Origin of the sequence: Arthrobacter sp. B3I9 (assembly GCF_030816935.1) — a bacterium.
Taxonomy (GTDB): domain Bacteria; phylum Actinomycetota; class Actinomycetes; order Actinomycetales; family Micrococcaceae; genus Arthrobacter.
In genome coordinates, this window is record NZ_JAUSYO010000001.1 from 1 (window position 1) to 111,726 (window position 111,726).

The window sequence follows — 111,726 nt, forward strand, 5'->3', positions numbered from 1 at the left end:
CTGCCTGCCGGGCCAAGCGCGGTGCCCCTCGTCCGCCGGCAGCGGTAAGACGCACGCTCCTTGATACTTCGGAAATTTCCGACATATACTCGGAGCGTGCTTCCTGATGTGTTCGGTGCAGTCGCCAACCCTGCGCGGCGCGTCATTCTTGACGAGCTCTGCGAAGGTCCCAGGACGGCGGGGGAACTCACCGGCCTGCTCGAGTTGAGCCGTTCCGCCGCGTCCGAACACCTGGCCGTTCTCCGCGAGGCAGGTCTCGTGCGCGAAGAACGGCACGGCCGCCATCGGCTGTACCACCTCCAGCCGGCGCGCCTCGCCGAGATCGGTGGCTGGGTGAAGCACTTTGAGCGTTACTGGACCCAGCGCCTCGACGCGCTTGCCGAACTTCTAGACGAGGAGAACCCGTCATGACCGAGAACACCATCCGGCTCGAGCGCCACATTCCGCACCCCAGCACAGCCGTGTGGGCTGCGCTCACCACACCGGAACTGCTGGCCCGCTGGTGGGCACCTGGCGACATCAGACCCGCCGTCGGCCACCGCTTCACCATGGACATGGGCCCGTGGGGCCAGCAACAGTGTGAGATCCTCGCCGTGGAGCCCGGCACGTCGATCAGCTTCCTCTTCTCGGAGGGGCAACTGGACACCACCGTGACCTGGCGCCTCGACGCCGTCGACGACGGGACCATCCTGCACTTCGAGCACGCCGGCTTCCGCGTCGATACGCCCTTGGGCCAAAAGGCCTTCGAGGGCATGGGCAACGGGTGGCCGGGCCTGCTTTCCCGGATCGACAGAGTCCTCGCCACGGTGTCCTGACCCGGCTGCGGCGCCGGTGCCCTGGCCCGGCAGGGGCGACGCGGACTGCCGCGGCCGCCGGTCAGGCGTAGGGAAGAACCAGTTCCGCGTACCGCGCCTTCATGGTGGCCAGCGTGCTGTCCCCGTCGGCGTCCCAGATCTCCTGATTGAAGATTTCAACTTCGATGTCGCCGGTGTAGCCGGCGTCACGAACCCAGCCGCCGATGGTTGCGAAGTCGATGACGCCGTCGCCCATCATGCCGCGGGACAGCAGGGCGTCGGCTGCGATGGGCAGATTGAAATCGCACACCTGGTACGAAGCGATCCGGTTTTCCCGGCCCGCGCGTTCAATCTGGGCCTTCAGCTCCGGGTCCCACCAGGCGTGGAAGGTGTCGACGGCGACGCCCACGGCGCGCGCATCGTAGGGGGCGGCCAGATCCAGGGCTTGCTTGAGGGTGGAAATCAGGGCACGGTCCGCCGAGTACATCGGGTGCAGCGGTTCCAGCACAAGACGGACGCCGTGCTCCACGGCGAAGGGGACAAGATCTTCCAGGCGGTCAGCCACACGCTGGCGTGCCGCGACGACGTCCCTCTCCCCCGGTGCCAGGCCTCCGACCACCAGGAAGAGCTCCGTGGTGCCCAGTGCCACCGCCTCCAGGATGGCGGCCCGGTTGTCAGCAAGGGCAGCAGCTTGTCCGGCCGGGTCCGCGGCGGTGAGGAATCCGCCGCGGCACAACGAGGACACCCGCAACCCGGCCTCCCGGATCAGCCGGGCGGATTTGTCCAGCCCGGCCTCGGCGACGATGTCGCGCCAGGGCCCGATCGAGGGAATGCCGGCCCGGACGCAACCCTCCACGGCCTCCGCCAGGCTCCACTTCTTCGTGGTGGCGCTGTTGAGGGATAGGCGGGAAAAGTCGCTCATAGTGCCACTCCGTTGATGCGAAGGAAATCGGACATCCGGAACGCGGCGAGGGCCGGGTCCTGGAGCAGTCCGGCCTGGTCGGCCAGTTCGATCGGATCTGGCGCGAAACAGGCACCACGGTGATCCTGGTGACCCACTCGGTAGCCGAAGCCGTGTTCCTCGCCAATCGGGTCGTCGTCATGAGCCCGCGTCCAGGCCGCATCCTCGAGACGCTCGATGTCCCGCTCGGGACTAACCGCGACTACGGGGAAACCATGGAAAACCCCGAGTTCGTCAAAATCGCCGCAAGGGTGCGTGACCTGCTCGGAGCCACACACGCCGCCGACTGAGCGAGCTACGCCAGGAGGAACCGCCGGCAAGCGCCGGCGGTTCCTCTTTGCTTAATCGGCAGCGCCAGCCTGCGCGGCGTAGGAAGTGGCCTGGCCGCGTACTTTGTCGATGTACGAATCGGACTGGTTGTAGGAGTAGATGGCGTCTGTCCAGCCCCTGGCCGTTGTGAGGTCGCGGCCGCGGGCGCATAGGTAAGAGGCCGCACTCAGCGCGGCGTCGTCAATGTTGAAGGGGTCGGCTTTGCCGTCCCCGTTCCCGTCCCGCCCGGCATACCGCCACGTGGAGGGGATGAACTGCATGGGCCCCACGGCCCGGTCCCACCGCGCGTCACCATCGAGGGCGCCTGCATCCGTGTCAGCGATCGCGGCGAACCCATCGCCGTCAAGGCTGGGGCCTATTATCGGCCCGCTCGCCTGCCCCGCGGCGGTCAGGTGTCCCCCACCGTGCGTTCCGTGGCCGGACTCGACGAAGCCGATGGCCGCCACCGTATTCCAGCCGATCCCGCAGGCCGGAGTGGAATTGTTGGCCGTTCCGGCAGCGGCCACGTAGGCCTGCAGTGCGCGGGCCGGGATGCCGGTCTGAGCCGCAGCCCGGATGATCCACTGCGCGTCCGCGCTCGGGGTTATCTCCACAGCAGAGGTCGTGCCAGTCGGCAGCTCCACCAGTTTGGCTTCCGCCCGCGGCGGCGGGGGCTTAACGCCGCGGGCCTGCGCGCCGGACAACGGAAGCGCCCAGAACAAGAACCCGGTGACGACGCAGCATGCGAACACGGTGAACACTGCCAGGCGTTTCAGACGGAGCACGGGCTACCCACAACCCCGGTGGCCGATATTGATCCGCTGGATGCAGGGCATGCGTCGTATTCCTAAGTTGTTCCGAAGGGAGGCCAACGTACATCATGGCCGCGGGTGCGAAGGCATGCAACTCTGCCGTGGCTTCTGGGGATAAAGCAAAGGCGCCCGGTCCCCCAGCCCGGAATGTCCGACGGCGGCACGCACCTTCTCCTTCGTTTGTTGCAGAACGTGTCGTCATTGTTGGTGAATCGAAGATTATGCACGAAAGTGGACACTGTCCGGGCGTGAAGCGGCCGGATGGGAGCGAAAGCTCCCCGAAAGCGAATTTCCACCATCCAGATCGGCTGAGAGACCTGGCTCGATGACGCCGTAGCAACCACCCTTCGGGGCACGGTGCTAAAGCCAGGACCGATGGCGATTGCCGAGATCCCACGTTCCACCGTGCGCGTTGAGTCCTGCGCCGGGAACGCGGTCGGTCTCGGAGTCCCTTGGTCACGACCGAGAGGATCCCGATGGATACCAACGAAACGCGCACTTCCCCTTCGCGGGCGGCGACGAAGCGCCGGCCCTTGGCCGTGCTGGCCCTGTTGAGTGCCGCGGCCCTGGCCCTGAGCGCCTGCGGCGGCAGCACCGGCGGCGCAGCGGCGGGGCAATCCGCCCGGGACGGCGCTCCGGTCCAGGGCGGCACGTTCGTTTTCGCGGAAGTCACGCCGATCAACAACTTCCAGACCCAGGCAGCACGCTTCTACGAGAAGGCCAACGTGCTGAACAGCGTGCTGGACCGGCTGACGTACTTCGACGCCGAGAAGGGCCAGCTCGTCCCCTGGATCGCCAGCAAGTTCACGGCGAGCGAGGACCAGACAAAGTTCACTTTCACGATCCGCCCGGGAGTCACCTTCAGTGATGGAACACCCCTGGACGCGGCCGCGGTCCAGGCCAACCTCGATGCGCTGGGGAAGGGCATCGAGAGTGCCAAGATCCAGCCGAACGTGGACTTCTCCGCCTACAAGTCCTCGCAGGTCATCGGCGGCGACCAGGTGGAGGTGACCCTGTCCTCCCCCGACGCCAACTTCCTGCGGGCCACGTCCTCCGTCACCGCGGGACTCGTTTCACCGAAGACCCTCACCTTGGACAACGCCGGACAGTCAGCCATCGCGAAAATCTCGGGCTCGGGACCCTTCGCTTTCGAATCCGAAAAGGCCGATGAGGAAGTTGTGCTGGCCAAGCGCGCAGACTACGCCTGGGCTCCGGAAGGTGCTCCGAACCAGGGGGCCGCCTACCTGGATAAAGTCGTCGTGAAGTACCTCCCGGAGGTGGCTCACCGTGCCGGCGCCGTGCAGACGGGCCAGGTTGACCTGGTTCGCGGCCTGCAGCCCGCGGATGAAACAACCCTGGCCGGCAGCGGCAACCAGGTCCTCCCGGCCAAGGGCATCGACCTGACCTCGAACATGGCGGCGGTGCGCATCGGCAACGGCAAGCTGGCCGACGCGAAGGTCCGCCAGGCCCTGCAACTCGGCATCGACCGGCAGTCGCTCAAGGACACCGTGCTCTCCGACAGCTACGAGCTCGCCGGCTCCATCCTGAACCGTGAAGCACCGGACTTCGTTGACCTGTCCGCGGAGCTGGCCTACAACCCGGACAAGTCCAAGAGCCTGCTGGAGGAAGCGGGCTGGGTGCCCGGAGCCGACGGCATCCGGGCCAAGGACGGCCAGAAGCTCGAAGTCACCGTCACGTCGTCAAACAACTCGGTTGTCATCAAACCTGCCTTCGAGCTGATCGAACAGCAGTGGCGGGAGATCGGCGTGAAGCTGGTCAACCGTGCGGCTGACAACACCTTCCTGGCCACGGCCATGAAGGATCCGAACGTGGAGTTCTTCGGCACGCGGCAGTTCGTGTACGGCGGCCTCGGCCCGGTCTTCGGACCGGCGACGAACACCCAGACGCTGAATGCCGACCAGCAGCTCAATGCGCTCTTCGCCGCCGAACGCGCCGCCACCAGCAGCGCCAAGCACAAAGAACTGGTCTCGGACGAACAGCGTGCTCTGGTGGTGGACCAGGCACTGGCACTGGTTCTTTGGGACGAAGTCCAGGTTTACGGCGCCAACGCCAAGGCGCATGTCGACTTCACTTCCGGCACCGCCCCGATCTTCCAGGGCGCCTGGAAGAACAGCAAGTAGCCGATCATGGGCCTCTACGTTGCGCGACGCCTCGGGCAGGCGCTGCTCGTCATCTGGCTGGCGTACACGCTGGTTTTCCTGGCGGTGCAACTCCTGCCCAGCGATCCGGTCACCATCTTCCTCTCGACGGATGCGGCGGCGGATCAGGCAACCGTCGATGCCATGAAGGCCCAATACGGCTATGACCAGCCCCTGCTGGTGCAATACTTCAGCCAGCTCGGGCAGCTGCTCCGGGGCGACGTGGGGTACTCGCTGGCCTCGGGGCAGTCCGTGGCCACGCGCATCGGAGCAGTAGCGGGATCCACGCTGGCTCTGGCCTCGAGTGCGTTCGTGGCGGCCGTCGTCCTTGCTGTGGCCCTCGTGGCTGCCGCGGTGCTGACCCGTTCCAACCTGCTGAAGCGCCTCATCACCAACCTCCCGCCGTTGTTCGCGGCGGTCCCGGTGTTCTGGCTCGGCCTGGTGCTGCTGCAGCTGCTGTCCATCCAGCTCGGCGTGATGTCCCTGTTCCCTGACGGGTCCTTTGCCTCGCTGGCTGTTCCCGTCCTGGTCCTGGCACTCTATGTTTCCGCCCCGATGGCGCAGGTACTGCTCAAGAGCATCACGCACGTCTACGAGCAGCCGTTCATTGATGTTCTGCGGGCCAAGGGCGCCTCCCCCGCGTGGATCTTCTACCGCCATGCGCTCAAGAACGCGGCCGGCCCCGCCATGACCATTGCCGGGATTACGGTGGGGACCCTGCTGGCCGGTTCGGTCATCACCGAGACGGTCTTCGCCCGGTCCGGCCTGGGATCGGTGGTGCTCCAGGCCGTCACGGTCCAGGATGTGCCGCTTGTCCAGGGCCTGGTGCTGCTGACGGCCTCGGCGTTCGTTGCGGTGAACCTGATCGTCGACCTGCTGTATCCGCTGCTGGATCCCCGCATTCTGAAGAGCAGTGCCGCCGGCTCGCCCCGAGCCCTGACCGCTTAAGGCCGAACGGAGAATCTTGTGAGCACCGAGCTAGTAGGAACAGATCCCGGAACCGGGACGGCAGCACACACCCCCGGTGCCGGGAACGACGACGGCGTCAGGGACGGCGCCGTCGGGAACAGCGCCGTCGTTCTCGCCCCGGAAAAACGCCGGCGAACGGCGCTGGGGCCGGTCAGCCTGTGGCTGACCGTGATTCCGTTGTTGATTCTGGTCGGCTGGGCCGTCCTGCCCGGCCTGTTCACCGCGTTCGATCCCATCAGCGGCGTTCCCAAGCAGAAATTCCTGTCTCCAAGCCCGGACCACTGGTTCGGCACTGACCACCTCGGCCGCGACATCTACGCCCGGGTCGTGTACGGCACGTCGCAGACCCTGCTGACGGCCGGGCTCGCCGTCCTGATCGGTTTTGTGGTCGGAACGGCACTGGGACTGCTCGCCGCCACCGCCGGCCGCGCTGCCGATGCCACCACCATGCGCCTGGTTGACGTGCTCCTCGCGGTACCAGGCTTCCTGATCTCGCTGATCATCGTGACCGCATTCGCGCCCGGGCCCATTTCCCTGGGCGTGGGGGTCGGTATCGCCTCGATTGCCGCGTTTGCACGGGTGGTGCGCTCGGAGGTCCTGCGCGTGCGGAACCTGGACTACGTCGAGGCCGCATTCCTTAACGGCGGCTCCTACTGGTCCGTGATCTGGAAGCACATCCTGCCGAACTCCTGCGGCCCGGTCCTCGCGCTCCTGGCGGTTGACCTCGGCGCAGCCATCCTCGCAATTTCCGGCCTCGGCTTCCTGGGTTTCGGAGCACCGCCTCCCACGCCGGAATGGGGGCTGCTGATCTCCGAAGGACGGCAGTACCTGGCACGCGCGTGGTGGATGACGAGCCTGCCGGGCCTGGTCATCGTCATCGCGGTGATGCTGCTGGCCGGTCTCGGACGCCAGCTTCTCAAGTTCTTCCGGTTCTAGTCAGGAGCCCTCATTGAATCCCAACACCGACACTCCCCCCAGCGGAGCCGCCCCCTTGCTTGAAGTGCGGGGATTGCACATCGAGTACGGCCGCGGCCCGGAGGCCGTGACGGCCGCGGAATCCCTCGACCTTGTCCTGATGCCCGGCGAGATCGTTGCCCTCGTGGGCGAATCCGGGTCCGGTAAGAGCACCCTTTCCAAATCCATCATCGGGCTCCTCTCTCCGTCAGCCAGCATCACTGCCGGTTCCATCCGGTTCGATGGAACCGAACTTGCCGGCCTGCCGGAACGCGAGCTGGAGAAAATCCGCGGGCGCCAGATCGGCATGGTCCCCCAGGACCCGGGCGGTTCCCTGGACCCGGTCAAAACGGTCGGATCGCAGGTGGCGGAAGTGTTCCGGCTGCACCCGGAGGCGGGCAAGCGTTCCAAAGCGGAGATCAGGGCGGAGGTCGTACGGCTCTTCGAGCTGGTGGGCATCGACCGCCCGGAAGAGCGCCTGAAGCAGTACCCGCACGAACTTTCCGGTGGACTTAAACAGCGCGTCCTGATCGCCATCGCCTTCAGCCTGGGACCGAAGCTGCTGATCGCCGACGAGCCGACGTCGGCCCTGGACGTGACTGTCCAGCGCCGCGTCCTTGAGGTCTTCAGCAGGCTTGCCCGGGACCGCGGGACTGCGGTCATCTTCGTCACCCACGACCTCGCCGTCGCCACCGACCTGGCTGACCGCATCGTGGTGATGCAGCAGGGAAGGATCCGTGAGGACCGCTCCGTCACCGACATCCTCACCCGTCCCGAGGATGACTACACCGTCAGGCTCCTCGAAGAGGCCTCGCCGGCCGTCCCCAAGGGTGCTCCTGCCGCGGCGGAGTCCGCCGGCGAGCTGCCCGTGGCAGCGATCGAGGTCCGCGGGCTCACGAAGGTCTTCGGCCGGGCAGGCAGCGAACACCGTGCCGTCAACGACGTGAACTTCTCGGTACGCCAGGGGACCACCTTCGCGCTGGTCGGCGAATCGGGGTCCGGCAAGTCCACCACTGCCCGCATGATCATGCGGTTGCTGGACCCGACGTCGGGCAGCGTCCGGGTGCACGGCACGGACGTCACCGCACTGGCCGGCAAAGGCAAACGGGAACTCTGGCGCACCCTCCAGCTGGTGTACCAGAACCCCGACTCGGCCCTTGACCCGAGGCTGACCGTCGGTGACATAGTTGCCGAGCCCCTGGTCAGCTTCCGGATCGGTTCCCGTGCGGAACGCCGCGCACGCGTTGCCGATCTCCTTGACCAGGTGAACCTCCCCGCGCGCGCCGCCGGCAGCAGGACCAAAGAGCTCTCGGGCGGCCAGCGCCAGCGCGTCGCCATCGCCCGCGCCCTTGCCCTCGGCGCCCGGACGCTCGTACTGGACGAGGCCCTTTCCGCGCTCGATGTGCTGACCCAGGCGCAGATCCTGGATTTGCTCGAACGGCTGCAGCGCGACCTGGGATTGTCCTACCTGTTCATTTCCCACGACCTCCACGTCGTGGAACGCGTCGCCCACGACGTGGGCGTCATGAGCCGGGGACAGCTGATGGAAACAGGCCCGACGGCGCAGGTCTTCCGCAATCCGCAAAGCGACTACACGCGCCTGCTGCTCGACTCCAATCCCGGCCACCGGCTGCGCGAGCTCGCTGCCGCCGCTGGCCGCTAAGGGCCCTCACACGAACTTTGAACCACTTCCAACGTTAGGAACGGAATGACAATCTCGGAAGAAGTGCGGGAGCTCAGCGGGGAAGCCCGCTACGCGGAGCTGTCCGCAAGGTTCCGGCCCGTCTTCGCACGCATCGCGGAGGGGTCCTTGGAACGGGAGGCCAACCACGTCCTGCCCTTCGAACCGGTCGCCTGGTTGAAGGAAAGCGGATTCACGACGCTCCGTGTTCCGGCCGGGCATGGCGGGGACCCCGTCAGCTATGAGCACCTGAGCCGGCTCCTGATCGAACTCGCCGCGGCGGACTCCAACGTCTCGCATCTGCTGCGTTCACATTTCTCCTTCGTGGAGACGATCGCCCTGCAGCCCCCCGCCTTCCGCAACCGCTGGTTCCCCCGCGTGCTCGCCGGCGACATCTTCGGCAACGCCGCCACCGAACGTTCCGGAAATGCCCTCGGAACCACGCAGACCAAGCTCCGGCAGGAGGACGGCCGCTGGCTGCTGAAGGGCGAAAAATACTACACAACCGGCAGCATCTTCGCCGACTGGGTGGTCGTCATGGCCAGCACCGAAGGGCACGAGGGGCGCCAGTACGCGTTGGTCCCCGCCAGTGACCCCAACGTCACCATCGTCGACGACTGGGACGGCTTCGGCCAGCCGCTGACGGGCACCGGAACGGCCATCTTTGATGACGTGGTGGTCGACGCCGAGGACATCATCCAGCGCAAGGTCAGCAGCACCCTGGAACCGGCATTCTTCCAGCTCGTGCTGCTTTCGGTCCTCGCCGGGATCGGCCATGCTGCGCTTCGGGACGCCAGCAGCCTCGTCGCCGGACGCACCCGCACCTTCAATACCGGCTCCGGCTTGCCGTTCCGGGACGATCCCCTGATCCAGGAACGCGTCGGGCAGATCGCCGCCGGCGTGTACGCAGCGGAATCCATCGTGGTCGCCGCGGCCCGCGACCTGGATGCCGCCGTCGACCCCTCCCTCGGGCTGGACGCCGAGGATGCTTTTGTCCGCGGCGAACTGGGCGTCCAGAAGGCCCACGTGACCGTCCCCGGCCTGGTCCTGGCCGCTACCAACGAGCTCTTTGATGTCACCGGCGCCTCTTCGACGGGCCGCGGCAAGGGGCTCGACCGCCACTGGCGCAACGCCCGTACCGTCGCCACCCACAACCCGGCGGTGTTTAAGGCGCGATCCGTCGGTGACTACCACATCAACGGCACAATCCCCGTAGGCCTCAACAGCATCGGCGATGCCGTCGCCGGAACGAACGCAACCAACACCACCGAGAAGAGCGATTCCTGATGGGTACCTTTGACGAACGCCCCCGCCTGCTCCTGAGCGCCTTCGTGATGAACACGACCAACCACATCCTGGGCGGTCAGTGGCGGCATCCCGAGGCCCAGCAGCACCGCTTCAACGACCTGCAGCTCTGGGTCGAGCTGGCCCGTGAACTGGAGGAGGCGAAATTCGACACGATGTTTTTCGCCGATGTGGTGGGACTGTACGGGGACCACGAAGGCGGCTGGGCCTCGCTGGTCGAGAAGGGTCTGCAGGTGCCTTCGAACGATCCGCTGGTGCTCTGCTCTGCGCTGGCGGCGGTCACCAAGGACATCGGACTCGCCATGACAAGCTCCGTCATCCAGTCCGATCCTTTCCAGCTGGCACGCCAGATGTCCACGCTGGACCACATCTCCAATGGCCGCGTTGCCTGGAACATCGTCACCAGCGTGCTGGAGAACTCGCACCGGAATTTCGGAAACAGCGGGCTTACTCCCCACGACGACCGGTACGACTGGGCAGAGGAGTACGCCGAAGCCGTGTACAAGCTCTGGGAGGGGTCCTGGGACGACGACGCCCTGCTCGCCGACAAGGTCCGTGGCATCCACGCGGATCCGGCCAAGGTCAATAAGATCAACCACCGCGGCACCCGGTACTCCATCGACGGGCCCCACCTCGTCTCGCCTAGCCCGCAGCGCACGCCGTTCCTTTTCCAAGCAGGGAGCTCTGCCCGCGGCAGGAAGTTCGCCGCGGAAAACGCTGAGGCCACCTTCCTCTTCGCACCGCACGTTGATTATGTGGCCAAGCAAACCGCGAGCATCCGCGCACTCGAGGCGGCCGGCGGCCGTGCGCCCGGCGACGTGAAGATCTTTGGCGGCCTGTCCTTCGTGATCGGCAGCACCGAGGACGAAGTGGCCCGCAAGCAGGCGGAGTACGACGAGTATCTGGACCTCCACTCGATCATCGCGCACATCGGCGGAGGAATCGGCGTCGACCTCGGCGGCCTCCCGCTCGACACTCCGCTCGGGGAGGTCAAGACCGAAGGCGCCCAAGGTGTTCTGGAGGCTGCCATCGCTTCCGTCCCCGGCGGCAATCCCACGGTCGGGGACCTGGCCCGCTACCGCGCCAAGGCCCAGCAGATCGCGGGGACGCCGGAACAGATCGTGGACGAGCTGGAACGCTGGCAGGACGCCGGCATCGACGGGATCAACATCATCAACCAGATCATCCCCGGTTCGTATACGGACTTCATCCAGGGTGTCCTGCCCGAACTGCAGCGCCGGGGTCTTGCCCAGACTGAGTACGCGCCGGGCACCCTGCGCGAAAAGGTCTTCGGCCGGGGCCCGAGGCTCGAGCCGACCCACCCGGCTGCCCGCTATCGAGGCGCTTTCAGCGATCTTTCGGCCGCAGCTACGGTACAGCCGGCCCGCCTGGCAACGGTGGATGCCTGACCCGGGCGCCTAGAGCCGGGCGCCTACTCAGGAGCAGGCCTTGGCGGGGGTCCGCTTCAGCTCTTGAGGCCCACGCCGTAGTTCAGCACCCGGTAGCCCGCCGGGCACCATACCCAGGCCGTCTCCTGGCTCCCGGCGACTTTCCAGTCGCTTTCGACGAATTCGTCGTCATAGGGCCAGAAGTTCTCTTTGCACGCGGCCCACGCCTGATACCAGCCTGTCCCGCCGGAACAGTGTGCAGTGACGTAGGGAAGCCAGACACCGTCGTTGGTCCAGCAGTCTGTAGGCGCGGCCGTCGCAGGCCCGGCACCCAGAGGCAACAGCAACAGGCCAAGCACCGTGGCCGTAAGCGCAATTCGTTTTGACCGTTGTCTCATGGCGGCCCCCCTACAGGCCGGCCCGGTCCTGGCCATCCAGTCCCGATTAGCTCAATCGTAGGAGGCTGCCCGATCACGGGCAAGAGGCGGGCAGGCTCCTGGAATGCACGACGCCGGCCTGCGCCTCCGCCAGGTCGTTTCACGCCAGGAACGGCGCCGGTTCAGCCGAAAGGTGGCATGGAGTTCCGTGGATTTTACGCCCCGGCCGGGGCAGGCGCCCGGTGCTTCCTGCTGGTCAGGTAGAGCCGGTGGGCGGTGATGACCAGCGCCAGCCAGGCCAACCCGAGGATCCAGGCGGCAAGGACGTCGGTGAACCAGTGGTGCCCCAGGTAGACCCTGCTCAGGCCTATCGTCACGGCGAAGGCGGCGGCCAGGGCGGCAGTCCAGATCCTGCTCCGGCGGGACTTGAGGCGGAGTATCACCAGATACGCCACGACGCCGGCAATGACAACCGAATTCAGCGAGTGCCCGCTGGGAAAAGATGCGGAGTATTCGTAAGGGGGCACAGCATCGGCTAGGAGCGGCCGGGTGCGTCCGATGAGCTGCTTGCCTGCAATGGTCATCAGCAGGGAGCCGGCAGCGGCGATGACGATAAGGATCGCCGGCGTCCAGGAGCGACGGCGCAGCGCCAAGGCCACCGTGATGACTGAGGCGAGGATCGGCATACCGATCGTCCCACCGACGTCGGTATACCCGGTGATGATGAGGTTCAAGGCAGGGGAACGGACACTCTTGGCCGCGTCCAGGACGGGATGGTCAAGGCCGGCGACGCCGTCGGCCTCCACCACCGATTCGTATACCTCGGAAAACAAGGCAGTAAGCACGGCGGCGATAAGCGCACCGGCCGCCAGGGTCAGAATCAGTGTTGCATGCGGCCCGAGAACGTTGCTGATTTTTCGGGCGGCCCGGGCGAGGGCCTGCCCGCCGGGGCTGGTCCAGCGGGTGAGATCTTGCTCGCCGACGAATCGGTCTTGGTGCAGTTCGCCCTGCACTCCGGTCGCGGGGGGATCCTGGTGTTCAGTAACCATCAGTTATGTCCAATCCCGCAGAGTCTTGGCCCGTCGCGAAATGCCGGTGCCCGGCCGCGTCCAGCGTACGTTCCGTAGACTGGCCCGGTTGGGCGGGACCCGGTTGCGCGGGACCCGGCTGGGCAGGGCCCGGTTGCGCGGAGCCCGGTTTCCCGGGACCCCCCTGCGGGCCCGGCGACGGACGCTGCAGGGAATCGACGAACCGTGCCAGTTGTTGCTGGAGGATCTCCCACCCCTCGGCGTCCATTGTCGCCGGAAAAGCGTTGACCTCCGACTTGCGGGCGGCATCCAGGGCCGCCGTTCCCGCCTCCGTCAGCTCCACCTGAAGCTGGCGCCGGTCGGTTTCGCTGCGGGTCCTGGTGACGAGCCCCTGGGATTCCAGGCGGGCCAGGACCCTGCCGAGAGTCTGGCTCTGCACGTGTACTTTCGCTGCCAGCTGTTCCTGGTTCAACGGGCGCGGGGCGACAGCCTCCAGGGCGATAACGGCCGCGCGGGTCAGACCCAGGGGTGCCAGGGCTTCGTCCTGGCGGCGCTGAACCAATCGGGCCGCCGTGGCCAGCAGGCGGTAGCTGCCCCGGAGGTTCGGTTCACGATCGCGGCTCATCCGTGATGCCTTCCTGGGTCGGGGACTTGCAAAGCAAAATGAGGGCGGAAGCCAGGGCCAAGGGCGTGGCCCTGGCTTCCCGATGTTGCCTACCGCCGGATGTTGTCGTCACCGTCGGTTTCGATGCGCTCCTTGCGGATCTCCTCATCCACGGTCACGTGGTCCGTGACGGTTTCCTTGTCGAGCCGGACCCGCTCCACCGGAACGGTTTCCTTCTCAATTACAGGGCGCTCCTCGTGGAGGATGACTTCGTGCTCTTCCTCGCTGAGGTCCGGACCGGACAACGCGTCACCGCGGTTGGCGTCCGTGATGGGTTCGCGTTCAATCCGGACTTCTTCGCGCTGCACGGGAACGGTCTGAGTGACGTTTTCCGTGGTGATGTACTTACGCAGCCGGGCCCGTCCGGCGGCCTGCCGTTCCGTGCCGACGTTCAGACGCTCCTCAGAGCGGGTCATGGCGTCATCGGTCGTGGGGCCTGACGTGTCATGTCCCACGGTGCCACGAGCGTCGGTGTCGTAGCCGCCGGCGGCAACTCCCGAGGTACGGTCAGTAGCCGCAAAGTCTGCGTCACGGCCGGTTGTTGCCTCCGTGTAGGTCTGGCCGCCGAGGCCGTAGTGGGCGTAGAGCCGGTCCTCTTCCGTCGGCTCGAGGTGGCCGTCGGCGTCCACCCGGGGGGCGTCCTTGACCTGGTCCTTCGTGTACGGGACAACGAGGTCACTGCCCTCAACGCGGGCACCTTCCAGCGGGACAAAGGATTCCGAGGTGCCGAACAGGCCGGTCTTGACGGTAGCCCAGGTGGGCTGGCCGTTCTCATCGTCCGCGTAGACCTGGCCGATGGATCCGATCTTGGCTCCGTCGGTGGAAACAATGTTTCCGTTGCGCTGGAGCAGGTCGTCGATATGTTCCTTGGCGAGCATGATGTCTCCTTGGATCTGGGATGCGGTTTGGTTTTGCAGCACCTCCAACTGGAAGCCTGCATGACTCCACCATAAGCATGCTTAGTAAGCGTTTGGCAAGCATGCTTACTAATATTCTTTCAAATCCAGGCTGTTTTTGCCGCAGCCGCGGAGGGCGGCGCGGGGTCCCGATCCGCGCCACAGCAGGGTTTGCGGCGCGACGAGGGGGACGGCACCTGAGGACGCAAAAGAAAATTGGGACCAATTGCGTCTTGCGGCGAATAGCAAGTGTGCTTACGATCTACTTAGTAACCATGCTTACTGTTCGATTCAGCACGCTGGTTCTTATTCGCCAGCTAATCTTCCGAAAAGAGAGCAACGATGACAGAGAACCAATGGCCGCAGGCATCAGAGCCTGACTCCACCATTCAGTACACGGGCACAGGAACATCGGTTCCCTCCACAGTGGGTTCCGAATCCAAGAAGGACGTTGCCAAGGACGAGGCGGCGAATGTTGCCGGGCAGGCAGCCGGAGCCGCGCAGAACGTCGCGGAAACGGCCAAGTCGGAAGCCGCCAATGTGGCCTCCGAGGTTAAGACCAACGCCAAGGACCTGCTCCAGCAGGCCAAGTCGGACCTGACGAGCCAGGCCGGGACGCAGCAGCAGAAGGCGGCCGAAGGCATCCGCACGATCTCCTCGCAGCTGCACACCATGGCCGAGGCGCCCGACCAGCAGGGTGTTGCCTCCGATCTCATCCGCCAGGTCGCGGACCGCTCCGCGTCCGTAGCTTCCTGGCTGGAGAACCGGGATCCCGGATCCCTGCTGGACGAGGCGAAGTCCTTTGCCCGCCAGCGCCCGGGAACGTTCCTGCTGCTTGCCGCCGGCGCGGGCCTGCTCGCGGGCCGGCTCGGCCGCAGCCTCCAGGCCGGAGCCCCCGATACCACTGCCACGACGGGGACTTCTGTCCCGCCGCGGCCGCTGGTGGAGCCGGAACTCAGCACCAGTGCAGGCGTCGGCGCACCATTCTATGACGAGACCACCACCGGCCTGCCGCCTTACACCGAAACCGTGTACGGCGAGCCGCCGCTGCCTGGCGCCACCCGGCCGGGCCCGGCGCAGACCCTTCCGGGAAGCACCGGCGCACTCCGCGACGTCAATGATCCGTACATCGAGGGCGAGGGGCGGCACCTGTGAGCAGCCAGATACCGGAACCACCTCCCACGGCGGCTCACGCCAAGGCGGACTCCGCTTCTCTGGGGGAACTCCTGGGTGACGTCACCCGGGACCTCTCCACTCTGATGCGGCAGGAAATCGAGCTCGCCAAGGCCGAGCTGAAGCAGTCGGGCAGCAGGGCAGGCAAGGGCGGCGGCATGCTCGCCGGCGCCGGCGTGGCCGGCCACTTCGTGCTGCTGTTCCTCTCCATCGCGCTCTGGTGGGGCCTCGGCAACCTGATGGGCCTTGGCTGGTCCGCCGTCGTCGTAGCCATCATCTGGGGCATCATCGCCGCAGTGCTCGCGTCCATGGGCCGCAAGGAACTCAAGAGGATCCAAGGCATGCCCCAGACCGTCGAAACCATCCAGGAAATTCCGCCCACCCTGAAACCTAATGAGGACAACCGATGAGTGAAAACCCGGACGCCATCCGCGCCGACATTGAAGCCACCCGCGCACGCCTCGGTACCAACGTCGATGCGGTCGCCGACAAAGTGACACCGTCCAACATCGTCCACCGGCAGACCGACAAGGTCAAAGACGCCGTCTTCGGGGTAAAGGACAAGATCATGGGCGCCGCCGACACGGCAACCAGCAACGTCCACTCCGCCACCGGCAACGCCGGATCCGCGGTGGGAGACGCCCGGGCGTCCATCGGCTCGACGATGGGCGACGCCGGTTCAGCCATTGCCGACGCACCGCACCAGATGGCCGTAAAGGCACAGGGCAACCCTCTTGCCGCCGGTCTGATTGCTTTCGGCGCGGGGCTGCTCGTCTCCTCCCTGATCCCGCCGAGCCGGAAGGAACGCGAAGCCGCCGATGCACTGAAGAGCGCCGCAGAACCGGTCACCACCCAGCTGACGGAGGCCGCCAAGGACATGGCGGAGGGCCTGAAGGAACCGGCACAGGAAGCGGTGGAGAACGTCAAGGCCACCGCCACCGACGCCGTTCAGACGGTCAAGGAAGAAGGCCAGGGCAGCGTTTCGGACGTCAAGGCCAGCGCTACCGACGCCAAGGACCGCGTCCAGAACACCTGAGATTGAGTCCTGCGTGTCGGCGGGCCGCCTCCCAGACCGGGAGGAGGCCCGCCCGCTTTTAACCGGCCCGCCCTCGCGCCGAAGCCGGCGGCCGCGATCAGCCCGGCGGCCTGCTGCCCATGGCGAGCCGGGCGAGGACTTCCGCGGGCCGGTTCGTGGTGATTTCGTGCACGCCCATGTCCCGGCAGAGGGCGATGTCGTCCTCCTCGTCCACCGTCCAGACCCGCAACCGCCGGCCGGAGTCGAGCCAGCGCCGGACAATGCCCTGGTGCCCGCGCAGATATTCGATGCCGGGCCCGGCCATGCCGACGTCGCCCGCGTCAAGGATCCGGACGCTCTCCAAGTGCGCGGACCTCATGACGTTGGCCAGCGCGCCGCCGGTGAGCGCACCGAGGCGCAGTCCTTTGCGGATGTCCGCGACGTCGACGTCCTCAAGGAGCTGGCACAGCGCCTCCGCCGGAACGGACTTGAGCAAATGCTTCATCGCGTCCGGGCTGAAGCTCATGAAGGACACCTTGACGCGTCCCAGCATCGACGTGGCCGGATCCCACCCTTCGGCCCTCAGGACGCCCAGGACCCGGTCCTCGAGCCTGAGCTGGTAGGGGCTCGGGTGCTTGAACTCGATCGCCAGCCCGATGTCCCGGTCCGCCGCCCGGAGGATCGCCAGCAGCTCGACGAGAGTCAGGAACTGCGCCGAGGTGCCTCCGTACTCAGCGGGAATCCGGGCCCCGCGCCAGGAGGAGAAATCCAGCTGGCGGAGCTCGCGGAGGGTCCGGTCGGCGACCGGGCCGGTGCCGTCAGAGGTGCGGTCCAGGTTGGCGTCATGCAAAAGCACGGGGTGCTGGTCACGCGTAAGGTGGACGTCGCACTCGACACCGTCGGCGCCGTCGGCGATGGCCTGCAGGTAGGCCGCGCGGGTGTGCTCCGCGAAGGCTCCGCTCGCGCCCCGGTGGGCGTAGACAAGCGGACGCACGCCTCGGGACTCGTCGGTCGTCATAGAGCCACGTTAGCGGACCGGGCCGGCCGGCAGGCGGACTAGGCTGGGCACATGCAGGTGAAAACTGATCTACCCTCCAGCTCCGCGTCCGCGTCCGCCGTCGAACACCGGTACGCCGCGGCAGATGCCGGGAAAGCCGCGGCGCTCCGGAAGATGAAGCTGCTGGCGGTGTCGCTGCTGATCGCGATGGCCGTCATCTTCCTGCTCGCGTTCGCCCTGCAGAACCAGTATCCGTGGCTCGAATACGTCCGGGCGGCGGCCGAGGGCGGCATGGTGGGCGCCCTCGCGGACTGGTTCGCCGTCACCGCCCTGTTCAAGTACCCCATGGGCCTCAAGATCCCGCACACGGCCATCATCCCGAACCGGAAGGACCAGATCGGCGCGTCGCTGGGCGACTTCGTCGAGACCAACTTCCTCTCCGAGCAGGTGGTCCACGAGAAGCTTGCCTCGATGGACATCGCCCGCAAGGTGGGAACCTGGCTGTCCGGACCGGGGGGCCCCGAGCGCGTGGCCAAGGAAGGCGCCGCGGTCATCCGTGGCGCGTTCACCGTCCTGAACGACGACGACGTCCAGGCCGTGATCGAGAGCATGGTCCGCAAGCATCTGCTGACCCCGCCGTGGGGACCTCCGGTGGGCCGCTTGGCGCAGCGGATCTTCGACGACGGGCACCATCACGCGCTGGTGGACCTGCTGGTCGACCGCACGGTGGACTGGGTCCGGGACAACCACGAGACCGTCAGCAGGCTCGTCACCGACCGCTCCCCCACGTGGGTGCCGAACTTCGTGGACGGTCTCGTGGGCGACAAGGTTTACGTGGAGATCCTGAAATTCACCAAGGCGGTGCAGGACGATCCCCAGCACCAGGTCCGGTTGTCCATCGACACGTACCTGCAGGACCTCGCCCAGGACCTGCAGCATGAACCGGTCATGATCGCCCGTGCCGAAGGGATCAAGTCCCAGGTCCTCGGCGACCCCGAGGTCCGGGAACTGGCCTCCCGCACCTGGGGCACCATCAAGAAGGCGCTGCTTACCGCCGTCGACGATCCGCACAGCGAGCTGACCGTGAAGTTCAAGGCCGCGGTACACGACTTCGGCACACGGCTGGTGGTTGATTCCGACCTCGCCGGCAAGGTGAATAAGTGGATCGGCGACGCCGCAGGCTACCTCGTGAAGACCTACCGCTCGGACATCGCCGCGGTGATCACCGATACCGTGGCGCGGTGGGACGGAGAGGAAACCTCACAGAAGATCGAGCTCCAGGTCGGCAAGGACCTGCAGTTCATCCGGATCAACGGCACCGTGGTGGGTGCCCTGGCCGGGCTCGCCATCTTCACCGTGGCGCACCTGCTGTTCGGCTGAGCCCCTAAGCGAAACTTTCCAGCTCGACGCCGGCCTGCTCCAGGGCCGTACGGACCACGCCGGCCGTGGCGATGGAATCGGGGGCCTCCCCGCCCAGGCGCAGCGATTGCGCTTCCAGCCGTAGCACCGTGCCGTCAACAGCTTCGATCTCGCCCTTCACCGCGAGGCGGACGGCCCGTTCGGCGATCTGCCCGGCGTCGTACAGCACGGAGCCTTCCTGCGAGCGCGGCACAAGGGTACCGTCGGGCAGGTAGCCGCGGTCGGCGAAGGCTTCGGCGAAGACGGGGTGGCCGGCGTCCGCCGCGAGAGCAAGCAGTTCGGAACCCGGAAAGCCAAGCACGGGAAGGCCCGGGTCGTAGGCCTGGATGGCGGCGATCACGGCGGACGCGTGCTCGGCGTCGTTCACCGTCCGGTCGTAGAGGGCTCCGTGCATCTGGACGTAGTCCACGGAGGCGCCGACGGCGTGGGCCACCCCGTCCAGGGCGCCGAGCTGGTACAGCACCGAGCCAAAGAGATCATCGAAGGACATGTCCAGGAACCGGAGGCCGAAGCCGGGAAGGTCCGGGTATCCGATGTGGGCACCCACGCGGACATCGAGCTCGTAGGCCGCGCGGCACGTGTCCAGCATGGTCACCGGATCCCCGGCATGTACCCCGCACGCCACGCTGGCGCTCGTGACAAGCGGGAGCATCGCGGCGTCATCGCCCATGGCCCACGTGCCGAAGGATGCCCCGAGGCCGGCGTTCAGATCCAAGTTCTGCCGCCTTCCGGCCCTGAGTCGTTCCCCGGGCCCAGTCCGTTCTGCGGGCCATTGCGTGTGCCGGCGCCGTTGGGGTTGCCGAGGGCATCCGGCCCGGCAGCGTCCGCGATGCCCCGCAGTTCGCCGGGGATGGTGTCCGGCATCGGCCCGAAGGCTTCCTTGGCGTTGGCGATGACGGCGAGTCCCATCATGCGGTTGCCCACGCCACCCACCACTGCGCCAATGCCGAACGGCAGGGCCCGCCCCAGCAGGGCAGTGCCCTGGCGCTTGAGGAGGTTCCGGAGGAACATCGTCTGGATCCGTTCACGCACCGAGCCGAACCCGGCCATGGGGACCCTGCGGGCGAAGATGGAGCCCCACGCCTGCGTGGGACCCGTGCCCTGCCCGGCGGACTGCGCGCCGAGGGACCCCAAAAGGGCCGTGCCCTCCTCACCGAGCATGATGGCCATGACCAGGGTGCTCGCTTTGTCCGGGTCCACCATCTGCACGCCGTGCAGTTCGGCAAGGGACGTCGCGAACACGGCGGTGGCCTCCAGGAACCCCACGGTGGCCGCCGCCGACAGGCCCAGTGCGGCCACCGTGCCGACGCCGGGAATGACGGCCGTGCCGCCCACGAGTGCGCCGCCGCCGGTGACCGCCAGCAGATAATCACGCTCCAGCTTTTCTGCGAGCTGCGCCGCCGTGGCATGCGGATGCCGCTTCTGCAGCCGCCGGAGGTTTGCCAGCACCAGCGGCCGCTGGATCTCAACCGCCCGCAGGAGCGCATTGTGAACGCCGGGCTTGGGGTTGCCCTCGGCGTCGAACATCACCTTGTGCGCGGACTTCTGTGCCATCTTCATTGCCGGGTTGCTGCGCTTGGCCATCGTTGCCTCTCGTCGGAACCGGAACTGTCGGTAGGTGCTGGCAGCTGACGGCTGCCCTCACGCGTTAACACTAGGCCAAAGCAGCCGCGGAGGCGGACCCTGCCGGCACCCGGCAGGGCGGGCAGGTTCCGGCGCCGCCTTTCCCGGCGAAAAGTGCCGGGCGGGCCCTTAGACTGGGCACATGCGCGCTCCGCGAGCCCTCCGCCCCTTCGCGCACCGGGAGTACCGGGTGCTGATCGCGGCGCTGGCCATCTCCATCTTCGGCTCCGGAATGTGGGCCGTGGCGATGGTTTATCAGGTGCTCCACCTTGGCGGGGGGCCGCTGGAGCTTTCGCTCGTGGCCACGGCCGGCAGCGTGGGACTCGTGGTGTTCCTGCTCGGCGGCGGCATTGCCGCGGACCGGGTCCCGCAGCGGCTCCTGATCATCGGCGTCGAGGGGGCCAACCTGGCCGTCATCGCCAGCATCAGCGGCCTGTCCCTGCTCGGCTGGCTGCAGCTCTGGCATCTGGCGCTCGGGGCGTTCGTGCTGGGCGTCGGGGCCGCGTTCTTCTTCCCGGCCTACTCCGCCATCCTGCCCCGGATCCTCCCGCCCGAGGACCTGCTGGCAGCCAATGGCATGGAAGGGACCATGCGCCCGATCCTGCAGCAGGCGGCCGGGCCCGCCGTTGCCGGCGTCCTGGTGGCGGCGCTTTCCCCGTCGCACGCGGTGACCGGCGTGGCGGCCTGCCACCTGCTGGCTTTCGCAATCCTGAACTTCCTCCGGCCCGGGGCCCGGGATCCGGTTCCGTGCGAGGAGCCTTCCGACGGCGCCGCGCCGGACCGGGTGCACGCCAACTCGCTGCTGCACGACCTCCGTGAAGGCGTGAGCTACACCCTCCGGACGCCCTGGTTGCTGTGGACCTTGCTGTGGGCCTGCATTTCGGTGCTGTTCCTGATCGGGCCGATCGAAGTGCTGATGCCGTTCGTGGTCCGGGACCAGCTGGAGGGCGACTCGCGGATGTTCGGTTTCCTGCTCGCGGTCATGGGCGTCGGGGGCGCGGTGGCTTCCCTCGCCACTGCATCCTTCCCCCTGCCGCGCCGCTATCTGAGCGTGATGATGGTTTCCTGGGGCGCGGGCACCCTGCCGGTCGCTGCCGTCGGGATCATGGACAGTTTCTGGGCCGTGGCCGCAGCCTTGTTCGTCTTCGGCGCCACCGGCGGCGTGGGCATGGTCATCTGGGGAACGCTGCTCCAGCGCCGGGTCCCGCCGCACCTGCTCGGCCGGGTTTCCAGCCTGGACTTCTTCGTGTCCCTGGCCCTCATGCCGGTCTCCATGGCTTTGGCCGGTCCCGCCGCCGGGGTGGTCCCGGTGTGGCTCATCTTCCTCGTCGCAGGCGCGGTGTGCCCGCTCATGGCTGCCGTGGCGATGATCGTTGCGCGGATGCCCCGCGACGAGCTCGCCAATCCGCTGGAGCCAAGCACGAAAACCGGGACGGACCTCGTCGGGAATTGAGGGAGCCTGCCGGGGGCAAAGGCCTCCGGAGCTAGGGCGTCGGAAGCTGACGGAGCCTCAGGAATTGGCGCGAACGACCGGGATCGACGCCGTCGTGGGACCGCTGGGAAAGACCGTAGGCTCAGGCGCGGCGACAGGCGCCAGGGTCACCCGGAGTGTTTCTCCGTCCACCGTCAGCAGTTCGCCGCGCACCTCGACCTCCAGCGGGCCGCCCTCCAGGACCGTCAGGTTGATGAATCCCTGTTCCAGGTCCACATGCAGCAGCCTGCCCCGGATCTTCAGGTGGAAGGACAGCCCGTCCCATCCGGCAGGGAGCCGCGGGTCGAAATAGGGCACAACGCCTTGATCCCGGAGCCCGGCGAAGCCGCTGACCAGCGAGCTCCACACGCCGCCGCTGGAGGCGATGTGGACGCCGTCGATCGTGTTGCCGTGGGTGTCGTCGAGGTCGATGAACAGGGCGTGCGTGAAGTGGTCAAGCGCGGCCTCGCCATAACCGACCTCGGCCGCCATGATGCCTTGAACGCAGGCGGACAGGGTGGAGTCGCCGGTGGTGATCGGATCGTAGAAATCGAAAGCGCGGCGCTTTTCCTCGGCCGTAAATTCCTGCCACTGCAGGAACATGGCGAGCACTGTGTCTGCCTGCTTGAGGACCTGGTGCCGGTAGATCACCAACGGGTGGAAGTTCAGCAGCAGCGGGTACTTGGACCGCGGCATGTTCCAGTCCCACGGCTCCAGGGTCATGAAGTCGTTGTCCTGTGAGTGCACCTGCAGGTCCTCGTCGAAAGGCAGCTGCATGCGGTTGGCGGCCTGCTCCCAGAGCTGGCGTTCGGCGTCGTCGATCTCCGGGTGGTCCAGCGCCGCGGCGGCCCGCAGGTTGAAGCGCGCCATCACGTTGGTATACAGGTTGTCGTTGACGACGGCGGTGTACTCGTCCGGTCCGGTGACGCCGTGGATGTGGAACTGCCCGTCCTTGCCGAAGAAGCCCAGCGATACCCACATCCGGGCGGTCTCGATCAACAGGTCGGAGCCGAGGGATTCCTGGAACTCCGTGTCACCGCTGGCCCAGTTGTACCGGTTGGTTGCGAAGGCGATCGCCGCGGCAATGTGGAACTGGGCCGTGCCGGCGGCATAGTAGGCACTGGCTTCGAGCCCGTTGATGGTCCGCCAGGGAAAGAGGGCTCCATCGACGCTCAGCTCCTTGGCGCGGACCTTGGCCTCGGGCAGCATCGCGTGGCGGAATTCAAGGACCTGGCGCGCGTTCGCCGGGTTGGTGTAGGTCAGGTAGGGCAGCAGGTAGACTTCCTGGTCCCAGAAGTAGTGGCCCTCGTAGCCGGAGCCACTGACCCCCTTCGCCGGGATGCCGGCGACATCCGCACGTGCAGTGGCCTGGGCAAGCTGGAAGAGGTTCCAGCGGACCGCCTGCTGCAGCTCGGGCTGCCCGGCCACCTCGATGTCGCTCGTGGTCCAGTAGTCCCGGTAGTGGGCGGCGCTTTCGGCAAAGATCTCGCTGACGGGCCTCAGGGCGGCTTCAGCGGCGTCCGTCAAGTCCTCGACTGATTGCCCGACCGCGTAGCTGACGCTTTTCTCCAGCACGAAGGGCTGGTCCGCACCAACGGCCAGGACGTAGCGGACGCTGCTGTCGTCCTCGTGTACCTGGGTGTCGAAAGGTTGGACCTCCGCAGATGTCCAGTGGTCCACAGCCAGGCCGATCCGCTGTTTCGATTCCGCAGTTTCCCACGACAGACGCAAGGAACCGTCGCCGCCGTCGAGACGGACCGGCAGGAGGACCCGCCCGGCGTGCCGGCCGGACCGGCGCGGGTCGTGCGCCGACTGGTCCTCCACCGGCTGGTCCTGGCGGTTGATGACGGACGAGGTGACGTCCGCGGAGATGTCCCGGTCCGCAGCGAGCTCGAGGGAGATGCCGAGTGCGCCGCGGGATGCATAGCCCACAGCACGGCGTTCCGTGGTGGTCACGGTGGCGCCCGAGCGGCACTGCCAGACGACCCGGCACTCGTACACGCCGGTGGCGAAATCGAGGCTGCGGCGGTAGTCCAGGACCGTGGATTCCGCCAAGCTCAGGGTTTCGCCGTCGATGATCACTGTGAAGTTGTTGGCGTCGGGAACGTACAGGATGCGCTGGCCGGTGCGCGCAAAGCCGTAGGCGTTTTCCGCATGCTTGATGTCCCAGGTCTCATGGAACCCGTTGATGAAGCTGCCCGGCAGCTCGCTGTCCGCCGCAGCCCAGTGCGCGCCGCGGATGCCCAGGTGGCCGTTGCCGAGACTGAACAGGGTCTCCAGCGTGCCGGCGTTGCCGGGCACGTGAACGGTCTCCACGAGCTGCCAGGGGTTGTTGGGGAACCTGGCGCGGTCCGAGGTGATGAGGGCCATGATGGTGGGTTTCCTTTTGAGGCGGTTCAAGCGGGGCGGTGAAAGTGCTGCGGGCGGTGCGGGGCGCTGGGCCGGGTGAGTGGCCAGGGCCGGGGTGGGCCGGGTGCCGTGCTGGGCGTGCTAGGCGTGCGTCGGCTCGACGAGTTCGTCGAGGTCGCTGACCACGAGGGTGGCGCCGGCGGCCAGCAGTGTCTCCCGGCCGGCTCCCCGGTCCACGCCGATCACCGAATGGAAGCTGCCCGCACTTCCGGCCTGGACGCCGGAAACGGCATCTTCCACGACGACGCACTCCTCGCTGGGCAGACCCAGCAGCCGGGCGGCGTATTCGTAGGTGGCAGGGCTAGGCTTGCCCGGCAGGCCTTCCGCCCCGGCGACGACGCCGTCCACCACCACAGGGAAGTGGCCTGACAATCCCGCCGCCTTGAGCACGGCAGGGGCGTTGCGCGACGAGGACACGACGGCGAGCTTCAGGCCGCGGGCCTGCACGGCGGCGATGAAGCGTACCGAGCCCGCATAGGGTTCGACGCCGCCCGCGGCCACGATGTCGTTGAAGACCTTGTTTTTGCGGTTGCCCAGTCCGTGGATTGTGTCGTGCGCGGGATCGTCATCCAGCGGTCCTTCGGGCAGAACGATGTGTGCGGGAAGCCAGGAAGTCCCGGACGCCGTCGAAGCGGGGCTTGCCGTCGATATGGTCGAAGTAGTCGCTTTCGCGGTATCCGGGTGCCTCAGGGAAGGACTTGAGGAAACCGTCGAAGAGATCCTGCCAGGCGTGCTCGTGCACGATCGCCGTGGGCGTCAGCACGCCGTCGAGGTCAAAGAGGATGGCGGCCGCGCCGTCGATCGCGTCGGCCGGGGCGGTGCCGGTGGAAAGCTCAGTCATGAGTGCAAAGTCCTTTCAGACCTGGGCGTAAGTCGGGGCCGCGCCGCGCGGAGGCACACGGAAGGCGGTAACTCTTCAGGATTAGCCGGCCGACAGGCGGCGGGCTTGCCGGCATCAGCGCCGGCGGCGGGGGTCTTACGAAGGAAACTGGTCAGGCAGCAGGTAAGCGGCGAACGCTCCCTGGTGTGCTGCCGGGGCAGTCCCTTATAGCGGCGCGGCAGGCGGCGTTTACGCCTGCAGCACGGGCTCGGCCCTTTCTTCCGCGGGTCTGATGGCCGTGATCATGGCCGCACTCGAGTGTAAGCGTTTACATATTTAGCCTGCAACTGGATAAACCCGGCGGTCCTCCCACTAAGCCCCCCGGGACCTCTCCTGCCGGCCAGCCGGCGGAAACTATCCCAGCCCTGCAGTTACCGGGCGCAAGACGTAATGGCGAAGGAAGGCGCTGACATCCACGAGTTCCTCCCTCGAGATCCGGTGCCCCATGCCCGGGTAGGTGCGTGCTGTGAGCTGCGTGTGCTCGTGGAGCCACTGTTCCGTATGCTCCGTCGCGGCGCCGTTGATCACGAGGTCGTCTTTGTCCCGGCCCCAGAAGAACGGCGGGCGCGTCTCGAAGGACTCGCTCATGGCCAGGAGTTCGTTTTCCAGGACGAAGCCAGAGAGCCCCACCGTGGCCCGGAACTGGTCCGGCCGCAGCCGCAGCAGGGTGCTCGCCATGGCCATCCCCTGCGAATAGCCCAGCAGGCTCACGCTGCTGTGCCGGTCCTTAACGGACTCGATCCAGTTGAAGACGGTGTTGGTGGAGGAGACGACGTCGGCAAAGTCGTGGGTCAGGAAGTAATCCAAGAGGAACCAGCCGTAGTGGTCCCCGATCACCTTCGGGCCCCGAAGCGCGGCGCAGCTGAAGGCGGACGGCAGGCCGTCAAAAAGGCTCACCATCCGCGACTCGTCAGTGCCGTACCCGTGCATCATGACAAGCAGCGGCGTTCCGTCGCGTTCGTGTTCCGGTTTGGACCAGACGACTGTCTCCATGGGGCCAGCCTAGCTTCCGGTGATCACCAGCGCGGCGCTGTGGCCGCCGAAGCCGAAGGCGTTGGTGATGCCCGCCGTCGCGGACAGGCCCGAAACAGTCTTCTGGACGATGTTGAGGTCCACGCCTTCGCCCGGCGCTTCGAAATTGCGGGTGCCCGGAAACGCTCCGGTGCGCAGTGCCTCGACCAGAACGACGGCGCCGAGCGCCCCGGCCCCGCCGAGGAGGTGTCCGGTAAGGGCCTTCGTGGAGGTGACCGGCACGTCGCTTCCGAGGACGGCCCCGATGGCTTCCGCCTCCAGTCGGTCCCCCACCGGCGTCGACGTCGCATGGGCGTGGACGAGTCCGATGTCCTGCGGGGCCACGCCTGCTGCCGCAAGGGCTTTTTCCATCACCCGGCGCTGCATGGCGGGATCTGCGGCGACGATGTCGGCGGCGTCGGAAGTCACCGCAGTTCCGGCGACCACGCCGAGGATGGCCGCACCGCGGGCGCGCGCGTGGTCTTCGCGTTCGAGCACCAGCACCGCGGCTCCTTCGGCCAGCACGAAGCCGTCCCGGTCGCGGTCGAAGGGCCGGGACGCGGACTGCACGTCGTCGTTGCGGGTGGACAGGGCCCTGATCTGGGCGAAGCCGCTGATGGTCAGGCCGTTGATGCAGGAGTCCACACCACCGGTGATCACCACATCCGCGTCGCCTGCCCGGATCATGTCCGCCCCCTGGGAGATGGCTTCGGCCCCGGAAGCGCAGGCGCTGACCGGCGTCCGGGCGCCGCCTTTGGCCCCGACCTCGATGGACACCCAGGCGGACGCCGCGTTCGTCATGAGGCGGGTCAGGGTATGCGGGGACACCCGTCGGGGGCCGCTGGCATCGAGCGTCCGGGCCTGCTCCAAGGTGGTGTCCAGGCCGCCGTAACCGGATCCGATCACGACGGCGAGCCGCTCGGGGTCGGCGGCCGGGCGGCCGGCCTGGGCCCAGGCCTCCCGGGCCGCGACCAGCGCCAGTTGGCCGCAGCGGTCCATCCTCTTGTATTCGCGAATTGAGAGCAGCGCCGCCAGGTCCGTGGTGACCTGTCCGGCCAGCCGGACCGGGAGCCCCTGGGCCCAGTCCTCGTCGAGGGCGGCTATTCCGGAGCGGCCTGCCAACAGGGCGTCCCAGGTTTCGGCTGCAGTGCCGCCAACGGGAGTCACCGCGCCCAGCCCGGTGACAACGACTCTGGGGGAAACGTGGGACATAGCTAACCGTGCTTCTGTGAGGTTTCTGCGAGAGCCGTCAGCCCGTGCGGGCCCGCCACGGCGCGCCGGCCGCGAGACCGCTTGGGCCTGCCGTGGCGCACGGGCCGCCGTGGATTCGCGGACCGCGCTGACGCGCGTGCGGCAAAGGGTTGACGCCGAACCCCTTAAGCGTACGCGCCAGCCTGGCGGACCCGACCCGGAACCGGCGCGGCACTTGCCGGGCCAATTCGTTGTATCAACAGGTACCGCGATGTACCGTGGCGCTTGAGAGCAGACTTAGCAATACCTATCCGTCCCCGGACAATAAGGAGCAAGTCATGAGAATCGGTTCCTCCATCTTCCTGATCGCCGTCGGTGCCATTCTCGCTTGGGCCGTCGCTCCCGGTCTGATCCCAAATGTCGACCAGGCCATGGTCGGGTACATCCTGATGGCGGTCGGCGTGATCGGGCTCATCGCTTCCCTGGTCCTCGCCTCCCCCGGCCGCAGCCGCCGGATCAGTGAAACGCGCTCCGTCGTCGACCCGAACACGGGCGAGACCATCACGCGCGCCGAAAGCCGCGACGCCGGACTTTAGGCCCGCCGTCGGCCTCCCACGCCGGACCAACAATGCCGGTGCCGGGCGGGACCTCGGTCATTCGGCGCGGCCCTGCCCCGCGAACCACTCCCCCACCTGCCTATTTTTCGAGCCAAAAATTGAGCATGTCCCGTGTTCATTCCGAAGCTTGGGCAGGTCCCGCGCAGGGAGCCCTGACGGATGGACATGTTCCGCGTCTGCTTGGACCGAAGGACATATGCCCAATCTGCCCATTCTGTGAGCCAAGGACTGGACATGTCGCGTGCACCCAGCTCTCGCCAATGGGCATGTCCCGTGCTCGTTTCGAAGCTTGAGCGGGCCTCGTGTCCTTCACGGGGACTGGGCATGTCCCACGCGGGCAGCCCTGACGGATGGGCATGTCCCACGCGGGCAGCCCTGACGGATGGGCATGTCCCTCACAGGCAGCCCTGACGGATGGGCATGTCCCACGCGGGCAGCCCTGACGGATGGGCATGTCCCTCACAGGCAGCCCTGACGAATGGACATGCTCCGCGTTTGCTCCGGCCCACGGACATATGCCCAATCTGCCCATTCTTCAAGCCAAGGACTGGACATGTCGCGTGCATCCAGCTCCCGCCAATGGGCATGTCCCGTGCTCGTTCCGAAGCTTGAGCGGGTCTCGTGTCCTTCACGAGGACTGGGCATGTCCCACGCGGACAGCCCCCGACGGATGGGCATGTCCCTCACAGGCAGCCCTGACGAATGGACATGCTCCGCGTTTGCTCCGGCCCACGGACATATGCCCAATCTGCCCATTCTTCGAGCCAAGGACTGGACATGTCGCGTGCCCCGAGCTCCCGCCAATGGACATGCTCCGTGCCCGTCCCGAAGCTTGGGCATGCCCGCGCCCCGCCCGCCAACCGCAAGCAAAGAATGAGCATGTCCCCCGCCGCAGCAACCCGGCTTCTGCGTTCGTGTTGGTTTCCATTGACAAAGCAACATGAACAAAGATAAAGTCAACCAATTCCACTTCGTGTGATGGGTGTCACGGAAGCGGACGGGAGCAGCGCCGTTCCCGACAATGACGCAAGGGAGGGCCAGTGTTCGCCGAAGAACGCCAACAACTGATTGTCGGGCTCGTCTCTGCCCGCGGCCGCGCCAGCGTCACCGACCTCGCCGAGCGCTTCAGCATCACCACCGAGACCATCCGCCGCGACCTGGCCGCCCTGGAAGCGTCCGGGAGCGTCCGCCGGGTCCACGGCGGCGCTGTGTCCCCGGACCGTTTGAGCACCACGGAGGAAAGCATCCTCGAGCGGACAGTCCTCCGCCAGCCGGAAAAGACCCGCATTGCCGAGGCCGCCCTCACGCTGATCCCCCAGGACCACTCCGGCAGTGTCCTGCTCGACGCCGGATCCAGCACCGAGGCCCTCGCGGAGCTCCTTGCCTCCCGCACCGCTGCCGCGCGCACAGCAGCCGCCGGCGCACCCGCAGCGGGTACCGAACTCGTCGTCATCACCCACGCGTTGCCCATCGCGGCAAAGCTGTCCGGCGAGCCCGGCATCGCCCTCCACCTGCTCGGCGGGAAGGTCCGCGGACTCACGCAGGCTGCCGTCGGCCAGTCCACCGTCGAGGCGGCCCGCCGGATCCGCCCGGACATTGCTTTCCTTGGCACCAACGGCATCCACGCAGCCTTCGGGCTGAGCACTCCCGACCCTGAAGAAGCCGCTGTCAAGGCTGCCTTCGTCCAATCAGCGCGCCGCATAGTGGTGCTGGCTGATTCCTCCAAGCTGGACGCGGAAACCCTCGTCCAGTTCGCCTCGTTGAAAGATCTGGACACCTTGATCACTGACACGAAACCAAGCCAGGCCCTCGCCGACGCGCTTGCCGAAGCCGGCGTCGAGGTGGTGGTCGCATGATTGTCACCCTGACCGCCAACCCGAGCCTGGACCGCACGGTCGCCCTGCCGGGCCCCCTGCTCCGCGGCGAGGTCCAGCGGGCCCTCTCCGTCCGGCAGGAATCCGGAGGCAAGGGAGTCAACGTCTCCCGCGCCCTGGTCGCCTCCGGGCTGAAGACCATCGCGGTGCTGCCCGGGGCAGAGGCCGATCCGGTCCTTGCGGGGCTGCGGGACGGCGACGTCCCGTTCAGCGCCCTCCCCATCGGAGAGCCGCTGCGCAGCAATGTGGCGCTCACCGAACCCGGCGGCGTGACGACGAAAATCAATGAACCCGGCCCCGTGCTCAGCGAGGACCAGCAGGAGGCCCTGATCGGGCTGCTCCTGGACCACTCGCGCGGCGCCAGCTGGGTTGTGCTGGCCGGCTCGCTCCCACCAGGAGTCCCGGTCGACTTCTACGCCACCGTCACCCGGCGGCTGCGGTCCATCCATGACGGGACCGATGCCCCGCTCATCGCCGTCGACTCCTCCGGCGGTCCGCTGGCCGCCGCAGTATCCGGCGACGCCGCCGGAAAGCCCGATCTGTTGAAACCCAACGCCGAGGAACTGGTGGAACTGGCAGCCGCAGCCGGATTCGCCACGCACAAGACCGCCGAGGAACTTGAAGCGGACCCGGAGGCTGCCGCCCTGGCCGCCGCCGCCGTCGTGAGTTCCGGAGTGGGCGCCGTGCTCGCCACCCTCGGTTCCAAGGGCGCGGTGCTTGTGACGGCCGACGGCGCGTGGCTCGCCACGCATCCGCCGGTTTCGGCGGTCAGTACGGTCGGCGCCGGCGATTCGTCGCTTGCCGGCTACCTGCTCGCTTCCAGCCAGGGCGACGCCCCGGTCGATTGTCTGCGTCAGGCTGTGGCCCACGGTGCCGCTGCCGCTTCCCTGCCGGGCTCCACTGTCCCGGCAGTCCACCAAACCACCCCTGATGCCGTAACCATCACGGCCCTCCGGAAGGATTGACAGTGTCCCAGCTCATTACCACCGAACTGGTCGAGCTCGACCAGAACTTGGGCGGCTCGCCCGAGGACGTGATCCGGCACCTCGCCAGCAAAGTTGCTGCCAACGGGCGCGCCACCGAGGTCGAAGGACTCTTTGCCGACGCGTTCGCCCGGGAGCAGAAGACCTCCACCGGCGTTCCCGGCGGCATCGCCATCCCGCACTGCCGTTCGACGGCGGTCACCGAACCGACGCTGGTGATGGCACGCCTGTCCCAGCCGGTCGATTTCGGCGCTAAGGACGGCCCGGCAGACCTGGTCTTCTTCATTGCGGCCCCCGAAGGCGCCGACCAGGAGCACCTCAAGCTCCTGTCCCGGCTTGCCCGGTCCCTGATCAAAAAGGATTTCACCGCCGGCCTGCGCGCCGCCGGGTCGGAAGCCGAGGTCGTGGAACTTGTCGAGGGCGCGCTGGCCGACAAGCCCGCTGCCCACGCAGCCGCGGCTCCGGCGGCCGCCGCCGTGGCTGTCAGCCCGGACGGCAAAGGCGCAGGCGCCGGCAGGTCCGGCGGTCCCAAGCGCCTCGTTGCCGTTACCGCCTGCCCCACCGGCATCGCGCACACCTACATGGCAGCCGACTCGCTGGTGGCTGCGGCAAGGGAAGCCGGAGTAGACCTCCAGGTCGAGACCCAGGGTTCGTCCGGCGCCAAGCCGCTCGATCCCGCGGTCATTGCGGCCGCTGATGCCGTGATCTTCGCCGTGGACGTGGACGTCCGCGGCAAGGAACGGTTCGCCGGCAAGCCCGTCATCAACGCTCCGGTGAAACGCGGCATCGACGAGCCGGACAAGATGGTCCAGGAGGCCCTCGCCGCGGCGGACAACCCCCGCGCCCACCGCGTCCCCCACTTCGGGGCTGAGGAGCAAGCCGAACACGAAGCCGAGGAACGGGGCGAGCACATCGGCCAGAAGCTGAAGAAGGCCCTGCTCACCGGCGTGAGCTACATGATCCCGTTCGTCGCCGGTGGCGGCCTGCTGATCGCGCTGGGCTTCCTCCTGGCCGGTTTCGACATCGCCCTGGGCACAAAAGCCAACGACATCCTGGCGAACAACACGCTGCTCAACCTTCCCGATGGCAACCTGGCCCTCTACCTGGGTACCGTGTTCTTCAAGATCGGCGCCCTGTCGATGAGTTTCCTGGTTCCAGCCCTGGCAGGCTACATCGCCTACGCGATCGCTGACCGTCCGGGCATTGCACCAGGCTTCGTTGCCGGTGCGGTATCGGGTTTCATGGGCGCCGGATTCCTCGGCGGCATCGTCGGCGGCCTGCTCGCAGGCTACATCGCTCACGTGATCGGGACGTGGTCGGTACCCCGCTGGCTCCGCGGCCTGATGCCTGTGGTGATCATCCCGCTGCTGGCCTCCATCATCGCTTCAGGTGCCATGTTCCTGTTCCTCGGCGGACCTATTGCAGCCATCACCTTGGGCTTGAACACTTGGCTCTCCGGCATGTCCGGCGCTTCGGCGGTCGTGCTGGGCATCATCCTGGGCCTCATGATGTGCTTCGACCTCGGCGGACCGGTCAACAAGGTCGCTTACGCCTTTGCCGTCGCAGGTCTCGGCGCCGGCAGTGCCACCAACCAGGCACCGTGGCAGATCATGGCAACCGTGATGGCGGCCGGCATGGTGCCGCCACTGGCGATGGCCCTGGCCACCGTCCTGGATAAGAAGCTCTTCAGCCTGGCCGAGCGTGAAAACGGCAAGGCCGCCTGGCTGCTGGGCGCGTCGTTCATCTCCGAAGGTGCCATCCCGTTCGCCGCGGCCGACCCGCTGCGCGTCATCCCTGCCAGCATGGTGGGCGGCGCCCTCACCGGGGCTCTCTGCATGGGCACCGGCGTCACCTCGCAGGCACCGCACGGCGGCATCTTCGTGTTCTTCGCCATCGGCAACCTGGTGATGTTCGTTGTCAGCATCCTCGCCGGGACAATCGTCAGCGCCCTGGCTGTGGTCGCCCTTAAGCGCTGGGCAGCCAAGAAGACCGTTGATACGGTTGAACCGGTTCCCGTATCCGTCTGAGGCGGTCCGGCAAGCATTGCCAAGCTGACACACGCAGCTGAATTTCCCAGTCAATATCCAAGGAGCAGAAATGACCGAACGTAACGCCACCATCGCCAGCCGCGTAGGGCTGCACGCCCGTCCGGCCGCCATCTTCGCCGAGGCCGCGGGCGAGTTCGACAACCTTGACATCACCATCGCCCGCCTGGGCGAACCCGAGGATGAGGCAATGGACGCCGCGAGCATCCTGTCCCTGATGAGCCTGGGTGCGTCGCACGGCGAGGTCGTGGTGTTGCGTGCCGAAGGCGAGGGCGCTGACGCGGCCCTCGAGCGGCTCGTTCAGATCCTCGAGACGGACCACGACGCCGTCTAACACGGCTATCCCTCCGGCCGCCGGGCCGCCCTCCCCCCCTGTTGGGGCAGTGGCGGAACGGCGGCCGGAAGCCGTTAAAGGGCTATCGGGCCGGTTCCGCCACGGTGGCGCCGCAGGGTTTAGCCCAGTTCCGCGATGTTCCCTGCCATCCCGGCCTGCTTGTGCCGGCCAAGCGGCGCGGATAGTTTGGAATCCGCGGCCCCGACCAGGGCCGCGGCAGGAATGCGCCCCACCTGAATGCCCCGTCTGAACGACCCGTCTGAAGGAGAATGGCCACCGCCATGCCGAGCCGCAGGCCGAACTCACGCCTCCTTGCGCGCGGCCTTCTCGGCAGCCTTGGGCGCGGCTTTCGCCGTGCCGGCCTTGGCAGTGGTCCGGGGGGACTTGGCGGCGGTTTTCGTGGCCGTCTTCGGAGCAGCCTCGGCAGCCGGCTTGGCCGCGGCCTTGGTGGTTGCCTTAGCAGTTGTCTTCGCGGTTGTTTTGGCCGGCGAGGCTTTGGCGGCGGGCTTCGATGCGGGCTTTTCGGCGGGTTCGTCGTCGGAATCCCCGGCCCCGCCCGCGCTGGGGCCCCGCTTCTTCTCGAGGCTCCGTTTGAGCGCTTCCATCAGGTCGATCACGTCGCCGCTGCCGGCTTCAGCGGCAGGGGTCCCGAAGGTTTCGTCGGTGTCCAGGGACTCGCCCTTTTCGAGTTTGGCGTCGATGAGCTGGCGCAACTGGAGCTGGTACTCGTCCGTGAACTGCTCGGGGTCGAAGTCCGCGGCCATCGAGTCCACGAGCGCTGCGGACATCTCCCGCTCCTGGGCGGAGATCTTGACGGAAGTCTCCAGCGCCGGGAAGTTCCCCTCGCGCACCTCGTCCGCCCACAGGAGCGCCTGCAGCATCAGCACGTCGCCGCGGATCCGCAGCGCCCCAAGCCGTGTCTTGTCGCGCAGCGCGAACTGGACGATCGCCACCCGGTCCGTGTCCTCCAGGGCGCGGCGCAGCAGCACGTACGCCTTGGGCGACTTGGAGTCCGGTTCAAGGTAGTAGCTCTTCTCGAACATGATCGGGTCCAGCTGCTCCGCGGGAACGAACTGCACGACGTCGATCTCGTGGCTGTTCTCGGCGGGAATCGCCTTGAGCTCCTCGCGGCTCAGCACCACCGTCCGGCCCTCGTCCTCGTAGGCCTTGTCGATGTCCTCGTAGTCCACGATCTTGCTGCACACCTCGCAGCGGCGCTGGTAGCGGATCCGGCCGCCGTCGGCGTTGTGGACCTGATGCAGGCTGATGTCGTGGTCCTCGGTAGCGGTGTAGACCTTGACCGGCACGTTCACCAGCCCAAACGCTATCGCGCCTTTCCAGATGGCTCTCATGGGTCAAGTCAACATCACAGTTGCACGAAGGAGAAGTCTTATGCCTGAAAGGACACCCGCTAAGAGCCGGGAAAGGGTCCGCGTGGACGGCCGCGAGCTCGTGGTGACGAACCTGGACAAGGTGATGTATCCGGAGACCGGCACCACCAAAGCGGACGTCCTTGCCTACTACGCCGCCGTCGCGCCGGTGCTGATCCCGGCCGCAGTCAACCGGCCGGCCACCCGGAAACGCTGGGTGCACGGCGTCGGAACGGCGGGAGCCCCGGGCGAGATGTTCTTCCAGAAGAACCTGGACCATTCGACGCCGGGCTGGATTCCGCGGGCGTCGATTACGCATAAGGACCGCACCATCCAGTATCCGCTGGTCAACGATCCGGCCACCCTGACCTGGATGGCGCAGATCAGCTCGCTTGAGATCCACGTGCCACAGTGGCGCGTGGACCCGCACGGCGACGCCATGGCACCGGACAGGCTGGTGCTGGACCTGGACCCCGGGGAGGGTGCAGGACTGCCGGAATGCGTGGAAGTCGCGCTGCTGGCCCGGACCATTTTGCAGGATGTGGGCCTGGACCCCGTTCCGGTGACCAGCGGGAGCAAGGGAATCCACCTCTACGCGTCCCTCGACGGCTCACAGAGCTCGGACCAGATCTCCGAGTTCGCCCATGAGCTGGCTCGTGCACTGGAGGCAGACCATCCGGAGCTTGCCGTCAGCGATATGAAAAAGACCCTCCGCACCGGCAAAGTCCTGGTGGACTGGAGCCAGAACAACGCCGCGAAGACCACCATCGTCCCGTACTCGCTGCGCGGCCCGGCTGCACCCCACGGTGGCGGCACCCCGCACCTGGGACGAGCTCGGCTCCGACACCCTGCAGCAGCTGGACTACCGGGAGGTCCTGGACCGCGTGCAGGCCGGAGAGGATCCGTTCGCCGCCGTCTCAGGAGCCGACGGGGCGGGCGCCAAGGCCTCGGGCGCCAAGGCTCCGGGCGGGTCCGGCCGGCGTTCGCAGGACAGCAACCTCGACGGCGGCCACGCGGACCCGCGCCTGGAGAAGTACCGCACCAAGCGGGACGCAGCCGCCACACCGGAGCCGTTTACGGCGGACCAGCACCGCGCGGAGGCCGCCGCCGGCACCCGCCGGGAGTCGTTCGTCATCCAGGAGCACCACGCCAGCCGGCTGCACTACGACCTCCGGCTGGAGCGCGACGGCGTCCTCGTGTCCTGGGCCCTTCCGAAGGGCGTTCCCACCTCCAAGGCAAAGAACCACCTCGCTGTCCAGACCGAGGACCATCCGATGGACTACCTGGACTTCGAGGGCACCATTCCCAAGGGCCAGTACGGTGCCGGGACGATGAGCATCTGGGACCGCGGGCACTACGAGGTTGAGAAGTGGGTGGCCGGCAAGGAGGTCATCGCCACCCTGACGGGCCAGGACGACGGCGGCCTCGGCGGGCCCCGCCGGTTCGCCCTGATCCATACCGGCCAGGGGGATGACCAGTGGCTCATCCATCTGATGGACCCCGCCGGCGCGAAAAAAGGGCACCCGGCTCCGGTTCCGGAGGAAGGCACCGAAAACGGCATGGCGCCGGAAGACGCGGCCGACGCCGGGAACGCGCCGGCGGCCCCTCCCCCGCCGACGGCCCGTGCGGCCCCGGCGGCCGCCTCGGACGCCCCGCCGGCCCTGTCCGCCGCTCCGGACTTCCTGGACTTCACACCGATGTTGGCCAGTTCGGGCACCACCTCGGACCTTTCGGGCAAGGCCTGGCAGTTCGAACTCAAGTGGGACGGCGTGCGGACCCTGGTGGTGGCGGACGCGGACAAAATCCGCCTTTTCAGCCGCAACGGAAACGACGTGACGGCGACGTACCCCGAACTGACCGACCGCTCCTGCTGGCCGGCACAGGAATTCATCGCCGACGGCGAGGTGATCGCCGTCGGGTCCTCCGGGCGGCCAGATTTCGGCCTGCTGCAGGGGCGGATGAAGCTGACCAGACCCGCGGACGTGGCGAGGGTCCGGCCGTCCATCCCGGTGCGGCTGATGTTGTTCGACCTGCTGGCTGAGGAAGGCCAGGACCTCCGGCCCCTGCCGCTGGTTGAGCGCCGTCACCGGCTGGAGGCCTTTTTCGAGCCTTCCGCCTGCCCGGTGGAGCTCTCCGCGGTGATCGAAGGGGACATCACCCACATCCTGGAAAGCGCCCAGGAACTGGGACTTGAGGGGGTAATGGCCAAGCGCACGGACGGCCGGTATGTCGGCCAGCGCAGCCGGTCCTGGCTCAAGCTCAAGTTCGAACGCACCCAGGAAGTGGTGGTCGGCGGGTGGCGGCCCGGGAAGGGCGGCCGCAGCCAGTCCGTAGGCTCGCTGCTGATCGGCATCCCCGACGGCGCGAAGCTCCGGTACGTCGGACGGGTGGGCAGCGGCTTCAGCACGCGGGAGCTCGACGAGTTGCGGCAGCAGCTCGATGCCCTTCCCAGGAAGACTTCGCCGTTCGAGGAGGTGCCGGCCCCCGATGCCTCTGATGCCCATTGGGTAAGCGCCAAGCTCGTCGGCGAGGTCACCTACGGGGAATGGACCGGCAGCGGGAAACTCCGGCACCCAGTCTGGCGCGGCTGGCGGCTGGACAAGAAACCGGCGGACGTGGTGCTGGAGCAGGGCTGAGCCGCGACCATGGGAAGCACCGGATAAGGAAAGCCAGGAACCCGTGCATGCCGGGTTCCGGGCTGACCTGTTCCGGCCGGGTCCCGGGCTGACCTGTTCCGGCTGGGGCCTGCACTGACCTGTTCCGGCTGGGGCCCGGAGCGGGCCTTAAGAGGAGTGCCGAACGTCCGGCCGCGCTGTCCGGTGCACTGCCGCCGCGGCAGCCTCCTGGCCCGCCCGGCCCCGTGCGGCGTCGTTGTCCTTGGGGTGCCGCCGCTTTCCGCTGCCGTCCGGCCACTGCGTTCCTCCGGAAGCCGTGGGCGGTGCGGGGCGCTTGGGTTCCGGGCCCGGCGCGTCGCCCATGGACCCCATCAGATGACTTGCCACCTCAGGCTCGATCTCGCCTCCGAAGCGATGTTCTGCCATTTCTCTTCCTTTCCGCTGCAGCGTTGTTGCAAAGTACGTGCTGGCGGGAGTGGAGTGCTCATCTGCCTCCGCGGACGAGGACGGATCCCTGCCAGCGAACTACCAGCGAACCTTCTTCTCGGCGGGCCCCTGCTTGCCGCTCGTGTGCGTGGGTTTGTGGTTGCGCCCAACGCTCTGCGTGCTGGTCCCGCCCCGGGACTTGCTGGCCAGCATTTCCTTCTGCGCGTCCGTCAGCCGGGACTTGATGCCCTTCGGGTCGGCCGCGGCATCTCCTTCTTGCCCGCCGCCTGCTTGCGCGCTGCCGGGGTCCCCTTTCGCGCTGGGGCCGGTCTTTTCGGTGTCTTTGCCGGTCATTGACTGCACTCCTTGAGTTGGCGCTTTGGGTGGGCTGTCATCAGCACTGAAGATAACTTCACCCTAAGCGCTTTACGGAGTCCTTGGTACCCCCGGTTTCCTAGCTTCAGGAGCGCACCTGCCGGGCACCCGGGGAGGAGGAATCTTCAAAATTCGGGGCTCAAAACCGGGCCCCGCAGCGACTCCCGGCAAAATTTTAGGCAGTGGATCGCGGACCAGACCGGTTCCTAGCAATGGCGCGGTGAAATCAGGGAAAAGCACTCCGGCTTCCGGGCGCGATCCGGGTCCGAATCAGCGGATCATACGGCACGCAGATCGGAAAATCCATGGATATCCCGTAAAATTGAAACCCTGCCCGGAGCGGGGCAGCTACAAGTCGCAAGCAAATGACCTCCCCAGGAGCCTTCCAAATGCCCACAGACCGAAGCACGACCGACTCTTCAGCAGGCGTTATGAACGCCGGCGGAACCAACCAAGTGGCACCCAAGGGTGTGAGAAAACCAAAGCTGCGGCGACGTCGGCTCAAAGAGTCGGACGTAAACGTCGTTGACCAGCCGATGCTCAAGAAAGCACTCGGCGGCACCATCGTCGGAAACACCATGGAGTGGTACGACGTCGGGGTGTTCGGCTACCTGATCTCCACCATGGGCCCGGTGTTCCTGCCGGAAGCGGACAAGTCCGTCCAGACACTGTTCCTGCTGGGCACCTTCGCCGCCACCTTCATCGCCCGTCCCCTCGGCGGAGTCGTATTCGGCTGGCTTGGCGACAAGGTCGGCCGCCAGAAGGTTCTGGCCGCGACACTGATGATCATGGCGGCCAGCACCTTCGCCGTCGGCCTCCTGCCCGGCTACGCCCAGATCGGCATCTGGGCCGCGATCCTCCTGGTCCTGTTCAAGGTCATCCAGGGCTTCTCCACCGGCGGTGAGTATGCCGGTGCGACGACGTTCGTCAGCGAGTACGCACCGGACAAGCGCCGCGGTTTCTTCGCCAGCTTCCTGGACATGGGAAGCTACCTCGGCTTTGCCCTCGGCGCAGCCCTGGTCTCCGTGCTGCAGCTGACCCTCGGACAGGACACCATGGAGCAGTGGGGCTGGCGCATCCCGTTCCTCGTTGCCGGCCCGCTCGGCCTGATCGCCGTCTACTTCCGGAGCAGGATCGAGGAGTCGCCGCAGTTCCAGGCCACGCTGGATGCCCAGGAGAACCTCGCCAAGGATGCAGCCGCCTCGGACGCCGCCGCTTCGAAGGGTCCGGTCGGCATCGTGAAGGCCTACTGGCGCTCGATCATCGTTGCGATGGTGCTCGTAGCGGCCGCGAACACCGCCGGCTACGCCCTCACCTCGTACATGCCGACGTACCTGACTGAGTCCAAGGGCTACGACGAACTGCACGGCACGCTGCTGACCATCCCCGTACTGGTCGTCATGAGCCTCTGCATTCCGCTGACCGGCAAGTTGTCGGACCGGATCGGCCGCCGCCCCGTGCTGTGGATCGGTGCCCTAAGCACCGTGGTCCTGGCCGCCCCGGCGTTCCTGCTGATCGGCGTCGGTGCAGTCTGGTCCACCCTGCTGGGCCTTAGCCTGATCGCGTTCCCGGTGACGTTCTACGTGGCCAACCTCGCCTCGGCCCTGCCGGCGCAGTTCCCGACGGCCAGCCGGTACGGCGCCATGGGCATCGCGTACAACTTCGCGGTGGCCATCTTCGGCGGCACCACGCCTTTCATCGTCGCGGCCCTCATCACGGCCACGGGCGATGACATGATGCCGGCCTACTACCTGATGGGCACGTCGGTCATCGGCGCGGTGGCAATCTACTTCCTCAAGGAATCGGCCCAGCGCCCCCTCCCCGGATCCATGCCCAGCGTGGACACCAAGGCCGAGGCACGGGAGCTTGTTGCCACGCAGGACGAGAACCCGCTGATCGATCTCGAACACATGGACATGCCCTTCACCGCCGTTCCGGCTGCTCCCGCTGCTCCTGCCGTTCCGGCTGCGCCGGCGTCGGCCGGGGACCCGGACAAGGTCACCGCCGGAGCGTAAGCTTGACCTCCGGCAGCCTGGTGCGGACCGTCCCGGTCCCGCCGTCCGACCGGAGCTTGTAGGTCAGCCCCGCTCTTTGAGGCCTGCCGTACGCGCCTTGCCCGCCAGGGAAGCGCCACGGCAGGCCTCATTCGTGCCCCGGCCGGAAACACCGCCATGCAGGGAAGACTGGGCCGACCCGTCCTGAGATTGGAGATGGAAGCGTTCCATGAAGTCCCTCCGGGCGCATCTCCGCACCCTGCACAGCCTGGCCCCGGCCGACAAGGACCACGTTTCCGCCCTGCGCGTGGCCGTCAGCGTCGCCGTGCCGTCCTCCGTACTGCTGGCCGCAGGACGCCCGGACCTGATGATTTATGCGGTGTTCGGGGCACTGACCGGCATGTACGGCCGGACCGAACCCCATCAGCTCCGGCTCAGGCATCAGGGCCAGGCCGCGCTGCTGCTGGTGGGGGGTATCAGCGTGGGCGTGCTCCTCTCGGTCAACCAGATCCAGTCCTGGGCGCTCGTCGTCACCGAAGCCCTGCTGGCCGCGGCGGGCTCCCTCTTCGCGGACAAGGTGGGCCTCAAGCCCAACGGCCCGTTTTTCGGCATTCTGGCCCTGGGAGCCTGCGCGTCCGTTCCAACAACCGTCTCCTGGCACACTGCAGTCCTGATCGGCGCCCTGTCCGCGGCTTTTTCCATATTGGTCGGCTTCGGAGGCTGGCTGCGCGGCCGGGCCTGGGACCGCGGCGCGGCGCGCGATGTTCCGCCGCTGCGCGGAATCCGCCGCCGCAGGGCCTGGATCCACGCCAGCCGCTATCTGGCCGCGGTCGGGATCGCCGGAGCGATCGGGGTGGCCAGCGGAAGCGGCCACCCGCACTGGGCCATGGCCGCGGCGGCAGTCCCGCTGACGGGCGCGGACATGCCAAGCAGTGTCTACCGTGGCGTGCACCGGATCGTCGGCACGATGCTGGGCCTCGTCGTGGTTGCGCTGGTGCTGTTTCCGTGGGCCTTCTCGCCGCTCCGGGCGTTCCCGGGCCATGAGGCCGCCGTTGTGGCGGTCCTCGTGATGGTCCTGCAATTCTCTACCGAGCTCTTCATGACCCGGCACTACGGGCTGGCCATGGTTTCCTTCACGCCGGTGATCCTGCTGATGACCCAGCTGGCAGCGCCCGCCGACCCGCACCTCCTGGTCTCCGAGCGGGCGGCCGAGACCCTGATCGGTGCCTGCACGGGCATCGCGGTAGTAGTCCTCATCCGTCGCCGGACGCTCCCCCGGACGCGGCCGTAGGGCGTCGAGGTGGCGGGGAGGAAGGAAACGGCCGGTCGGGCGTTCCCCCTACACGGGCCGCCGGGGCGGACCGGCAACCAGCCGGGAAGGCAGAATGCGGGCGGCTGCGGCGAGCACTTTGTACCGCTTGGCCGGAATCGAGACAGCCTTGCCGCGTGCATTGTCAGCTAGGCCTTCACGGACGACGCGCTCCGGCTGCAGCCACATCCAGCGCGGGGCTACGGTCGTGTCCATCCCCATCCGGTCGTGGAATTCGGTGCGGGTAAACCCGGGGCACACCGCGGTGACCCTGATCCCGCGCCTGGCATAGGCAAGGTTGGCCCACCGGGAGAAGCTCACCAGCCACGCCTTGGCCGCCGAGTATGTCTCCCGGGGCAGGAACGCCGCCACGCTCGCCACGTTGATGATGCGGCCTGACTGCCGCACGAGCATTCCCTGCAAAGCGGCGTGGGTCAGCTCCATCGCAGATTCAACGTGCAGCTTGAGGTGCCGTTTCTCATCGGCAATGTCGTTCTCGGCGAAGGAGCGCAGCAAGCCCATCCCCGCGTTGTTGACCAGGATGTCCACCGGCCGCGCGGGGTCTGAAAGCCGGGCGACGACGGCGGCCACACCGGCGTCGTCCGCCAGGTCGGCGGCCAGCACCTCGGCGCGGACGCGGTAGCGCCGCTCCAGTTCCTCCGCCTTGGCCTGCAGCCGGGCAGTATCGCGCGCAACCATAATCACGTCGTACCCCTGCTCAGCGAGCTGACGGGCGAATTCCGCCCCGATGCCCGCGGTGGCCCCGGTGACCAGGGCCGTGGTCTCAGAATGTTTCCGGTCGGCAGGAGTCATAGCGACAGCCTAGGCGAGGTGCATGCCCCGTCAGGCGAGGGGCTGGCCAGCGGCGAGTTCATCCTTTTCCGGACCGCCTGCCACTGCCGGCGCGGCGGCCTGCACCGCTCCCCCGACCTCCGCGGGTCCCGCCGCCCCCAGAGGCTCGTAGGTTTCAACCGTTCCGTCGGATCCGGCCACATGCCGGTTCTGGAGCTCCTCGACGGCGAGCTCGTACCATGTGTGGGCGCCGAAGGACGGCGTCGGCGTATCGAGGTGGCGGTACAGTGCGTCGGCGAGCTGGCTGAGGGCGGCATCGGAAAGCGCACGGACCGTGGCCGCCGGGTCCAGCGTTCCTTCGAAGTAGTCGGCGAGTTCCAGCCCGTTGATGATGCTGAGCGCGGAAGGATCCGTGCCGGAGAGGTCATCAAGCCCGGAGCCGAGCGCGCCGCTGGGAAGGCCGTCCAGAACGGCGCCGCCCGCGAAATCCAGGGGAACGGTGGCGAGCTCCCCGTCGAGGTCTGCGAGGACTTCGCTGTCGGAGCCGACGTGCTGCAGGCAGATCGGCAACTCCGCAGGCTCTTTGAGGGTGAGGCGGTACTGTTCGGTCCCTGCCTGCCCTTCGCTCGCAGCAGCAATGCTGCGCAGCTGCAGCAGCAGCTCGGGGTCCAGGTGGGAGGCGCCGTGGAGGTCCACCCTGACTTCGGATCCGGACTCAAGGCGGCCGGTCCGCCGCAGGATATGCAGCAATGCGGGGAAATCCGCCTGGGTCAGGCAGCCGGTGACTTCGAGAGTTACGTGCCCGGGGTCGACGTCCAGACGGACAAGTACACGCAGTTTATGGTTCACGGGGTTCTCCAAAGGACACGGCCAAGAGCCAACTGCATAACTCTGCTAAAACCATACGAGTTTGTCGCCCTGCCCACAACCCGGCGCGGACGGCTCCGGCCCGAGTTGCCGGGACCCGCCTTCATGCCCCTGGCGGAGGCTGCTCGGGCCAGTCGACGTCCTGGTTGTAGGAGTCGTGCTTGCGGAGGTAGCGGTACATGAACGGGCAGTTCGGAATGATCCGCTTCCCCGACGCCACCACATCATCCAAGGCGAAATGGGCCAGCACCTTGGCAAGCCCGTGTCCCCGGAACTGTTCAGCGGTGTCGGTGTGGACGAAGTCCACGTGGCCGGGTTTATCGACGAACCGGATCTCGACTGCCAGCTTGTCGCCGACGTGCAGTTCGTATCGATGCCGGGCATCGTTACGGGTGGTGGAAACGTCTGGGCTGAATGTGTCTTCGATGGCTGCCGAGTTCCCCGTCATGGTTCGACATTGGCACTAAATGGCAGGTGTGGCAATGGTGACCATCACGGGGCGGAAGGGGACGGGATGAGTGCGTGATCCCGCCCCCTCCGGAGGTGGTTCTGACTTCTCCCCGTCGTCAGCGGGACAGTGTACGCAGGGCGTTCACAGCGAAGGCCCGGGCGGTGCGGTCCCACTGGGCCAGCAGGGCCTGCAGATTCTCGCCGTCGGCGCGCTCGGCGGAGATCCGTTCCTCGAGCACGGCCAGCACGCCGGTGCGGAGCTCGGTGTTGAAGTTCACCTTTCCGACGTTCATGGCGGCAGCCTTGACCAGCTCGCTCGCCGGAATCCCGGAGGCGCCGTGCAGCACCAGCGGGATGCGGGTCCGCACGGCGATGTCCTGCAGCACGTCCCAGCGGAGCCGGGGCTCCCCCTGGTACTTCCCGTGGACATTGCCGACGGCCACAGCCAGCAGTTGCGCGCCGGTCCGCGAGACGAAGTCCTCCACCTGCCCGGAGTCGGTGAGACCGGCTGCCGGCGCGTGGCCGGCGGCATCGGCCCCGAAAGCGCGGTCTTCGTCACCGGCGAGCCCGCCGAGCTCAGCTTCAAGCACGACGTCGGCACGTCCCTTGTCGGCGAGGTCCGCACGGACTCCCCTTACCAGGGCGATGTTGTCCTCGTACGGCAGTGACGATCCGTCCACCAGAACCGAGTCCACCCCGGCGGCGACGGCGGCCACGATCAGCTCCGGATCGGCAGCGTGATCGAGCTGGACGGCGACGGGCACGCCGGCGCCGTCCGCCAGCCCGCGGAGGGCCGCGATCAGCCGAGGGCCGTTGGGTGAGGCGGCCGTTTTCGGTGCCACCAGCAGGATGGCTCCGCGGCCGGCCTCCTCGGCCGCGCCCACCACCGCGAGGGCCGTGGTGAAGTCGTAGCAGGTGAAAGCTGGCACGGCCGAGCCGCACTGAAGGGCCGTGGTTACAAGGTCATCGAGCCGGGTACGCATCAGGCGCTCAAGCCTCCCACCAGGATCCAGGCACCGAATGTCAGGATGAAACCGGCCAGGCCCAAGACAGTGGTCAGCACCGTCCAGGTCCTCAGGCCGTCGGAGACGGTCAGCCCGTAATAGCGCACAACAGTCCAGAATCCGGCGTCGGTCACGTGGGACAGGCCCAGGGCGCCGAAGCCGATGGCGATCACGATCACGGCGATCTGGGCGGGTGAGTAGCCGCCCTCCATGACGGCGGAAGTCAGCAGGCCGGTGGCGGTGACGATGGCGACAGTGGCAGAGCCCTGCGCCGCGCGGAGTGCCAGGGAAATGACGAAGCCCAGGACGATGACGGGCAGGCCGAGGTGGTCCAGCGTCTGGGACAGGGCTGCACCGATGCCGGACGTCCGCAGGACCTCGCCGAAGACACCGCCGGCGGCAACGACCATGAGGATGGAGGCGATGGGAGGCAGCGCTCCTTCGAAAATCTCGCCGGTTTCCTTGAGGGACCAATTGCGGCGCACGGCCAGCAGGAAGAAGGAGAGCGCCACGGCCACCAGAAGGGCCAGGAACGGGTTGCCGACGAATGCCGCCAGGCCGTACCAGGCACTGTCCTTGGGAAGGGTGAGCGTACCCAGGGTGCCAAGGAGGATCTGCACGATCGGCGTGGCGATGAGGAAGATGATCAGGGCAGGACGCGGCGGGGCGACGGCAAGGGCCCCCGGACCGTCATGGCCGACGCGCACCAGGGAGTCTGAACCGAATTCTTCCACTTGGGCTTTCACGCCGGGGAGGAGCTCGTAGTCCTTGGCGTTCAGGATGCTGGCCACCCAGTAGGACAGGAAGCCCAGCGGGATGCAGATCAGCAGCGAGATCAAGGTGATGAGGCCGATGTCGGCGCCGAACACACCGGCTCCGGCCACGATGCCGGGGTGCGGCGGGACGGCTACGTGGATGGACAGCATGATACCCGCCATGGGAAGGCCGAACTTGACCGGGTGGACCTTGGCGATCTTCGCGAAAGCGTAGACGATCGGCACGAGTACGATGACGCCCACCTCGAAGAACACCGGGATGGCCACGAGGAAGCCGACGGCGGTGAGGGCCACGGCCACCCGCCGGGCGCCGAGCTTTTCGGTGAAGTGCGCCGCGAGAGACTGGACGCCCCCGGAGACCTCGATCATCCTGCCAAGGACCGCGCCCAGCGCGATCAGCAGGGCAACCTTGCCCATGGTTCCGCCCACGCCGTTGGCCACCACGGTGAACACGTCCTTGAGCGGGATCATGGAGGCCACGGCCACGAGGATGCTGACGGTCAGCAGGGCCACGAAGGCCTGGATCTTGAAGCGGATGATCATCACGAGCAGGAGGGCGATGCCGACTGCTGCGATCGTGAGCAGCAACGGAGTGCCCAGCTCCACTGCGGGTTTGATGACGGGAGCGTCTGCGGCGCTTACCGCCATGGAATGAATCAGGGGGGTCATCGTGGGGCGTGTCTCCTTTGACGGGACAGTTGTCGAGAACGTTGGCGGGCAGCCCGACGACGGCGGAGGGCTTCCGCCGTCGTCGGGCTTTGGAGAAGGGGGTTAGGCGGTGCGCTTGGTGGGCGCCACGACCTTGATGACCGCGGAGTCATCCGCCGCGGCAAGGCCCTGGGCCTGGCCCAGGAGGTAGAGCTGCTCGGCGGCGGCGGCCACGGGAGTGGCGAGGCCGGCGGCGCGGGTGGCCTTGCCGACGATGCCCATGTCCTTGACGAAGATGTCGAGGCGGCTGAGGACCTCGGCGCCGCCTTCGGAGTAGGCCTCCAGGATGCGCGGTCCGCGGTTGGAGAGCATGAACGAGCCGGCGGCGCCGGCCTCAAGGGCGGCGAGGGTCTTGGCCTGGTCGAGGCCGAGCGCGTCGGCGAGCGCCATGGCCTCGGCGGCGGCGGCGATGTGGATGCCGCAGAGCAGCTGGTTCACGGTCTTGAGGGCCTGGCCGTCTCCGGGCTTGTCGCCGACAACCGTCAGCGTGGACGCCAGGAGCTCCAGCACCGGACGGGCCGATTCGAGGGCGGCGGGCTCGGCCCCGACGACGATCAGCAGGTCACCTTCACCGGCGCGCTTGGGGCCGCCGGAGAGGGGGGCATCGACGAGGGAGACGCTGTGCTCGGCGAGCCGGGCAACGGTTGCGGGAATGGCGTCGGTGCCCACGGTGCTGCCGAGGATGACGACGGCGCCGGGCTTGAGCACGGAGGCAACGCCGTTCTCGCCGAAGAGGACATCGTCCAGCTGCTCGCCGTTGCGGACCGCCAGCAGCAGGGCATCGGCGCCCTCGGCCGCCTCACGCGCGGAGGAGAAGGTGCGGATGCCGGCCTCTTCGGCGAGGGCGAGGCGCGGTTCGGCGATGTCGAAGCCGTGGACGGTCAGTTCGGTGGCGAGGCGGGTGGCCATGGGGAGGCCCATGGCGCCGAGGCCGAGGACGGTGACTGTGTACTGTGCGGTCATGGTTTATCTCCTTCGAGGATGGGGGGATCAGAAGGTGTTGCTGAGCTTGCGGGTGACCTGGGCCAGGGATTCGTCGTCGCCGACGTTGCCGGCGAAGACGATGTACGGAATGCCTTGGGCGGGCCCGTCCACCGGCTCCCAGAGGCTGACGATGCCGGGCAGCATGGGTCCGCGGACAATCGCGTGCCGGATCTCCAGCCCGTGGGCTGCCACATCCGAGGAGGTGATGCCGCCCTTGGCGATCACAAAGCGCGGCGGGAACCGCTTGAGGGTCCGGTTCACCACCGCGACGACGGCGGCGGACACCGTGCGGGCGATCCGCAGGCTTTCGGCGGCGTCGTCGGCCTTGATCAGCAGGCGGCTGGTGTGGACGATCACGTCTCCGCCGCGCAATGCGGCCACGACGTCGTCGACTGTCTGGCCAAGGTAGGTCTCGGCGTCGGCACCGAGCAGCTTCTCGACGTCGATCTCCACGATGCGGGCCGCACGGTGCTGGGCGGTGAGGGCGTTGAGCTGGCGGGTGGTGACGCCCACGTGCGAACCCACGACGATGAGGCCGCCGGCCTCCGACGGTGTGTGGCCTGCGTAGGCCTCTTCACCGCTGAGCTCGGCATGGACCTCCTGGCCGATCCGGCCCCGGACGAACGGCGGACCGACACGGTAGAGGAGCTTCTTGCCGCGCCGTTCTGCTTCCTCCAGGCCGAGGGCAAGCGCCCGGAAGTCGTTCTCGGTGACAATGTCCGCCACGATCGGGGTGGACTCCGAGGCAGCATCGAGGGCGTCGGCGATTGCCAGGGCCGAGCGCTGCGGGTCCTCAGGGGTGCCGTTTGCTGCGGCTCCGGCCCGGATCACGTTCAAGTCAAGGACGATCACTGAGCCGGCGGGGTAGCGGCCCTCCGACTTTTCCTCCACATACTGGGCGAGGTCCGAACTGGTGAAACCGAAACTGGCGTCCTTGGCGAACTCCGTCTCGGCCACCGGGATGAGCTCTCCGGCGGCGTCGCCGGTTCCGCGCATGTAGTGCACCCCGCCGATGGTGACGCGTCCGGCGTCGGGGAAGGCAGGAACAATCACGACGCCGTCGGTGGCTTCGCCGCTCACTGCGGCGACCGTGGCGGCGATGACGTCCGGCTCCAGCGGGAAGTGGCCCCGCAGGGTCGAATCGCTGCGGCTGACGAAGCTCAGGTGCAGCTTGGCGCCTGCCGGCTCGGCCGCCGCGGCCAGGAGGGCATTGCGTACGACTTCCTCGTTGCGGGCCGCCGCCTCGGACGGGTCAAGGCTCCGGGAGTTCGTGAGCACGTAGACGGCGCGGGGGCGCACGCCGTCGATGCTGTGGCCGAAGGCCCAGCGGAAGTCGGCCTCCTCCCAGCGCGTGAGGACAGGCAGGTTGGCGACGGACTGGGTGCCGGTGGGATCGTCATCCAGGACCACAAGGATCCGGGGCGACGCCTCGTCCGAGGCGGCCACGCTGTCGGACACCAGCCGGGCGGGGATCCGAACTTCGGCCGGGAAGGCTGCAAGCACATCTGCTTCAAGGGGCACGTTGCACTCCGTTGTGTTGGTGGATCTGCGAACAAGGTCCGCAGTAAAGCGATCTGTAAGATGTCTGACATCTTATGTTCAGTGCTAGTGTGGCATAAGGCACAAAGGCGCGCAAGTAGACTGCGTGGCAGGGCAGGACCGATTGCTGGATGGGGAATTTTGGCTAGGAAATCGTTGGTCGGCGTCGTGGCGGACGAACTGCTGGATCGGATCATCGCCGGCGAGTTCCCGCCGGGAGCAAGCGTTCCCGGCGAGCTGGAACTGAGTGCACGGCACGAAGTGAGCCGCATGACCGTCCGGGAGGCTATCAAGACCCTCGAGGCCCAGCGGATCCTCAGTGTGGAGCGGGGCCGGGGGACGTTCGTGAACCCGCTGAACCGCTGGGCATCCCTGGAGGCCGTCCTGCGGGCAGCGTCGGAGGGGAAGAACGATGCCGCCGCAGCAGTCCAGCTGATCGAGCTCCGCCGGATGCTGGAGAGCGGCGCCTGCGAACTGGCTGCAGTTCGGATCGGCGACGAGGACCTTGAGAGCCTGTACGCCCACCTGGAGGCCATGCGGGACGCCCGCGGCGCCAACAACGTCGCGGCTTTCGTCGAGGCGGACCTGGCGTTCCATGACCTCATCCTCAAGGCCTCCGAGAACGTCTTCGCTGCTGTGCTGTTCGAACCGCTGCACCGGATCCTCGAGAAGCGACGCACCGAGACCTCAAAGGTGCCCGACATCCAGGAGCACGCGATCTGGCACCATGAGCAGGTCGCGGAAGCCCTGGCCTCACATGATCCGCACCGTGCCCGCGACGCGATGGACGCCCATATGCAGCAAACACTCGAGGACCTCAAGAGCTACGTCCTGAAGGGGCAGTCCGCCTAGCTCACAGCTGCGGCTGAGCTTGCTTGCCTGCGCTGGTTTTCCCTGCACCGGTTGTCCCTGCCCTGGTTTGCCATAGGACCTTAGGACCTACCGACCGGCTAAATACCGGCGTATTGCTAATAATGTGAATGCGGGCCGCTTCTTGGATGCGGGTGCCGGCGATCCCGACGCACCCGTCCGCATCAGGGGACACACCACCCCGGGTGCAGGAAACGCAGGGGTTTGGAGCAGGTATGTCGCCATGGGCGACTCCTTCACTGCGGGGATCGGGGACCCCGAGCCGGGCATTCCGGGCGGAGTCCGGGGCTGGGCTGACCGGATCGCCGAGGAGCTCAGTTCGGGACGGCAGGACTTCGCGTACGCAAACCTTGCCATCAGCGGACTGGTGTTGCGCCAGATTTTGGATCAGCAGCTGGCCACGGCCATCGCGTTGAAGCCTGACCTCGTCACCCTCTCCGCCGGCGGCAACGACCTCATTTTCCACCGTAGCGACCCCGACCGGCTGGCTGCCATGCTGGACGCCGGAGTGGGCACGCTCAGCTCCACGGGAGCCACAATTGTGCTCTTTACCGGCCCGGACTGGGGCGACACCCTCTTGTTCGGCCATCTCCGGGGGAAGGTTGCCGTGTTCAACGAAAACCTCCGGACCATCGCCGCGCGGCACAACGGAGTGGTAGCCGATCTGTGGGTGCTGCGCCAGCTCTCGCATCCGCAGATGTGGGATCCGGACCGCCTCCACTTCTCCCCGCTGGGCCATCACACCATCGCCAAAATGGTCCTCGACACCTTGGAAGTACCGCACAGCCTCCGGCCTTTGCAGCCCGAACCGCTGCCGACCGGCACCTGGCGCGAAAGCAGGGCGGGCGACGCCGCCTGGTTCGCAAACTATCTGCTGCCTTGGATGGTGAGCCGGATCCGGCCCAGGGGTGACGGCGTGCCGTTGGCTCCCAAACGGCCACTTCCGGGCCCCGTCCTCGCATCCCCTGCCTTGTCCCCTGCCGCAGCCACACCCCTAGTCCAGCCGCGCTCTGTCGGCTAATCTGCAGGGAGGCCCGCAGCCGGGCATCGAAGGTGATCACGAGGAGCGAAGTTGTCTAATCACACTTACAGCATTTCTGAAATTGTCGGAACCTCGAATGAAGGCGTCGATGCGGCCGTCCGAAATGGCATTGCAGAGGCCTCCAAGACCCTGCGCAACCTTGACTGGTTCGAAGTAAAGGAAATCCGCGGCCACTTGGACAACGGCCAGGTGGCGGACTGGCAGGTCACCATCAAGCTCGGGTTCCGCCTGGAGCGCTGACGCCGCAACCGGCGCGCCGCCTAGTACTTCTCCGGCATTTCCATCGTGAGCGCAGGCCGGACCTGTGCGCGTGCCGACGTCGGCCGGGCCCGGCGGGCTGCCCGCTGCCGCGCGCGGGAGCCTGACACACCATGCGGGCCCCTCGGGCCCGTAGCAGAAGCGAAAGAGAGCCCTAATGTCTGAAACTCAGTTCGGCAGCAATGGAACCACCGCCGCGCCCGCCATCCCCGACGTGACCCTGAACAACGGCGTGACCATTCCCCAGTTGGGCTTCGGCGTCTTCCAGGTGCCGCCCGAGGAAACACAGCGGACCGTCGAGGAAGCGCTGGCCGCCGGATACCGTCATATCGACACGGCCGCCGCCTACCGCAACGAAGCCGGAGTCGGGGCGGCCATAGCGGCCTCCGGGATCCCGCGCGAGGAACTCTTCATCACCACCAAGCTGCGGAACGGTGAGCAGGGGAACGCCGGCGAGGCCTTCCGGAACAGCCTCGAGGCTCTGGGTCTTGACGTGATCGACCTCTACCTGATCCACTGGCCGGTGCCTTCCCAGGGCCTCTACCAGGACGCCTGGCGGGCGATGGAGCAGCTGTACGCCGAACAGCAGGTCCGCGCCATCGGGGTATCGAATTTCCTCACCGACCACGTGGACACGGTTATCACCGCCGGCGACGTGGTTCCGGCCGTGAACCAGATCGAGATCCACCCGACCTTCCAGCAGCAGGAACTCGCGGCAAAGTGCCGCTCGCTGGGGATCGCCGTCGAGGCCTACAGTCCGCTGGGGCAGGGCGCGGACCTTTCCACCGAAGCGGTGACATCCCTCGCCAGCAAACACGGCGCGACGCCGGCCCAGATCGTTCTGGCCTGGCACCTCTCCCAGGGCACGATCGTGATCCCCAAGACTGCCAACCCCGCCCGCATGCGGGAAAACCTGGCATCCTCGGCCATTTCCCTCGCGCCGGAGGACATCGCACTGCTCGAGACGCTCGAATCAGGAACGCGCATCGGCGCCGACCCCGCCGTGGCGGCCCACAGCCAGATGTAAGTTCGCCGCGAAAACCAAGGACCACGCCATGCAGTACACGCAATTGGGCCGCTCCGGGCTGAAAGTCTCACGGCTCTGCCTGGGCACCATGAACTTCGGACCGCAGACGGACGAGCCGGAAGCCCACTCGATCATGGACTCCGCCCTGGAGTCAGGTATCAACTTCTTCGACACCGCCAACGTCTACGGCGGCAGCGGCCACCGGGGCTGGACAGAGGAGATCCTGGGACGGTGGTTCGCCACGGGCGGCGGGCGCCGTGAACGGACGGTGCTCGCCACCAAGCTCTACGGGACCATGACGGACCGGCCCAACGAATCCAAACTGTCCGCCCTGAACATCCGCCGTGCCCTGGACGCCAGCCTGAAACGGCTGCAGACGGACTACATCGACGTCTACCAGTTCCACCACGTGGACCGGGACACCCCCTGGGAGGAGATCTGGCAGGCAATCGACGTCGCGGTCCAACAGGGCAAGATCCTGTATTCGGGCAGCAGCAATTTTGCCGGCTGGCACATTGCCCAGGCGCAGGAAGCCGCCGCCCGCCGGCACAGCAACGGGCTGGTCAGCGAACAGTCCATCTACAACCTGCTGACCCGGAATATCGAGCTCGAAGTCATCCCCGCCGCCCGGCAGTACGGGCTGGGACTCCTGCCCTGGTCCCCGCTGCACGGCGGAGTGCTGGGCGGCGTGCTGAAGAAGGAGCGCGAAGGGGTGCGGCGCACGACGGGCCGCGCCGCGGACACCCTCAGGACGCACGAGGACCAGATCAGGCAGTACGAGGACTTCGCCGACGAACTGGGCCATGAGCCCGGGGACGTGGCCCTGGCATGGCTGCTGCACCAGCCTGCGGTGACGGCGCCGATCGTGGGACCGCGCACCCAGGACCAGCTCGACGCGGCCCTCCGCGCCCTCGAAGTCGTGCTCGACGCCGAGGCGCTTAAGCGGCTCGACGACATCTTCCCCGGCCACCGGACAGCACCCGAAGACTATGCCTGGTGAGCACCCGCCACCGCCGGGTCGAAGCCGGCACGCACGGCGCCGCATGCGCCGCCGAGCATTCCTATTCCGGATAGGCACCGCCGGATTTCCGCTCTACCGAGTGGCAATTTTTTAGTAAGCATGATTAGTATTGATGCAGAAGGACGAAGCGCACCCGGCAAACCGGGTGTCTCCTCAATGAAAGAAGAAGGAACAACAAAATGGGTTTTCTCGGATTTCTGCTTCTGGGTCTTATCGCCGGCGCGATTGCTAAAGCAATCCTCCCGGGCCGTCAGGGTGGCGGCATTGTCATCACCCTGATCCTCGGCGTTGTGGGCGCCCTCCTCGGTGGTTTTATCGGCAGCGCGCTTTTCAACGTGGGCATCAACGAGTTCTTCTCGCTGTCCACCTGGCTGCTGGCCATCGGCGGTGCCATCATCGTCCTGCTGGTTTACGGCATGATCACCAAGCGTTCGGCCCGCTAAAGCTGAGCGTGGCCGGAAAACCGGTCCCGGGAACCTTTTCCTGGGGCCGGTTTTTGGCACAAGGCATTACCTCCTTTTCACCGAAATCATCAAAGAGCAGGAGTACAGCATGAAAGCCAAACTTCTTTTCGGCACCGGAATAGCCGCGGGCTACGTTCTCGGCTCCCGATCCGGCCGTGCAGCTTATGAAAAACTGAAGTCCCGGGCGGCAGCCCTGTGGGAAAGCAAGCCTGTCCAGGACAAACTGACGGCCGCGTCCGAGGCCGTCAAGGAAAAGGCGCCTGAGGTGTCCGAGCAGCTCAGCGAGGCTGCCCGGCGGGCCGGAACGGTCATCGGATCTGCTGTCCGCCGGGATGACTCCCGCCCGGGGGCGGCCAAGGCTCCCGCAGATGGCACGTCGACGGCGGAATCCCCCGGCGGCGCCATCCCGGCCCACAGCACGCATCCGGACACGGTGAACCTGGGAACCACGAGCGTAGACCCGGACATGTCCACCTAAGAGCGGCCGATGACCACTGTGGCGTCCAGTTCCTCGGAGCTGGCCACCTGCGCGGTCAATCCGTTCCGAAGAAACAGGTCCACCGTCAGCGGCGCCTGCCGCAGACTCGTTTCGACCAGCAGGTGGCCGCCCGGCGCCAGCCATTGTGGCGCTTCGGCGGCCACCCGCCGTTGGACGTCAAGTCCGTCCGCACCGCCGTCCAGGGATACCAGCGGCTCGTGCAGGCGGGCTTCCTGCGGCATGGTCCGGATTCCCGCGGACGGCACGTAGGGCGCATTGACGGCCAGGACCTGGACCAGCCCGCGCAGCCGCTCCGGCAGCGGATCGTACAGGTCACCCTGATAGACCGCCCCTCCGAGCGGGGAAAGGTTCCGGCGGGCGCAGGCCACTGCGGCCGGGTCGATATCCGAGGCGTGCAGCTCTGCCGGACCCGACAGCGCCAAGAGGGCGGCACCGACCGCACCGGAACCGCAGCAGAGGTCGACAACGACCGGCGGCCGCGTGCCGCGGGCGGCGTTCAACGGCTGCCCGGACTCCCGCAACAACGTCGCGGCCTGCCGCACCAGGAACTCGGTCCGGCGTCGGGGCACGAAAACGCCCGCAGCCACCCCGATCCGCAGCCCGCAGAACTCCGCCCAGCCCAGAAGGTGCTCGAGCGGCACGCCTTCCGCACGCCGTTCGACGAGGGCGTCGAGATGCTCCGCCGACGTGGCTGAAGCAGCCAGCAACCGGGCCTCCTCCTCGGCAAACACGCAGCCGGCCGCACGGAGCCTCGCGGTAAGCGACGCGGGCGACGCAATAAACCCGGGATCCCGGCGGGACATGAAGGACTGGGGCACGGCTGATTCCGTCATGGCAAGGCCCCTTCCCCTCCGGGTGCTCAGTATCCCCATGCTATCGAAGTGGCAGGATGGCACCATGGCATCGGCACACATGGCATCGGCAAACATGGCATCGGAACACGTGGCATCCGAATCGACGGCCTCCGAACCGGACACTCCCGAGCCCGCCCGCGGCGACGCGGCAGGAGAGCTCATCTGGGCCGGCAGCTATACAGCAGACGGAGGAGGCCGAGCCGAGGGCATCGGTGCCCTCCGTGCCGCATCCGGCGGCGCGCTCAGCTGGCTGGGCCTGGCAGCGGAGGCGGATTCGCCGTCGTTCCTCGCGGTCCACCCCTCGCTTCCGGTGGTGTACGCCGTGGGCGAGAAAGCCGGGACCGTCCGCGCGTTCCGCCGGTCCGGGGCATTCAACCTGGAACCTAGCGGCGAGGCCTGGACGGCAGGCGAAGCTCCCTGCCACGTTGCCGTCGACCCGCTGGGGCGCTACCTCACTGTGGCCTGCTGGGGAGACGGGCAGGTGCTGCTCTTTGAACTGGACGACGACGGCGGCATTTCGGCGAGGTTCCCCGCGGCCGCCCCGAGCGTGCAGGGCGGGCCCAGCCGGGCCCACACGAGCCTGATGCTGGCCGACGGGCGCGTGATGACGACAGACCTGGGGCACGATGTGTTGCGGATCTGGAACTACCGTCCGGGCGCGGGCCTCACCCTGGACCACGAAGTCGTCCTGCCGCACGGCAGCGGCCCCCGCCATCTGGCCCAGCACGCCGGTGGAAGCGTTTTTGTGGTTACCGAATACTCGGTGGAGGTGGCCGTGGTGCAACGGTCGGCGGGGACCGGGGCCTTCTCCCTGTCCAGCATCGGGCCGGCGACCAAAGCAGGCGCCCTCCCCGGAGACTCGGCCGCTGAAATCGCCTTGTCCTCGGACGGCAGCCACGCCTACGTGGGGGTGCGCGGCTCAAACCGGATGAGCGTGCTGCGGGTCGGGGCGGACGGCGGCTCCCTGCAGCCAGTAGCCGACTTCCCCAGCGGCGGCGACTGGCCGCGGCACCATCTGGTCCGGAACGGCTGGCTGCACGTGGCCCACGAACGCTCCGATGACGTGGTGACATTTCCGCTGGACCCGGTCACGGGGCTGCCCGGGAACCCGGCGGACCGCATGGCGCTGGCTTCGCCGACGGCCCTGGTGCCTGCCGGCAGCCAGTACTAGCGGAGGCGTTCAGTCACCGGACTTGGTCCAGGCGAGCAGGCGATCCAGGGGCCAGGTGCTGATGATCCTCTCCGCCGGGACACCGTTGGCTGCGGCCCGCTCCGCCCCGTACTGGAGGAAATCGAGCTGGCCTGGAGCGTGGGCGTCGCTGTCGATGCTGAACAGGCATCCGGCGTCGAGGGCGAGCTGGATGAGCCGGTCCGGCGGGTCCTGGCGTTCCGGCCGCGAATTGATCTCCACCGCGACGTTGTGTTCAGCGCAGGCGGCGAACACTTCCTTGGCGTCGAACTCCGACTCGGGGCGGGTCCCCCTCGACCCTTGGAGGAGCCGGCCCGTGCAGTGCCCCAGCACGTTGGTGTGGGGGTCGGTGATGCCCGCGAGCATGCGCCGGGTCATGGTGCGCCTGTCGGAGCGCAGCTTCGAGTGCACGCTGGCCACCACGACGTCCAGCGCGGACAGCATCTCTTCCGTCTGGTCCAGCGTGCCGTCCTCGAGGATGTCCACCTCGATGCCCCGAAGGAGGCGGAAACCGTCAGGGCCGCCGTCGTTGATCCCGTCGACGACGGCGAACTGCTCGGTCAAGCGCTCGGCGCTCAGCCCGTTCGCGATCTTGAGGTTCGGCGAGTGGTCGGTGAGCGCCAGGTATTCCCGGCCGAGCAGCCGTGCGGCATCCACCATGATCTCGATCGGCGAGCCTCCGTCCGACCAGTCGCTGTGGCTGTGCAGGTCACCGCGAAGCGAGCCCAGAAGCTCACGGCCGCCTTCCGCCAGGGGTTGCGATCCACGGCTGCGCAGGCCCGCCAGGTATTCGGGCACTCCGCCGTCGAGGGCCTCCTGGATGACCTGGTAGGTCCGGTCACCGATGCCCTTCATCCGCTTGAGCCGGCCGTCCCGCGCCCGCGCGGCCAGCTCCTCCGGCGCGAGTGCAGCGATGGTTGCGGCGGCCTTCCGGAAGGCCTGCACCTTGAAGGTGGGGGCCAGCTCGCGTTCGAGCCAAAAGGCAATCTCGTTGAGGGCATCGACGGGTTCCATGGCACCATCTTGCACCACCGACGGCGAGCGGGGGCTGTGTGCGGTGCGGCCGGACGGCTCAGCGCCGCCGCAGCAGCTTCTGGGCCTTCGCGTGGGCTGCGGCGGCTGTCGGCCGCGCAGCGGGATCCATCGCGGTCATGGAGCGCAGCAGCGCAACCCAGGACGCGCCCAGCCGCACGGGAATCTCGGGGTCGCGCAGGGTCCGCGCGACCAGGGATTCGACCGGGGCGCCGGTGAACGCCTTAACCCCGGTCAGGCATTCCAGCAGGACGAGGCCCAGGGAGTAGACGTCGCCGGGTGTGCCGGACTGCCGGCCCGCCGCCTGCTCCGGGCTCATGTAGTGCACGGTGCCGGAAGAATCACCCGGCTCCAGAGCGCTCCCTGCCGGGGTGGAAATGCCGAAGTCGGCGATCCTCACCGGGGACCGGCGGAGCTCGCTCAGCAGGATGTTGGCCGGCTTGATGTCGCGGTGCACCATGCCTCGCGAATGGACGTGGGCGAGGCCGGAAAGCGCAGCGGCACCCCACCGCGCGACCTCGCCGCCGTCCGCGGCACCGCCGCGGATCCGTTCGGCAAGGCTGCCGCCGTAGGCGAACTCCTCGACGAGGAACGGGCGCCCGGCCCACGCGTTGCCGCCAGGGACTACGCCTTCCGCGACGAACCGGACAATAGCCGGGTGGTCCAGGGACGCAAGGACCTTCGCCTCTGCGTGGATCCGTTCAGCCTGGGGCGTTCCCGGCCCCTCCGCCACCTTGAGGGCAACGGGCCTCCCGTCGGACAAGTCGGTGCCTCGGAAAACCGTAGCCGTGGCGCCCCGGCCCAGCCGCTCGTGAACGAGGAAGCGGCCCTCGGTTGCGCCCCGGACGGGGAGCACCTTGGAGCTGAGGCCGGATGTTCCATCGGCGGCCGGGTTTTTGGCGGGTACCGGCTTCCCGGCGAGCGCCGGCTGTCTGGCGGGAACCGCGAGCGTCGTGGGCGCCGGGTTGTGGGCGAGCGCCGCAGGCGCTGCGAGCTGTGTGAGGCTCAACGGCTAAGTTCAGTCAGTGCCACGGGTGTGCGGACGACGCCGTCGAGCTGGAAGCCGCAACGGCAGCACCACACCGGAGGCAGTTCCGCGGCTCGGGTGTCGAACGAATAGACAGAGAGGGCCACCGGGGCCGGCGTTCGCCACTCCATCGGGGCGCCGCAATGGCTCGGAGCCGCCTGGGCCGGGGCCGTCAGGGCGGTCAGGGCCGGCGCGGGGACCCCGGGAGCCGGGGCCAGCTCAGCGACGGCTCCGTCGCACAATCGAATATCAGACATAAGTAGTAAGCATACATATAAATAGGTGGGCTAACTAGTTGCGCCGGCCTGCTAGGGGCGCTGGCTACTGTTCTGCGTCCGGTCCGGAAACAGCGGCACGCATCCGGTGGAGGAAGTCGATCACGACTCGCGCCTCGGGTGCACTGAGCTCCTCGGCCACGCCCATCATCTTGGAGTGCAACGCGCCCAGGGCCGCCCAGACCTCCGAGTCCGCGGCTACGGTCGGGACCACCACGAGGGAGCGGCGGTCCGTCGGATGAGGCTCACGGCGGACGTGGCCGCTGCTGACCAGCCTGTCGATCAGCGACGTCGTCGAGGCAGTGGTGATCTGCAAGACGCGGCTGAGGTCCTTCGGCCCAACCCGCTCACCGGCGGCCTCAGCCCGCAGGACGTAGCGCAAGGCGATCAGGTCCGTCTCCCCCACGCCAATGGAGTCCCGGGTCGAGCGGCGGGTGGCGGCCTCCGCCATCCGGAAATCGCGCAGCGCCTGGAGGACCTCCGCCGGCCCGTCGCGTTGCTCGTCAGGCCCGTCAGGAGTCGGGGAACCGGAGCCGCTGCGCGTATTCATGCGGCAATCCTAGCCGAGCTGATAACTAGGCTGCCGTGCAATCGGAACGGTCGCACAAACAGCAAAACCCCCGGCACCCTGTTCAGGATGCCGGGGGTTTTCCACTCTTTCCGAGAAAGAGTGGGCCCTGTGGGGCTCGAACCCACGACCCACGGATTAAAAGTCCGATGCTCTACCAACTGAGCTAAAGGCCCCAGCCAACTGCCCCGGTGCGGGGGATTGCTCCTCGCTCCGAAAGCCATTCAGCCCAGTCCATTTCTGGACGATTAATACTGTACCTCAGACACGGCCCGATATTTCGCGCTGTTCCGCCTGCAGAGCCGTGCCGGGGAACGCCTCTCCGCCATGCTCGATTCCCGCAAGGCACAGGAGTAGCGTGGTGGCATGAGCGAGCAAGCAGGATCCGGCAGTACTGGACCACAGCGGCACCACAAGCCCAAGCCCTTCGCACCCAGCGACTTCGAGCCCTTCGCCGGCGGAGCCGATCCCGCCCGCGTCTCCGAGGCCGCCCACCTGGCGGCGCAGGCGCTGGTCCGCCGCGGGCGCGACAGCGACGATCCTTCGGTCACCACGCGCCTGGTGAAACTCGCCGACGAGCAGGGCCTGGAGGCCATTGCCGAAATGTGGGCCGAGAGCCCGGCGCGGTCGCTCCCCGGTGCCCTGTGGCGCCTGTATGCCCTTCGCGCCGCCACCATCCAGGATCCGGAGCGCATATCGGTCTACTTCCGGGCGGGCAAGGACACTGCCCAGGTGTCCCATGTGGTTGCCGGAGCGGCGGAGCCGCCCGGGGCGGACGAGATGAAGCTGATGGCGGACGCCATCCTCTCCGGGGCGTTCGACGGCGAGTTCGACGTCGCGCTGGAGCGCTCGGCGGCGTTCTGCCGAGTAGTGGCGCTGGGGCAGGCGACCCTCGCCGACGGGGCCGAACACAGCAACGCGAGCCACGCCAGCAAGCTCACGCGCAATTCACACCTCCTCGTCAAGACCGCCGAGGACCTGGAACACGCAGCCAACGCCTGGCGGCTGGGCGAACTCGACTGAACCCTTTCCCGCCGATACACACGCCGGTGCCGCACTGTCAATGTTGACTTGGTTGAACTGTCGTAGAAAACTAAAAGCGGTGCCGAACCGCGAAACCCCCGGGCTTCAACATTTAGCCGCCTAGAGCGGCCTACCGCCGAGAGGCGTATCCGGTTCGGCACCATTTTCATGCTCTCCGTGCCCGGCGGCCGTTCCACCCCGCATCTCTTATGGTTGGTTCCATGGAGGCCCCAACGCGGACGGTAAAGTAACTTCCGTGCGCCGGTCATCGTCAAGCCAGACTGCCGGCACCAGAAGCCCGCACCTCCTCCTCCGAAGACCGGTGACCCACGTGAAGCTGCGCCTTTTTCCGCAGGAGCCCGCCGGGCTGAACCTGCTGTCCCTGTTAGCACGCCAGATTGTGCTGGCCACCGGCACCCTCTCGGAAATCCTCGGCGCGCCCGCAAGCGAACACGGCAGGCTCGTGGAGGACATGCATAACCACGAAGCCAAGTCCGCGGAACTGCACTTCGCCCTGCTGACCCATATGCGCACCAGCTTCGTGAATCCGCTCCCCCGTGAGGACATGTATGCGCTCTCCCGGTACCTGAACGAGGCGATGGAAAAGCTCGACGCCGCCGCGGAACTCGTGTCCCTCTATAAGCTCGAGCGCCTGCCCAAACGGGCCGCGGACCAGTTGGAGATCATCAGCCGGCAGGCCGAGCTGACCGTCGACGCCATGCGCAGGCTCAACAACCTGGACGACCTGGAGGACTACTGGATCGAGATCCTCCGGCTCGCCAAGCGCGCGGAGCGTACCCACCGGGTCTGGGTGGCGGACATGCTCGAGGAGATGAAGTCGGCCCAGTACGCCCGCAACCGCGACATCGCCAACCAGCTGGTGGAGGTCACCAAGGACATGCGGCGGATTGCCACGCAGGTGGGCAGCATCATCGTCAAGGAATCCTGACGTGACGGTGCTTTTCTTTGCCCTGGTGGTGGCTTTCGCCGGGGTGTTTGCCTTCCTGAACGGCTTCCGTGACGCTTCCACTTCCGTGGCCCTGCCGGTTCGGACCCGGGCCCTGACCCCCACCGTGGCCGTGCTTTTCGCAGGCCTGTTCAACTTCATCGGCGCCGCCCTGAGCGCCACTCTGGCGCTGGAGGTCAGCCGGACCTGGGTCCGGCTGCCGGACGGGCAGAACGGCCTGACCATCCTCGTGGCGGGCCTCCTCAGCGCCGTGATGTGGGCCCTGTACACATGGTGGCGCGGGATCCCCTCGTCCTCCACGCACGCCCTGGTGGGCGGCCTGGCCGGCGCCGGGGTGGCCAGCGTCGCGGTGGGCGGGCACGGTGTCGAGGGCGTGGACAATTCCCTGCTGGTCCAGGTGGTGCTCCCGCTGCTGCTCTCGCCGGCTATTGCCTTTGCCGGTGCCTACCTGCTGGTCTGGCCTGCCACCTGGGCCGCACGCTACACGCCCCCGAATGTGGTCAACAGCCGGTCCCGCCGGGCGCAGACAATTGCCGCGGGGGCCGTCGCGTTCGCGCACGGCCTGCAGGACGGCCAGAGGAGCGGGGCGGTACTGATCCTTGCCCTGCTAGCCGCCGGGCTGTCCGACGGCGGCTCGATGCCGATCTGGGTGGCGCTGCTTACCGCGGCCATGCTGACCGCGGGGACCCTGGCCGGAGGCTGGCGGATCTCCTACACCGTTGGTTACCGTCTGATCCGGATGGATCCCCTGCGCGGGTTCGTGGCCCAGCTGTACAGTTCGGCGATGCTGCTGGTCGGCGCGATAGGGCTGCACTGGCCCATTTCCACGACCCATACTGTGACCACCGCGGTCCTGGGGGCGGGCGCAAACCAGGGCTTCCCGGCGACCAACTGGCGGGTCGTGCTGCGGGTCCTGGCCTTCTGGGTGCTCACCCCGGTCCTCACCGCGGCCGCGGCCTTCGTCCTGCAACTTGCGCTCTCGCCCCTGGCGCGGCTCTAGCCGCCGACGAGAGCTCCGGCCGCCCTCCAGCCGCTCCGCAGCCCATCGATTGCTCCAAGGATGCCCTTATGAGGGCTCAAAACGGCACTTGCGGAGCAATCGATGGGAAAGAGGGGTTACCCGAAGCGGCCGGACACGTAGTCTTCGGTGGCCTTCTGGGACGGGTTGCTGAACATGGTGTGGGTGTCCCCCACCTCGATCAGCTTCCCCGGCTTCCCGGTGCCGGCGATGTTGAAGAACGCCGTCCGGTCCGAGACCCGCGCCGCCTGCTGCATGTTGTGGGTCACGATCACCACGGTGTACTGGTCCTTGAGGTCATTGATGAGGTCCTCGATGGCGAGCGTGGAGATCGGGTCCAGCGCCGAGCAGGGCTCGTCCATCAGGATGACCTGCGGTTCCACGGCAATGGCCCGGGCGATGCAGAGCCGTTGCTGCTGGCCGCCGGACAGGCCCGAGCCGGGCTTGCCCAGCCGGTCCTTGACCTCGTTCCACAGGTTCGCGCCGCGCAGGGAGCGTTCCACCAAGGCATCGGCCTCGCCCTTGGAGATTTTCTGGTTGTTGAGCTTCACTCCTGCCAGCACGTTGTCGCGGATGGACATCGTGGGGAACGGGTTGGGCCGCTGGAAAACCATGCCGATCTGCGAACGCACCGTCACGGGGTCCACGCCGGGGCCGTAAAGGTCGTCGCCGTCGAGCAGGACTTGGCCTTCGACCCGGGCGCCGGGAATGACCTCGTGCATCCGGTTCAGGGTGCGCAGGAAGGTGGATTTGCCGCAGCCCGACGGGCCGATGAAGGCGGTGACCGACTTGGCTTCGATGTTGATGTTGACGTCTTCGACGGCCAGGAATTTGCTGTAGTAGACGTTCAGGTCTTTGACGTCGATGCGCTTAGACATGATGTTCCTTAACTTGCTTGAGGGGAGACGGAGGGCGCCGGCACTGGCCTAGCGGCCGGCCTTGGGGGCGAAAACCCGTGCCACCAGGCGGGCGGCGAGGTTGAGCATCATTACCAGGATGATCAGGACCAGGGCGGCTCCCCAGGCGCGCTGGGAGGACGGATCCGGGTTCGACGGCGAGGTGGGGTTGAGGATCTGCGTGTAGATGAAGGTCGGCAGCGAGGCCATCCAGCCGGAGAACACATTGGAATTGATGGAGGTGGCGAAGCCGGCGGTGACCAGGATCGGCGCGGTCTCGCCGATCACGCGTGCGATGGCGAGGGTGACGCCGGACGCGATACCGGAGATCGCCGTCGGGATGACCACCTTGAGGATGGTCCGCCACTTGCGCACGCCCAGGGCGTAGGCAGCTTCCCGGAGCTCGTTCGGGACGATCTTGAGCATTTCCTCGCTGGAGCGCACCACAACGGGGATCATCAGCACGGACAGCGCGACGGCGGCTACCGCACCGGTCTTGGTGCCGGGACCGACGACGGCGAAGAAGAATGCCGCCGCAAACAGGCCCGCCACGATCGACGGGATACCGGTCATGACGTCAACGAAGAAGGTGATCGCCCGGGCCAGCGGCCGGTCGTTCCCGTACTCCACGAGGTAGACGGCCGTCAGCAGGCCCACCGGCACCGAGATGACGGTTGCGAGCAGCGTGATCTGCACGGTGCCCAGCAGGGCATGGTAGATGCCGCCGACCACCGGGGCGCCGCTCTGGACGCTCTTGTTGTCGAAGGCGCCCGTGACACCGTTCATCGAGGTGGTGAGGAAGCCCGGGTCCATGAGGCCGGGCAACCCGTTCACCAGCACGGTCCAGATGACGGAAATCAGCGGGAGCAGCGCGACCAAAAAGGCGCCGACCACCAGGCAGGTGGCGAGCTTGTCCTTGGCCCGGCGGGAGCCCTCCACGACGGCACTCCAGCCGACGAGCCCGGCGGCGAACAGGATGGCCGAGACGATCCCCCAGCCGAAGGCGTTGAAGCCGATCAGGGCCAGGATGGCAGCGCCAAGGATCAGTGCGATTCCCAGGACGACGTACGGCGCCCACTTCGGCAGCTGGCCTTTGGTGAGGGCCGAGCGTCTCTGGACGGGGGTCAGGGTGGAGGTCATTTAGTTGGCTCCCGAGAATTCTTTGTGCCGGGTGATGATCCAGCGGGCGATCATGTTCACGCCGAGGGTGATGAGGAACAGGATCAGGCCGGCGGCGATGAGCGTGCTGACCTGGAGGCCGCTGGCCTCGGGGAAGTTCAGCGCGATTTCGGCGGCGATGGTCTGGTTGCCGGACTGGATCAGGCTGGCGGTGAGGGCGCCGGAGGACAGCACGAGCGCCACCGCCATGGTTTCGCCGAGCGCCCGGCCCAGCCCCAGCATCACGGCGCTGACAATGCCGGGCCGGGCGAAGGGCAGCACGGCCATCCGGATCGCTTCCCAGCGGGTGGCACCGAGCGCCAGGGCCGCTTCCTCATGCAGCTTGGGGGTCTGCAGGAAGATCTCGCGGCTCAGCGAGGTGATGATGGGCAGGACCATGACGGACAGGACGATTCCGGCGGTCAGGATGGTCTTGCCGGTCGCCGACGCCGGGCCCTGGAAGATCGGCAGCCAGCCCATGTTCCCTGCCAGCCAGTTGTAGGCCGGCGAGATTTCCTTGGCCAGGAAAGCCGCACCCCAGGCACCGTAGACCACGGAGGGGATGGCGGCGAGCAGATCGACCAGGTAGCCGAGGCCGGAGGCAAGACCCCGCGGCGCGAAATGCGAAATGAAAAGTGCGACGCCGATGGCCACCGGGGTGGCGATGACGAGGGCGATCACGGCGGCGATCAGCGTGCCGATCACGATCGGCCAGATGTAGGCGAAGAAGCCTTCGCCGCCCTGGATCTTGTCCGGGGACGCCGTGAGGGCGGGAATTGCCTGGACGACGAGGAACAACGCCACTCCGAAGAGCACAGCCAGGATCAGGCACCCTGCGGCCAGTGTGGCCGCGGAGAAGACTTTGTCTCCGGTGCGGCCTGCGCCTCGGGACGAGGTCAGGGAGGTGGTGGTCACTTCACGATCCTTCAGATCTTGGGTACTTCGGACAAACACGGCGGTTCCCCGCCCCGGCCGGCCGTCCAGGACAGCCGAACCGGAGCAGGGAACCTGACATGTGCTGGCGTTCCAGCGCCCGCCAGCGCAGGGAATCCTAGGACTTGACCTTGATGGATTCAATGGACTTCAGGGCCTTTTCCTGCAGCGTCTTGGACAGCGGCGCGGACTTTGCGGCGTCGGCCGCTGCCTGCTGGCCGGCGTCGGAGACGACGTAGCTGTCGAAGGACTTCACCAAATCGACGGTTTCCTGCTTGTCGTAGGTGGAGCACAGGACGTGGAAGGAAACCAGCACGATCGGGTAGGCACCCTCGATGGTGGTGGTGCGGTCCAGCTTGATGGAAAGATCGTTGGCGGCACGGCCTGCAACCGGCTTGGCGGCGTCGACTGCCTTGGCTGCGGCGTCGGCGGAGATCTTGGTGAAGGTGTTGCCGACCTTGATCTGCGCGATGCCGAGCTTGCCGCTGACAGCGGAGTCGTCCGCGTAGGTGACGGCGCCCGGGGTGTCGGTCACGGTCTTGACCACGCCGGAGGTTCCCTTGGCGTTCTCGCCCGAGAGGGAAGCCGGCCAGATGCCCGCGGCCTTGTCCGTCCAGACCTCGGGAGCGGCTGCGGCCAGGTAGTCGGTGAAGTTGGAGGTGGTGCCGGAATCGTCGGAGCGGCTCACCGGGGTGACCTTGAGGTCCGGCAGCTTGGCGTCCGGGTTCAGGGCGGCGATGGCGGGATCGTTCCAGTTGGCGATCTGGCCGCGGAAGATCTTCGCGACTGTGGCGGCGTCGAGCTTCAATTCCTTGATGTCGGGCAGGTTGAACGCCACGGCAATCGGGGAAATGTACACCGGGATGTTGATGGCACCCTCGGGGCCGCACTTGGCCATCGACGTGGCGTACTCATCGTCCTTGAGGTAGGCATCGGACCCGGCGAACTGGGCGGAGCCGTCCAGGATGGCCTTGCGCCCCGCACCGGAGCCGTCCGGTGAATACTGCACGGTGGCACCCTGGTTGGCCGACGCAAAGTCGGTCTTCCAGACGTCCATGGCCGCACCCTGGGCGGAAGAGCCGATGCCGGTCAGCGTGCCCGTGACCTTCGGGCCCGTCGCCGTCGGGTTGGCAGCCGGGGCGTTCGTGGCGTTGTCGGAACCACAAGCGGTGAGCGCGAGTGCGCCGGCTGCAATGACAGCGATAGCCGCGTGGCGGCCGAAGCGGAGTGCCTTCACTAGATGTACCCCTTCCAGGGATTTTCTGCGCATGCCGGCCGGAGAGGGCCAGGCAGGGATGCGTACGGTTTGTACCTTTACTGACGGTAGGTGTCCCAGATGAAGGGAATTGATGTCCAAGGTGAACGGGCGGTTAACGACGCCGGGACATCGGCTTACATCTGCCGCGTCTCCATTGCGCCGGGCGCGCCTGATCCCTAGGGGCCGCGCGCGGCCTTTGCAGTCGGGCCCAGCAAATAGACTGGGTGGCATGGCCTCGTCACCTGGAGTTTCCGCAAGCGCACGGTTCCTGCGCGGCCGGGTACGCACGGGCTTTGTCCGCAGCCGGAACTCGCTCCTTCCGGCAGTCCAGATGACCGTCTGCGCCGTGGGTGCCTACGCTTTCGCCGAGTACGTTCTCGGGCACACCGGCCCGCTGTTCGCGGCCACCTCGTCCCTGATCGCACTCGGCTTTTCCCGCGACCCGAGGCTCCGCCGGGTGGTAGAGGTCGGCCTCGGCTGCACCCTCGGGATCGTCGTCGGGGACCTGCTGCTGCATTGGCTGGGGGCAGGAATCTGGCAGGCCGCCGTCGTGCTGCTCTTCTCCATCCTGCTGGCCCGCTTCCTGGACAGCGGCACCATCTTCACCACCCAGCTGGGGCTGCAGTCCCTGCTGGTGGTGCTGCTGCCGGCGCCGGCCGGCGGGCCGTTCACCCGGAGCATCGACGCCGTCGTGGGTGGCACCATCGCGCTGCTAATGACGATCCTTATACCCAAGGACCCGCGCCGGGAACCCCGCAAAGACGTGAAAAAGCTCCTGCATGAGCTGGCTGAGGTGCTGCGGGGATGCGCGTCGGCCCTGATCGACAGCGATTCCACCCAGGCCTGGCACGCGTTGATCCGCGGCCGGAACTGCCAGCCCCTCGTCGATGCGATGCGCCAGTCCCTCCGGGCCTCCGGCGAGGTGGCCACCCTGGCGCCCGCCTACCGGCGGCACCGGGAGGAGCTGGACCTGATGGAGCAGTCGCTGGACTTCATCGACCTCGCCCTCCGCAACAGCCGGGTCTTTGCCCGCCGCCTTACCAGCGCCATCAACCATGCGGCGCTCTCGGACGAGGCCACCCAGAACATCGCAGAGGTCCTGCAGGAAACGGCCGCGGCTATCGATGAGCTCTCCCTCGGACTGGCGGAGGTCCACGACGGCGCCCGCCGCACGCATCTGCGGACGGCCCGGGCCGACCTGCGGGAGATCGCCGGCCGCCTGCATCCGCGGTTGCTGGAGGTGCGGCTGCTGGAGGGTGAAACGGTGGTCATGCTGTTCCGCCCCCTGATGGTGGACCTGCTCGAAGCCGCCGGGGTCGATTCCAAGGAAGCCCGGGACATCCTCCCGCCGCTTTAGGTACGAGTACTGACGCGCGGTGATGTCAGCGCCTCAGGTACTCGCCCTTGATCACGAAGTAGGAGCCGCGGATAACGCCGGCCAGCTTTGATTTCTGGCGGGCGAACTTGAAATGCGATGCCAGTTCCTCGGGAATCTCCATGCCGTCGGCCAGTTTGAAGCCGACCGCCCGCTTCCCGCCTGCCTCGATGCTGTACATGACGTTGATCGACAGCCCCGACTCGTAGAACACGTAATCCATCTGCAAACCGTCGACTTCGAAGGCGGTTGCTTCGAGGGGGCGGGAGCCGATGACGATGTCGCGCTCCTCCTTGAGGATCCGGCTCACCCGCTCGACCACTTCCGGAACCTCCTCCGCGGCGCTGACGGTGAACACATGGCCGTACTTGTTGCGGTAGTAGCGGCCCTCATTGGCGCGCAAACCGGCGAGCGCCTCGGCCACCGGAGACGACTCCAGGCCGACAGTGGAAACGTTCTCAAAGTCAACGACGTACGGCATGCGGCCTCCTGCTTAGATGTGTCGGACCCACAATAACGTGGCTGTCAGGCGGGGACGGCTTCCCCGTAGAGCACTGACCGGAGGGGACGGTCCACACGGGCACTCCAGCGCCGGTGGCGGTGCTCAACTTCGATGGGATGCCGGAAAGCCGCTGTGATGTTTCCGCTGGTGATGATTTCTGCTGCCGGGCCGGCGGCGACGGTCCGGCCGTCAGCGATCAGCAGGGCATGGCTGGTGGTTGTCGGCAACTCCTCGAGGTGGTGCGTGACCAGGACGGATGCCATCTGCGGGTGGGTGTGGGTGAGAATGTCGATGGTTTCCAGCAGCTGTTCGCGCGCGGCGACGTCCAAACCGGTGCACGGTTCATCCAGCAACAGCAGTCTGGGAGAGGAAATGAGTGCGCGGGCGATCAGGGCCCGTCCCCGCTCCCCTTGGGATAGCGTCGGCCAGCGGGAGGCGGCCTTGCCGGCGAGGCCGAGCTCTTCGAGCAGGTCATCGGCGCGGGCGAGCTCAGCGGGGGTGGGCTCCCATCTGGCCGGCAGCTCGTTGCTGCCCGTGAGCCCGGTGAGTACGACTTGGCGAATGGTCAGCGCGGAGAGGATCTGGTGCCGCGGATTGACGTGCCCGATGGAGCGCCGCAAGGCCTGCAGTTCCACGCGGCCCAGGAGTTCGCCCAGGACCCGCACGCTGCCGGAGCTGGGATGGGTGGCGGCTCCGCAGAGTCCCATCAGAGTGCTTTTCCCCGCCCCGTTCGCGCCCAGCAGGGCCCAGTGCTCTCCCTCCCGGACGCACAGCGACACCCCGCTGATGATCTCCCGGTCTCCGCGGCGGAACGTCACATCCTCCAACTCCAGAACCGGCTCCCGGTTCGGCTGATGATTCATTCCAAAGGCTCCTCAAGGATCTACGCTCGGCAAGACAGTCCCGGCCCCTATGCTATCGGGCCGGTACTCGGGTCAGTCCCGCCCGGCCGGCCGCCGCATTCTCAGTGGGCCGTGTAGCCGCCGTCGACGGGCAAGGACACTCCCGTGAGGTATGCGGCCTCATCGGACGCGAGGTAGGCAACGGCGGACGCAACGTCATCCGGGACGGCGAGCCGGCGTAGGGGTATCTTTGAGACGACGTCGGCCTCTTCGGCGGCAGGGTCCTCCTGACCGGCCAGCCACTCGTCATAAAGCGGGGTCTTGGTCATTCCAGGAGCAACCGCGTTGACCCTGATGTTCAGCGGGGCCAGCTCAACGGCCGCCGCCCGGGTCATCGCCAGCATGGCACCTTTGCTGGCGCTGTAAATCCCCATGGTCGGCACCCCGATGGAAGCCAAACGCGACGTTATGTTGATTATGGCGCCGCCCCGGATCCGCATGTTCGCAGCGGCGGCTTGAAGCATCCGGATAGCGGCGAAAGTGTTTATTTCAAAGGTTGCCCGGATCTCGTCATCGGTCACGGTCAGAAGGTCGCCGGTGTGGTCAACCGCAGCATTGTTGACGAGGACGTCCACCCTGCCATAACGGCTGATCGTTGCCCCGATGATTTCTTCGGCGGCCCCGGCCTCCGCAATATCTGCCGGGAAAAAGCAGCAGCTTTCACCGAGCTCATCGGCTATCTGTCCGCCTCGGGTGACCGACCTGCCGGTGATGAGCACGCGAGCGCCTTCGCGTGCGAGTTTCCGGGCGATCTGTTCACCGATTCCGGAGGTGGCGCCCGTGACTACGGCTACCTTATCCGTCAATCGCCCTCCGCCTTGCTGGTCATGCTGAAATGCCGAACCTCCCTGCCGCGGTGTTGTCCCCGTCATTCTTTACCTCCGTCACGTTGTCCGTTCTAAGTGTCCCGCCTGCCTGGCCCGGCACGTACTAGGCAGTAGCGCGTCGCGCCACGTTGTAGAAGCGAATGTTCTCGTATTCTTCGAGGCCTTCCGCGCTTCCCTCACGGCCAAGGCCGGACTGCTTGACGCCGCCGAACGGCGCGGCAGCGTTTGAAGGCACCCCCTGATTTATGCCTACTATTCCGGTCGGAAGGCGATCGGCCACATTCAGCGCCCGATCGAGGTTCTCGGTGCACATAGCCGGCGAGGCCAAATTCCGACGAATTGGCCCGGACGACTACTTCGGCCTCGGAGCTGAACCTCTGGATCGCTGCAATAGGCCCGAATATTTCGGCTCTGGCGACGTCTGAATCTTCCGTCACCCGGTCCATCACGGTGGGGGCAAAGAAGTTGCCGATCGAGTCGTACCTTTGGCCGCCCGTCAGAAGCTCGGCCCCCCAGGTCCACGGCATTCCCGGTGAACGCTTGCATTTGGCACACGACCCGGTCGTCGATCAGGGCCCCAATCCGGTCTGCCTTCCAAGCCCGCTCCCTACGGGAATCTGCGTAAAGCGTTCGGCGAGAGCGGAGGCGAAATCGTCCGCGATGCCGTTCTGGACGTAGATGCGGTTGGCACCTATGCAGGACTGCCCGCCGTTGCGGAGTTTTGCGGCAAAGGTTCCATCCACCGCCCGCTGAAGGTCGGCGTCATCGAAGACTATGAGCGGGGCGTTGCCGCCGAGCTCCATCGAGGTACGGAGCACGTTCCTGGCGGCAAGCTTTAGGAGCTGGCGGCCAACGGGCGTTGACCCGGTGAATGACACCTTGCGGACCCTTGGATCTGTCAGGACCGCTTCACTGAAGGCCGCAGAATCTGATGTCGTGATCACCTGGATCAGGTCTTCCGGCACCCCGGCCTCAACGGCAAGCTGTACGGCCAGATGAGTGGTGAGGGGCGTAAGCGTCGCAGGCTTGATCACGACAGGGCATCCGGCTGCCAGTGCTGGTGCAATTTTCCGTGTTGCCATGGCCAGAGGGAAGTTCCACGGAGTGATCAGCACCGCGAGGCCCACAGGTGACCGGCGCGTCAGAAGGCTGGCGCCTCCGTCCGGTGGTTCACGAAAGCTGCCGACAGGGCGCACGGCCTCTTCCGCATACCAGCGAACAAAGTCCGCGCCGTATTTGACCTCGCCGCGGGCCTCGGACAGAGGCCTACCCATTTCACGCGGAATCAGGTGATGACAAACTGAGCCTCAGAAGTTCGGGTTCGGGCGCTGGTCGTAGACAGCTTCAAGGGCTGTCTGTGGGCTAGTCGGAGACCTTCGGATCGCCCTCCGACACCCGTGAGCCTCCGCTCGATTCCGTGGCGGCCGCAACGCGCCTGTCGAAGTGATCGGCGAGGAGCTCTCCGGCGTGAATGATGTGTTTGCACATTGCTGCGCGGGTTGCCTCCGCGTCTTTGGTGCGGATTCCTTGGAGGAGTTCGGTGTGATCGTCGACGGTGGCTGACGGCCACCCTTCAATTGCGGAGTAGAACCGCCTGGGAACGTACCGGGTGACGAGTTCCAGCGCCCAGGTTATTTTGCGCGACTCCGCCATGAGGTTGATTTCGCGGTGGAAGGCGTGATTTTTTTCTTCCAGCAGGTCATGGTTGTTCCGCGAGGCGGCCGCGATGAGCTCGTGGTGGAGCGCCTCCAGTTCGGCGATGTCCTCGTCAGTGGCGTTTGCGGCCGCGCGGGCAGCCAACTCCCCGCCGATCAGCGCCTGGACCTGGAACAAATCGCGGATGTCCTGGCCAGTCAGGGGCGCTACTTGGAAACCGCGGCGGGGAATGAGTTCCAGAAAGCCCTCGACCCGAAGCGCCTGCAGGGCTTCGCGGGCAGGCGTGGTGGAAATTCTCAGCGCTTCGCCGACCGTTTCCGGCCGGACGGAGGCTCCGGGCTGTAGCTCACCGGACATGATGAGTCCTCGGATGTACGAGGAGGCTTCGTCGCTGAGCTGGGGGCGGACGCGGAGCCGCGGGCTGCGGGTGCTCATGATGACGGTCTCTTCCCTAATATATTTTGCTCTCTCTCCAAGATACGGCATCTGCTCGAGGGCAGGCGGTGGCGCCTTGGTGGACTGTGCCTTTCCTTTGATCAGACGAGGTGTGTCACGCCAAGTTCAGTCAGTATGCTGGCGGTGTGCTGCCCGAGCTCGGGTACGGGATCCATGCGGACTGTTGTTTCTCGGGAGGTCACGGGCGGAATGAGGGTGCGTAGCGGTCCGACGGGCGAGTCGACGTCCCGCCATCTGTTGCGGCCGGATAGCTGCGGGTGGGACGCAAATTCGTGCATGCCGCGCAGTTGGGCGTTGGCAATGCTTGCCCCGTCGAGCCGGGCCAGGATTTCCTCGGCTGGCAGGGAACTCAGCGCGTCATTGATCGCCTGATGCAGCGAAGGACGGTTCTCAACCCTCAGCGCATTTCCGGCAAAACGCCTGTCTTGGGCAAGCTCGGGCTGGCGCAACACGTCGGAGCAGAAGATGGCCCACTCGCGCTCGTTTTGGATTCCGAAGAAGACGGTCCCGTCTGCTGCCGGGAACGGGCCGTAAGGCGCTATGGTTGCATGCTCCGCGCCGCTTCGGGGCTGTTGGGCACCGCCGTATTCGGCGTAAAAATAGGGTTGCCCCATCCACTCCCCCAGTGCCTCCAGCATGGATACTTCCAGCACGTCTCCTCTGCCGGTGCTTGTCCGCTGCAGTAGAGAGGTCAGAATGCCGGAATAGGCATACATGCCGGCGCAGATGTCCGCGATGGATACTCCTACCTTGGCCGGAGACTCTTCGGTTCCGGTGACGCTGAGCAGGCCCGCTTCGCATTGGACCAATAGATCGTATGCCTTTTTATGCTCATAGGGGCCGCCCCGGCCATAGCCTGAGATGGACGTGTGAATGAGTCGCGGGTTCATCTGCAGCACCTCGTCTGCTCCCAGGCCCATCCGCTCTACCGCTCCCGGGGCCAGGTTTTGGACGAACACATCCGCGGTGGAGAGCAGTTTTTTCAGAACAGCCATGCCTTCTTCAGATTTCAGATCCAGGACGAGGCTTTCTTTGCTGCGGTTCAGCCAGACAAAATAGCTGGCCATGCCGTGCACCTTCGTGTCATAGCCGCGCGCGAAGTCGCCGGTGTCCCGCTCGATTTTGATGACGCGCGCACCCAGGTCCGCGAGTTGGCGTGTGGCGAATGGCGCGGCCACAGCCTGCTCAAGTGAAACAACCGTTATTCCAGCGAGGGGTAAACGTCCCATTACAGCTCCAGACCTGCTCGTGTAAGAATTTTTTTCGCCCGTTCGATGACAGGCCTGTCAACCATTTGTCCTGCGATCTGCGCAGCGGCGCCCTCTGTGCCGACCACGGACTCAGCCCACCTGATCTCGGCTTCTCCCGGCATGAATGCCTCGGCGACCGGCGCCAACTGGGCCGGATGGATGCACAGTTTTCCGCCAAAGCCGAAGTTGCGCGCAGTCCGTGCGGACTCCGTGACCATCGCGACGTCCTTGATCTCCACGGAAGGTGAATCCAGGGGCGCCGCTACTCCGGCAGCTCGGGACACCAAGACAAGCTGGGCCCGTGCGTGATCCAGAAAACGGTCGCCGCCATCGGCATCGATGTCCAATGCGAAGTCAATCGCCCCGAACGCAAGACGGGTCACTGCGTCAATGGAGGCAATATCGAGGGCGTGGACCACGCCGAGCGCTGATTCTATGAGCGGAACGAAGGCCAACTCGTTGGGCAACGTCCGGGCCAGTGCTTGCAGCAGGGCCACGTCTTCGGCTTTCGGAACCACAACACCCAGCAGGCCATGGCCGGGCAGGGCGGTGAGGCTGAGCAGGGCGTCGATCTCTTCGTCGTGAGTGGCGGACCCGGCCGGATTCGTCCGGACCAGCGCGCGGACTGCGGGGGCCCCGTGGTCCCCGTTCGGAGTCACGGCCGCCACCGCCGCGGCCAGCGCTTTGGACTTCGAGTCTTCTGCGACGGCATCTTCCAGATCGATAATGACGACGTCCGCGCCTGATGCTGCCGCCTTTGAGAACCGTTCCGGCCGGTTTCCGGGGACAAACAATGCCGTCACTGCTGACGCCGTTGTCAGTGCACCGTTGAGTCCGGCCACACTTGCGGGCCCGATCACTGGAACGGTTCTGCGGAAGGAAGGCTGGACTCGTCCGGGCGGGCGGACTCGACGCCGGGCAGGTGGCCGTGGCGGTACACCATGAAGGTACGGCGATAGCTGATCACGATCGTGCCGTCCTGGTTGAAGCCTTCGGTAGCGACTGTCACCAGCCCAAGGCTGGGGCGGGACTTTGATTCGCGCACGGCGAGAACCTTTGAACGCGAATAGATCGTGTCGCCTTCATAGACGGGGTTCGGCATCCGGACCTCGTCCCAGCCCATGTTCGCGAAGACGTTCATGGACAGGTCGATCGTCGACTGGCCGGTGACCAGCGCCAGCGTAAAGGTCGAATTAACCAGTGGCAGACCGAATTCGGTGCCCTTGGCAAAGTTGCTGTCCACGTGGGTCTTGGCCACGTTCTGTGTCATCAGCGTGAAGGTCTGGTTATCGGCCTGAGTGACGGTCTTTCCGAACGGGTGGTAATAGATGTCCCCCACCGAAAAATCCTCGAATAGTCTCCCTGTCCAACCCGGGACCACGCGCGTAGCCGGGCCGGCCCCGCGGAACCCCTCCCCTTGAACTGCACGGTCTATGATCGGTTTCTCCGCGGACATCAGGACTCCTATGTCTGTTACATGCTCTGCCAGAAAAAATATTTTATATTGTCAGCAGAATAGGTCTCTCCGGCCAAGCTGTCAACGCCCGTCGAGAAACGCTTGAAGGCACCTAATATATTATGTATTGTCATGGTATCGCTAATAGCCAAGACGACCCGCCTCAGGAGTAAAGATGCCCACTCATGATCCACGCCTTGCAGCACTCCGCGAGCAGACGCGCCGTCTGTGCGCTGCCTTCCCGGACGAGTACTGGCGCGAGACAGACCGGAACCGCCGGTACCCGCAGGAGTTCGTTGACACCCTGACGGAATCCGGTCTCCTCGGCGCCCTCATCCCCACCGAGTTCGGCGGACTCGGTCTTGGCCTGACCGAGGCCAGCGTCATCATGGAGGAAATCAACAAATCCGGCGGCCACTCGGCTGCCTGCCACGCGCAGATGTACACCATGGGCGCTCTGCTTCGCCACGGCAACGAGACCCAGAAACGGGCCTACCTGCCACAGATCGCGGCCGGCAAACTACGGCTGCAGGCCTTCTCGATCACTGAAGACAAAGCCGGGTCGGACACCACCAGTATCGAGACCGCAGCCGTGCGCGACGGTGACGACTTCATCATCACCGGCCACAAGAGCTGGACCAGCCGGATTGAGGAATCCGACCTGGCCTTCGTGTTGGCCCGCACCTCTGTGAAAAGCGCAAATAAGACCGAGGGCATCACCCTATTCCTGGTGGACCTGCGCCAGGTCCGCGCGGAACAGCCCGACACGCTCAAGGTGACCAAGGTCCGCACCATGTTCAACTACGCCACCAACCAAGTGCACTATCAGGGAATGCGGGTGCCGGCCTCGGCCGTCATCGGCGAGGTGGGTCAAGGCTTCCGCTACGTCATTGACGGATGGAACGCCGAACGCATCCTGCTCGCGTCCGAAGCCATCGGCGACGGTTACTGGTTCACCCAGCGGGCCACGGACTACGCCAACAGCCGTGAAGTGTTCGGCCGGAAGATCGGCGCCAACCAGGGCGTACAGTTTCCCATCACCGATGCCTACATGAGAGTACGGGCGGCGGACTTGATGCGGTACGAGGCGGCCCGGCTCTTCGACGCCCATGAGCCCTGCGGAGCGGAAGCCAACATGGTCAAGCATCTGGCATCCGAGGCAAGCTGGGCAGCCGCCAACGCCTGCCTGGATACCCACGGAGGGTACGGTTTTGTCGACGAATATGATGTTGAGCGTAAATTCCGGGAAACCCGCATGTTCCAGGTGGCCCCGGTCAACAACAACCTGATCAAGAGTTTCATCGCCACAAAGGTCCTTGGACTGCCCCGGTCATACTGAGCTTTGCCTGTCGGGCACTCCCTGCGGGGGATCCCCGAGAGGGTCTTCCGGTACCCGGCCGCAACCGGAACGCGGAAGGCAGACGCCGACGAAAGGACATGAGCATGTGTTCAGGCTGCGGGACCCCGCCGTCCAATATTGACTGGTACAGCGCAGGGGTGCCGGATTCCCCTGGCGGCCGGATCCAGGCCAGAACGCGGCTGGCCCGGGCCGCGAATGCCGTTCTGACCGGGTCCGGGCTGAGTGTCACTTTCTACCAAGGTGCCTCAAGCCTGTCGATGCGGAACACGGGCGGGGCCACCGAGCCGGTGTACACCTTGCCTGACATCTGGACTGCTGCCGGCAAGCTCTCCGATATTGACTTGGATCCGCTGGCTCCGCGCTTCACCGGCCGGCCTACTGTGAGCCCGGCCGATGATTGATGTGACGGTCGTCGGCGGCTTCCTCGGCGCAGGCAAAACGACGTGGCTTTCCAGAATTCTCGAGGGCGGCGCCTCCGTGCACGCCGCGGGCTCCGTGGCTGTAGTCGTCAACGACTATGCTTCCGTTGGAATCGATGACTGGCTTCTTGATTCGGCCTCCGGCGAGGCAGGCGGGATGAGCGCCAGGCTGGTGGCCGGCGGCTGTGTGTGTTGTGACAGGAAAGAGGAGCTCGTCTCCTGCCTGATCTCGCTCGTGGGGTCAGCGCACAGAACCGGGCAGTCCGATGGCGCCGGGCTCAGCCACATTTATATCGAGACGTCCGGGGTGGCGGATCCCCGCTCCATCGTCGAGGTCATTACGGAGCACCCGGTGCTTCAGGCGAATCTGGTGCTCAAGGAACTGGTCGTCGTTGTGGACGGCGCCAATGGCAGAAGCCAATTGCGCCACCAGGAGTTGGCCCGGGCCCAGGTCAGCTGCGCGGACCGCCTTGTATTCTCCAAGCTGGATCTCGCCGCGGAGGACACCGTTTCTTCCCTCGTGGCCCTCGTCACGCGGCTCAACCCCACCGCGTGCCTCAGCGGCGCCGTTGACGGCCGCGAATCACCCCTCACGCCCGGCCGGGTCGCTCTGGCCCTGGAAGCCCTCCCGGTGGAGGGCGAACGGCAGTGGGAACGGGAGAATCTGAACCCCGAGGCTTGGACGGTCCAGCTGTCCGCCCAGGTGTGTTGGGCGGAGTATGCTCTGTGGCTTGATGCGGTCACCCGAACCCATCCAGAGCATGTGCTCAGGAGCAAAGGAATCATCCGCACGCCTAACGGGCCGATCGTGCTTCAGTCCGTGGGCCGGGTCATCGCCCAGCCGCGGCCCGTGCCCCCATCCGAGCGCCCGCGCGGATTCAGATCCGACGTCGATGGTTTTCATAACCCAGGGGTTGGATCAGGATCTGCTTGCCCGGTCCCTATACACCTTCGTTCCCAGCGCGTTCGAGGACCGGGCTCCGCAGGCGGGCGCTAACTGACGGCCGTAACCTCCGGGCGTCTGGCTGCCTGGAGGTCCATGGACCGCGTGGCTGCGGCGAGCTGGGCGGCGCGTTCGACTCCCAGCAGTCCGGCGATTTTTTCTTCGATGTCCTGCCAGCCGGGCCGGTCTCCTGCGGAGCCCCGGAACGCAGCCTCGGACCGGGAGATAACGTCCCCGCCCTTGAGGCGGACGTGGACTTCGGCCTGCCAGGAGGCCGGGAAGGCGGCTTCAAGGGCCTCGCTGGTGTAGCAGCGGACTTTTTCCATCCATGGGAGCAGCTCGGCGGCAATGTGCGGTGCGTGGGCGAATTGGTCCACTGTTGCCTTGCCGGTGGTCAATGCCAGGGCGGCTCCGAACGGCATGTTGAACTGGGCATCAACCGTTGAGCTGACCTCAAGCTTCCGTTCAGCAGGTTCCGAGACAAGCGCCGCGCCGGCCTTGATCACGCCCACATCGATGGACTGGATGTCCTGGACCGTCAGGTCAGGGAAGTCGCTGTGGATGCCACGCAACAGGTCGATGTTGCCATGCATGTACCGGCAACACGGGTAAAACTTGATGCTCGTTTGCAATGCGCCTCGACCGAAGGTGAGCGCGAGTTCGCGTCCAGGTTGCTTGCCTTGGCCGTACTGGACCAGGAAGCCGTCGCGGCCCTCCAATGACCGTTCCGGTCCCCTGAAACCGGCGGCGGCCAATCGTGCGGCCCGGATTCCTGTGGACGCGGCCTGACCGGCATTGAGTCGCTTTGTCCAGGATCCGTCGGACAGAAACTCCAGACTTCCTGAGGCCATGTTCGCCGCCAGGCCCAGCGCGTGCCTCGTCTCCTCCACGCCCAGGCCGAGCATGCGAGCCACGGCCGCGGCCGAGCCGAGAACACCGGCGACTCCAGTCGGATGGAACCCTCTGCCGTAGCTTTCGCGCGCGCCGAGCAACACACCAACGGAACACATCACGTCATAGCCGACAATGGCGGCCGCGACGAGATCTTCCGCCGGCAGTTCACGTTCGTCAGCCACCGCCAAAAGCGCCGGAAATATCACCACAGCCGGATGCAGCGACGCCTCTTCGAAGGTGTCATCGAGTTCGAGCCCGTGGGCCAGAATTCCATTGACCAGAGCCGCGTCCTCAGGAGAGGTCCAGCTGTCGGTGCCGAGGAGGGCAGCGCTGTGCTGCGGCGATCGTTGGTTGGACGCGGTAACCGCAGCCCGCGCGGCGCCAGCGGAGTCAAGGCGCGCCCCACCGAGACTGACACCCAGAAAGTCGAACAGGAGCAGCCGCATCCAGTCGTTGAGCTCAGGCGTCGCGTTGTGATTGTCAGTGACGTGTTCGGCCAGTGTCTGCGCGAGTGTCTTGTAAGTCATGAATATCCCTTTCTTGGAAGTGCCCGAGGAGAACTTCGTTGTCCGCAATGGCACTGAATAGTTGTCCGCGCCTAGGGCACAGTGGAGGCCCGCGCCACCAGGTGCGGTGTGAGGAGTAGGGATTCCGCTTCGCCACCCGCCATCAGGTCGAAGAGCAGAGTCATCGCTTCCTGGCCCATCTGAAACATGGGTGAACTGACTGAGGTCAGCGGAACCGGAAGGTAGGAGGACAATGGCACATCGTTATAGCCCACTACCGCGACATCGCGGCCAGGGACTTTGCCAAACTCACGGACAGCCCCCATCGCCCCGATGGCCGCGAAATCATTGATGGCGAATATCGCCGTCAGGTCCGGGTTGCCGGCCAAGAGAGCGGAGCCGGCCTCATAGCCGCCCACAGCGTCCGTCCCGGAATTGATGATCCTGCCCTCATCAAGGCCCATGCCCGCGGACCGGAACTGCGATACGAAGCCGTGTGTGCGCTCGGCACACGTACTCACATAGCTCGGACCTGCAATGATTCCCACATTCTCATGTCCCAGCTCCAGGAGATGAGATGCCGCCAGTCGACCCCCCAGAACGTCGTCGGTCGTTACTGACGGATGCCCCCGCAGCCGTCTATTCACGAGGACGTAGGGGACTCCACGCTTGCTCAGAATTCCAACCAGTTCGTCGCCGTCCAGTCGTGCATCGCCCAGAACCACACCCTCCACGCGCCGGAGCAGAAGATCGTTGAGCTTCTCCCGCCGCCGCAGCGGGTCATCGTTGGTGTTGGACACGAAAGTGTTGTAACCACGTTCAGTAGCCCGGGAGTCGATTCCTTCGTAGATAGTGGCCAGAACATAGTCGGATACCCGGGGAACCAGCACGCCGAGCACACCGCTTCGCCCTGTGCGCAACGCCGCTGCCGCCGGGTCGGGTTCATAGCCCATCTCGTCAGCGAGGAGCCGTATCCGGTCTACGGTCTCTGCCCCAATTCTTGGGTCGGAAGACAGGGCACGCGACGCGGTGGAGACGTGAACGCCGGCCCGCTTGGCCACGTCCGTCAGGGTGACGACTCTTGAAACTCGCGGCATATGACTCCCTCAGCTACGCAGGTGTGGGTCACGGAACGATGGGAGAACCGGCGCTCCAGGACCGGAGCGCCGGCACTGCTCACCCGATGCAAAGGATTTCGCAGGCGCCAATACATTATTTCATGCAAGAGCGCCGTTACGCCAGTGTAGTCGTTTTGTTACCAGCACATTTCACACAAAAATATTTTATATTCATCCCTTGACGCGTGAGACTTTTCACACCTACGCTCAGTGCAAACGGATGCGCAATCCGGTCCTCGCTCGCATGACGGTGTCCACTCCGGCTCCGTCCAAGCGGCGTCGACGCTCTTCCGAAATCACTCACCAAAGGAGAAACCCATGGCAAAGGACATCAAGGTCTGCATCGGCGTGGACATCGACGCAGTGGCCGGCTGGATCGGCTCTTACGGCGGGGCGGACTCCCCTGCAGATATCCAAAGGGGGATGTTCGCGGGCGAAGTAGGCGTGCCGCGGCTGCTGAAGCTCTTCAAGAAATTCGGCATCCAGACAACCTTCTTCTCCCCCGGCCACTCAATCGAGACGTTTCCTCACCGGATCGAACAGATCGTCGAGGCCGGCCACGAACTCGGCGCCCACGGCTACACGCACGAAAACCCGATTGCCATGACGCCGGAACAAGAAGAAGACGTCCTGAACAAGTCCATCGAGCTGATCGAGAAGTTTTCGGGACAACGGCCCCGCGGATACATCGCCCCCTGGTGCGAACTGTCGCCCGTGACCACGGATCTCCTCCTCAAAAACGGGTTCAAATACGACCACAGCCAGGCGTTCCACGACTTCCAGCCGTTCTACGCACGCACCGGAGACACCTGGACGAACATCGACCTGTCCAAGCCCGCTGAACACTGGATGAAGCCACTGGTCCGAGGAAACGAAATCGACCTCGTCGAAATCAACTTCAACTGGTACATCGATGACCTGCCCCCGATGATGTTCATCAAGGCGAGCCCGAACAGCCACGGCTTCGTAAACCCCCGGGACATCGAGCAGATGTGGCAGGACCAGTTCGACTGGGTGTACCGCGAGCACGACGACTACGCGATCTTCCCGATCACTATCCACCCGGATGTCTCCGGCCGCCCGCAGGTCCTGCTGATGCTCGAACGCCTCCTCGAGTACATCTCCGGCCATGACGGCGTCTCGTTCGAAACCTTCGAAACCGTCGCAGCGGACTTCAGGAAGCGTTTCCCGTTCGACTCCAACAGCCGCTACCCGTTCGACCGCGACCTTCCCTAACGTCCGTTTAGGAGGCAGCCCCCGTCCGGAGCCGGGCACCGTCCCTCCGCTGAACTCAGCAAAGTGCCCAGGGAACGTGGTCAGCAGCGCTTGCGGCTTGCTGGCCACGTTCCCCTTTCAAACACGTCGTTTTTTGCCAGCTAAGGACTCACCACAGTGTCGAATCAAGTTCCCCGCGTCGCCGTTATCACGTTGGGCGGGACCATCGCTTCAGTCCCGGACTCCAAAGGAAACGACGCCGTCCCCAAGATGACGGCCGAGGCGTTATTCGACGCGGTGCCCCAGGCCAGGAAACTGGCGACCCTGACGTCCCACAGCTTTCGCCAGTACCCATCCGGAGATCTGTCCCTGGAAGACATCCTGGAACTCGCCGGTCTCATCGAGGATATGGCTCAGGACCAGGACACCGATGGCGTGGTCATCACCCAAGGCACGGACACCCTGGAGGAAACCTCGTTCCTTCTGGATCTGCTCCTGACGACAGACCTTCCCGTCGTCTTCACCGGCGCTATGCGCAATCCCGGACTCCCGGGGGCCGACGGACCGGCGAATCTGCTGGGTGCTGTGCAGGTTGCCACCAACCACCAGTCCCGGGGGCTAGGGCCTGTGGTGGTTTTCAACGATGAAATTCACCTGCCCCGATTTGTGCGGAAAATGCACAGCGCCAGCACCGCGGCCTTCAGCTCCCCGAACGCCGGACCGATCGGCTGGATCAACGAAGGCCGGGTCAGGGTCCCCCTCAGGCCCGCGGCAAGAACACGACCAGTGCCGCGGGAACTGGTTGCTTCCTCGCGACTGCCCCGGGTTGCCCTGCTGAAACTCGGCTTGGATGTCGAAGATTCGCTAATTCGACTGGTGTTGCAGGACGGCTTCGATGGACTCGTCATTGAGACATTCGGTGGCGGCCACGTACCCCGCCAACTGATGACCTCTCTGGCCAAGGCTGCCGACGAGCTCCCGGTCGTGTTCGCCTCCCGCACGGGGGCCGGGGAACTCTACGAATCAACCTACGGATTTCCGGGATCAGAACGAGACCTCCTTAGTCAAGGGCTGCTGAGTTCCGGAATATTAGACGGACTGAAATCACGCCTGCTGCTCACCATGCTCCTGGCCGCCGGAGCGACCCGAGACGAAATCACCCAACGATTTCAGCAGTACCTGTCCTAGAAATTCGGAACGCATTGAAGAGCACTTCCAGACGCCGCGGACAGAGTCCGTACGGCCCCATCCATAACAAGGGAATCGAGATTATGACCGTTTCACAACCTACGACGTGGGAAGCACCCGTGGTGACCCCCCGCGACGTCAAGATCGCCACCTGGATCTGCTTCTTCGCCTGGACCTTCGCAGTCTATGACTTCGTCTTGTTCGGTAATCTTCTGCCCGTGATTGCCGCCGAATTCGGCTGGGATGCAAGCACTGCCACAGGCCTCAACACCTGGGTAACCGTCGGTACCGCCCTAGTCGCATTCGGGGTCGGCCCCATCGTCGACAAAATTGGCCGCCGCAAAGGCATCATCGTTGCCGTGATGGGAGCAGCGATCGCATCACTGCTCACGGTTGCCGTCGGATGGCTCCTCGGAGTTGTCGCCGGCCTCGGCTTCATATTGCTGATCATCGTCCGCTCCGTCGCCGGCCTGGGCTACGCGGAACAGTCCATTAACGCCACGTACCTGGGCGAAATGTTCGCCCATGCGTACTCGGACCCGGCAAAGGCCCGTCGGCGCGGCTTCACCTACTCGCTTGTCCAGTCGGGATGGCCCATCGGCTCTGTCCTCGCCGCCGCCTCCATTGCCATCATCCTTCCGATCGGTGGATGGGAATGGGCCTTCGTCATCGCTGCGTTCCCCGCCATCTTCATTTTCATTGCGGGCCGGTACCTGAAAGAGAGCCCCCAGTTCACTGCTCGCCACAAGGCCGAGCGCCTCCTGCGCGAAGGAAAGACCACCGAGGCACATGCTCTCGCCGACAGCGTGGGAGTCGATCTCACCGATGCAGCGACACCTCTTGCAGCAGCTTTCAAGGGTGAATCCCTCCGATCCACCCTGGTTATCGGATTCTCATTTCTCCTGAGCTGGTTAGGCGTCCTTGCCTTCGTCATTCTGGGCACGTCCGTACTCACAGCGGCCAGCGGCAAGGGGATCACGTTCGACAATGCCCTGGGCATCCTCATCGTCTCCAACCTCACCGCATTCCTCGGATACCTCGCCTTCGGGTGGTTGGGGGATCGCCTCGGACGGCGCAACGCCATCTCCATCGGATGGATTCTTTCCGGCCTTTCCTTCGGCGGCATGCTGCTAGCCCCCAACGGAAACTTTCCCCTCATCATCACCCTTTACAGTGCCGGACTGATCTTCCTGCTTGGGCCCTTCGCGGCGTTGCTGTTTTTCAACAGCGAAAGCTTCCCTGTCCACACCCGAGCCACCGGCGGCTCAATCATTAACGCAGCAGGCCAACTCGGAGCGATCATCGGCGGTGTACTGATCACTGCATCCCTGGCAGCGGGCATGTCCTGGACAGCTGCCTCATTCTGGTGGGGCGTTCTTCCGATCTTCGTTGCGGGAATCCTCATCCTGGCCGCCCGGAACGTGGACCCGCGCAAGGCACGCACGGACTAATAGCCAAGCCGGCCAGACCCAGCAACAACGTGAAGAAAACGCCGCAAGGACGGACGCAGCAGCGGCGGTGACTCCCCCTGCATTCGGGCAAAGGAGTCGCCGCCGCTGGATGCGTACTGTCCGAGTACAAGCTTTCGCCAACACTGACCCGGACGGCCCGGCTCCGGACCATCTGATCATCAAGGCGGGGCCACTCCCAGGCTTGCAGGTATTCGGCGCCGCGGCACGGTAAGGGTCGATTGCCTCAGGGTCTGGAAGGAGCTCCGGCCTGCCACGCAAGCGTTACACAAGCCCTGTTATCCGCGTATGGAGTGTGGGATTCTCGTGTGATCCAGGCGCCCCCATCTTCGGGGCTTTTGGCCTGATCATGAGGTGATGACAGCAGTAGCAGGAGCCCTTGGCGGGCTGAGGGCGCACCAGGACTCCAACAGGCTGCCCGAAGCCGAACTGGTCGCTTGCCCCGCCGCCGTTGCACGTACCGCTTCAATGTCGCGGGCCGCGGCTAGGGTGGAACGATGGCTACCAAGACTTCCCGGACTTCCAAGGCGCCGGGCTACAAATGCGCGGAGTGCGGCTGGACCACAGCGAAATGGGTGGGCCGCTGCGGCGAGTGCCAGGCCTGGGGCACCGTGGAGGAGACCGGCGCCGCCGTGGCCCGGACGACGGCGGCCACCATTGTCCTGGAGCCGGCCCGCAAAATCGCCGAAATTGACGCGACCACCGCCGCCTTCCTGCCCACCGGCGTCGACGAACTTGACCGCGTGCTGGGCGGCGGGCTGGTCCCCGGCGCCGTCATCCTGCTGGCCGGTGAGCCCGGCGTGGGCAAATCCACGCTCCTGCTTGATGTGGCGGCCAAATTTGCACGGACCGCCCAGGACGTCCTCTACATCACGGGCGAGGAGTCCGCGGCGCAGGTGAAGCTCCGGGCCGACCGGATCGACGCCGTCGCCGAGTCCCTCTACCTTTCTGCGGAAACGGACCTCGGCCAGGCCCTCGGCCAGGTGGAAAAGCTCGAACCGCGCCTGCTCGTGGTGGACTCCGTCCAGACGCTCAGCAGCGCCGACGTCGAGGGCAGCGCCGGCGGCGTCTCGCAGGTGCGCGAGGTGACCGCCTCCCTCATCGCCGCGGCAAAGCGCCGCAACATGACCACCCTGCTGGTGGGCCACGTGACCAAGGACGGCTCCATCGCCGGTCCGCGGCTTCTCGAGCACCTCGTGGACGTCGTCTGCCAGTTCGAGGGCGAACGGCACTCCCGGCTGCGGCTCCTCCGGGCCGTCAAGAACCGGTACGGGCCCACCGACGACGTCGGCTGCTTTGACCTGAACGAGGACGGGATCGTGGGCCTGGCCGATCCCAGCGGGCTGTTTGTCTCCCGGACGAAGGAACCTGTCTCGGGCACCTGCATCACCGTGACCTTGGAGGGGCGGCGCCCGCTGCTGGCCGAGGTGCAGGCCCTGCTGGCCGAGAGCGCCAGTTCGCAGCCCCGCCGGGCAACGAGCGGCCTCGACAGCTCCCGGGTTGCGATGCTGCTCGCCGTGCTCCAGCAACGCGCCGGCTGCTTGCTGGGCAAGGATGATTCCTACGTCGCAACGGTGGGCGGCGTGAAGCTCAGCGAGCCGGCTACAGACCTTTCCGTCGCCCTCGCCGTGGCCTCCGCGAAGGCCAAGAAGCCGCTGCCGGAGCGGCTCATCGCGTTCGGCGAGGTTGGCCTGGCCGGCGAGGTCCGTCCCGTGCCTGGCATCAACCAGCGTATCCAGGAGGCCCACCGGCTGGGGTTCACGCACGCCGTGGTTCCCGCGAGTCCGAACGGCCCGGGCCCGGTCCCGGCGGGGTTCTCGGTGCGGGAAGTCGGGCACCTTGCCGAAGCCCTGAGCCTGCTGATCAGCTGACAGTTGGGGTGCTGCCGGAGCGGCCGGGGAGGGTGTTCACTGGTGTTCACAAGGACCGCTCCGGCCTCTAGGCTTGGACCACCAGCGAACTGAAGGAGAGGCTCATGTCTGCCCCAGGTGAAGAGCAGGATCCCGTCGTCGGCGATGTCATCGTCCCCCAGGAGGACGCGTTGCCGGGCCCGTCCCAGACGGGGCACGGGAAGATGCCTGAAAATATCGACGACGACGACTTCGAGAGGGCGGCCGAGCAGGAACGGGTGGCTGCAGGGCTGTCGGACTATGCGCCCAGTGACGTTCCTCCCGCTACCGACCCCTTACCGCCGGAAGCGTCCGAAGCAGCGGATCTCGCCCAGCGGGGACTGCTCGAGGGCGGAGCGGAAGGCGGGGCGGAAGAGGTGTAGTTCCGCTCCCGCCCCTCAGCCGCCCTTGGCCGCTATTGGCCGCTATTCGGAGGGTGCGGCCGGACCAGTCGGCCAGCGAAGCAGTGCAGCGATGTCCACGCCTTCCGGCAATGCGGGTCCCGGCACCAGCAAGATCTGAGCGTCGGTCAGGGCCGCTGCCCTCAGCAGCGCCGCGGGCGCAGGAATTTTGCCGAGGATTTCCGCGCCGAGGGATTCTTCCTCTGCAGTGGCGATCCACGGCTCGGCACTTAGCGCGAGGACCCGGCGTTCGGCCAATGCCCTGTCGTTGAAGATCAGCACGTCAACCTGGGCCTGTTGCAAGGCGTGGATGACGGCTCCCACTCCGGTCGCGGATTCCGGATTTGCCTGGCCTTCCTGCACCGCCAACCGGTCCAAAACCTCTGCCTGGTCGGCTGCCCACTGCTCAGCCACTTTTTCCTCAACCTGAGCGTTGAAGGCGTCAGGGTCCGAACCGGGTGCGTGGGTGTGCGAGTCCACCACGGTAAGAACTGCGCGGCTTGCCTCCGCCAGCTGGTCCTGGACCAGCACGCGTGCCCGCATGTCACCGGCGAGGACCAGCAGCCTCGCGCCGCTGTCGCGTATGGTCCGGTCGATCTCGCCCGCCACCTGGTCAGCGTTGCGCCGCCAAACCTCCTCGGTATGGTGCTGCCACCGCAGGTGCGCCCAGCCTCCGCCCGGGACCTTGTTCAGGTTCTCGCTGGACCCTTGGATTTCCTGGCTTTGTTCGGGCTCCCGCTGCCCGGCGCGGTGCAGCCGGATCTCGCCTTCATCCCGGCTCACTTCTGCCACAACGTAGGGAAAGTCCTCCGGACGGTGCTTTAGCAGCGGCAGCAGGTCCGGAACGGGGTCAACCGAAATTCGCTCCGGGACGACAAGGGGCCCGGGCAGCAGTTCGTTGATTTGCACCGTTCCCTGCCGCACTAAGACGAACCGGCTCACCGGGGAGGGTTCGCCGACGGCCGGCTGGACGGCCGCTTCGATGGCATCCAGGTCCGCTTCGTCGGCTCCCTGCGCGGCCAGCGCGGCCCGGACGTTTCCGGGCTGCACATCCGCCGCTTCCAGTGAATCGACGGTGCCGGCGCTGGCATCCACGTATGCCAAGCACCAGGGCCCCGGCTGCCGGTACAGCTCCGCATATTGTGTCAGTCGGTCAGCCACCGGAGTTGCCACCCCGCTCGGGAGGTTCCTCGTCCTCGCGGCTGTCCGGCTTGGCTACGGGATCCAGGGCTGCCTGCACGTCGTCCGGGTCCGTGTCATCGGGAAATGGCTCGGTCTCACGGAACTCTTCGGTGTGGGCAGGTTGATTGCCCCGGACCATACCTTGCGTCTCGTGCTTCATCTGGTCATCCAGGTCCTGGCCGTGGGTCGTATTGCCTCGCTCAGCCATGGTGATCTCCTTCCCACGCGGTTTGCACCACGTGCTCAATCAATCGGTAGCTCACCCTAGCACCGGGCCCACCCGCTGTTGAAGGGTAATTTCATTCCTCCACGGCCGGCCCTCTACAGCCCGCCAACGCCCGCCGGGGGCGGGCCCGGGAAAGCACTGGGCCAAGAAAAAGCGCTGCCGGAAGGACCACGGACCCGGAACGAACCGGCGCCTTAGCGTGGCTGCGCGGGATTTGTGGGGTCGCCGTGCGAGGGCGGATTGATCGGCGGACCGGAGGTCGCGGGCGTCACAGGGGAACCTTGCTGGGTCTGGCTGGCCTCCGGCGTGCTCGGGGCGGTTGACCCGCTTGGTTCGGCACCGTTCTGCAGGGCCGTCAACCGGTTTTCGAGGATCTGGACCACCGGCAGCCTGTTTCCGTGGGCACGCTCGTAGGCGAGCACCTGGCCAAGCTGCCCTTCATCCAGTCCGTGGATCCTGGTGGGAAGCGTCCCTATGGGGAGGTGGTCGTAATCGGGCAAGGGAAGTTCATCGTGCTGAGGTACGTCATTCACGCCTATCAATCCTCCTGGTCTGGGACGAATCGCCAGCCGCCAGTAGCGGACCATCAGCAGCGGGCGCTGCTGTCAAAACTAGCAGTGAGTGCCGTGCAATGTAAGGCGTCCGCACCCCGCCGGAACCGCGGGCCGGCAGACAAGCTGAAGGGGCGCCTGCCGCAGGAACTTCCCCGAAAGCCGGAGTTCACACGGGCAGGCGCCCCTTCAGTTCTTCTTATTCGCCCGCGCCGATGTCCTCGCGCGCGGTCCTCCGGCCGCTAGGCCTTTGTGCCCGGCAGGGCCAGCTTGAAGACCTTGGCCCAGGTGGAACCGACCTGCTTCAGCAGCGGTCCGGTGGTGTACGGCAATCCGTAACGCTGGCAGATCTCCCGCACCTTCGGCGCCACCTCGCCGTAGCGGTTGGACGGCAGGTCCGGGAAGAGGTGGTGCTCGATCTGGTGGGAAAGGTTGCCGCTCATCAGGTGCATGAACTTTGACCCGGAGATGTTGGCCGACCCGATCATCTGCCGGACGTACCAGTCGCCGCGGGTCTCGCCTTCGACCATCTCTTCGGTGAACGTATCGGTGCCGTCGGGGAAGTGCCCGCAGAAGATGATCGCGTGCGCCCAGACATTGCGGATCGCATTCGCGGCCAGCGTGCCATACAGGGCCTGCTTGCCGGAGCCGGTCAGCATGGCAACCGCCGGTGTGGCGGCGTAGTCTTTGGTGAACTGCTTCAGGGCCTTGAGCCCGAGCGCCTTGAGGTCCCGGCTCATGGCCTCCTTGCTCTTCTTGCCCTCCTGGTACTCAGGCAATTCGAGATCGTAGAGTGCGATCCCCCATTCGAAGACCGGCGCCAGGAGAGCGTTGTACAGCGGATTGCCCAGGTTGAAGGGCTTCCATTCCTGTGACGGGTCCATGCGCAGCAGGTTGTACCCGATGTCATTGTCCTTGCCCACGACGTTTGTCCAGCGGTGGTGCAAATCGTTGTGGGTGTGCTGCCACGACCGCGTCGGGGTGACGAAGTCCCAGTCCCAGGTGGTGGAGTGGATGTCCGGGTCCCGCATCCAGTCCCACTGGCCGTGGAGGATGTTGTGGCCCAGTTCCATGTTTTCCAGGATCTTCGCGACGCTGAGCATCGCAGTGCCGGCGGCCCAGGCTGCTTTGTGCTTGCTCACCAGGAGCGTGGCGCGGCCGGTGATCTCTAGCCCGCGCTGGACCTTGATCACCCGGCGGATGTACGCCGCATCCGTGGCGCCGCGCTTGGCGAGGACCTCGTCGCGGATGGCGTCAAGTTCGCGGCCCAGCTCGGCCACCTGCTCATCGGAGAGGTGCGCCGCCGCCTCAGGACGAACCAGCGGGCTGCCGGTTTCGGCGAGGGCGCCGGGCCGCTTCTTCGCTGGGGTCACCTTGGCCGTGGCGGCCTCACCTGTGGCGGCGTCCGCGGAAACGTCCGGTTTGTCGGAAACTATCGTCATGCGGTGGTACTCCTTAGAGGTCGAGGTTTACGGGTCCGGCGGCCGCCGAAACACACGTCTGGATCAGTTGGCCGGGCTCGCCGTGGACTTCGCCCGTGCGCAGGTCGCGGACCTGGCCGGCCCGGAGGGGAATAAGGCAGCTGTGGCAGATGCCCATCCGGCAGCCGCTGGGCATCAGCACGCCAGCATCCTCGCCGACGTCGAGCAGGGGCGTGTCGCCGTCCGCCTCGACCTCGCGGTCGGAGGCCTCGAAGGTGACGAGCCCGCCGTCGTGCCCTTCACCGCCGGCGAGCTTGGTGGTGAACCGCTCGATCGTGAGGCCTGCGGTATCTGGCACTTCCGCTGAGGACCCTGAAGTCTCGGCCCCCCACAGCGCTTCGGCGTCGTCAAGGAAGCTCTCCGGGCCGCAGGCGTAAGCTGCCCGCTGGCGCCAGTCGGGGCAGAGCCGCTCAATCTCATCGGCGGAGGTGAAGTCCAGCCGGCCGCGCTCCCCCGTGAACCAGTGGATGACGCGGAAGTTGGGGAACTGGTCCGCCAGTTCGGCGAGTTCCTCGCGGAAGATCGCGTCCGCCGGAGTCCGGGCGGTGTGGATGAGCACGACGTCGGAGTCGGGCCGGTGCGGAACGAGCGTGCGGATCATCGACATGACCGGCGTGATTCCGCTGCCGGCGGTGAGCATGAGCAGCGGACGCGGGTGTTCCGGCAGGACGAAGTCGCCCTGCGGGGGTGCCAGGAAGAGCACGTCGCCCGGTTTGGTGCTGCGCACGAGGGTCCCCGAGACGGCGCCCATGTCGGTGACGGTGATGGCCGGGTCCTGGCCGGCCGGGGCGCTGAGCGAGTACGACCGCCAGTGGCGGACGCCGTCGAGTTCGACGCCAATGCGGGCCCACTGGCCGGCAAGGTGTGCTTGCCAGCCGCGGCCGGGACGGAAGAAGATGGTGGCGGAATCGGCCGTTTCTGGAACCACCCGGGTGACGACCCCGCGCAACTGGCGAGCAGAGTACACGGGGTTGAAAAGCGCCAGAATGTCTTCTGGAGCTAGCGGGGTGGTCAGTAGAGATGCGGCGCGCGCCAGCTTACGGAGCCGGATCATTTCCTAATCTTATGTCAGTTTGCGTCATAGTTCTTCACCCAAGGCATACGATCGAGTTGAGGAAACTGTCTGTCCGAAACAACTTTATGGAAATGTCCCATGAATGCAACTCCAGCCGCGCACGCCGCTGCCCCCAGTTACGACCCTCCCTGGCTGGCGCTGCCGCGGGAAGTGAGCGACATGCTCCGCCCCAGGATGCCGGGCATCGTCGAGGCCATCATCGATGCCGTGCCGCAGCTGGTGCCTGACTACGCCCGGCCCATTGAGGGCCGCTTCGGCCGCGGCCTCCGGCGCGGGGTCGCCGCCGCACTGGACCGCTTCCTGCAGTTGCCCGGGACGCGGCTGCCGGCACTGTCGGAGGAGAGCCGCCAGCTGGTGGCGGGTCTGGGAAGCGGCGAGTTCCGGCAGGGGCGGAGCATGGACGCGCTGCTGAGCGCCTACCGCATGGGCGCCCGGGTGACATTCCGCGAGATGTCCCGGGTGTCGGTCGAGCATCATCTGGGGCAGAGCGTCGTGGTGGACCTGGGCGAATCGATTCTTGCCTACATCGACGAGCTGTCGGCGGTCAGCGCCGAGGCCTACGCCTTTGAGCAGTCCGAGCGCGCCGGCGCGGTGGACCGACGCCGCACTGAACTGCTGGACCTTTTGCTGCTGGGGCAGGCGGATGAGGCGGCCCTCCGCCAGAAGGCGGCCCTGGCGGACTGGTCACTGCCGGCGTGGATGGTGGTGGTGACGCTGCCGCTGGACCGGGCGGCCGGGCTGCGGCTGCGGCTGGGCGCGGGAACCCTCGTGATTGAACGTGAGACCGACGCCGTGGCTCTGGTTCCGGTGCAGAAGTCCAACACGGTGCGGGCGGGCCTCGAAAAGGCGCTGCAGGGCCGGAGCGCCTCCGTGGGCCCCGCCGGCGGGTGGGAGAAGGTGCCCGACTCGCTGCGGCTCGCCGTGCTCGCCGCATCGGTGCTGGAGCCGCGGGACGGGCCGGAAGACCTGCCGATCTGGGCCGACGACCATCTGGCGCAGGTGATTCTCGGCGCCGAGCCGTCCGCCATCACGGAGCTGGCCAACCGCCGCCTGGCGCCGTTGGAGGGTCTGCGCCCCGCGCAGCGCGAGCGGCTCGCTGAGACCCTGCTCTCGTGGCTGCGCCACTGGGGCCAGCGTGCCCCGGTGGCGGCCGAACTCGGCATCCATCCGCAGACCGTGGGCTACCGGGCAGCGCAGTTGCGGGAGCTGTTCGGTGACACCCTGGAAGACCCGCGGGCGCGGTTCGAGCTGGAGCTGGCTCTGCTCGCCGGACGGCGCTAAGCGGGGCGGCCCGCCGCCGGCACAGCCGCCGTCGAACGCGGCCGTCTGCCGCCGGGGACCGCCGCGGCGAACCGGCGGGCACAGCCGTCGTCGGACTTCGACTCCTAGCGGGCGATGGCTTCCCGGCTCTGCAGCCGCATCTCGAGGTCGTTCATCACGATTGCGGCAAGGTCTTCCAGCATCCGCGTGTCCTCGTCGGTGAACTCCCGCGGCTGCCGGTCCAGGATGCAGAACGTGCCGAGGTTGTAGCCGTCCGGGGTGCGCAGCGGCACGCCGGCGTAAAACTGCAGCCCGAATTCTCCTGCCACGAGCGGGTTGGCGAGGCTCCGGGGGTCAACGGTGGCATCCCGGATGACCCAGGTGTCGTCCTGGAGGATCGCCGAGGCACAGAGTCCCGGGTCGCGGCCGATTTCGGTGACGTCGGTACCGTGGTGGGCCTTGAACCAAATCCGGTCGTGGTCCACCACGCTGACGATCGCCACCGGCACGGAGAACAGGCGGGCTGCCAGGCCGGCGATCCGGTTGAAAGCCCCGTCCTCGGGAGTGTCCAGGATCCGGTACCGTTCCACCGCCCGCATGCGACCTTCCTCGTCTGCCTCGGACGGCGTCTTGTCGAGGCGGTGCCGGCCTGTCCCCTTGATCACCTCCTGCCGCAGCGCCAAGGACACCTCCCGGGCGGCCGGGCGGCTAGAGGGATCGCGGGCGAGCATTGAGGAGAGAAGAGCCACCCAGATCGGAGCCAGTTCCTCCGGGATGTGCGGATCCTCCAGCAGCCGGGCCACGGCGGACTGGATCGGAGCGCCCGGGTAGGCCATCTTTCCGGTGAGCCCCTCGAGCAGCACCAGGCCGAGTGAGTAGATGTCACTGGCAGTGCCGGCGGGCTCGCCTGCGGCCTGCTCCGGGCTGAGGTATGCCGGCGTTCCCGACGTTCCGCCGTCGTCGGTGTGGTTCTCCCCCTGAAGGACCGCGACGCCGAAGTCGCTGAGTTTCGCCCGGGGACGCCGGTCATCGTTGCTGTAGTCCACCAGCAGGATGTTTGCCGGTTTGATGTCCCGGTGCACGATGCCGTGGTGGTGCATGTACGAGATTCCGTCGGCCAGGTCGTGACCGATCAGCGCCATATGCGCCGCCGAGAGGGGCCCCTGGGCGGCGCGGTGGCGCAGGTCCGGCCCGCGGACCAGTTCCATGACGAGGTAGGTGAGTTGTGCATCCGGGTCAGCGAGGTCGGCCCCGGCGTCGAACAGGGTCACGAGGGCGTGGTGGCTCAACCCGGCGAGGAGGCGCACTTCCTGCTCCTGATGGCGTGAGCGCTCAAAGTCATCGGCACCGTTGCGGAAGACTTTAATGGCGACCTTGCGCTGCAGGAACTCGTCATGGGCCCGGTAGACGGTGGATTGGCTTCCGCGCCCGATAAGTTCTTCAACCCGGTAGCGGCCGCTCAGCAGGAACCCGGGCTCCATGGTGCGTGTGGGAGTGACCGGCCTGGTTGCTGCCGGCGGTGAAATCGTGTCAGTCAAAGAGTGTTCGGTGTCCCTCAGTGCGGGGCCGCCCACAACGTCGGGCGGATCAGTCAACTACCGGCAGGCTCGCCGGCGCCCGCATCATTAGCAAGGTTACTTATGGTAACCCGGATGCCGGGTTCAGGAAGCCCTGCAGCACATTTTCCTGAACGTTCCCCGAAACCCCGGCCGACGCTATTTCGCAGGGTTGTGGGTGCCGATCGGCAACAGGGTCAGGTCCGGATGGTTCTTCTCGATCCTGCGCAGCGCCCACACGTCGTTGAACAGGGCCAGGTACTCGCCGTCGGACCGCAGCAGGACCTCGGCCCCGGGCACATTGGCCAGCGCCGGCATGGCATCCGCCGTCGAGATCCGGGCCAGTGAATACGGCAGCCGCTCCAGGCGCATCGGCGCGCTGAAGTCGTGCGCCATCCGGTCCTCGACCACTTCGAACTGCATGGGTCCGACGGCGGCCAGCACCGGCGCCTGGTCCCCACGGACGTCCGAGCGAAGGACCTGGATGACGCCTTCGTGCTCCAGCTGCTCGATGCCGCGGCGGAACTGCTTGAAGCGGCTGGGGTCCTTGGACCGCGCTACCTGGAAGTGCTCCGGGGCGAACAGGGGGATGGCCGGGAACTCAACCGGCTCATCCAAGTAAAGGCTGTCACCGACCCGCAGCGAGGAGGCGTTCACCAGGCCCACGACGTCGCCGGGGAAGGCCTCGTCGATGACCTCGCGTTCGCGGCCGAAGACCTGCTGGGCGTATTTGGTGGCGAAGGACTTCCCGGTCCGCGCCTGGGTCACCACCATGCCGCGTTCAAAGATGCCGGAGCAGATCCGGATGAAGGCAACGTGGTCGCGGTGCGCCTTGTTCATGCCGGCCTGGACCTTGAAGACGAAGCCGGAGAACGGAGCGTCGACCGGCCGGGCCGTGCCGTCGACGTCGGGCCGGGGCGCTGCGGGCGGCGCGAAGTCCACGAGCGCGTCGAGGATTTCCTTCACGCCGAAGTTCAGCGCGGCGGAGCTGAACAGGATGGGCGTCCCCTTGCCGGCGTGGAACGCCTCGACGTCGAACTCGAGGTTCGATTCGATCACGAGGCCCGCCTCGTCCAGCGCGTTGGACCAGTCCTCGCCCTGGCTGGCCGCTGCCTCTTCCGGGGTGAAGTACTCGGTGAGGGCGATGTTCGCGCCGGCGTTGTTGCGCTTGAACTGGGCAAAGCGGTCATTGCGAAGGTCCCAGACCCCGCGGAAGTCACCGGAGATGCCCACGGCCCAGGTCAGCGGCATCGGCTGGAGCCCGGTGCGTTCGGTGATCTCGTCCATGAGCGCGAGCGCGTCCAGGCCGGGCCGGTCCCACTTGTTGATCACGGTGATGATGGGGAGGTTGCGCTGCTTGCAGACCTCGAAGAGCTTCATGGTCTGGGTTTCCAGGCCCTTTGCCGCGTCGACCAGCATTACGGCACAGTCCACCGCCGCCAGGACCCGGTAGGTGTCTTCGGAGAAGTCGGCGTGGCCGGGCGTGTCCAGCAGGTTGATCACGGTGTCCCGGTAGGCGAACTGCAGGGCCGCGGAGCTGATCGAAATGCCGCGGTCCTTCTCCATCTGCATCCAGTCCGAGACCGTCTCCTTGCGGTTGGCCTTGCCGCTGGACGCTCCGGCCGTGCCGATCACCTTGGCGTGCAGCGCGAGCGCCTCGGTCAGGGTCGACTTTCCCGCGTCGGGGTGCGAGATGACCGCAAATGTCCGACGCCGGGCCGCCTGCTTGTGAATCTCCTGGACTCGGGCGGGGCTGAGGACGTCTTGTGACACGGGGCTACTTTCGCTGCGGCGTTGGATGAGGGGAATCGCGCGGAGAGCCCGCGGTCCACCATGGCTTCCAGTTTATCGCAGGCCGCATAACTGGCACGAAGCAGGTTCCCGGGGCCACCAAAGTGCGCTGCCGGGCAGCGGCCGGAGGGACCGTTCCCGCGGCCTGCGTGACAGCTTCAAATGGGCCACTTTAAGGCTTGCCTGTGCGGTTGCAGTAGCCCGTTACCTCTATCATGGTGAGAGCGGGAAACCGAGTACTTTTTTGATCCTGCCGGGAAACTCTGGAACCGGCGTACCTGCGGGCACCAAGCCTGCAACCTTGAAGGGAAAAATCCATGGCTCGGAGCCCTGAAGATTCACTCAAGGCGACTCTGGGCAGGGTGGCACCGGGCACGGCCCTCCGCGACGGCCTGGAACGCATCCTCCGTGGACGGACCGGCGCACTGATCGTGCTTGGCATCGACCGCACCATCGAATCCATCTGTTCCGGCGGCTTCGAGATCGGCATCGACTTTTCCCCGACGCGGCTCAGGGAACTGGCCAAAATGGACGGCGCCATCATTTGCGACAAGGACGCCGGCAACATCCTGCGGGCCGCCGTGCAGCTGGTGCCGGATTCCAGCATCGAAACCCAGGAGTCGGGCACCCGCCACCGCACCGCCGAACGCGTGGCCATCCAGACCGGCGTTCCGGTGATCTCGGTGAGCCAGTCCATGCAGATCATCGCGCTCTACGTCAACGGACTGCGGCACGTCCTGGAGGGCTCGGAGAAGGTTTTGGCCCGCGCCAACCAGGCCCTGGCGACCCTGGAACGGTACCGGTCGCGGCTGGACCAGGTGACCAGCTCGCTCTCCGCGCTCGAAATCGAGGCCATGGTGACGGTCCGCGACGTCGCCGTCACCCTCCAGCGCCAGGAGATGGTGCGCCGCATTTCCGAGGAAATCTCGCAGTACGTGCTGGAACTGGGCGAGGACGGCCGCCTGCTGTCGTTGCAGCTCGACGAACTGACAGTGGGCCGCGGCCCGGGCAGCGACGTCATCATCCGCGACTACTCCCGCCCCGACAGCTCCCCGGAAGACATCGACAATGCCGTCAAGGCACTGGTCAGCCTCGGCCCGCAGGAACTGATCGACCTGAGCAAGATCGCTGGCATCGTGGGTTTCGCCGGCGGGGAGGCCAACCTCGATGCGGTGGTCCAGCCGCGCGGCTACCGTTTGCTGTCCGGGCTCAAGGCGGTGCCCAAAGCCGTAGCGGACCGGCTGGTGGACCACTTCGGCGGGCTGCAGTTCCTCATGGCCGCCACAATCGATGACCTCATGACCGTGGACGGCATCGGCGACCAGCGCGCCCGCACCGTCCGTGAAGGTCTGAGCCGGATGGCTGAGGCAAGCCTGCTGGACCGGTTCCTCTAAATCCCAACTGCTGCTCCGTAAGCGCCGTTATGGGGCCCCAAAACGGCGCTTACGGAGCAACAGATGGGGATTAGGGCCACAGATGGGGGGTTACTTGAGCTGGAAGACGGCCTTGGGGCTCGTCTTGTTCGCCAGCCGCGCCGTGAAGACGTAGTACGCGCCGCCCGCTCCCGGCTTGGCCTCTACGGAATCGCAACCCTGGACGGTGCGGTTGCGCTGCCACGGGAAGTTGGCCGTCTCGCTCTTGCCCGGCGCGATGGTCTTCATCAAATCCGTGTTGTCCGCCTGGCAATCCTGGGACGAAAAGATCCGGTCCGAGCCGCTTGTGATCAGGAACTCCATCTGCGAAGTCCCGATGTTGACCTCGCACGGGACCTTGTTGTTGTTCGTCACTTTGAGGGTGAGCAGGGGTTTCTCGCCGGCACCGTAGCTTGGCTTGTCGGTGGAGGCCGAGACAGCGATGAGGTTCTGCTGGCAGCCGCTGCCTTCGGACGTGCTTGCTGAAGGCGTAGCCGAGGAAGCGTCGGACGGGGCCGCGGACTGGTTGGGGCCGGGCGTCTGGCCTTCTGCATGCGTGGCGGCCGGGTCCTGAGCAGACCCTCCGCCGCCGTTGATGATGCTGGCCACGGCAATGAAGCCGCCCACGACGACGACGATGACCACCAGAAGGGCGGCGCCGACCACCAGCCGGCGCCGGCGGAAGACCGGACTGACGGGTTTCCGTACGGGCCTCCTGGCGGGGCCGCGCGCTGGCTGTCCGCTGCCGGAACCCTTCGGCCGTGAACCGTTCGTGCCTGAGTTGCCTTGCCTGCCCATCCTTCTAGGCTAGAGAACCGGGCAGACGATGGAGAACCACCACGCCGCTGACCGGATCATCGCTGGCATCTATTACGCTGATTGGATCGAAACCCTGACCTGCTCCCCCGCCCTCCCGCTGGCCGCACCCCCGGAAAGCCAACGGTTGCCGCTGGCAAGCCTGCACGCTGCCCTGGATGACTGGTTCAGCTCGCACGCCCGCGAGCTGCCCTGGCGGGACCCCGGCTGCTCGCCCTGGGGCGTGCTGGTCAGCGAGATCATGCTCCAGCAGACACCGGTGGTGCGGGTGCTGCCCGTCTGGGAGGAGTGGCTGCGGCGCTGGCCCCAGCCTGCTGACCTGGCCAGGGAGCCTGCGGGCGAGGCCGTCCGCGCCTGGGGCCGGCTGGGCTATCCGCGCCGTGCGCTGCGCCTGCATGCGGCCGCCGCGGCGATCGAGGACAGCCACGACGGGATGGTCCCGGCCACGTATGCGGAACTGTTGGGGCTCCCCGGCGTGGGAAGCTACACAGCCGCGGCCGTCGCCGCGTTCGCCTACGGGCGCCGGGAAACGGTGGTGGACACGAACATCCGCCGCGTCCATGCACGGCTGTTTGATGGCGTGGCCCTGCCGGCCCAGGCGCTGACCGCCGCGGAGATGCGGCTGGCGGCCGAGGTACTGCCGGAGGACGTCGGGGCCTCCGTGCGCTGGAATGCCTCCGTCATGGAACTCGGCGCCCTGCTGTGCACCGCGCGGGCTCCGAAGTGCGGGCAGTGCCCGGTGCGCGATTCCTGCGCCTGGCTGGCCGCCGGCGAGCCGCCGCCCACCTATAAGCCGAAAGGACAGTCATGGCATGGGACCGACCGCCAGGTCCGCGGCGCCGTGCTGGCCGTCCTTCGGGTCGCCGACGCCCCGGTGCCGCCCGAACTGCTGCAGCGCGCCCCGGCGGACCTCGGCTTCGAGCCGGATGGGATTGCCATTCCGCTCGCCGCCCTGCATCGGCTCAACCCCGGTCCCGAGCAGCTTGAACGTGCGCTCGACGGCCTCCTGGTCGACGGTCTCGCGGAACTGCACCTTGGCGGTCTCCGGCTCCCGGCCTGAGCCCCGGCAGCGCCGGCGCAGAAGACCCGGATGCCCTAGCTGTACCCGCCTCCCGGATCTACCCTGAAGCATGCGCATGTTTGCGCGGGTACTCCCCCTGGCTATTGCAGCGCTGCCTGCAGCCGATGCGGCGTCCTCCGGCAGGAACGTATCGGCATGCCCGTGCCCGTCGGAGCGGGAACGTACACGATGAACTCGCAGAACATCCGCCACTGGATCCTCGCAGGCCTGTGGGCCTTGCCGGTATCGGGCCTGATCACCGCCTGGGCAACGCTCGAACCGCAGCCGGACCAGAACCGGAATCCCGACGCTTGGGCGCATTTTGTCAGCTCGGATTCGTACCAGGTCACCCACCTGTTCGGCAGCACCGGAGGCACGGTCCTTGCCATCTTCGGTCTCTTCGCCCTCGGCTGCCGGCTGGCCAACAGCCGGGTGGGGCGCCTGGCCCTGGCATCGATGGTGATTGCCGTGGCGGGGACGTCCCTGCTGTTGGTTCCGGCAGCGATCTCCACGTTCGCCACCCCGGCGGTGGGAAGGGCATTCCTTGAGGGCAACGAAGAGGCCATGAGGCTTGAGTTCCCCGCAGCGATGACGGTTACCTTCCTGCTGGGCCTGTTGCTGGCATTCCTGGGCAACGTGCTGCTGGGCGTCGCCGTCTGGCAGTCGCATGTGCTGCCGCGCTGGGCCGGAGCAGTCTGGGTGGCGGGCGCGGTGCTTTTCTACGTCCTGGGCGTGGTGCTGGGACAGGCCACGACCGGCAGCAGCCTGCCCACGCAGACCGCCGGGGCGCTGCTGGCGGCGGTTGCAGGCGGCTGGATCGCATGGACCACAACAAGGCAGGGCCAAGAAGCCCCGGACCTCGCCACGGCGCCTATTGGCCCCGGCGGGCGGGAACCGGGGCAGGGACCTGCGCAGGAACCCGGGCAGGTCTAGTGGCTAAGGCTCCCCGAAGCCGCACTTGATCAGACCGCCGAGGTAGTCGACGGCCTTGGCGGCGTCCGGGCCGCTCGCTTCAACGCGAAGCACCGTCCCCCGCACCGCCCCGAGCATCATCAGCTCGGTCATCGACGCGCCGTCGGCCCCGTTGACGGTCACCTCTGCGTCCATACCGGACAGGGCGCCCGCGATCTTGGCCGCCGGACGGGCATGCATTCCCGCCTGGTTCACCACTTCGAACTCCCCGGCGGCCTCCGGCGGCTGGTGGTGTTCGTGCAGGTGCTCAGGAGCGGCCGGGGGCCGGTAGACAGCCTCCGCCGCTTCCTTGACCGTAGCGGCATTGCCCCCGACCTGCGCCGCCACGGCCGCCGCGACCAGCCCCTCGACCAGCGGCGCATCGGCAAGCAGCACGGACCCGGGGTCAGCTGCGAATTCCACGGCAGATTCCGCTGTCATCACCGCCGAGCCGAGATCGGTGAGGACCACCACCCCGTCGCCGCCGGCCGCCTGTTCCAGCGCCGCCATCACCCGTTCCATGCTCGTGCCGATCCGGCCGTCGTCAGTGCCCCCTGCGGGGATGATTCGAACGTCGGGCGCCATCTGGGCGGCAAGTTCGACGGCGCCGTCGGCGATCTTCTCGCTGTGGGAGACGACGACAAGCCCGACCGTCACGCGGAGGCCCCGGCGGCGGCACGCAGGATCAGGGCGGTGGACACGGCCCCAGGGTCGCGGTGGCCTATGCTGCGTTCGCCCAGATAGCTTGCGCGCCCCTTGCGGGCCTGCATGGGGTCCGTGGATACGGCTCCTGCCTCCGCTGCTTCCGCCGCGGCGGTCAGTACTTTGCGGACATCGCCGTCGGACGCAGCGGCTGCGGCCGCCTCAATGGCCGGCGTCCAGGCGTCCACCATCGTCTTGTCCCCGGGCTCCGCCTTGCCGCGGGCCACGATGCCGTCCCGGGCGGCCTGCAGGGCCGTCACCAGGGTGCTGGCGTCAATCTCTGCCTCGTCGCCCAGCGCCGTGGCGGCCCGCAGGAATGCAGTGCCGTAGAGCGGGCCGGCGGCTCCACCGACCTTGGAGATCAGCGTCATGGCCGTCAGCTTCAAGGCTGCCCCCGGTGTTTCCGGCGGCGTCTCGGCGAGTTTTGCGGTGACCGCCTTGAACCCGCGGTCCATGTTCTCGCCGTGGTCCGAGTCGCCGATCGGGCGGTCCAGTTCGATCAGTTCCTCGCGGTGGTCAGCCATCGCCTGCGCGGACAGGGCCAGCCACTCGAGGGTCCATTGAAGGTCGAGGCCCACGTTCAGGCACCCCAGCGGAGGGCGGGGGTGTGGACGGGCGCGTCCCAAAGGCTGGTCAGCTCGTCGTCGAGCCGCAGCACGGTGACCGAGCAGCCCTGCATCTCCAGGGAGGTGATGTAGTTGCCCACCAGCGAGCGCGCCACGGTGACTCCCTTCTCGGCCAGCAGTTGCGCCGCCCGGCGGTAGACGATGTACAGCTCGCTTTGCGGGGTGCCGCCCATGCCGTTTACGAACAGGAGCACGTTCTCCCCGGAGGCAAGGCCGAGGTCGCTGACGACGGGCTCCAGCAGCCGGTCCGTGATGCCGTCGGCGTTTTCCATCGGAATGCGGTGCCGGCCCGGCTCGCCATGGATGCCGATGCCGATTTCAATCTCGTTTTCCTCGAGGACGAAGCTGGGTGTTCCGGCGTGCGGGACGGTGCAGGCCGTCAGCGCGACGCCCATGCTGCGGACGTTCTGGTTGACCCGGTCACCAATGGCGGCGACCGCGTCGAGGTTGTCGCCCCGTTCGGCGGCCGCGCCGGCGATCTTCTCCACCAGCACGGTTCCCCCCACGCCCCTCCGGCCCGCCGTGTACAGCGAGTCCTGCACGGCAACGTCGTCATTGACAAGCACGGTCAGGACCTCCACTCCCTCGGCCTGGGCAAGTTCGGCTGCCGTTTCGAAGTTGAGGACGTCCCCGGTGTAGTTCTTCACGATATGGACGACGCCGGCACCCGAGTTGACGGCAAGCGTTGCAGGAAGGATCTGGTCCGGAGTGGGCGAGGTGAATACGGCACCCGGCACGGCGGCGTCGAGCATCCCCTTCCCCACGTAACCGCCGTGCAGCGGTTCGTGGCCGCTGCCGCCGCCAGAGACCAGCCCCACCTTTCCGGCCACGGGCGCGTCCTTGCGCACAATGTACTTCGGGTCCGCAAAGACAGTCACCAGGTCGGCGTGGGCGAGCCCGAACCCTTCCACTGACTCGTCAACCACGGCGCGGGGATCATTGATGAGCTTCTTCATGGCTGTGCTCCCTGGATGGTGTCCTGGCTGCTTGCCTAGACCCTACTACCGGGGGCCAGTCCGCGAAAGACTCCGCCTGGGAGGGGCCCAAGCGGCCCCGACGGCGCTCCCGGCCTGCTGTTTAGGACGCGTCCTGACCGGCCGTTACCTGGCCGTTAATCGTCGAAGTGGGTCGCAGTTTGCTTGGCGCCGGCTAACCGCCGGACGACTTCCTCGGCGACCGCACGAACTTTCAAGTTGCGGCTGTTGGAGGCGCGGAGGATGAATTGATACGCCTGTTCCTGGCTGCAGCGGTTTTGCGTCATGATCATGCCGCACGCGAGATCGATTGCTTCCTCGGTGAACACCCCGGCTACCGGGGCGAAAAAGTTCAAGGACGCAGACGCCGATTCACCTGCGTCAACAGGGACTCCCAGAACGCTGCGGTAGCCCGTCGAGGCGAGAGCCGCGGAGTACCGGGGCCAGCGCATGTCGTGGCCGACGTCGGCCAGCAGCACAGTTTCAAAGGTGCGGAGAGCCTCCATGCACGGCCCCTCGCCCAAGTCCTGTTCGATGTGGTCGAGGATCACGGCTTCATCGCTACTACCGGCGACCGTGGTTATCCGTTTGCGCCGCCGCAGTGTGACAGCGCAGGCAATGGGTGCACCGGCAGTCCGGCTCAGGGATGTAGCAGCATGTCTTGCCATACCGTCCAGGAAGCCCTTGATGTCGGGGCTGCCTTCAATGAGCTGATGGAGCCGTTGAAAGTCCTCGTTCTGCACGTCCGCGCCCACACCATCCATGCTAGGAGCTTGGAGACGGGAACAACAAGGAACGCAGCAAACAGGCTGTTACTCCGCGCCCGCTTCGCCCTCCTCGGCCTCGAGGAAGATGGCCCGGCTGTAGGTGGCACGCCGCCCATCGGCGCCGAGGCCGTCGAGGGACTCATTGAGCGCGTGCGCCAGCAGATCGCGTTCGATGGGAGGAAGGCTCAGGGCACCATAGACGTAGGCCTGGACTTCCATCAGGCCGGATTTACCGCCGATACTGAAATAAGCAATCCAGACCTTTTCCAGATCCAGGTCCGTTGCTGCCTCGAATGCTAGCCGGAAACCCTGACGCTGCTCATCCTCGTCCCCAGGGACGGCCATCGTTCACCCCCGGTCAAGTACCAAGTCCTTGCGTGGTCTGGATGATCTCGTCTGCCACTTCCCGCAGCGTCCGGGCCTCTTTCAAGGCTCTGGTCATCAGGTGCAGCATCGCGTCGTGACTCCCTATACCGCGGTTGGCCATGACGATCCCCTTGGCGGTGCTGATGATATCGCGCTGGGTCAGGGTGGACTTGAGCTGTTCGCTCAGCATCCGGCCCCGTTCGCGGGCTTGGACGTTGACAAGGAAGATCGAGGCCTGTGCCGCGAACAATTCCAGCAGCCGGATGAGCCGATGCGACGCCGCCTTCGGTTCTTTCCAGTAGATCTTGATGGCTCCGAAAGCCAGATCGCCCGAAAGAAGAGGAACACTGATGCAGGAGCGTAAGCCCAGATCGTCTGCTGCCATCCCCCACTCCGGCCAGCGGAGGTCCGTGCGCACATCCGAAATGTCCACCGGGTATCCGGAGGCCCACGCACTCAGGCAGGGGCCCTGCCCAAGATCGTATTGAAGGTTGTCGGCCTGCGCCACAATATCGCTCGTGGAAGCCGCACTGCTTCGGTTGCCGGTGGAGTCCATAAGGGATACGCCCGCTCCCGCGGCGTCATCCACGGCCAGGACTGCGGCCTCGGTGATGAGCGTCAGGGCGTTGGCGACCGTCTCCTCGGTCAGGAGCACGTTGGATAACCGCGCGAACACGATGGCCAGCTCGTCGGCCAGCGGCAATTCGGTGTCCATGATCGCTCCAATCCCGGCATTCTGGCCCTTGACGAACCAACTGCTTCTTGCTTCATCTCACCACACATGGCCTCTGCGTTCCACCCTTTGGCGGGTGGCTACGGCATGTTCGGGAGGGGACGCAGCAGCGGGCCTCCGGTCAGGACGCGGCGTCCGCCCGGGCAGAGAAATCGGGCCAGGCGTCGCCGCCGAGCCAGGAGAACGGCGGCGCGATGATGCGCCCCTGAGTCGTGCCTGCACTGCCGGTCTCGGCAGCACCGTGGAGACCAGGACCAGCGCCGCTTTCCGGTGCCCTCTCTGTCGCGAGTGCCGCGGCCGGCGCGGCCGCGGGTGCCATGTGCAGTGCAGAGAATTCGGACAAGGTCGCCTGATTGAGCAAGTTCATGCCTCCGGAGAGCTGAGCGGCCCACCCCCTGGGCCGGAGTCAGTTTATCCATCAACTTTATCGATGGGAAGAGGCGCGCGTGCCGGATCTCGCCGCGCCTGCACCTGCCGGGGAGTGCCCCGGAGGTGGCCTAAAGGGTCTTGATCATCCGAGTGTTGCCCAGGGTGTTGGGCTTCACGCGGGCCAGATCCAGGAATTCGGCCACGCCCTCGTCGTGCGAGCGCAGCAGTTCCGAATAGACCACGGGGTCGACGGCGGTCTGGTCGGCCATGACTTCGAAGCCGTGCTTCTTGAAGAAGTCCACTTCAAAGGTCAGGCAAAAGACCCGGGAAACCCCGAGCGCCCGGGCGTCGTCCAGCAGGCGCTCGACGAGGGTGTGCCCCACGCCCTTGCCCCGCCAGGAATCCGAGGCGGCCAGTGTGCGGACCTCCGCCAGGTCCTCCCACATCACATGCAGCGCCCCACACCCGATCACCTGGCCGCGGGCTTCGGCAATCCGGAACTCCTGAAGGCTTTCGTAGTAGGCCACGGTCTCTTTGGCCATGAGGATCCGCTGATCGGCCAGCGGAGCCACGAGCGCTTTGATGGCAGGGACATCGCTGGTGCGGGCAGGGCGGATGCGGATCGTCTCAGTCACAGGCCAATCCTACGGCGCGGCCCGGTTCCGCCCCGGCCTCACCCAACTGACTGGCACCAGTTGTCGCTATGGGCGCTCAAAGCGGCCACTGCTGCGAGTCAGTTGGGTGGGCGTCGGCAACGCAAAGGCCCCGCCGCCCCCTTGCGGGAACAGCGGGGCCAGTGTGCTTGGCCGCGGGCGCTTAGACGCTCGGGGCGATCTCCGGGATGCGCGGCTTGGCGTTGCCGGCGAAGGTGAACTTCGCGTCGTCGCCTTCGCCGTCCACATCCACCACCACGATGTCGCCGGCGTGCAGCTCGCCGAAGAGAATCTTCTCGGAGAGCTGGTCCTCGATCTCGCGCTGGATGGTCCGGCGCAGCGGCCGGGCACCCATGGCGGGATCGTAGCCGCGGGTTGCCAGGAGCACCTTGGCCGCGGCCGTGAGCTCGATGCCCATGTCCTTGTCCTTGAGGCGCTTCTCCAGCCGGGCAACGAACATGTCCACGATCTCGATGATCTCGTCCTGGGTCAGCTGCGGGAAGACCACAACATCGTCAACACGGTTCAGGAACTCGGGGCGGAAGTGCTGCTTGAGCTCCTCCGTGACGCGGGCGCGCATCCGGTTGTAGCCGGTCTGCGTGTCCGTGCCCGACTGGAAGCCGGTGGCGACGCTCTTGGAGATGTCCCGGGTGCCGAGGTTCGTGGTCATGATGATCACGGTGTTCTTGAAGTCCACCACCCGGCCCTGGGAGTCGGTCAGGCGGCCGTCTTCCAGGATCTGCAGCAGCGAGTTGAAGAGGTCGGCGTGCGCCTTCTCCACCTCGTCGAACAGGACCACGGAGAACGGACGACGCCGGACCTTCTCGGTCAGCTGGCCGCCCTCCTCGTAGCCCACGTAGCCCGGAGGGGCACCGAAGAGACGCGAGACGGTGTGCTTCTCCGAGTACTCGGACATGTCCAGCGTGATGAGGGCATCCTCTTCACCGAAGAGGAACTCGGCGAGGGCCTTGGCGAGTTCGGTCTTGCCGACGCCGGTGGGGCCGGCGAAGATGAACGAACCGCCCGGACGCTTCGGGTCCTTGAGGCCTGCACGGGTGCGGCGGATCGCCTGGGACAGAGACCTGATGGCCTCGTTCTGGCCGACGACGCGCTTGTGCAGCTCGTCTTCCATCTTCAGCAGGCGCGAGGACTCTTCCTCGGTCAGCTTGAAGACCGGGATGCCGGTGGAGTTCGCCAGCACCTCGGCGATGAGGTCCTCATCGACTTCGGAGATGTCGTCCATGCCGCCGGTCTTCCACTGGCGCTCCTTCTCGGCGCGCTCGGCAATGAGCTTCTGCTCCTTGTCGCGCAGCGAGGCGGCGCCTTCGAAGTCCTGCGCGTCAATCGCGGATTCCTTCTCCAGCTTCATGGCGGCAATACGCTCGTCCATCACCTTGAGCTCCGGCGGGGCAGTCATCCGGCGGATGCGCAGCCGGGCACCGGCCTCATCGATCAGGTCGATCGCCTTGTCCGGCAGGAACCGGTCCGAGATGTAGCGCTCGGACAGGCTCGCCGCCGAGGCGAGGGCGCCGTCGGTGATGGTGACGCGGTGGTGTGCCTCGTACCGGTCGCGCAGGCCTTTGAGGATCTCGATCGCGTGAGCGACGGAGGGCTCCTTGACCTGGATCGGCTGGAAACGGCGCTCCAGCGCGGCATCCTTCTCGATGTGCTTGCGGTACTCGTCCAGGGTGGTGGCACCGATGGTCTGCAGCTCGCCGCGGGCCAGCATCGGCTTCAGGATCGACGCCGCATCGATGGCACCTTCGGCTGCACCGGCGCCCACAAGCGTGTGGATCTCGTCGATGAAGAGGATGATGTCGCCGCGGGTGCGGATCTCCTTGAGGACCTTCTTCAGGCGCTCTTCGAAGTCACCGCGGTAACGGGAGCCGGCCACGAGGGACCCGAGGTCCAGCGTGTACAGCTGCTTGTCCTTGATGGTCTCCGGCACGTCGCCGCGGACAATCGCCTGCGCAAGGCCTTCGACGACGGCGGTCTTGCCGACACCGGGCTCGCCGATCAGCACCGGGTTGTTCTTGGTGCGGCGCGAAAGGACCTGCATGACGCGTTCCATCTCGGACTCGCGCCCGATGACGGGGTCAAGCTTGTTCTCCCGCGCGGCCTGCGTGAGGTTGCGGCCGAACTGGTCCAGGACGACGGAACCGGCAGGGGTGCCCTCAGCCTGGCCGGGGCCGACCCCGGCTCCGCTGGATTCCTTGCCCTGGTAGCCCGACAGCAGCTGGATGACCTGCTGGCGGACCCGGTTCAGGTCAGCACCGAGCTTGACGAGCACCTGGGCGGCCACACCTTCACCCTCGCGGATGAGACCGAGCAGGATGTGCTCGGTGCCGATGTAGTTATGTCCCAGCTGCAGGGCCTCGCGCAGCGAGAGCTCCAGCACCTTCTTGGCCCGGGGCGTGAAGGGGATATGCCCGGACGGGGCCTGCTGGCCCTGGCCGATGATCTCCTGCACCTGCTCGCGGACTCCGTCGAGCGAAATGCTCAAGGACTCGAGGGCTTTGGCGGCCACACCTTCACCCTCATGGATCAGACCCAAGAGGATGTGTTCGGTACCAATGTAATTGTGGTTCAGCATGCGTGCCTCTTCTTGGGCAAGCACAACTACGCGACGGGCACGGTCCGTAAATCGCTCAAACATTTCGCCACACTCCTAGCTACGACGTACTTTGATGCTACGTGGCCGGGTTCGAGATTTGGGGCTTGTTCGCCACAGGGGAAACCGGGGCACTTCCGCGGCGCCGGTCGGGCACCGCCAACCGGAGCCCGCTAGGGGCCTCTGGGAGGGAGGACGGCGGGCCTGGGACTGCTTCCCGCGGGGTCGCCGCCGCAGCCCGACGTCGCCCGTCGTCGTCGCCGGACCCGTCGTCGCGCGACCCGCCGGCCCAGACCGCCTTCAGCCCAACCGCCGGCACTCCGCCCGAAAACGACAGTGCCCCCGCCGCAAAAGGCAAGGGCACGCCGACTTTCAAACGTTCGGCTTAGGAATTTGCCTTTTGGTACGCTTCCTGAATTTCAGCCTGGATGCGGCCGCGGCTGTTTACCGCATAACCGTTGTCGCGGGCCCACTGACGGATCTGCGCAGAGTCCTGATTGCGGCCGGCGGATACCCGACTTCGTGTGGCGCGGCCACCGGAAATCTTCCGCGCGTGCTGAACAAAGCGCTCAACCGCAGAGCGCAGTTCTGCCGCATTACGCGATGACAGGTCGATTTCATAGCTGACGCCGTCGAGCCCGAAGCGGACGGTTTCGTCCGCGGATCCCCCGTCCAGGTCGTCAACGAGGATGATCTTTACTTTCTGTGCCATAAAGACCCTCTTTCCGAAAGGACGAGCTTCCAAAAACGGCTAGCTGGCGAAAGGGCTAGGTTTGCTAACAACTAGGTCCACTAACAGCCACGTTTACTAACAGACAGATTCACTACCAGTTGGGCTTGCAAAAGCAGGACTTATGCAATAAGTATCCTCCGCCTTGCGGCGGCGCGTCAAAGCGGAAAGGGATTTCTAAAGGAAATCCCAAGAAAGCCAATAAGGCCTATTTAACGGGTCCGGGCGAATGGCCGGTCCCGGGACCGGAATCACCCGCGCGGGCCTTATTGTCGGCTTCGGCCTGGGCGCGCGCCTCCGCCTGGCGCTCTGATTTGTCTGCGTTGAAGATCGACTTCATGGCAAACCAGAAAAGCAGGCCGACGACGACCGATGGCAGCAATACGGCGATGTATTCCATTGTCAGTGTCCTTCGGGCTTCAGCAGCGGGAACAGGATGGTCTCGCGGATGCCGGCGCCGGTGAACAGCATCACCAGACGGTCGATGCCGAGGCCGATTCCGCCCATCGGCGGTGCGCCATACTCCAGCGCGCGCAGGAAGTCCTCGTCCAGCTGCATGGCTTCCACGTCGCCGGCGGCGGAACGGCGCGACTGTTCGGTGAGGCGTTCGCGCTGGATGACGGGGTCGATCAGTTCGGAGAAGGCAGTGCCGCGCTCCATGCCGCCGATGATGAGGTCCCAGGCTTCGATGAGGCGGCCGTCTTCGCGGTGCGGGCGCGCCAGCGGCTGCGCGGACGGCGGGTAGTCATAGACGAAGGTGGGATTCATCAGGGTCGGCTCCACGATCTCGCCGAACAGCTCCACCACGAGCTTCTCCGGCTCCCAGTTCGCGTCCACCTTGACCTCGTGCTTGGCGGCGAGGGCCAGCAGTTCGGCGGCCGGGGTGTCGGGGGTGATTTCCTGGCCCACGGCGGCTGAAAGCCCCGGGTACACGGCAAGCCAGGCCCAGTCGCCGTCGAGGTTGATCTCGCCCGCTTCGGTCTGCAGCACCCGGCCCACTCCGGCGGCGTCGGCGGCGTCGAGGATGATTTCCTTGATGCGGTCCGCCATCACGAACTGGTCGGCCCAGGCCTCATAGCTTTCGAGCGTGGTGAATTCGGGGCTGTGGGTGGAGTCCACGCCCTCGTTGCGGAACACGCGGCCCATGTCGTACACGCGGTCGATGCCGCCGACGACGGTGCGCTTCAGGTAGAGCTCGGTGGCGATTCGCAGGGTCATCTTCTGGTCGAAGGCGTTCATGTGTGTCTCGAACGGGCGGGCGGTGGCGCCGCCGTGGACCAGCTGCAGCATCGGGGTTTCCACCTCGACGTATCCCTGGCGGTGCAGGGTTTCCCGGATGGAGCGGGTGATCGCGGCGCGCGTGTAGACCATCTCACGGGCCTCGTCGCGGACGATCAGGTCCACGTAGCGCTGGCGGACGCGGGTTTCCTCGTTGAGTTCCGCGTGCAGCACCGGCAGCGGGCGCAGCGCCTTCGACGCCATGGACCAGGAATCGGCCATGACGGAGAGCTCACCGCGGCGGGAAGAGATGACCTCGCCCTTGATGAAGACGTGGTCGCCGAGGTCCACGAGGGCCTTCCAGTCCGCGAGCGCCTCCTCGCCGATGTTGGCCAGGCTCAGCATGACCTGCAGCCGGACGGCCTTGCCGTCGGCGCCGCCTTCCTGCAGCGTGGCGAAGCAGAGTTTGCCGGTGTTCCGGATGAAGACGATCCGGCCGGTCACGCCGACGATGTCGCCGGTGGTTTCGTCCGCTTCCAGGTGGGCGTACTTTTCGCGGATTTCCGTCAGCGAATGCGTGCGCCCGACCCCCACCGGGTACGCCTCCATACCGCGTTCGATCAGCTTGGCGCGCTTCTCCATCCGGATGCGCGTCTGCTCGCTGGCGTCGTGGGACTCGGCGGCGGTGTTCGGGGCAGGGGTGTTTTGGGAAGTCACAATCCCCAAGTTTACCGGGGTTTCCTCCACCCGGGGTCCCCGTGGATTGGTACCGGCTTGAGGCGGGGGGCGCGAATAGACTCGGGGCTGTGGAGACATCGAGAATCGGGACGGACGACGGCGAAGGGCACCTTGAGCTGCACAGCTTCCGCCCGGCGAGCGCCGCGCGCGTGCCGGCTACCGCTGGTACGGCCGTCCGGGCGGCTGCCGGAACCCCGGTGAAGCCGCTGGCCGGCGTCGTTCTCGTCCACGGGACCCTGATCACCGACGGCCTCTACCGGCCTTTCGCCCGGAAGCTCTGCCAGCTGCTGGGGGTGCCGGTGCACTGCTATAACCGGCGCGGGAGGGCCGGGTCCTCCCCCCAGCCACCCAGTTACTCGGCCGCGACGGAAGTCGCTGACCTGACGGCCGTGCTCCGGGAGACCGGCTCCAGCGACGTGGTGGCACACAGCTACGGCGGTTTTGTGGCCCTTCAGACTGCCCGGATGGCGCCCATCCGGCGGATGGTCACCTACGACGCCGCCGTGTCGCTCTCCGGGAACCTGGCCAAGCGCTGGCGTCCCGAGCTGGAACGTTCGCTGGCGGCCGGTGAGCTGGACGCCACCTGGGCCCACCTCGTGCAGGGCCTGGAGACCGCCGGGCCGGTATCCAGGCTGCCGCTCGGAGCCCTCCGAATGCTGAGCATCCTCTCGGCCCGCACCGTCCTTGGGGCCGAGATGCGCGAGCTGCTGCCCACCGCGGTGGCGGAGATGCGGGCGGTGCTGGACGCCGACGCGGAACTGCAGGACTTCGCGGCGGTGACCACCCCCACCCTGATGCTCAGCGGCGGCTGGAGCCCGGCGTATTTCGCCGAAACGGGCCGGCTGCTCGCGGCCGCCGTCCCCGCAATCGAGTTCGCTGTGGTGCCCGGCCAGCTGCACGAGGGACCGCTCCGGCCCGGGAACCGGCTGGCCCTGACTGCCGCGAGGTTCCTGCTGGGCGGCAGCGGGAGCATCCCGCCGACCGCGGCAAGGCGCCGCCGGCTGAGAATGGGACGCTGAAGGACCGGACCTTAGAATCGGGGGGCGACCCTTTTGAAAGGACCCCCTTGGCCAAGCTCTACTTCCGCTACGGCGCCATGAACTCCGGCAAGTCCACGGGCCTGCTCCAAGCCGCGTTCAACTATGAGGAGCGGGGGCAGCGGGTGCTGCTCGCCAAACCCGACGTCGATACCAAGGGCGACGCCGACGTCGTCTCCCGCCTGGGCATGACCCGCTCGGTGGACTTCCTGATTCCGGCGGGCGCGTCCGTCCGGGAGCTGTTCACCGCCCAGGCGCAAGGGGACGATCCCGACGCCCTGCTGGAGCATGTCGACACCAAGCCGGTGGCCTGCCTCCTGGTGGACGAGGCGCAGTTCCTTGAAGCGGACCAGGTGGACGACCTTTTCCGCATTGCCGTCCTGGACCAGGTCCCGGTGCTTGCATACGGCATCCGCACCGATTTCCGGACCCGGGCATTCCCGGGCTCCCTCCGGCTCCTGGAGATCGCGCACACCCTCGAGGAACTCAAGACCATCTGCCGCTGCGGCCGCAAAGCCATCTTCAACACCCGCCGCATCGGCAGCCAGGTGGTGTTCGACGGGGACCAGGTCGCCATCGACGGCCAGGACGTCTGGTACGAGTCGCTGTGCGGGGCCTGCTACCTGGAGGTCTCCGGCGGACAGCTGGGCAGCTGAGCAGCCCCAGCCGGCCCCGGCGCCCGGGCGCTACTACACCGTAAGCTTCAGCCTCGGCTAGGCTCGGAGCATGACCCGCGAGAACATCAGAACCCCCGACGGCGGAACGATCGAGCTTTTCAGCACGGGTGCGGAGCTGGCTTCGGCGGGTTCCGGCGTCGTCGTCGTGCCGGCGTCCATGGTGACTGCCGCTGACTACTCGCGCTTCGCGCAAAAGCTCAGCGCCTCACTGGGCCGGCCGGTCCACACCTTCAACCGGCGCGGCCGCGGCTCCTCCTCCCCGCAGCCGGAGGACTACACCCTGGACGTGGACATCCGGGACCTGGACGCGGTCATGAAACACACCTCGAGCACCGATGTCTTCGGCCACAGCTTCGGAGGGGCCGTCGCGCTGCACGCTGCCCGAAGCCTGCCGGTGGAGCGCCTCGCCGT

General features: G+C 66.5%; 109 protein-coding genes, 1 tRNA gene, 3 pseudogenes and 1 riboswitch (1 of these 114 only partly in view). Of the genes and pseudogenes, 49 read left to right on the top strand and 64 right to left on the bottom strand.

The window, feature by feature from the left end:
* Positions 1-96: 96 nt before the first annotated feature.
* Together QFZ65_RS00005 and QFZ65_RS00010 are read left to right on the top strand one after the other, a co-directional pair.
* Positions 97-411 (top strand): helix-turn-helix transcriptional regulator, encoded by a 315-nt coding sequence (locus QFZ65_RS00005; RefSeq protein ID WP_306907230.1) that lies wholly within the window; start codon positions 97-99, stop codon positions 409-411.
* Positions 408-815 (top strand): SRPBCC domain-containing protein, encoded by a 408-nt coding sequence (locus QFZ65_RS00010; RefSeq protein ID WP_306907231.1) that lies wholly within the window; start codon positions 408-410, stop codon positions 813-815. Before QFZ65_RS00005 ends, QFZ65_RS00010 begins: the two co-directional genes overlap by 4 nt.
* Before the next feature lie 61 nt (positions 816-876).
* Here the strand turns inward: QFZ65_RS00010 and QFZ65_RS00015 are convergent, their stop codons facing one another.
* Positions 877-1,716, bottom strand: coding sequence for a sugar phosphate isomerase/epimerase (locus tag QFZ65_RS00015; RefSeq protein ID WP_306907234.1), 840 nt, complete (start codon positions 1,714-1,716; stop codon positions 877-879).
* A complete protein-coding gene (locus QFZ65_RS00020; protein ID WP_306912453.1) occupies positions 1,713-1,934 on the bottom strand; it encodes a DUF993 family protein in 222 nt (73 codons plus the stop codon). Before QFZ65_RS00020 ends, QFZ65_RS00015 begins: the two co-directional genes overlap by 4 nt.
* Between QFZ65_RS00020 and QFZ65_RS00025 the strand changes: the two genes are divergently transcribed.
* Positions 1,845-2,045: a hypothetical protein gene (locus QFZ65_RS00025; protein WP_306912642.1), complete on the top strand. Its 201-nt coding sequence runs from the start codon at positions 1,845-1,847 to the stop codon at positions 2,043-2,045. The two genes, QFZ65_RS00020 and QFZ65_RS00025, sit on opposite strands and share 90 nt — an antisense overlap.
* Positions 2,046-2,096: 51 nt before the next feature.
* Here QFZ65_RS00025 and QFZ65_RS00030 read toward each other — a convergent pair whose 3' ends face one another.
* Entirely contained in the window at positions 2,097-2,849 is a 753-nt protein-coding gene (locus QFZ65_RS00030; RefSeq protein WP_306907235.1) for a lytic transglycosylase domain-containing protein, read from the bottom strand.
* Positions 2,850-3,168: 319 nt separating this feature from the next.
* A riboswitch (SAM riboswitch) is annotated at positions 3,169-3,258 on the top strand.
* A gap of 94 nt (positions 3,259-3,352) precedes the next feature.
* Between QFZ65_RS00030 and QFZ65_RS00035 the strand changes: the two genes are divergently transcribed.
* The 6 genes from QFZ65_RS00035 to QFZ65_RS00060 all read left to right on the top strand — a co-directional run bounded on the left by QFZ65_RS00035 (position 3,353) and on the right by QFZ65_RS00060 (position 11,353).
* Positions 3,353-5,017 carry an ABC transporter substrate-binding protein gene (locus tag QFZ65_RS00035; RefSeq protein ID WP_306907237.1) on the top strand — a complete coding sequence of 555 codons (1,665 nt, stop codon included), beginning with the start codon at positions 3,353-3,355 and terminating at the stop codon, positions 5,015-5,017.
* A gap of 6 nt (positions 5,018-5,023) precedes the next feature.
* The gene (locus tag QFZ65_RS00040) at positions 5,024-5,983 is read left to right on the top strand and encodes an ABC transporter permease (protein ID WP_306907239.1); all 960 of its coding nucleotides are present in this window, start codon (positions 5,024-5,026) and stop codon (positions 5,981-5,983) included.
* 162 nt (positions 5,984-6,145) lie between these two features.
* Positions 6,146-6,940 (top strand): ABC transporter permease, encoded by a 795-nt coding sequence (locus QFZ65_RS00045; protein WP_373427620.1) that lies wholly within the window; start codon positions 6,146-6,148, stop codon positions 6,938-6,940.
* A 13-nt stretch (positions 6,941-6,953) separates the two neighbouring features.
* Complete coding sequence (locus tag QFZ65_RS00050; RefSeq protein ID WP_306907242.1) at positions 6,954-8,621, top strand: ABC transporter ATP-binding protein; 1,668 nt, start codon at positions 6,954-6,956, stop codon at positions 8,619-8,621.
* 45 nt (positions 8,622-8,666) lie between these two features.
* Positions 8,667-9,926, top strand: a complete 1,260-nt coding sequence (locus QFZ65_RS00055; protein ID WP_306907243.1) for an acyl-CoA dehydrogenase family protein — start codon at positions 8,667-8,669, stop codon at positions 9,924-9,926.
* Entirely contained in the window at positions 9,926-11,353 is a 1,428-nt protein-coding gene (locus QFZ65_RS00060) for an LLM class flavin-dependent oxidoreductase (RefSeq protein ID WP_306907244.1), read from the top strand. Before QFZ65_RS00055 ends, QFZ65_RS00060 begins: the two co-directional genes overlap by 1 nt.
* A 56-nt stretch (positions 11,354-11,409) precedes the next feature.
* Here the strand turns inward: QFZ65_RS00060 and QFZ65_RS00065 are convergent, their stop codons facing one another.
* The 4 genes from QFZ65_RS00065 to QFZ65_RS00080 all read right to left on the bottom strand — a co-directional run bounded on the left by QFZ65_RS00065 (position 11,410) and on the right by QFZ65_RS00080 (position 14,279).
* Entirely contained in the window at positions 11,410-11,730 is a 321-nt protein-coding gene (locus QFZ65_RS00065; RefSeq protein WP_306907245.1) for a hypothetical protein, read from the bottom strand.
* Between the two features lie 194 nt (positions 11,731-11,924).
* Positions 11,925-12,758, bottom strand: coding sequence for a phosphatase PAP2 family protein (locus QFZ65_RS00070; RefSeq protein ID WP_306907246.1), 834 nt, complete (start codon positions 12,756-12,758; stop codon positions 11,925-11,927).
* Complete coding sequence (locus QFZ65_RS00075) at positions 12,748-13,362, bottom strand: MarR family winged helix-turn-helix transcriptional regulator (RefSeq protein WP_306907248.1); 615 nt, start codon at positions 13,360-13,362, stop codon at positions 12,748-12,750. The genes QFZ65_RS00070 and QFZ65_RS00075 overlap by 11 nt, the downstream gene beginning before the upstream one ends.
* An 89-nt stretch (positions 13,363-13,451) precedes the next feature.
* On the bottom strand, positions 13,452-14,279 hold the full coding sequence (locus QFZ65_RS00080) for a PRC and DUF2382 domain-containing protein (protein ID WP_306907250.1): 828 nt from the start codon (positions 14,277-14,279) through the stop codon (positions 13,452-13,454).
* Between the two features lie 360 nt (positions 14,280-14,639).
* Between QFZ65_RS00080 and QFZ65_RS00085 the strand changes: the two genes are divergently transcribed.
* Genes QFZ65_RS00085 through QFZ65_RS00095 form a run of 3 tightly spaced genes read left to right on the top strand, consistent with a single transcriptional unit; the run spans position 14,640 to position 16,506 of the window.
* Positions 14,640-15,452, top strand: a complete 813-nt coding sequence (locus tag QFZ65_RS00085; protein WP_306907251.1) for a hypothetical protein — start codon at positions 14,640-14,642, stop codon at positions 15,450-15,452.
* Positions 15,449-15,880, top strand: coding sequence for a phage holin family protein (locus tag QFZ65_RS00090; RefSeq protein ID WP_306907253.1), 432 nt, complete (start codon positions 15,449-15,451; stop codon positions 15,878-15,880). The genes QFZ65_RS00085 and QFZ65_RS00090 overlap by 4 nt, the downstream gene beginning before the upstream one ends.
* Complete coding sequence (locus QFZ65_RS00095; RefSeq protein ID WP_306907255.1) at positions 15,877-16,506, top strand: DUF3618 domain-containing protein; 630 nt, start codon at positions 15,877-15,879, stop codon at positions 16,504-16,506. The genes QFZ65_RS00090 and QFZ65_RS00095 overlap by 4 nt, the downstream gene beginning before the upstream one ends.
* A gap of 97 nt (positions 16,507-16,603) precedes the next feature.
* Here QFZ65_RS00095 and QFZ65_RS00100 read toward each other — a convergent pair whose 3' ends face one another.
* Positions 16,604-17,503 (bottom strand): glycerophosphodiester phosphodiesterase family protein, encoded by a 900-nt coding sequence (locus QFZ65_RS00100; protein WP_306907256.1) that lies wholly within the window; start codon positions 17,501-17,503, stop codon positions 16,604-16,606.
* Positions 17,504-17,656: 153 nt separating this feature from the next.
* Here QFZ65_RS00100 and QFZ65_RS00105 point away from each other — a divergent pair, with 153 nt between their 5' ends.
* On the top strand, positions 17,657-18,862 hold the full coding sequence (locus QFZ65_RS00105; RefSeq protein ID WP_306912454.1) for a DUF445 domain-containing protein: 1,206 nt from the start codon (positions 17,657-17,659) through the stop codon (positions 18,860-18,862).
* Positions 18,863-18,866: 4 nt separating this feature from the next.
* On the opposite strand, the gene QFZ65_RS00110 is transcribed toward QFZ65_RS00105, so the two are convergent.
* A complete protein-coding gene (locus tag QFZ65_RS00110) occupies positions 18,867-19,616 on the bottom strand; it encodes a LamB/YcsF family protein (RefSeq protein ID WP_306907257.1) in 750 nt (249 codons plus the stop codon).
* Complete coding sequence (locus tag QFZ65_RS00115; RefSeq protein WP_306907259.1) at positions 19,607-20,485, bottom strand: hypothetical protein; 879 nt, start codon at positions 20,483-20,485, stop codon at positions 19,607-19,609. The genes QFZ65_RS00110 and QFZ65_RS00115 overlap by 10 nt, the downstream gene beginning before the upstream one ends.
* Before the next feature lie 181 nt (positions 20,486-20,666).
* Between QFZ65_RS00115 and QFZ65_RS00120 the strand changes: the two genes are divergently transcribed.
* Positions 20,667-21,977 carry an MFS transporter gene (locus QFZ65_RS00120; protein WP_306907261.1) on the top strand — a complete coding sequence of 437 codons (1,311 nt, stop codon included), beginning with the start codon at positions 20,667-20,669 and terminating at the stop codon, positions 21,975-21,977.
* 57 nt (positions 21,978-22,034) lie between these two features.
* Here QFZ65_RS00120 and QFZ65_RS00125 read toward each other — a convergent pair whose 3' ends face one another.
* From QFZ65_RS00125 to QFZ65_RS00140, 4 genes and pseudogenes are all read right to left on the bottom strand, one after another.
* Complete coding sequence (locus tag QFZ65_RS00125) at positions 22,035-24,365, bottom strand: glycoside hydrolase family 65 protein (RefSeq protein WP_306907263.1); 2,331 nt, start codon at positions 24,363-24,365, stop codon at positions 22,035-22,037.
* 120 nt (positions 24,366-24,485) lie between these two features.
* A pseudogene (locus QFZ65_RS00130) lies at positions 24,486-25,245 on the bottom strand (HAD family hydrolase).
* Between the two features lie 393 nt (positions 25,246-25,638).
* The gene (locus QFZ65_RS00135; RefSeq protein WP_306907265.1) at positions 25,639-26,277 is read right to left on the bottom strand and encodes an alpha/beta hydrolase; all 639 of its coding nucleotides are present in this window, start codon (positions 26,275-26,277) and stop codon (positions 25,639-25,641) included.
* A gap of 9 nt (positions 26,278-26,286) precedes the next feature.
* Positions 26,287-27,507, bottom strand: a complete 1,221-nt coding sequence (locus tag QFZ65_RS00140) for a beta-ketoacyl synthase (RefSeq protein WP_306907267.1) — start codon at positions 27,505-27,507, stop codon at positions 26,287-26,289.
* 317 nt (positions 27,508-27,824) lie between these two features.
* Between QFZ65_RS00140 and QFZ65_RS00145 the strand changes: the two genes are divergently transcribed.
* From QFZ65_RS00145 to QFZ65_RS00165, 5 genes are all read left to right on the top strand, one after another.
* Complete coding sequence (locus QFZ65_RS00145; protein WP_306907269.1) at positions 27,825-28,082, top strand: DUF6458 family protein; 258 nt, start codon at positions 27,825-27,827, stop codon at positions 28,080-28,082.
* A gap of 1,061 nt (positions 28,083-29,143) precedes the next feature.
* Complete coding sequence (locus QFZ65_RS00150; protein ID WP_306907271.1) at positions 29,144-29,959, top strand: DeoR/GlpR family DNA-binding transcription regulator; 816 nt, start codon at positions 29,144-29,146, stop codon at positions 29,957-29,959.
* Complete coding sequence (locus QFZ65_RS00155) at positions 29,956-30,942, top strand: 1-phosphofructokinase family hexose kinase (protein ID WP_306907273.1); 987 nt, start codon at positions 29,956-29,958, stop codon at positions 30,940-30,942. Before QFZ65_RS00150 ends, QFZ65_RS00155 begins: the two co-directional genes overlap by 4 nt.
* A gap of 2 nt (positions 30,943-30,944) precedes the next feature.
* Positions 30,945-32,987 carry a fructose-specific PTS transporter subunit EIIC gene (locus QFZ65_RS00160; RefSeq protein ID WP_306907275.1) on the top strand — a complete coding sequence of 681 codons (2,043 nt, stop codon included), beginning with the start codon at positions 30,945-30,947 and terminating at the stop codon, positions 32,985-32,987.
* Between the two features lie 70 nt (positions 32,988-33,057).
* Entirely contained in the window at positions 33,058-33,339 is a 282-nt protein-coding gene (locus QFZ65_RS00165) for an HPr family phosphocarrier protein (protein ID WP_306907276.1), read from the top strand.
* Positions 33,340-33,641: 302 nt separating this feature from the next.
* Here the strand turns inward: QFZ65_RS00165 and QFZ65_RS00170 are convergent, their stop codons facing one another.
* Positions 33,642-34,691 carry a Ku protein gene (locus tag QFZ65_RS00170; protein ID WP_306907278.1) on the bottom strand — a complete coding sequence of 350 codons (1,050 nt, stop codon included), beginning with the start codon at positions 34,689-34,691 and terminating at the stop codon, positions 33,642-33,644.
* 40 nt (positions 34,692-34,731) lie between these two features.
* Between QFZ65_RS00170 and QFZ65_RS00175 the strand changes: the two are divergent.
* A pseudogene (locus QFZ65_RS00175) lies at positions 34,732-37,345 on the top strand (ATP-dependent DNA ligase).
* A gap of 147 nt (positions 37,346-37,492) precedes the next feature.
* Here QFZ65_RS00175 and QFZ65_RS00180 read toward each other — a convergent pair.
* Positions 37,493-37,750 carry a hypothetical protein gene (locus tag QFZ65_RS00180; RefSeq protein WP_306907280.1) on the bottom strand — a complete coding sequence of 86 codons (258 nt, stop codon included), beginning with the start codon at positions 37,748-37,750 and terminating at the stop codon, positions 37,493-37,495.
* A 99-nt stretch (positions 37,751-37,849) separates the two neighbouring features.
* A complete protein-coding gene (locus QFZ65_RS00185; RefSeq protein WP_306907281.1) occupies positions 37,850-38,104 on the bottom strand; it encodes a hypothetical protein in 255 nt (84 codons plus the stop codon).
* A gap of 410 nt (positions 38,105-38,514) precedes the next feature.
* On the opposite strand from QFZ65_RS00185, the gene QFZ65_RS00190 reads away from it, so the two are divergent.
* Positions 38,515-40,140 carry an MFS transporter gene (locus tag QFZ65_RS00190; RefSeq protein WP_306907283.1) on the top strand — a complete coding sequence of 542 codons (1,626 nt, stop codon included), beginning with the start codon at positions 38,515-38,517 and terminating at the stop codon, positions 40,138-40,140.
* Positions 40,141-40,348: 208 nt separating this feature from the next.
* A complete protein-coding gene (locus tag QFZ65_RS00195) occupies positions 40,349-41,410 on the top strand; it encodes an FUSC family protein (protein ID WP_306907285.1) in 1,062 nt (353 codons plus the stop codon).
* Between the two features lie 48 nt (positions 41,411-41,458).
* Here QFZ65_RS00195 and QFZ65_RS00200 read toward each other — a convergent pair whose 3' ends face one another.
* The 7 genes from QFZ65_RS00200 to QFZ65_RS00230 all read right to left on the bottom strand — a co-directional run bounded on the left by QFZ65_RS00200 (position 41,459) and on the right by QFZ65_RS00230 (position 48,530).
* Positions 41,459-42,241, bottom strand: coding sequence for an SDR family oxidoreductase (locus tag QFZ65_RS00200; RefSeq protein ID WP_306907287.1), 783 nt, complete (start codon positions 42,239-42,241; stop codon positions 41,459-41,461).
* 30 nt (positions 42,242-42,271) lie between these two features.
* Complete coding sequence (locus QFZ65_RS00205; protein WP_306907289.1) at positions 42,272-43,069, bottom strand: hypothetical protein; 798 nt, start codon at positions 43,067-43,069, stop codon at positions 42,272-42,274.
* A gap of 121 nt (positions 43,070-43,190) precedes the next feature.
* The gene (locus QFZ65_RS00210) at positions 43,191-43,535 is read right to left on the bottom strand and encodes a GNAT family N-acetyltransferase (protein WP_306907290.1); all 345 of its coding nucleotides are present in this window, start codon (positions 43,533-43,535) and stop codon (positions 43,191-43,193) included.
* A gap of 118 nt (positions 43,536-43,653) precedes the next feature.
* Positions 43,654-44,520, bottom strand: coding sequence for a class II fructose-bisphosphate aldolase (locus QFZ65_RS00215; protein WP_306907291.1), 867 nt, complete (start codon positions 44,518-44,520; stop codon positions 43,654-43,656).
* A complete protein-coding gene (locus QFZ65_RS00220) occupies positions 44,520-45,986 on the bottom strand; it encodes a GntP family transporter (protein WP_306907293.1) in 1,467 nt (488 codons plus the stop codon). Before QFZ65_RS00220 ends, QFZ65_RS00215 begins: the two co-directional genes overlap by 1 nt.
* Before the next feature lie 102 nt (positions 45,987-46,088).
* The gene (locus tag QFZ65_RS00225; protein ID WP_306907295.1) at positions 46,089-46,988 is read right to left on the bottom strand and encodes an NAD(P)-dependent oxidoreductase; all 900 of its coding nucleotides are present in this window, start codon (positions 46,986-46,988) and stop codon (positions 46,089-46,091) included.
* A 27-nt stretch (positions 46,989-47,015) separates the two neighbouring features.
* Positions 47,016-48,530, bottom strand: coding sequence for a four-carbon acid sugar kinase family protein (locus QFZ65_RS00230; RefSeq protein ID WP_306907296.1), 1,515 nt, complete (start codon positions 48,528-48,530; stop codon positions 47,016-47,018).
* Positions 48,531-48,689: 159 nt separating this feature from the next.
* Here QFZ65_RS00230 and QFZ65_RS00235 point away from each other — a divergent pair, with 159 nt between their 5' ends.
* The 7 genes from QFZ65_RS00235 (at position 48,690) to QFZ65_RS00265 (ending at position 53,708) form a co-directional block, all read left to right on the top strand.
* Positions 48,690-49,400: a FadR/GntR family transcriptional regulator gene (locus QFZ65_RS00235; protein ID WP_306907297.1), complete on the top strand. Its 711-nt coding sequence runs from the start codon at positions 48,690-48,692 to the stop codon at positions 49,398-49,400.
* A 241-nt stretch (positions 49,401-49,641) separates the two neighbouring features.
* Entirely contained in the window at positions 49,642-50,439 is a 798-nt protein-coding gene (locus QFZ65_RS00240) for an SGNH/GDSL hydrolase family protein (RefSeq protein WP_373427545.1), read from the top strand.
* A 51-nt stretch (positions 50,440-50,490) separates the two neighbouring features.
* Positions 50,491-50,700: a dodecin gene (locus QFZ65_RS00245; RefSeq protein WP_306907298.1), complete on the top strand. Its 210-nt coding sequence runs from the start codon at positions 50,491-50,493 to the stop codon at positions 50,698-50,700.
* Positions 50,701-50,875: 175 nt separating this feature from the next.
* Positions 50,876-51,745, top strand: a complete 870-nt coding sequence (locus QFZ65_RS00250) for an aldo/keto reductase (RefSeq protein WP_306907299.1) — start codon at positions 50,876-50,878, stop codon at positions 51,743-51,745.
* 28 nt (positions 51,746-51,773) lie between these two features.
* Complete coding sequence (locus QFZ65_RS00255; protein WP_306907300.1) at positions 51,774-52,745, top strand: aldo/keto reductase; 972 nt, start codon at positions 51,774-51,776, stop codon at positions 52,743-52,745.
* A 200-nt stretch (positions 52,746-52,945) separates the two neighbouring features.
* On the top strand, positions 52,946-53,209 hold the full coding sequence (locus tag QFZ65_RS00260) for a GlsB/YeaQ/YmgE family stress response membrane protein (RefSeq protein ID WP_306907301.1): 264 nt from the start codon (positions 52,946-52,948) through the stop codon (positions 53,207-53,209).
* A 109-nt stretch (positions 53,210-53,318) separates the two neighbouring features.
* The gene (locus tag QFZ65_RS00265) at positions 53,319-53,708 is read left to right on the top strand and encodes a YtxH domain-containing protein (RefSeq protein ID WP_306907302.1); all 390 of its coding nucleotides are present in this window, start codon (positions 53,319-53,321) and stop codon (positions 53,706-53,708) included.
* On the opposite strand, the gene QFZ65_RS00270 is transcribed toward QFZ65_RS00265, so the two are convergent.
* The gene (locus QFZ65_RS00270; RefSeq protein ID WP_306912456.1) at positions 53,705-54,532 is read right to left on the bottom strand and encodes a putative protein N(5)-glutamine methyltransferase; all 828 of its coding nucleotides are present in this window, start codon (positions 54,530-54,532) and stop codon (positions 53,705-53,707) included. The two genes, QFZ65_RS00265 and QFZ65_RS00270, sit on opposite strands and share 4 nt — an antisense overlap.
* A gap of 94 nt (positions 54,533-54,626) precedes the next feature.
* Here QFZ65_RS00270 and QFZ65_RS00275 point away from each other — a divergent pair, with 94 nt between their 5' ends.
* A complete protein-coding gene (locus tag QFZ65_RS00275; protein ID WP_373427546.1) occupies positions 54,627-55,754 on the top strand; it encodes a lactonase family protein in 1,128 nt (375 codons plus the stop codon).
* 9 nt (positions 55,755-55,763) lie between these two features.
* On the opposite strand, the gene QFZ65_RS00280 is transcribed toward QFZ65_RS00275, so the two are convergent.
* From QFZ65_RS00280 to QFZ65_RS00300, 5 genes are all read right to left on the bottom strand, one after another.
* Positions 55,764-56,786 (bottom strand): PHP domain-containing protein, encoded by a 1,023-nt coding sequence (locus tag QFZ65_RS00280; RefSeq protein WP_306907303.1) that lies wholly within the window; start codon positions 56,784-56,786, stop codon positions 55,764-55,766.
* A 58-nt stretch (positions 56,787-56,844) separates the two neighbouring features.
* Complete coding sequence (locus QFZ65_RS00285; protein WP_306907305.1) at positions 56,845-57,813, bottom strand: serine/threonine-protein kinase; 969 nt, start codon at positions 57,811-57,813, stop codon at positions 56,845-56,847.
* Positions 57,810-58,088: a hypothetical protein gene (locus tag QFZ65_RS00290; RefSeq protein ID WP_306907308.1), complete on the bottom strand. Its 279-nt coding sequence runs from the start codon at positions 58,086-58,088 to the stop codon at positions 57,810-57,812. Before QFZ65_RS00290 ends, QFZ65_RS00285 begins: the two co-directional genes overlap by 4 nt.
* Positions 58,089-58,152: 64 nt before the next feature.
* Entirely contained in the window at positions 58,153-58,656 is a 504-nt protein-coding gene (locus tag QFZ65_RS00295; RefSeq protein ID WP_306907310.1) for a MarR family winged helix-turn-helix transcriptional regulator, read from the bottom strand.
* A gap of 121 nt (positions 58,657-58,777) precedes the next feature.
* Positions 58,778-58,850, bottom strand: a tRNA-Lys gene (locus QFZ65_RS00300).
* Positions 58,851-59,040: 190 nt separating this feature from the next.
* Between QFZ65_RS00300 and QFZ65_RS00305 the strand changes: the two genes are divergently transcribed.
* The 3 genes from QFZ65_RS00305 to QFZ65_RS00315 all read left to right on the top strand — a co-directional run bounded on the left by QFZ65_RS00305 (position 59,041) and on the right by QFZ65_RS00315 (position 61,664).
* Entirely contained in the window at positions 59,041-59,697 is a 657-nt protein-coding gene (locus tag QFZ65_RS00305) for a hypothetical protein (RefSeq protein WP_306907312.1), read from the top strand.
* 331 nt (positions 59,698-60,028) lie between these two features.
* Positions 60,029-60,646, top strand: coding sequence for a DUF47 domain-containing protein (locus QFZ65_RS00310; RefSeq protein ID WP_306912458.1), 618 nt, complete (start codon positions 60,029-60,031; stop codon positions 60,644-60,646).
* A 1-nt stretch (position 60,647) separates the two neighbouring features.
* Positions 60,648-61,664: an inorganic phosphate transporter gene (locus QFZ65_RS00315; RefSeq protein WP_306907314.1), complete on the top strand. Its 1,017-nt coding sequence runs from the start codon at positions 60,648-60,650 to the stop codon at positions 61,662-61,664.
* Positions 61,665-61,780: 116 nt separating this feature from the next.
* Here the strand turns inward: QFZ65_RS00315 and pstB are convergent, their stop codons facing one another.
* From pstB to pstS, 4 genes are all read right to left on the bottom strand, one after another.
* Entirely contained in the window at positions 61,781-62,560 is a 780-nt protein-coding gene (gene pstB, locus QFZ65_RS00320) for a phosphate ABC transporter ATP-binding protein PstB (protein WP_306907316.1), read from the bottom strand.
* 48 nt (positions 62,561-62,608) lie between these two features.
* Entirely contained in the window at positions 62,609-63,718 is a 1,110-nt protein-coding gene (gene pstA, locus QFZ65_RS00325; protein WP_306907317.1) for a phosphate ABC transporter permease PstA, read from the bottom strand.
* Positions 63,719-64,651, bottom strand: a complete 933-nt coding sequence (gene pstC / locus QFZ65_RS00330; RefSeq protein ID WP_306907319.1) for a phosphate ABC transporter permease subunit PstC — start codon at positions 64,649-64,651, stop codon at positions 63,719-63,721.
* A gap of 136 nt (positions 64,652-64,787) precedes the next feature.
* A complete protein-coding gene (gene pstS / locus QFZ65_RS00335; protein WP_306907320.1) occupies positions 64,788-65,906 on the bottom strand; it encodes a phosphate ABC transporter substrate-binding protein PstS in 1,119 nt (372 codons plus the stop codon).
* A 250-nt stretch (positions 65,907-66,156) separates the two neighbouring features.
* Between pstS and QFZ65_RS00340 the strand changes: the two genes are divergently transcribed.
* Entirely contained in the window at positions 66,157-67,284 is a 1,128-nt protein-coding gene (locus QFZ65_RS00340) for an aromatic acid exporter family protein (protein WP_306907322.1), read from the top strand.
* A 25-nt stretch (positions 67,285-67,309) separates the two neighbouring features.
* On the opposite strand, the gene QFZ65_RS00345 is transcribed toward QFZ65_RS00340, so the two are convergent.
* The 8 genes and pseudogenes from QFZ65_RS00345 to QFZ65_RS00385 all read right to left on the bottom strand — a co-directional run bounded on the left by QFZ65_RS00345 (position 67,310) and on the right by QFZ65_RS00385 (position 74,234).
* Positions 67,310-67,783, bottom strand: a complete 474-nt coding sequence (locus QFZ65_RS00345) for a phage tail protein (RefSeq protein WP_306907324.1) — start codon at positions 67,781-67,783, stop codon at positions 67,310-67,312.
* A 44-nt stretch (positions 67,784-67,827) separates the two neighbouring features.
* A complete protein-coding gene (locus QFZ65_RS00350; protein WP_306907325.1) occupies positions 67,828-68,667 on the bottom strand; it encodes an ABC transporter ATP-binding protein in 840 nt (279 codons plus the stop codon).
* 101 nt (positions 68,668-68,768) lie between these two features.
* Positions 68,769-69,512 carry an SDR family NAD(P)-dependent oxidoreductase gene (locus QFZ65_RS00355; RefSeq protein ID WP_306907327.1) on the bottom strand — a complete coding sequence of 248 codons (744 nt, stop codon included), beginning with the start codon at positions 69,510-69,512 and terminating at the stop codon, positions 68,769-68,771.
* A gap of 124 nt (positions 69,513-69,636) precedes the next feature.
* Positions 69,637-70,807, bottom strand: a pseudogene (locus QFZ65_RS00365) (aldehyde dehydrogenase family protein).
* An 88-nt stretch (positions 70,808-70,895) separates the two neighbouring features.
* On the bottom strand, positions 70,896-71,624 hold the full coding sequence (locus QFZ65_RS00370) for a GntR family transcriptional regulator (RefSeq protein ID WP_306907331.1): 729 nt from the start codon (positions 71,622-71,624) through the stop codon (positions 70,896-70,898).
* A 101-nt stretch (positions 71,625-71,725) separates the two neighbouring features.
* Positions 71,726-72,874, bottom strand: coding sequence for a CaiB/BaiF CoA-transferase family protein (locus QFZ65_RS00375; protein ID WP_306907333.1), 1,149 nt, complete (start codon positions 72,872-72,874; stop codon positions 71,726-71,728).
* On the bottom strand, positions 72,874-73,755 hold the full coding sequence (locus QFZ65_RS00380; protein ID WP_306907335.1) for a CoA ester lyase: 882 nt from the start codon (positions 73,753-73,755) through the stop codon (positions 72,874-72,876). The genes QFZ65_RS00375 and QFZ65_RS00380 overlap by 1 nt, the downstream gene beginning before the upstream one ends.
* Complete coding sequence (locus QFZ65_RS00385; protein WP_306907336.1) at positions 73,752-74,234, bottom strand: MaoC family dehydratase; 483 nt, start codon at positions 74,232-74,234, stop codon at positions 73,752-73,754. The genes QFZ65_RS00380 and QFZ65_RS00385 overlap by 4 nt, the downstream gene beginning before the upstream one ends.
* 292 nt (positions 74,235-74,526) lie before the next feature.
* Here QFZ65_RS00385 and QFZ65_RS00390 point away from each other — a divergent pair, with 292 nt between their 5' ends.
* The 3 genes from QFZ65_RS00390 to QFZ65_RS00400 all read left to right on the top strand — a co-directional run bounded on the left by QFZ65_RS00390 (position 74,527) and on the right by QFZ65_RS00400 (position 77,127).
* Positions 74,527-75,690 carry an acyl-CoA dehydrogenase family protein gene (locus QFZ65_RS00390; protein ID WP_306907339.1) on the top strand — a complete coding sequence of 388 codons (1,164 nt, stop codon included), beginning with the start codon at positions 74,527-74,529 and terminating at the stop codon, positions 75,688-75,690.
* Positions 75,691-75,794: 104 nt separating this feature from the next.
* Positions 75,795-76,112, top strand: a complete 318-nt coding sequence (locus tag QFZ65_RS00395; protein WP_306907341.1) for a hypothetical protein — start codon at positions 75,795-75,797, stop codon at positions 76,110-76,112.
* Positions 76,105-77,127: a GTP-binding protein gene (locus tag QFZ65_RS00400; RefSeq protein WP_306907343.1), complete on the top strand. Its 1,023-nt coding sequence runs from the start codon at positions 76,105-76,107 to the stop codon at positions 77,125-77,127. Before QFZ65_RS00395 ends, QFZ65_RS00400 begins: the two co-directional genes overlap by 8 nt.
* Here QFZ65_RS00400 and QFZ65_RS00405 read toward each other — a convergent pair.
* Positions 77,124-78,494, bottom strand: a complete 1,371-nt coding sequence (locus tag QFZ65_RS00405; protein ID WP_306907345.1) for an MmgE/PrpD family protein — start codon at positions 78,492-78,494, stop codon at positions 77,124-77,126. The genes QFZ65_RS00400 and QFZ65_RS00405 overlap by 4 nt on opposite strands.
* 71 nt (positions 78,495-78,565) lie before the next feature.
* Positions 78,566-79,570: a LacI family DNA-binding transcriptional regulator gene (locus QFZ65_RS00410; RefSeq protein WP_306907347.1), complete on the bottom strand. Its 1,005-nt coding sequence runs from the start codon at positions 79,568-79,570 to the stop codon at positions 78,566-78,568.
* A 339-nt stretch (positions 79,571-79,909) separates the two neighbouring features.
* On the opposite strand from QFZ65_RS00410, the gene QFZ65_RS00415 reads away from it, so the two are divergent.
* The 5 genes from QFZ65_RS00415 (at position 79,910) to QFZ65_RS00435 (ending at position 85,735) form a co-directional block, all read left to right on the top strand.
* Positions 79,910-80,827 carry a polysaccharide deacetylase gene (locus QFZ65_RS00415; RefSeq protein ID WP_306907349.1) on the top strand — a complete coding sequence of 306 codons (918 nt, stop codon included), beginning with the start codon at positions 79,910-79,912 and terminating at the stop codon, positions 80,825-80,827.
* A 156-nt stretch (positions 80,828-80,983) separates the two neighbouring features.
* Positions 80,984-81,994: an asparaginase gene (locus QFZ65_RS00420; protein WP_306907351.1), complete on the top strand. Its 1,011-nt coding sequence runs from the start codon at positions 80,984-80,986 to the stop codon at positions 81,992-81,994.
* Between the two features lie 83 nt (positions 81,995-82,077).
* Positions 82,078-83,445: an MFS transporter gene (locus QFZ65_RS00425; protein WP_306907353.1), complete on the top strand. Its 1,368-nt coding sequence runs from the start codon at positions 82,078-82,080 to the stop codon at positions 83,443-83,445.
* A gap of 515 nt (positions 83,446-83,960) precedes the next feature.
* Positions 83,961-85,334 carry a DNA repair protein RadA gene (gene radA / locus QFZ65_RS00430; protein WP_306907355.1) on the top strand — a complete coding sequence of 458 codons (1,374 nt, stop codon included), beginning with the start codon at positions 83,961-83,963 and terminating at the stop codon, positions 85,332-85,334.
* Positions 85,335-85,438: 104 nt separating this feature from the next.
* Complete coding sequence (locus tag QFZ65_RS00435) at positions 85,439-85,735, top strand: hypothetical protein (RefSeq protein WP_306907357.1); 297 nt, start codon at positions 85,439-85,441, stop codon at positions 85,733-85,735.
* A 42-nt stretch (positions 85,736-85,777) separates the two neighbouring features.
* Here the strand turns inward: QFZ65_RS00435 and QFZ65_RS00440 are convergent, their stop codons facing one another.
* The 5 genes from QFZ65_RS00440 to QFZ65_RS00460 all read right to left on the bottom strand — a co-directional run bounded on the left by QFZ65_RS00440 (position 85,778) and on the right by QFZ65_RS00460 (position 90,247).
* The gene (locus tag QFZ65_RS00440; protein WP_306912459.1) at positions 85,778-86,848 is read right to left on the bottom strand and encodes a Vms1/Ankzf1 family peptidyl-tRNA hydrolase; all 1,071 of its coding nucleotides are present in this window, start codon (positions 86,846-86,848) and stop codon (positions 85,778-85,780) included.
* Between the two features lie 58 nt (positions 86,849-86,906).
* A complete protein-coding gene (locus tag QFZ65_RS00445) occupies positions 86,907-87,143 on the bottom strand; it encodes a hypothetical protein (protein ID WP_306907359.1) in 237 nt (78 codons plus the stop codon).
* A 212-nt stretch (positions 87,144-87,355) separates the two neighbouring features.
* Positions 87,356-87,694, bottom strand: a complete 339-nt coding sequence (locus QFZ65_RS00450) for a hypothetical protein (protein ID WP_306907360.1) — start codon at positions 87,692-87,694, stop codon at positions 87,356-87,358.
* Between the two features lie 260 nt (positions 87,695-87,954).
* Positions 87,955-89,154: an acyl-CoA desaturase gene (locus QFZ65_RS00455; RefSeq protein ID WP_306907362.1), complete on the bottom strand. Its 1,200-nt coding sequence runs from the start codon at positions 89,152-89,154 to the stop codon at positions 87,955-87,957.
* Positions 89,155-89,167: 13 nt separating this feature from the next.
* On the bottom strand, positions 89,168-90,247 hold the full coding sequence (locus tag QFZ65_RS00460) for a ferredoxin reductase (RefSeq protein ID WP_306907364.1): 1,080 nt from the start codon (positions 90,245-90,247) through the stop codon (positions 89,168-89,170).
* A 99-nt stretch (positions 90,248-90,346) separates the two neighbouring features.
* Here QFZ65_RS00460 and QFZ65_RS00465 point away from each other — a divergent pair, with 99 nt between their 5' ends.
* Positions 90,347-91,549: a CdaR family transcriptional regulator gene (locus tag QFZ65_RS00465; RefSeq protein ID WP_306907365.1), complete on the top strand. Its 1,203-nt coding sequence runs from the start codon at positions 90,347-90,349 to the stop codon at positions 91,547-91,549.
* 104 nt (positions 91,550-91,653) lie between these two features.
* Here the strand turns inward: QFZ65_RS00465 and QFZ65_RS00470 are convergent, their stop codons facing one another.
* Both QFZ65_RS00470 and QFZ65_RS00475 read right to left on the bottom strand, forming a co-directional pair.
* Positions 91,654-93,123: a GAF domain-containing serine/threonine-protein kinase gene (locus tag QFZ65_RS00470; RefSeq protein ID WP_306907366.1), complete on the bottom strand. Its 1,470-nt coding sequence runs from the start codon at positions 93,121-93,123 to the stop codon at positions 91,654-91,656.
* A gap of 120 nt (positions 93,124-93,243) precedes the next feature.
* Complete coding sequence (locus tag QFZ65_RS00475; protein ID WP_306907368.1) at positions 93,244-94,857, bottom strand: peptide chain release factor 3; 1,614 nt, start codon at positions 94,855-94,857, stop codon at positions 93,244-93,246.
* 335 nt (positions 94,858-95,192) lie between these two features.
* On the opposite strand from QFZ65_RS00475, the gene disA reads away from it, so the two are divergent.
* Complete coding sequence (gene disA / locus QFZ65_RS00480) at positions 95,193-96,269, top strand: DNA integrity scanning diadenylate cyclase DisA (protein WP_306907370.1); 1,077 nt, start codon at positions 95,193-95,195, stop codon at positions 96,267-96,269.
* 90 nt (positions 96,270-96,359) lie between these two features.
* On the opposite strand, the gene QFZ65_RS00485 is transcribed toward disA, so the two are convergent.
* Positions 96,360-97,085, bottom strand: coding sequence for a hypothetical protein (locus QFZ65_RS00485; RefSeq protein WP_306907371.1), 726 nt, complete (start codon positions 97,083-97,085; stop codon positions 96,360-96,362).
* Positions 97,086-97,326: 241 nt separating this feature from the next.
* Between QFZ65_RS00485 and QFZ65_RS00490 the strand changes: the two genes are divergently transcribed.
* Both QFZ65_RS00490 and QFZ65_RS00495 read left to right on the top strand, forming a co-directional pair.
* Positions 97,327-98,163: an A/G-specific adenine glycosylase gene (locus QFZ65_RS00490; protein WP_373427621.1), complete on the top strand. Its 837-nt coding sequence runs from the start codon at positions 97,327-97,329 to the stop codon at positions 98,161-98,163.
* A gap of 156 nt (positions 98,164-98,319) precedes the next feature.
* On the top strand, positions 98,320-99,096 hold the full coding sequence (locus tag QFZ65_RS00495) for a hypothetical protein (RefSeq protein ID WP_306907375.1): 777 nt from the start codon (positions 98,320-98,322) through the stop codon (positions 99,094-99,096).
* A 3-nt stretch (positions 99,097-99,099) separates the two neighbouring features.
* Here QFZ65_RS00495 and dhaM read toward each other — a convergent pair whose 3' ends face one another.
* The 12 genes from dhaM to lysS form a co-directional block, all read right to left on the bottom strand.
* Positions 99,100-99,771 carry a dihydroxyacetone kinase phosphoryl donor subunit DhaM gene (gene dhaM / locus QFZ65_RS00500; RefSeq protein WP_306907377.1) on the bottom strand — a complete coding sequence of 224 codons (672 nt, stop codon included), beginning with the start codon at positions 99,769-99,771 and terminating at the stop codon, positions 99,100-99,102.
* Positions 99,768-100,394, bottom strand: a complete 627-nt coding sequence (dhaL, locus tag QFZ65_RS00505; RefSeq protein WP_306907379.1) for a dihydroxyacetone kinase subunit DhaL — start codon at positions 100,392-100,394, stop codon at positions 99,768-99,770. Before dhaL ends, dhaM begins: the two co-directional genes overlap by 4 nt.
* Before the next feature lie 2 nt (positions 100,395-100,396).
* Positions 100,397-101,398 carry a dihydroxyacetone kinase subunit DhaK gene (gene dhaK, locus QFZ65_RS00510; RefSeq protein WP_306907381.1) on the bottom strand — a complete coding sequence of 334 codons (1,002 nt, stop codon included), beginning with the start codon at positions 101,396-101,398 and terminating at the stop codon, positions 100,397-100,399.
* 155 nt (positions 101,399-101,553) lie between these two features.
* Positions 101,554-102,171 (bottom strand): GAF and ANTAR domain-containing protein, encoded by a 618-nt coding sequence (locus QFZ65_RS00515; protein ID WP_306907383.1) that lies wholly within the window; start codon positions 102,169-102,171, stop codon positions 101,554-101,556.
* A gap of 57 nt (positions 102,172-102,228) precedes the next feature.
* Positions 102,229-102,528, bottom strand: a complete 300-nt coding sequence (locus QFZ65_RS00520) for a hypothetical protein (protein WP_306907385.1) — start codon at positions 102,526-102,528, stop codon at positions 102,229-102,231.
* A gap of 13 nt (positions 102,529-102,541) precedes the next feature.
* Positions 102,542-103,264 (bottom strand): GAF and ANTAR domain-containing protein, encoded by a 723-nt coding sequence (locus QFZ65_RS00525; RefSeq protein ID WP_306907386.1) that lies wholly within the window; start codon positions 103,262-103,264, stop codon positions 102,542-102,544.
* 139 nt (positions 103,265-103,403) lie between these two features.
* Complete coding sequence (locus QFZ65_RS00530) at positions 103,404-103,649, bottom strand: hypothetical protein (RefSeq protein WP_306907387.1); 246 nt, start codon at positions 103,647-103,649, stop codon at positions 103,404-103,406.
* Between the two features lie 130 nt (positions 103,650-103,779).
* The gene (locus QFZ65_RS00535; protein WP_306907388.1) at positions 103,780-104,286 is read right to left on the bottom strand and encodes an amino-acid N-acetyltransferase; all 507 of its coding nucleotides are present in this window, start codon (positions 104,284-104,286) and stop codon (positions 103,780-103,782) included.
* Positions 104,287-104,467: 181 nt separating this feature from the next.
* Positions 104,468-106,960: an ATP-dependent Clp protease ATP-binding subunit gene (locus QFZ65_RS00540; RefSeq protein ID WP_306907390.1), complete on the bottom strand. Its 2,493-nt coding sequence runs from the start codon at positions 106,958-106,960 to the stop codon at positions 104,468-104,470.
* A 340-nt stretch (positions 106,961-107,300) separates the two neighbouring features.
* Positions 107,301-107,627, bottom strand: coding sequence for an Lsr2 family protein (locus QFZ65_RS00545; protein WP_306907392.1), 327 nt, complete (start codon positions 107,625-107,627; stop codon positions 107,301-107,303).
* Between the two features lie 226 nt (positions 107,628-107,853).
* Complete coding sequence (locus QFZ65_RS00550) at positions 107,854-108,045, bottom strand: hypothetical protein (protein WP_306907395.1); 192 nt, start codon at positions 108,043-108,045, stop codon at positions 107,854-107,856.
* A 2-nt stretch (positions 108,046-108,047) separates the two neighbouring features.
* Positions 108,048-109,580 (bottom strand): lysine--tRNA ligase, encoded by a 1,533-nt coding sequence (lysS, locus tag QFZ65_RS00555; protein ID WP_306907397.1) that lies wholly within the window; start codon positions 109,578-109,580, stop codon positions 108,048-108,050.
* An 89-nt stretch (positions 109,581-109,669) separates the two neighbouring features.
* On the opposite strand from lysS, the gene QFZ65_RS00560 reads away from it, so the two are divergent.
* The 3 genes from QFZ65_RS00560 to QFZ65_RS00570 all read left to right on the top strand — a co-directional run.
* A complete protein-coding gene (locus tag QFZ65_RS00560) occupies positions 109,670-110,620 on the top strand; it encodes an alpha/beta fold hydrolase (protein WP_306907399.1) in 951 nt (316 codons plus the stop codon).
* 47 nt (positions 110,621-110,667) lie between these two features.
* Entirely contained in the window at positions 110,668-111,294 is a 627-nt protein-coding gene (locus tag QFZ65_RS00565; protein ID WP_306907401.1) for a thymidine kinase, read from the top strand.
* A 70-nt stretch (positions 111,295-111,364) separates the two neighbouring features.
* A protein-coding gene (locus QFZ65_RS00570; protein ID WP_306907404.1) for an alpha/beta fold hydrolase crosses the window boundary here: on the top strand, positions 111,365-111,726 show its start. It continues 472 nt past the right edge of the window; 362 of the gene's 834 nt are visible here — the first part of the coding sequence; its start codon is at positions 111,365-111,367; the stop codon falls past the right edge of the window.

What these genes read in the sequence shown, in the direction of transcription:
- QFZ65_RS00540 (WP_306907390.1), bottom strand. Translation starts at nt 106,960, where the DNA reads ATGTTTGAGCGATTTACGGACCGTGCCCGTCGCGTAGTTGTGCTTGCC.
- QFZ65_RS00465 (WP_306907365.1), top strand. Translation starts at nt 90,347, where the DNA reads ATGAATGCAACTCCAGCCGCGCACGCCGCTGCCCCCAGTTACGACCCT.
- disA (WP_306907370.1), top strand. Translation starts at nt 95,193, where the DNA reads ATGGCTCGGAGCCCTGAAGATTCACTCAAGGCGACTCTGGGCAGGGTG.
- QFZ65_RS00250 (WP_306907299.1), top strand. Translation starts at nt 50,876, where the DNA reads ATGTCTGAAACTCAGTTCGGCAGCAATGGAACCACCGCCGCGCCCGCC.
- QFZ65_RS00080 (WP_306907250.1), bottom strand. Translation starts at nt 14,279, where the DNA reads ATGCTCGCCAAGGAACATATCGACGACCTGCTCCAGCGCAACGGAAAC.
- QFZ65_RS00425 (WP_306907353.1), top strand. Translation starts at nt 82,078, where the DNA reads ATGACCGTTTCACAACCTACGACGTGGGAAGCACCCGTGGTGACCCCC.
- QFZ65_RS00135 (WP_306907265.1), bottom strand. Translation starts at nt 26,277, where the DNA reads ATGGAGACAGTCGTCTGGTCCAAACCGGAACACGAACGCGACGGAACG.
- QFZ65_RS00460 (WP_306907364.1), bottom strand. Translation starts at nt 90,247, where the DNA reads ATGATCCGGCTCCGTAAGCTGGCGCGCGCCGCATCTCTACTGACCACC.
- QFZ65_RS00270 (WP_306912456.1), bottom strand. Translation starts at nt 54,532, where the DNA reads ATGTCCCGCCGGGATCCCGGGTTTATTGCGTCGCCCGCGTCGCTTACC.
- QFZ65_RS00085 (WP_306907251.1), top strand. Translation starts at nt 14,640, where the DNA reads ATGACAGAGAACCAATGGCCGCAGGCATCAGAGCCTGACTCCACCATT.
- QFZ65_RS00220 (WP_306907293.1), bottom strand. Translation starts at nt 45,986, where the DNA reads ATGACCCCCCTGATTCATTCCATGGCGGTAAGCGCCGCAGACGCTCCC.
- QFZ65_RS00195 (WP_306907285.1), top strand. Translation starts at nt 40,349, where the DNA reads ATGAAGTCCCTCCGGGCGCATCTCCGCACCCTGCACAGCCTGGCCCCG.
- QFZ65_RS00185 (WP_306907281.1), bottom strand. Translation starts at nt 38,104, where the DNA reads ATGACCGGCAAAGACACCGAAAAGACCGGCCCCAGCGCGAAAGGGGAC.
- QFZ65_RS00390 (WP_306907339.1), top strand. Translation starts at nt 74,527, where the DNA reads ATGCCCACTCATGATCCACGCCTTGCAGCACTCCGCGAGCAGACGCGC.
- dhaK (WP_306907381.1), bottom strand. Translation starts at nt 101,398, where the DNA reads ATGAAGAAGCTCATCAATGATCCCCGCGCCGTGGTTGACGAGTCAGTG.
- QFZ65_RS00400 (WP_306907343.1), top strand. Translation starts at nt 76,105, where the DNA reads ATGATTGATGTGACGGTCGTCGGCGGCTTCCTCGGCGCAGGCAAAACG.
- QFZ65_RS00225 (WP_306907295.1), bottom strand. Translation starts at nt 46,988, where the DNA reads ATGACCGCACAGTACACAGTCACCGTCCTCGGCCTCGGCGCCATGGGC.
- QFZ65_RS00075 (WP_306907248.1), bottom strand. Translation starts at nt 13,362, where the DNA reads ATGAGCCGCGATCGTGAACCGAACCTCCGGGGCAGCTACCGCCTGCTG.
- QFZ65_RS00520 (WP_306907385.1), bottom strand. Translation starts at nt 102,528, where the DNA reads ATGGCCGTCCCTGGGGACGAGGATGAGCAGCGTCAGGGTTTCCGGCTA.
- QFZ65_RS00265 (WP_306907302.1), top strand. Translation starts at nt 53,319, where the DNA reads ATGAAAGCCAAACTTCTTTTCGGCACCGGAATAGCCGCGGGCTACGTT.
- QFZ65_RS00240 (WP_373427545.1), top strand. Translation starts at nt 49,642, where the DNA reads ATGGGCGACTCCTTCACTGCGGGGATCGGGGACCCCGAGCCGGGCATT.
- QFZ65_RS00100 (WP_306907256.1), bottom strand. Translation starts at nt 17,503, where the DNA reads ATGACGACCGACGAGTCCCGAGGCGTGCGTCCGCTTGTCTACGCCCAC.
- QFZ65_RS00040 (WP_306907239.1), top strand. Translation starts at nt 5,024, where the DNA reads ATGGGCCTCTACGTTGCGCGACGCCTCGGGCAGGCGCTGCTCGTCATC.
- QFZ65_RS00445 (WP_306907359.1), bottom strand. Translation starts at nt 87,143, where the DNA reads ATGGCTGAGCGAGGCAATACGACCCACGGCCAGGACCTGGATGACCAG.
- QFZ65_RS00155 (WP_306907273.1), top strand. Translation starts at nt 29,956, where the DNA reads ATGATTGTCACCCTGACCGCCAACCCGAGCCTGGACCGCACGGTCGCC.
- QFZ65_RS00525 (WP_306907386.1), bottom strand. Translation starts at nt 103,264, where the DNA reads ATGGACACCGAATTGCCGCTGGCCGACGAGCTGGCCATCGTGTTCGCG.
- QFZ65_RS00260 (WP_306907301.1), top strand. Translation starts at nt 52,946, where the DNA reads ATGGGTTTTCTCGGATTTCTGCTTCTGGGTCTTATCGCCGGCGCGATT.
- QFZ65_RS00495 (WP_306907375.1), top strand. Translation starts at nt 98,320, where the DNA reads ATGCCCGTGCCCGTCGGAGCGGGAACGTACACGATGAACTCGCAGAAC.
- QFZ65_RS00545 (WP_306907392.1), bottom strand. Translation starts at nt 107,627, where the DNA reads ATGGCACAGAAAGTAAAGATCATCCTCGTTGACGACCTGGACGGGGGA.
- QFZ65_RS00035 (WP_306907237.1), top strand. Translation starts at nt 3,353, where the DNA reads ATGGATACCAACGAAACGCGCACTTCCCCTTCGCGGGCGGCGACGAAG.
- QFZ65_RS00125 (WP_306907263.1), bottom strand. Translation starts at nt 24,365, where the DNA reads ATGGCCCTCATCACCTCGGACCGCGCCAGGTTCCCCAACAACCCCTGG.
- QFZ65_RS00415 (WP_306907349.1), top strand. Translation starts at nt 79,910, where the DNA reads ATGGCAAAGGACATCAAGGTCTGCATCGGCGTGGACATCGACGCAGTG.
- QFZ65_RS00340 (WP_306907322.1), top strand. Translation starts at nt 66,157, where the DNA reads ATGGCCTCGTCACCTGGAGTTTCCGCAAGCGCACGGTTCCTGCGCGGC.
- QFZ65_RS00280 (WP_306907303.1), bottom strand. Translation starts at nt 56,786, where the DNA reads ATGGAACCCGTCGATGCCCTCAACGAGATTGCCTTTTGGCTCGAACGC.
- pstB (WP_306907316.1), bottom strand. Translation starts at nt 62,560, where the DNA reads ATGTCTAAGCGCATCGACGTCAAAGACCTGAACGTCTACTACAGCAAA.
- QFZ65_RS00010 (WP_306907231.1), top strand. Translation starts at nt 408, where the DNA reads ATGACCGAGAACACCATCCGGCTCGAGCGCCACATTCCGCACCCCAGC.
- QFZ65_RS00060 (WP_306907244.1), top strand. Translation starts at nt 9,926, where the DNA reads ATGGGTACCTTTGACGAACGCCCCCGCCTGCTCCTGAGCGCCTTCGTG.
- QFZ65_RS00530 (WP_306907387.1), bottom strand. Translation starts at nt 103,649, where the DNA reads ATGAACTTGCTCAATCAGGCGACCTTGTCCGAATTCTCTGCACTGCAC.
- QFZ65_RS00115 (WP_306907259.1), bottom strand. Translation starts at nt 20,485, where the DNA reads ATGGCCAAGCGCAGCAACCCGGCAATGAAGATGGCACAGAAGTCCGCG.
- QFZ65_RS00275 (WP_373427546.1), top strand. Translation starts at nt 54,627, where the DNA reads ATGGCATCGGCACACATGGCATCGGCAAACATGGCATCGGAACACGTG.
- QFZ65_RS00255 (WP_306907300.1), top strand. Translation starts at nt 51,774, where the DNA reads ATGCAGTACACGCAATTGGGCCGCTCCGGGCTGAAAGTCTCACGGCTC.
- pstA (WP_306907317.1), bottom strand. Translation starts at nt 63,718, where the DNA reads ATGACCTCCACCCTGACCCCCGTCCAGAGACGCTCGGCCCTCACCAAA.
- QFZ65_RS00345 (WP_306907324.1), bottom strand. Translation starts at nt 67,783, where the DNA reads ATGCCGTACGTCGTTGACTTTGAGAACGTTTCCACTGTCGGCCTGGAG.
- QFZ65_RS00165 (WP_306907276.1), top strand. Translation starts at nt 33,058, where the DNA reads ATGACCGAACGTAACGCCACCATCGCCAGCCGCGTAGGGCTGCACGCC.
- QFZ65_RS00435 (WP_306907357.1), top strand. Translation starts at nt 85,439, where the DNA reads ATGTCTGCCCCAGGTGAAGAGCAGGATCCCGTCGTCGGCGATGTCATC.
- QFZ65_RS00095 (WP_306907255.1), top strand. Translation starts at nt 15,877, where the DNA reads ATGAGTGAAAACCCGGACGCCATCCGCGCCGACATTGAAGCCACCCGC.
- QFZ65_RS00170 (WP_306907278.1), bottom strand. Translation starts at nt 34,691, where the DNA reads ATGAGAGCCATCTGGAAAGGCGCGATAGCGTTTGGGCTGGTGAACGTG.
- QFZ65_RS00105 (WP_306912454.1), top strand. Translation starts at nt 17,657, where the DNA reads ATGAAGCTGCTGGCGGTGTCGCTGCTGATCGCGATGGCCGTCATCTTC.
- QFZ65_RS00015 (WP_306907234.1), bottom strand. Translation starts at nt 1,716, where the DNA reads ATGAGCGACTTTTCCCGCCTATCCCTCAACAGCGCCACCACGAAGAAG.
- QFZ65_RS00140 (WP_306907267.1), bottom strand. Translation starts at nt 27,507, where the DNA reads ATGTCCCACGTTTCCCCCAGAGTCGTTGTCACCGGGCTGGGCGCGGTG.
- QFZ65_RS00410 (WP_306907347.1), bottom strand. Translation starts at nt 79,570, where the DNA reads ATGCCGCGAGTTTCAAGAGTCGTCACCCTGACGGACGTGGCCAAGCGG.
- QFZ65_RS00065 (WP_306907245.1), bottom strand. Translation starts at nt 11,730, where the DNA reads ATGAGACAACGGTCAAAACGAATTGCGCTTACGGCCACGGTGCTTGGC.
- QFZ65_RS00210 (WP_306907290.1), bottom strand. Translation starts at nt 43,535, where the DNA reads ATGACGGGGAACTCGGCAGCCATCGAAGACACATTCAGCCCAGACGTT.
- QFZ65_RS00190 (WP_306907283.1), top strand. Translation starts at nt 38,515, where the DNA reads ATGCCCACAGACCGAAGCACGACCGACTCTTCAGCAGGCGTTATGAAC.
- QFZ65_RS00180 (WP_306907280.1), bottom strand. Translation starts at nt 37,750, where the DNA reads ATGGCAGAACATCGCTTCGGAGGCGAGATCGAGCCTGAGGTGGCAAGT.
- QFZ65_RS00455 (WP_306907362.1), bottom strand. Translation starts at nt 89,154, where the DNA reads ATGACGATAGTTTCCGACAAACCGGACGTTTCCGCGGACGCCGCCACA.
- QFZ65_RS00550 (WP_306907395.1), bottom strand. Translation starts at nt 108,045, where the DNA reads ATGGAATACATCGCCGTATTGCTGCCATCGGTCGTCGTCGGCCTGCTT.
- QFZ65_RS00375 (WP_306907333.1), bottom strand. Translation starts at nt 72,874, where the DNA reads ATGGGACGTTTACCCCTCGCTGGAATAACGGTTGTTTCACTTGAGCAG.
- QFZ65_RS00395 (WP_306907341.1), top strand. Translation starts at nt 75,795, where the DNA reads ATGTGTTCAGGCTGCGGGACCCCGCCGTCCAATATTGACTGGTACAGC.
- QFZ65_RS00070 (WP_306907246.1), bottom strand. Translation starts at nt 12,758, where the DNA reads ATGGTTACTGAACACCAGGATCCCCCCGCGACCGGAGTGCAGGGCGAA.
- QFZ65_RS00295 (WP_306907310.1), bottom strand. Translation starts at nt 58,656, where the DNA reads ATGAATACGCGCAGCGGCTCCGGTTCCCCGACTCCTGACGGGCCTGAC.
- QFZ65_RS00485 (WP_306907371.1), bottom strand. Translation starts at nt 97,085, where the DNA reads ATGGGCAGGCAAGGCAACTCAGGCACGAACGGTTCACGGCCGAAGGGT.
- QFZ65_RS00200 (WP_306907287.1), bottom strand. Translation starts at nt 42,241, where the DNA reads ATGACTCCTGCCGACCGGAAACATTCTGAGACCACGGCCCTGGTCACC.
- QFZ65_RS00405 (WP_306907345.1), bottom strand. Translation starts at nt 78,494, where the DNA reads ATGACTTACAAGACACTCGCGCAGACACTGGCCGAACACGTCACTGAC.
- QFZ65_RS00370 (WP_306907331.1), bottom strand. Translation starts at nt 71,624, where the DNA reads ATGAGCACCCGCAGCCCGCGGCTCCGCGTCCGCCCCCAGCTCAGCGAC.
- QFZ65_RS00145 (WP_306907269.1), top strand. Translation starts at nt 27,825, where the DNA reads ATGAGAATCGGTTCCTCCATCTTCCTGATCGCCGTCGGTGCCATTCTC.
- radA (WP_306907355.1), top strand. Translation starts at nt 83,961, where the DNA reads ATGGCTACCAAGACTTCCCGGACTTCCAAGGCGCCGGGCTACAAATGC.
- QFZ65_RS00055 (WP_306907243.1), top strand. Translation starts at nt 8,667, where the DNA reads ATGACAATCTCGGAAGAAGTGCGGGAGCTCAGCGGGGAAGCCCGCTAC.
- QFZ65_RS00290 (WP_306907308.1), bottom strand. Translation starts at nt 58,088, where the DNA reads ATGTCTGATATTCGATTGTGCGACGGAGCCGTCGCTGAGCTGGCCCCG.
- QFZ65_RS00215 (WP_306907291.1), bottom strand. Translation starts at nt 44,520, where the DNA reads ATGCGTACCCGGCTCGATGACCTTGTAACCACGGCCCTTCAGTGCGGC.
- QFZ65_RS00120 (WP_306907261.1), top strand. Translation starts at nt 20,667, where the DNA reads ATGCGCGCTCCGCGAGCCCTCCGCCCCTTCGCGCACCGGGAGTACCGG.
- QFZ65_RS00305 (WP_306907312.1), top strand. Translation starts at nt 59,041, where the DNA reads ATGAGCGAGCAAGCAGGATCCGGCAGTACTGGACCACAGCGGCACCAC.
- QFZ65_RS00350 (WP_306907325.1), bottom strand. Translation starts at nt 68,667, where the DNA reads ATGAATCATCAGCCGAACCGGGAGCCGGTTCTGGAGTTGGAGGATGTG.